At 63.7% G+C, this 82,574-nt stretch carries 70 protein-coding genes and 2 pseudogenes; 37 read left to right on the top strand and 35 right to left on the bottom strand.

Annotated elements, in window-relative coordinates; genetic code table 11:
- From AWB67_RS22120 to AWB67_RS22100, 5 genes and pseudogenes are all read right to left on the bottom strand, one after another.
- Nucleotides 1-485: pseudogene (locus AWB67_RS22120) on the bottom strand (bifunctional aspartate transaminase/aspartate 4-decarboxylase); the annotation flags it as partial.
- 65 nt (nt 486-550) lie between these two features.
- Nucleotides 551-2,242: an aspartate-alanine antiporter gene (gene aspT / locus AWB67_RS22115; protein WP_087658363.1), complete on the bottom strand. Its 1,692-nt coding sequence runs from the start codon at nt 2,240-2,242 to the stop codon at nt 551-553.
- A gap of 275 nt (nt 2,243-2,517) precedes the next feature.
- A complete protein-coding gene (locus AWB67_RS41460) occupies nt 2,518-2,967 on the bottom strand; it encodes a hypothetical protein (RefSeq protein ID WP_200822278.1) in 450 nt (149 codons plus the stop codon).
- A gap of 54 nt (nt 2,968-3,021) precedes the next feature.
- A complete protein-coding gene (gene bamE / locus AWB67_RS22105) occupies nt 3,022-3,561 on the bottom strand; it encodes an outer membrane protein assembly factor BamE domain-containing protein (RefSeq protein WP_087658362.1) in 540 nt (179 codons plus the stop codon).
- A 72-nt stretch (nt 3,562-3,633) separates the two neighbouring features.
- Complete coding sequence (locus AWB67_RS22100; protein WP_235025256.1) at nt 3,634-4,533, bottom strand: M23 family metallopeptidase; 900 nt, start codon at nt 4,531-4,533, stop codon at nt 3,634-3,636.
- A gap of 574 nt (nt 4,534-5,107) precedes the next feature.
- Here AWB67_RS22100 and AWB67_RS22090 point away from each other — a divergent pair.
- Nucleotides 5,108-5,359, top strand: a complete 252-nt coding sequence (locus tag AWB67_RS22090; protein WP_087658368.1) for a GlsB/YeaQ/YmgE family stress response membrane protein — start codon at nt 5,108-5,110, stop codon at nt 5,357-5,359.
- 88 nt (nt 5,360-5,447) lie between these two features.
- On the opposite strand, the gene AWB67_RS22085 is transcribed toward AWB67_RS22090, so the two are convergent.
- On the bottom strand, nt 5,448-6,110 hold the full coding sequence (locus tag AWB67_RS22085) for a VTT domain-containing protein (RefSeq protein ID WP_087658359.1): 663 nt from the start codon (nt 6,108-6,110) through the stop codon (nt 5,448-5,450).
- A 221-nt stretch (nt 6,111-6,331) separates the two neighbouring features.
- Between AWB67_RS22085 and mutL the strand changes: the two genes are divergently transcribed.
- From mutL to AWB67_RS22055, 6 genes are all read left to right on the top strand, one after another.
- Complete coding sequence (gene mutL, locus AWB67_RS22080) at nt 6,332-8,266, top strand: DNA mismatch repair endonuclease MutL (protein ID WP_087658367.1); 1,935 nt, start codon at nt 6,332-6,334, stop codon at nt 8,264-8,266.
- Entirely contained in the window at nt 8,263-9,225 is a 963-nt protein-coding gene (gene miaA, locus AWB67_RS22075; RefSeq protein WP_087658358.1) for a tRNA (adenosine(37)-N6)-dimethylallyltransferase MiaA, read from the top strand. The genes mutL and miaA overlap by 4 nt, the downstream gene beginning before the upstream one ends.
- A gap of 127 nt (nt 9,226-9,352) precedes the next feature.
- The gene (locus AWB67_RS22070) at nt 9,353-10,111 is read left to right on the top strand and encodes a hypothetical protein (protein ID WP_125477639.1); all 759 of its coding nucleotides are present in this window, start codon (nt 9,353-9,355) and stop codon (nt 10,109-10,111) included.
- Nucleotides 10,112-10,243: 132 nt separating this feature from the next.
- On the top strand, nt 10,244-10,762 hold the full coding sequence (locus AWB67_RS22065) for a CS1 type fimbrial major subunit (protein ID WP_125477638.1): 519 nt from the start codon (nt 10,244-10,246) through the stop codon (nt 10,760-10,762).
- A gap of 67 nt (nt 10,763-10,829) precedes the next feature.
- Nucleotides 10,830-13,364 carry a TcfC E-set like domain-containing protein gene (locus AWB67_RS22060; protein WP_087658355.1) on the top strand — a complete coding sequence of 845 codons (2,535 nt, stop codon included), beginning with the start codon at nt 10,830-10,832 and terminating at the stop codon, nt 13,362-13,364.
- Nucleotides 13,355-14,614, top strand: coding sequence for a hypothetical protein (locus tag AWB67_RS22055; protein ID WP_087658354.1), 1,260 nt, complete (start codon nt 13,355-13,357; stop codon nt 14,612-14,614). The genes AWB67_RS22060 and AWB67_RS22055 overlap by 10 nt, the downstream gene beginning before the upstream one ends.
- Before the next feature lie 85 nt (nt 14,615-14,699).
- On the opposite strand, the gene purM is transcribed toward AWB67_RS22055, so the two are convergent.
- Nucleotides 14,700-15,755 carry a phosphoribosylformylglycinamidine cyclo-ligase gene (gene purM, locus AWB67_RS22050; RefSeq protein WP_087658353.1) on the bottom strand — a complete coding sequence of 352 codons (1,056 nt, stop codon included), beginning with the start codon at nt 15,753-15,755 and terminating at the stop codon, nt 14,700-14,702.
- Nucleotides 15,756-15,954: 199 nt separating this feature from the next.
- Between purM and hda the strand changes: the two genes are divergently transcribed.
- The 6 genes from hda (at nt 15,955) to panB (ending at nt 21,253) form a co-directional block, all read left to right on the top strand.
- Nucleotides 15,955-16,779: a DnaA regulatory inactivator Hda gene (gene hda / locus AWB67_RS22045; protein WP_200822279.1), complete on the top strand. Its 825-nt coding sequence runs from the start codon at nt 15,955-15,957 to the stop codon at nt 16,777-16,779.
- An 11-nt stretch (nt 16,780-16,790) separates the two neighbouring features.
- Nucleotides 16,791-17,474, top strand: a complete 684-nt coding sequence (locus tag AWB67_RS22040; RefSeq protein WP_087658351.1) for a histidinol-phosphatase — start codon at nt 16,791-16,793, stop codon at nt 17,472-17,474.
- Entirely contained in the window at nt 17,471-19,075 is a 1,605-nt protein-coding gene (pcnB, locus tag AWB67_RS22035) for a polynucleotide adenylyltransferase PcnB (RefSeq protein ID WP_087658350.1), read from the top strand. Before AWB67_RS22040 ends, pcnB begins: the two co-directional genes overlap by 4 nt.
- A gap of 57 nt (nt 19,076-19,132) precedes the next feature.
- Nucleotides 19,133-19,693, top strand: a complete 561-nt coding sequence (folK, locus tag AWB67_RS22030; RefSeq protein WP_087658349.1) for a 2-amino-4-hydroxy-6-hydroxymethyldihydropteridine diphosphokinase — start codon at nt 19,133-19,135, stop codon at nt 19,691-19,693.
- Nucleotides 19,690-20,373, top strand: a complete 684-nt coding sequence (locus AWB67_RS22025) for a deoxynucleoside kinase (RefSeq protein ID WP_087658348.1) — start codon at nt 19,690-19,692, stop codon at nt 20,371-20,373. Before folK ends, AWB67_RS22025 begins: the two co-directional genes overlap by 4 nt.
- 64 nt (nt 20,374-20,437) lie before the next feature.
- Nucleotides 20,438-21,253: a 3-methyl-2-oxobutanoate hydroxymethyltransferase gene (panB, locus tag AWB67_RS22020; RefSeq protein WP_087658347.1), complete on the top strand. Its 816-nt coding sequence runs from the start codon at nt 20,438-20,440 to the stop codon at nt 21,251-21,253.
- A gap of 4 nt (nt 21,254-21,257) precedes the next feature.
- Here the strand turns inward: panB and pabB are convergent, their stop codons facing one another.
- From pabB to grpE, 5 genes are all read right to left on the bottom strand, one after another.
- Nucleotides 21,258-23,030, bottom strand: coding sequence for an aminodeoxychorismate synthase component I (gene pabB / locus AWB67_RS22015; RefSeq protein WP_087658346.1), 1,773 nt, complete (start codon nt 23,028-23,030; stop codon nt 21,258-21,260).
- 7 nt (nt 23,031-23,037) lie between these two features.
- Nucleotides 23,038-24,174 (bottom strand): molecular chaperone DnaJ, encoded by a 1,137-nt coding sequence (dnaJ, locus tag AWB67_RS22010; protein ID WP_087658345.1) that lies wholly within the window; start codon nt 24,172-24,174, stop codon nt 23,038-23,040.
- 295 nt (nt 24,175-24,469) lie between these two features.
- Nucleotides 24,470-26,428: a molecular chaperone DnaK gene (gene dnaK / locus AWB67_RS22005; RefSeq protein ID WP_087658344.1), complete on the bottom strand. Its 1,959-nt coding sequence runs from the start codon at nt 26,426-26,428 to the stop codon at nt 24,470-24,472.
- Nucleotides 26,429-26,595: 167 nt separating this feature from the next.
- Nucleotides 26,596-27,009, bottom strand: a complete 414-nt coding sequence (locus AWB67_RS22000) for a thioredoxin family protein (RefSeq protein WP_087658343.1) — start codon at nt 27,007-27,009, stop codon at nt 26,596-26,598.
- Nucleotides 27,010-27,025: 16 nt separating this feature from the next.
- Nucleotides 27,026-27,628: a nucleotide exchange factor GrpE gene (gene grpE / locus AWB67_RS21995; RefSeq protein ID WP_087658342.1), complete on the bottom strand. Its 603-nt coding sequence runs from the start codon at nt 27,626-27,628 to the stop codon at nt 27,026-27,028.
- Between the two features lie 369 nt (nt 27,629-27,997).
- On the opposite strand from grpE, the gene AWB67_RS41455 reads away from it, so the two are divergent.
- A complete protein-coding gene (locus tag AWB67_RS41455) occupies nt 27,998-28,159 on the top strand; it encodes a hypothetical protein (protein WP_181505500.1) in 162 nt (53 codons plus the stop codon).
- Here the strand turns inward: AWB67_RS41455 and AWB67_RS21990 are convergent.
- The 3 genes from AWB67_RS21990 to hrcA form a co-directional block, all read right to left on the bottom strand.
- Nucleotides 28,131-28,538 (bottom strand): Hsp15 family ribosome-associated heat shock protein, encoded by a 408-nt coding sequence (locus tag AWB67_RS21990; protein WP_087658341.1) that lies wholly within the window; start codon nt 28,536-28,538, stop codon nt 28,131-28,133. The two genes, AWB67_RS41455 and AWB67_RS21990, sit on opposite strands and share 29 nt — an antisense overlap.
- A gap of 17 nt (nt 28,539-28,555) precedes the next feature.
- Nucleotides 28,556-29,623: a ferrochelatase gene (gene hemH / locus AWB67_RS21985; protein WP_087658340.1), complete on the bottom strand. Its 1,068-nt coding sequence runs from the start codon at nt 29,621-29,623 to the stop codon at nt 28,556-28,558.
- Nucleotides 29,624-29,758: 135 nt separating this feature from the next.
- On the bottom strand, nt 29,759-30,775 hold the full coding sequence (gene hrcA, locus AWB67_RS21980; RefSeq protein WP_087658339.1) for a heat-inducible transcriptional repressor HrcA: 1,017 nt from the start codon (nt 30,773-30,775) through the stop codon (nt 29,759-29,761).
- Nucleotides 30,776-30,961: 186 nt separating this feature from the next.
- On the opposite strand from hrcA, the gene AWB67_RS21975 reads away from it, so the two are divergent.
- Both AWB67_RS21975 and recN read left to right on the top strand, forming a co-directional pair.
- Nucleotides 30,962-31,864: an NAD kinase gene (locus AWB67_RS21975; RefSeq protein ID WP_087658338.1), complete on the top strand. Its 903-nt coding sequence runs from the start codon at nt 30,962-30,964 to the stop codon at nt 31,862-31,864.
- Nucleotides 31,865-31,899: 35 nt separating this feature from the next.
- Entirely contained in the window at nt 31,900-33,555 is a 1,656-nt protein-coding gene (recN, locus tag AWB67_RS21970; RefSeq protein WP_087658337.1) for a DNA repair protein RecN, read from the top strand.
- A gap of 155 nt (nt 33,556-33,710) precedes the next feature.
- Here the strand turns inward: recN and AWB67_RS39625 are convergent, their stop codons facing one another.
- Nucleotides 33,711-34,118, bottom strand: coding sequence for a hypothetical protein (locus AWB67_RS39625; RefSeq protein WP_125477637.1), 408 nt, complete (start codon nt 34,116-34,118; stop codon nt 33,711-33,713).
- A 312-nt stretch (nt 34,119-34,430) separates the two neighbouring features.
- Entirely contained in the window at nt 34,431-37,256 is a 2,826-nt protein-coding gene (glnE, locus tag AWB67_RS21965; protein ID WP_087658336.1) for a bifunctional [glutamate--ammonia ligase]-adenylyl-L-tyrosine phosphorylase/[glutamate--ammonia-ligase] adenylyltransferase, read from the bottom strand.
- A 227-nt stretch (nt 37,257-37,483) separates the two neighbouring features.
- Between glnE and AWB67_RS21960 the strand changes: the two genes are divergently transcribed.
- The 3 genes from AWB67_RS21960 (at nt 37,484) to tldD (ending at nt 44,181) form a co-directional block, all read left to right on the top strand.
- Nucleotides 37,484-41,704 (top strand): YhdP family phospholipid transporter, encoded by a 4,221-nt coding sequence (locus AWB67_RS21960; protein WP_087658335.1) that lies wholly within the window; start codon nt 37,484-37,486, stop codon nt 41,702-41,704.
- 61 nt (nt 41,705-41,765) lie between these two features.
- A complete protein-coding gene (locus AWB67_RS21955) occupies nt 41,766-42,599 on the top strand; it encodes a carbon-nitrogen hydrolase family protein (RefSeq protein ID WP_087658334.1) in 834 nt (277 codons plus the stop codon).
- Nucleotides 42,600-42,714: 115 nt separating this feature from the next.
- Nucleotides 42,715-44,181 (top strand): metalloprotease TldD, encoded by a 1,467-nt coding sequence (gene tldD, locus AWB67_RS21950; RefSeq protein WP_087658333.1) that lies wholly within the window; start codon nt 42,715-42,717, stop codon nt 44,179-44,181.
- A gap of 101 nt (nt 44,182-44,282) precedes the next feature.
- Here the strand turns inward: tldD and AWB67_RS40850 are convergent, their stop codons facing one another.
- The gene (locus tag AWB67_RS40850; RefSeq protein WP_159964897.1) at nt 44,283-44,429 is read right to left on the bottom strand and encodes a hypothetical protein; all 147 of its coding nucleotides are present in this window, start codon (nt 44,427-44,429) and stop codon (nt 44,283-44,285) included.
- A 102-nt stretch (nt 44,430-44,531) separates the two neighbouring features.
- Between AWB67_RS40850 and aroG the strand changes: the two genes are divergently transcribed.
- A complete protein-coding gene (aroG, locus tag AWB67_RS21940; protein WP_087658331.1) occupies nt 44,532-45,605 on the top strand; it encodes a 3-deoxy-7-phosphoheptulonate synthase AroG in 1,074 nt (357 codons plus the stop codon).
- A gap of 61 nt (nt 45,606-45,666) precedes the next feature.
- Here aroG and hmpA read toward each other — a convergent pair whose 3' ends face one another.
- On the bottom strand, nt 45,667-46,869 hold the full coding sequence (gene hmpA, locus AWB67_RS21935) for an NO-inducible flavohemoprotein (RefSeq protein ID WP_087658330.1): 1,203 nt from the start codon (nt 46,867-46,869) through the stop codon (nt 45,667-45,669).
- A 359-nt stretch (nt 46,870-47,228) separates the two neighbouring features.
- Entirely contained in the window at nt 47,229-47,780 is a 552-nt protein-coding gene (locus AWB67_RS21930) for a cob(I)yrinic acid a,c-diamide adenosyltransferase (RefSeq protein WP_087658329.1), read from the bottom strand.
- Between the two features lie 201 nt (nt 47,781-47,981).
- Between AWB67_RS21930 and AWB67_RS21925 the strand changes: the two genes are divergently transcribed.
- From AWB67_RS21925 to proC, 6 genes are all read left to right on the top strand, one after another.
- Nucleotides 47,982-49,397 carry an FAD-binding oxidoreductase gene (locus tag AWB67_RS21925; RefSeq protein ID WP_087658328.1) on the top strand — a complete coding sequence of 472 codons (1,416 nt, stop codon included), beginning with the start codon at nt 47,982-47,984 and terminating at the stop codon, nt 49,395-49,397.
- 85 nt (nt 49,398-49,482) lie between these two features.
- Entirely contained in the window at nt 49,483-50,976 is a 1,494-nt protein-coding gene (locus AWB67_RS21920; RefSeq protein ID WP_087658327.1) for an FAD-linked oxidase C-terminal domain-containing protein, read from the top strand.
- Nucleotides 50,977-51,070: 94 nt separating this feature from the next.
- Entirely contained in the window at nt 51,071-52,159 is a 1,089-nt protein-coding gene (gene glcE / locus AWB67_RS21915; RefSeq protein WP_087658326.1) for a glycolate oxidase subunit GlcE, read from the top strand.
- Nucleotides 52,160-52,177: 18 nt separating this feature from the next.
- Nucleotides 52,178-53,404 (top strand): glycolate oxidase subunit GlcF, encoded by a 1,227-nt coding sequence (gene glcF, locus AWB67_RS21910; protein WP_087658325.1) that lies wholly within the window; start codon nt 52,178-52,180, stop codon nt 53,402-53,404.
- 59 nt (nt 53,405-53,463) lie between these two features.
- Complete coding sequence (locus AWB67_RS21905; protein WP_087658324.1) at nt 53,464-54,162, top strand: YggS family pyridoxal phosphate-dependent enzyme; 699 nt, start codon at nt 53,464-53,466, stop codon at nt 54,160-54,162.
- Between the two features lie 30 nt (nt 54,163-54,192).
- Nucleotides 54,193-55,005: a pyrroline-5-carboxylate reductase gene (gene proC, locus AWB67_RS21900; protein ID WP_087658323.1), complete on the top strand. Its 813-nt coding sequence runs from the start codon at nt 54,193-54,195 to the stop codon at nt 55,003-55,005.
- A gap of 88 nt (nt 55,006-55,093) precedes the next feature.
- Here the strand turns inward: proC and ubiA are convergent, their stop codons facing one another.
- The 8 genes and pseudogenes from ubiA to recG form a co-directional block, all read right to left on the bottom strand.
- Nucleotides 55,094-55,954 (bottom strand): 4-hydroxybenzoate octaprenyltransferase, encoded by an 861-nt coding sequence (gene ubiA, locus AWB67_RS21895; protein ID WP_125477636.1) that lies wholly within the window; start codon nt 55,952-55,954, stop codon nt 55,094-55,096.
- 78 nt (nt 55,955-56,032) lie between these two features.
- A pseudogene (locus AWB67_RS21890) lies at nt 56,033-56,433 on the bottom strand (type II toxin-antitoxin system VapC family toxin).
- The gene (locus tag AWB67_RS21885) at nt 56,430-56,675 is read right to left on the bottom strand and encodes an AbrB/MazE/SpoVT family DNA-binding domain-containing protein (protein WP_087658321.1); all 246 of its coding nucleotides are present in this window, start codon (nt 56,673-56,675) and stop codon (nt 56,430-56,432) included. The pseudogene AWB67_RS21890 and the gene AWB67_RS21885 overlap by 4 nt, the downstream one beginning before the upstream one ends.
- A 135-nt stretch (nt 56,676-56,810) precedes the next feature.
- Nucleotides 56,811-57,299 carry a Dps family protein gene (locus tag AWB67_RS21880; protein ID WP_087658320.1) on the bottom strand — a complete coding sequence of 163 codons (489 nt, stop codon included), beginning with the start codon at nt 57,297-57,299 and terminating at the stop codon, nt 56,811-56,813.
- Nucleotides 57,300-57,470: 171 nt separating this feature from the next.
- Complete coding sequence (locus tag AWB67_RS40845; protein ID WP_159964895.1) at nt 57,471-57,629, bottom strand: hypothetical protein; 159 nt, start codon at nt 57,627-57,629, stop codon at nt 57,471-57,473.
- Nucleotides 57,630-57,645: 16 nt separating this feature from the next.
- Nucleotides 57,646-59,109 carry a catalase gene (locus tag AWB67_RS21875; RefSeq protein WP_087658319.1) on the bottom strand — a complete coding sequence of 488 codons (1,464 nt, stop codon included), beginning with the start codon at nt 59,107-59,109 and terminating at the stop codon, nt 57,646-57,648.
- A gap of 304 nt (nt 59,110-59,413) precedes the next feature.
- Nucleotides 59,414-60,373, bottom strand: a complete 960-nt coding sequence (locus AWB67_RS21870) for a hydrogen peroxide-inducible genes activator (protein WP_087658318.1) — start codon at nt 60,371-60,373, stop codon at nt 59,414-59,416.
- 131 nt (nt 60,374-60,504) lie between these two features.
- Nucleotides 60,505-62,721 carry an ATP-dependent DNA helicase RecG gene (gene recG / locus AWB67_RS21865; RefSeq protein ID WP_087658317.1) on the bottom strand — a complete coding sequence of 739 codons (2,217 nt, stop codon included), beginning with the start codon at nt 62,719-62,721 and terminating at the stop codon, nt 60,505-60,507.
- Between the two features lie 113 nt (nt 62,722-62,834).
- On the opposite strand from recG, the gene queA reads away from it, so the two are divergent.
- The 5 genes from queA (at nt 62,835) to secF (ending at nt 68,770) form a co-directional block, all read left to right on the top strand.
- On the top strand, nt 62,835-63,884 hold the full coding sequence (gene queA, locus AWB67_RS21860; protein ID WP_087658316.1) for a tRNA preQ1(34) S-adenosylmethionine ribosyltransferase-isomerase QueA: 1,050 nt from the start codon (nt 62,835-62,837) through the stop codon (nt 63,882-63,884).
- Between the two features lie 55 nt (nt 63,885-63,939).
- A complete protein-coding gene (gene tgt / locus AWB67_RS21855; RefSeq protein ID WP_087658315.1) occupies nt 63,940-65,100 on the top strand; it encodes a tRNA guanosine(34) transglycosylase Tgt in 1,161 nt (386 codons plus the stop codon).
- A gap of 167 nt (nt 65,101-65,267) precedes the next feature.
- The gene (yajC, locus tag AWB67_RS21850) at nt 65,268-65,597 is read left to right on the top strand and encodes a preprotein translocase subunit YajC (protein ID WP_087658314.1); all 330 of its coding nucleotides are present in this window, start codon (nt 65,268-65,270) and stop codon (nt 65,595-65,597) included.
- A gap of 132 nt (nt 65,598-65,729) precedes the next feature.
- Complete coding sequence (secD, locus tag AWB67_RS21845) at nt 65,730-67,802, top strand: protein translocase subunit SecD (protein WP_087658313.1); 2,073 nt, start codon at nt 65,730-65,732, stop codon at nt 67,800-67,802.
- Nucleotides 67,803-67,819: 17 nt separating this feature from the next.
- Complete coding sequence (gene secF, locus AWB67_RS21840; protein ID WP_087658312.1) at nt 67,820-68,770, top strand: protein translocase subunit SecF; 951 nt, start codon at nt 67,820-67,822, stop codon at nt 68,768-68,770.
- A gap of 85 nt (nt 68,771-68,855) precedes the next feature.
- On the opposite strand, the gene AWB67_RS21835 is transcribed toward secF, so the two are convergent.
- The 4 genes from AWB67_RS21835 to AWB67_RS21820 all read right to left on the bottom strand — a co-directional run bounded on the left by AWB67_RS21835 (nt 68,856) and on the right by AWB67_RS21820 (nt 74,305).
- Nucleotides 68,856-72,245: an autotransporter outer membrane beta-barrel domain-containing protein gene (locus AWB67_RS21835; RefSeq protein ID WP_087658311.1), complete on the bottom strand. Its 3,390-nt coding sequence runs from the start codon at nt 72,243-72,245 to the stop codon at nt 68,856-68,858.
- A 208-nt stretch (nt 72,246-72,453) separates the two neighbouring features.
- Complete coding sequence (locus AWB67_RS21830; protein WP_087658366.1) at nt 72,454-73,032, bottom strand: YceI family protein; 579 nt, start codon at nt 73,030-73,032, stop codon at nt 72,454-72,456.
- 26 nt (nt 73,033-73,058) lie between these two features.
- Nucleotides 73,059-73,622 (bottom strand): YceI family protein, encoded by a 564-nt coding sequence (locus AWB67_RS21825; RefSeq protein ID WP_087658310.1) that lies wholly within the window; start codon nt 73,620-73,622, stop codon nt 73,059-73,061.
- 122 nt (nt 73,623-73,744) lie between these two features.
- Nucleotides 73,745-74,305 (bottom strand): cytochrome b, encoded by a 561-nt coding sequence (locus tag AWB67_RS21820; RefSeq protein ID WP_087658309.1) that lies wholly within the window; start codon nt 74,303-74,305, stop codon nt 73,745-73,747.
- A gap of 432 nt (nt 74,306-74,737) precedes the next feature.
- Here AWB67_RS21820 and AWB67_RS21815 point away from each other — a divergent pair, with 432 nt between their 5' ends.
- The 5 genes from AWB67_RS21815 to AWB67_RS21795 all read left to right on the top strand — a co-directional run bounded on the left by AWB67_RS21815 (nt 74,738) and on the right by AWB67_RS21795 (nt 79,199).
- Nucleotides 74,738-75,445 (top strand): paraquat-inducible protein A, encoded by a 708-nt coding sequence (locus AWB67_RS21815; RefSeq protein WP_087658308.1) that lies wholly within the window; start codon nt 74,738-74,740, stop codon nt 75,443-75,445.
- Nucleotides 75,442-76,119 carry a paraquat-inducible protein A gene (locus AWB67_RS21810; protein ID WP_374729840.1) on the top strand — a complete coding sequence of 226 codons (678 nt, stop codon included), beginning with the start codon at nt 75,442-75,444 and terminating at the stop codon, nt 76,117-76,119. The genes AWB67_RS21815 and AWB67_RS21810 overlap by 4 nt, the downstream gene beginning before the upstream one ends.
- Nucleotides 76,112-77,779 (top strand): PqiB family protein, encoded by a 1,668-nt coding sequence (locus AWB67_RS21805; RefSeq protein WP_087658307.1) that lies wholly within the window; start codon nt 76,112-76,114, stop codon nt 77,777-77,779. The genes AWB67_RS21810 and AWB67_RS21805 overlap by 8 nt, the downstream gene beginning before the upstream one ends.
- Complete coding sequence (locus tag AWB67_RS21800) at nt 77,776-78,450, top strand: PqiC family protein (RefSeq protein ID WP_087658306.1); 675 nt, start codon at nt 77,776-77,778, stop codon at nt 78,448-78,450. The genes AWB67_RS21805 and AWB67_RS21800 overlap by 4 nt, the downstream gene beginning before the upstream one ends.
- A gap of 137 nt (nt 78,451-78,587) precedes the next feature.
- The gene (locus AWB67_RS21795) at nt 78,588-79,199 is read left to right on the top strand and encodes a glutathione S-transferase C-terminal domain-containing protein (protein ID WP_087658305.1); all 612 of its coding nucleotides are present in this window, start codon (nt 78,588-78,590) and stop codon (nt 79,197-79,199) included.
- A gap of 259 nt (nt 79,200-79,458) precedes the next feature.
- Here AWB67_RS21795 and AWB67_RS21790 read toward each other — a convergent pair whose 3' ends face one another.
- From AWB67_RS21790 to AWB67_RS21780, 3 genes are all read right to left on the bottom strand, one after another.
- Complete coding sequence (locus tag AWB67_RS21790; protein ID WP_087658304.1) at nt 79,459-80,019, bottom strand: TetR/AcrR family transcriptional regulator; 561 nt, start codon at nt 80,017-80,019, stop codon at nt 79,459-79,461.
- 95 nt (nt 80,020-80,114) lie between these two features.
- A complete protein-coding gene (gene mnmA, locus AWB67_RS21785; protein ID WP_087658364.1) occupies nt 80,115-81,251 on the bottom strand; it encodes a tRNA 2-thiouridine(34) synthase MnmA in 1,137 nt (378 codons plus the stop codon).
- 47 nt (nt 81,252-81,298) lie between these two features.
- Complete coding sequence (locus AWB67_RS21780) at nt 81,299-81,781, bottom strand: NUDIX hydrolase (protein ID WP_087658303.1); 483 nt, start codon at nt 81,779-81,781, stop codon at nt 81,299-81,301.
- A 239-nt stretch (nt 81,782-82,020) separates the two neighbouring features.
- Between AWB67_RS21780 and AWB67_RS21775 the strand changes: the two genes are divergently transcribed.
- Nucleotides 82,021-82,574, top strand: a 554-nt coding sequence (locus tag AWB67_RS21775) for a Rossmann-fold NAD(P)-binding domain-containing protein (protein WP_510183503.1), incomplete at its 3' end; no start/stop codon positions are given.

Here is an 82,574-nt window from a genome sequence, read left to right as displayed (position 1 = left end):
GACAGCTTCAGCATCCGGTCCGGCACCGGATAATTCGACGCGAGAATGCCCTCGCACATCTCGTAGAGAAACTCGCCGGCGTTCAGCCCCAACTGATCGCGCACGTACGACACGGCGCCGCGCAAAAAATCGATGCCGGGCACGCCCTTGTAGTCGCGCGCAAAAATCTCGAAGCGCTCCTCCAGCCCTTCGCGCTTCGGAAACCCACCGAGCCCTTCCGGCATGTGCGCGAACGAGCGTTCCGATTCACGCATCGCGAAAAGGCCGAGTTGCCAGAAGCCGTGGCGCGGGATCGTCGCCAGAAAATTGGGGTTGCCGCGGCCCGCGTTGAGCATCGACAGGTTGGCCGGGCGCTCCACCGCGCCGCCGCCCGCCGCCTTGATCAGTTCGTCCTTCAGTTCGAACGGGCTCAGCGCCGCCATCCCGGCACGGTCGCCGGCGCCTGACTTCGAGCCCGCCTTTGCTGATTTTGCTGACTTTGCCATCCAACACCTCCAGATAGGGTGAACTGCAAAAAATCGGAACGTCGAGGAGAAGCGTGCGGCCCGCGTCAGGTGAGCAGCATCACGATCACCATCCCCCAGATCGTCAGCAGCGTGTTGCCGACTGCGTAGGTGACCGTGTAGCCGAGCCCCGGCACCTGGCTCTTCGCGGCATCGCAGATCATGCCGAGCGCGGCGGTCGTCGTGCGCGCGCCGGCGCAGATGCCGAGCAAAAGCGCCGGGTGAAACTTGAACACGTATTTCGCGACGAACATACCGATGATGAGAGGCACCGTCGTCGCGAAAATGCCCCACAGGAAGAGGCTTACGCCGAGTTGCTGCAGGCCCTTCACGAAGCCCGGCCCCGCCGTCACGCCGACCACCGCGATGAACACGTTCAGCCCGACCGAGTTCATGAACCAGATGGTCGGCTCGGGGATTCGGCCGAAGGTCGGATGAATCGCGCGCAGCCAGCCGAACACGATGCCCGCGATCAGCGCGCCGCCTGCCGTCGAGAGCGTGATCGGAATGTCGCCGATCTTGATCACGACCGCGCCGATCAGCGCGCCGAGCGTGATCGCGAAGCCGACAAACGCGATGTCCGCCGCGCTTGTCGGGCGGTCGAGCACGCCCAGCGTCTTCGCGGCGGCGGTGGTGTCCTGCGTGCGGCCGACGAGCGTCAGCGTGTCGCCGCGATGCAGCTTCGTGCTCGGCAGCACAGGAATCTGCGTCTCGGTCGGACCGCGCTTGATCTTGCGCAGGAAAACGCCGCGCGCGAGCGGCATCGTGGCGAGTTCGAGCAGCGTCTTGCCGTCGACATCCTTGCTCGTCACGTAGACGTCGACGCCTTCCACCGGCACCGCGAGCAGTTCCGGATCATCGACTTCGACGCCGCGTGGCCCGAGGATATCGACGAGCTGCTCGCGCCGCCCGCCGACAGCGACGACGTCGCCCGCCTGCAGCACGTCGTCGAGCTTGGCGTCGTGCACCGTGCCGCCGCGCCGGATGCGCTCGATGAAAAGCCGCGTGCCGGCCTGCTCGCGCGCTTCGATCTCGCCCACCGACATCCCGACGACCTGGCCGCCCTCCGGAACCCGGTAGGCGCGCAGTTCGTAGCGATGCCACGCCTGGCCGGCGCCGCCGAGTTCCTGCTTGCCGCCGAGCGTGGCTTCGTATTCCTTGCAGGCCGCGACGAGATCGATGCGCAGCAGGATCGGCCCGAGCGTCGCGAGGATGATCGCCGAGCCGATCGTCCCGAAGATGTACGTGACGGCGTAGGCGGTGGGCATCGCGTCGAGAAGCGCCTTGGTTTGATCGGCGGGGAGGCCGAGGCGGTTGACGGCGTCGGTGGCGAGGCCCATCGATGCCGAGATGGTCTGCGAGCCGGCGAAGAGGCCGGCCGCCGAGCCGATGTCATAGCCCGCGAACTTGGCGGCGACGAAGGGCGCGGCGAGACACAGCACACATTGCACGACGGAGAAGAGCGCTTGCGGCAAGCCGTCCTTCGCGATGCCGCGCACGAATTGCGGACCGACGCCGTAGCCGACCGCAAAAAGAAACATCAGGAAGAAGACGGATTTGACGTTCGGCGAGATCGTAATGCCGAGTTGTCCGATGGCGATTGCCGCGAGCAGCGTCGCGGTGACGGCGCCTAGACTGAATCCGCGATAACTCTTTCCTCCGACCCAATACCCAATTCCCAATGACAGAAAAATCGCGATTTCCGGATAACTGCGTAGTGTTGCCGTGAACCATGACATACGCACTCCTTTTAGGGCTGATTTTCGGGCGGTGTTTTCGTCGTAAGTGGTGGAAAGATTGTCGATAGTGGTGCACGCATGATAGCGCGCGTGAAACGATGATGCGTTACAGCGCTTCAAGCGCCGATGCCTGCATTCATATCCGTTGAAGCGTTACGCCCCACGTGGAAGCGTCAGTCCTTTCTCCGGCGAATCGCGTCATCGATTTAAATGACACGCGGAATTTATTCTGCAGCCGAAACCGCAGAAATCCCTAATGCACCCGGTTGAGCTTTTCAAACCCGCTTCGTACGCGCCTCGGCCTGCAACTCATCTGTCAGCTCTTCGATACGACAGGCCGAAACCGCGTCATACACACCCTCGCGCACACAGGCGCGGCACCACTGACGCTCGACGACATCCGCCCGCGCTTCCCACACATGTCCAAACGCGCATTGCCAGCGCAAGGGCGTCGCGGCATCGGTGTAGGCGGCGGAGAGCAGCGCCCCGCCCCGTGCCCCGGCGATCCGCCCGAGCCGCTGCCGATGCAATTCGCGACGCTGCCCCGCGCAGTTCATGCAGCGCACGTTTTGCGCGGCGCTGAGCGAATCGTCCCACGCGTGTCCACGCGCGCAGTTCCACGCGGCATCGTCCGGTGTCTGCGTGCAGGCCTCGCGATATTGCCCGGCCTGTTCCATCAGCGCGCGATGCGCGCGCTGCCTCTCGTTATATTTGTCTTGCTTCATGGCCCTGCCCTTTCTTGATGCCGTCGATGCCGTCACTGCGGCATCCGTGTGTCGTCAGTGACGGCCGCCGCCCTCCGCTTCGGAACGCGAGGTCGTCGTCAGGATGCCGTCGGGTCCGAAATGCGCGTTGAACATCGCGTCGCGCGTCACACCGCCCTCTTCCCAGTGCCAGCTCCAGACGCGCTCCTTTTTGAGCGGATATTCGGCCACCGTGGTCGGCTTGCCGAGCAGGCGGCGGACCTCGTCCTGCGACATGCCCGGCCGCACCTTCGCGATGTTCTCCGCCGTCAGCACCTGCGTCGCCGCGACGAAGCGGCCGTTCGCATCGAGATCGACCATGTAGGTGGTCGTCCCGGCCGGGCCGCGCGGATATTCGAGTCGCCTGGAGCCGTCAGTGAAGGTGCGCGCGGTTTCGGGCTCACCCATCTGGTTGCGAATCTCGGCCTCGGTCGTGACGCCGGGTTTAAGGTCCTTCAGCAGCAAGGCGTCCGGCTTGACCGAATTAAAAATCGACTTGAGCTTGTTCATCGCCTCTTCGCTCTGCTGCTGGTCGCAGCCGGTGACAAGCGACGCCGCGCACAACGCGGCGAGCATGATTCTTTTCACGCGTGGCCTCCCTGCCGTGTGGTTTTTTCCGAGCCGCCGAGGGCGTCGATTCGCCGAGCGTCAGCCGCCAGCCTTCATCAGCGGCAGCGGATCGACGGCCTGACCCGACTTGCGCACCTCGAAGTGCAGCACGGGCTTGCCGTCCGGGCCCGTGCCCATGTCGGCGATGGTCGCGCCCTGCTTCACGGTATCGCCTTCGTGCACGAGCAGCTTGCTGTTGTGCGCGTAGGCGGTCAGGTAATCGCCGCTGTGCTTCACGATGATCATCTGGCCATACGCGCGCAGCCCGCTGCCCGCGTAGACGACCTTGCCCGGCGCCGCCGCCTTGACGGGCGTCCCGGTCTTGCCCGCGATATCGATGCCCTTGCTGCTGCCCCCGAACTTCGTGACGACGTCGCCCTGCGTTGGCCACGCGAGCGAGAAGCCCTTGCCGCTGCCGGCCGGCTCCGGCTCTGGGCTTGCGGAGGACTTCGCCGTCGCAGCCGGCGCCGCCGCGGATGGCGCAGCGGGCGAACTCGCGCCCAGGAGCGGCGGCTGCGCCGTTTTCGCAGCGCCGGCCGTCGCCGATTTGCTCCAGTCATCCGCCGATGCGGTCGCGCCCGGCGGCACAACGCGCAGCAACTGGTCGATGTTGACCTGCTGGCTCTCCGGCAGGTTGTTCCACTTCGACAGATCGGCGGGCTTCTGTTTGTAAATACGCGCGATGCCGTAGAGCGTGTCGCCCGGCTTCACGCGATAGAAACCGGGAGCCGCCGGCGCTGGCGCGACCGGTCCCGCCGGAGGCAGCGCCGCCGTGGTCGCGGGCATCGCGCCATCGCCCGGCGATGTCACCGCGGGCGGGACATCGCCGCCTGTCGAGCGCTCGACGACGGGCGCCGGCGTCAGCGAAGACGCACACCCCGCGAGGCCAGCCCCGCACACGACGGCCCACGCCGTCAGCCTGAATAATCCTGAACGCATCACCGCCATACTTCCGATTCCCTGCTGTTTGTTATAACGATGTCCCGACGCGCGCCGCGACGCTCAGAATCGCGTTCCCACAGCGCATCCGCCGAGGAATGCCCCATTCGACCCGGCCGCGCCGCAACCGAACAACCCGCAACCCGACAACGACGCCGCCAGCCCGATCACGACGACTGCCGCCCGAACCCGGCGCCACTTGTTCTGCTCTTTTGACTCACTGCGAACTTCAACTGCTTCTTTCACGCCTGACAACCCCTGCGAGCATAAAACATTTAACGATGAAAGCCATTTCCAGGCGCCAATTTTCCCGACACTTTGGCGTTCTAACCTTTCACGTTATCACACGCGTTCGGCGCTTTGCATCTGCGCTTGTCCGAATAACGACGGTTTCGCCGCTCGCTCGCAGGGTGCGATTTTAGCGGCTTCATGGCCGATTGGCCGCGCGATCGATGTTCTAACAATGCTTGACATTTGAGGGAGTCCGCGAAGCCCATGCATCGGCTACATTTGCCGCGCTCGATGCAGGTGCATCCTGCATTCTCAATTCACGGAGGTTGATCGCATGGAATTCATGCAACACGGACTCGTCTGGGCGCTGATCATCGGCGCGGTGGCGGGCTGGCTCGCGGGCCTGCTAGTCAAGGGCGGCGGCTTCGGGCGGCTGGTGGACATTCTCGTCGGTATGGTCGGCGCGGTGGTTGGCGGCTGGCTCTTCAGCGTGCTCGGCGTCTCGCTCGGCGGCGGCATCCTCGGCACGCTGATCACGGCGGCGGTCGGCGCGGTCGTGCTGCTGTTCGTCATTCGACTATTCCGGCGCGCGTAACGCGTCGACCAAGCAACCGTAAAGCAGCATGAAAGACGAGGCCGCCAAGTGGCGGCCTCGTCTTTTTCGCCCCTCGCTCGACGAAGACTCAAACTTTCGACGAACCCCGTCGCGTCATCTTCCACAGCGCGCCGAGCGCGATCGGAATGACGGCCGCGCCGATGCCCACCAGCACGATCACGTTCAGATACTGGCGGATGAACGGAATATTGCCGAAGAAGTAGCCGAGCAGCACGAGCAGCAGCACCCAGATCAGCGCGCCGAGCACGTTGAAGAACTGAAAGCGCATCGCGTCCATCGCCGACGCGCCCGCGACGAACGGCGCGAACGTCCGCACGACCGGCACGAAACGCGCGATCACGATCGTCTTGCCGCCGTGCTTCTCGTAGAAGTCGTGAGTTTTCTGCAGCGCCGCGCGGTCGAGAAACCGCTCCAGCACGGGAATGTTCGAATGGAACACCTTCGGCCCGACCGCGCGGCCGATCCAGTAATTGACCGTGTTCCCGGCGATCGCCGCGACGAGCAGCAGCGCAATCAGCGCGCCGAGATGCATCGAGCCGGTCGCGGCGAACGCGCCGCCGATGAACAGCAGCGAATCGCCCGGCAGGAACGGGAACACCACGAGCCCGGTTTCACAGAACACGATCAAAAACAGCACTGCGTACACCCAGCCGCCATAGTGCTGGATGAAAAAACCGAGCGACTTGTCGATATGAAGGATGAGTCCAAGAAATTGCAGCAGTGTGTCCAAAAGTGATCCTCGAAAGAAGTAAGCGACAACGCGTGAAAGCGTCGAATGGCATGAAAAACCGGTCGCGTCATGATACAGAAAGTCGTCGGCGGGAAACTTAGACGCCCTGCTTTTGGCCGACAGATGCGAGCACCGTGGCGGGCGGATTTGGGGTACAAGCGGCGCAAGGCTCACAGCCAGGCGACCAAAGGTCCGCAGACACAAGTCGTTATAATTTGCCGATGCCCGATCTCACCGATACCCCCGCCGTCGATTCGACCCTCGGCGCCGCGCGCCGTTCGCGCGCGATCCAGCCGCTCCCCGACCAGTTGATCAGCCAGATCGCGGCGGGCGAAGTGGTGGAACGCCCGGCGTCCGTCGTGAAGGAACTGCTCGAGAACGCGCTCGATGCCGGCGCGACGACCCTGCGCATCACACTTGATGAAGGCGGCGTGAAACGCATCGTGATCGCTGACGACGGCTGCGGCATGCCGCCCGGCGAGCTGCCGCTCGCGCTCCTGCGCCACGCGACGAGCAAGATCCGATCGCTCGCCGAACTCGAAGCCGTCGCGACGCTCGGGTTTCGCGGCGAGGCGCTGGCGTCGATCGCGTCGGTGGCGGAGCTGTTCATCACGAGCCGTACGGACGAATGCGCGCACGCGACGCGCATCGACGCCCAGACGGGCGCGATTTCGCCGGCGGCGGGCACGGTCGGCACGACGATGGAAGTGCGCGAGCTGTACTTCAACACGCCCGCGCGCCGCAAATTCCTGAAAAGCGAGCAGACCGAGCTCGGACATTGCCTCGAAATGATCCGGCGCGTCGCGCTCGCGCGGCCCGACGTCGCGATCTCGGTGATGCATAACGGCAAGGCCGTCGAGCACTGGAACGCGAGCGCGCCGCAAGCGCGGGTCGCGAAGATTCTCGGCGAAGTTTTCGATACGGCGCACCTGCCGCTCGACGAACGCGCCGGGCCGCTCGCCGTGTACGGTTGCGCGGGCCTGCCGACGGCGAGCCGCGGCCGCGCCGACCAGCAGTATTTTTTCGTGAACGGCCGCTTCGTGCGCGACAAGCTGCTCACGCACGCCGTGCGCGCCGCGTATGAGGACGTGCTGCACGGGAACCGTTATCCGTCGTACGTGCTGTTTCTCGACTTGCCGCCCGAGGCTGTCGATGTGAACGTGCATCCGTCGAAGATCGAAGTGCGGTTCCGCGATTCGCGTTCGATCCACCAGTTCGTGTTTCACGCCGTCCAGCGTGCGCTGGCGCGGAACGCGGGCGCGTCGCCGGAAACGACGGCGGGCGGCCACGCGGCGCAGCTTCAGCCGACCGGGCCGGCTTCGTTCAGTGCGCGGCCGCTTGCGGGAGCGGGAGTGCTGAGTACGGTATCGACAGGTGCAAACACGAGCGAGAACGGCACGACCTGGCTGCGCCAGTCGCGCATGACGCAGGGCACGCTGCCCGTCGCGCAGCCGCTCGCGCTCTACGACGCGCTGTTTGGCCGCCGCGACGTGAACGCTGGCACACAGACAGTCGCCGAGACGCCTTACGTCGCGTACGGCGATCAAGCAAATCGCGCGAATCACGGCGACGACCAGCCCCTCGGCTTCGCCCTCGGCCAGATCCACGGCATCTACGTGCTCGCTCAGAATACGCAGGGGCTCGTGATCGTCGATATGCACGCCGCCCACGAGCGCATCCTCTACGAGCAGTTCAAGAACGCCCTCGCCGATCGCGCGATCGCCGTGCAGCCGCTGCTGATCCCGGTGTCGATGAACGCCGAGCCGGTGGAGATCGGCGTCGTCGAGGAAGAGCGCGCGACGCTCGATGCGCTCGGCTTCGATCTCGCCGTGCTCTCGCCGACGTCGATCGCTATCCGCGCCGTCCCCGCGCTGCTGAAGGACGCCGATCTGCAGTCGCTCGCGCGCGCGGTCATCGCGGACCTACAGGCGTACGGCGGCTCGCGCGTTTTGACCGAACGGCAGCACGAGTTGCTTGGCACGCTTGCGTGTCACCATGCGGTGCGCGCGAACCGCCGCCTCACGCTCGACGAAATGAACGCGCTTTTGCGCCAGATGGAAGCCACCGAACGCGCCGACCAGTGCAATCACGGCCGGCCGACGTGGTTCCAATTGACGCTCGGCGATCTCGACCGTCTTTTCATGCGCGGGCAATGAGCGCGAAGAGAGCGCTTCCGGTTGCCTGCCTGCTCGGCCCGACCGCGTCGGGCAAGACCGCCGCCGCGCTCGCGTTCGCGGCGCGGCGGCCGGTGGAGATCGTCAGCGTCGATTCGGCGCTCGTGTATCGCGAGATGGATATCGGCACGGCCAAGCCGTCCGCCGCGGAACTTGCGGCGGCACCGCATCATCTGATCGACATCATCGATCCGGCAGAGGCCTATTCCGCCGCCGAGTTTCGCGCGGATGCGCTGCGGCTCGTCGGCGAAATCACAGCGCGGGGGAACGTGCCGCTTCTGGTCGGCGGGACGATGCTGTATTACAAGGCGCTCACGCAGGGCCTGAACGATTTGCCCGCTGCCGATCCCGACACGCGCGCCACCCTCGCTGCCGACGCCGCCCGCGACGGCTGGCCCGCGCTGCACGCGCGACTCGCCGCCGTCGATCCGCAGACCGCCGCGCGCCTCGCTCCGAACGATTCGCAGCGCATCCAGCGCGCTCTCGAGGTTTTCATGCTGGCCGGGCAGCCGATGTCGGCGTTGCTCACGGCGCCGCGTGCTCAGGAAGAATCGGCGCGATATCGCTTCGTGCCGATCGCGCTGGAGCCTTCCGAGCGCAGCGTGCTGCACGCACGCATCGCCGCGCGTTTCGATGCGATGCTCGCGCATGGTTTCATCGACGAAGTGAAGCGGCTGCGCGCGCGAGGCGATTTGAGCCTGGAGATGCCGTCGATGCGCTGCGTCGGTTACCGGCAGGCCTGGGAATATCTCGACGGTGATACCGACTACGACACGATGCGCGACAAGGGCGTCTTCGCGACGCGCCAGTTGTGCAAGCGCCAGTTGACCTGGCTGCGCGCGATGCCGGAGCGGATCGTGATCGACTGCTGCGCGGGCGATGCGACGGAACAGGCGGTCCGGGCGATGGAGCATATGGGAGGCCATCGACCACGAACGTGATAGCGGCCGCAAAGCCACCGCGCGAATTCGGACACACGCATTAAAAATAAGAATTTACAGAACCATCCTATTCAGTGAAGCCGCGCCAGCCGACATAATCCGCCTTCTCTTCAACGGGAAGTCAATCGTGTCGCTAGCCACTCGCTTTTTCTCCGCCTCTGCCGTATTCGTTCTTGCGTGCGCCGCCTCCCTCGCACACGCGGATTCGAAAATCCGTGTTGGTAATCTTTACGAATATATCCCCGGCAAGACCGCATCGATTACCAAAACGATTCGAAACGATGGTGACGCAACGGGTTTTGTGCGCGTCGAAATCAAGCGCATAAGTTACGACGCAGCGGGCAAGGATATCGAAACCGATCAGCCCGCCGACGGTAGCCTCAATAATCGTCTGATCGTCAGCCCGAACCGGTTGATCGTGCCGGCCCAGGGCGCACGCAGCGTGCGACTGCTTTATACCGGCGCCCGTGATACGGAACAGTATTTCCGCGTGCGTTTCACTCCGGTCCTTCCCGATCGCAACGACGGCTTCGACGTGTCTGCCGAAACCGAGAAAGCGTTTGCCAGCGCGGGCGTCAAGGTGATGGTCGGATACGGCGCGGTCGTGGTGATGCGTCCGAGCAACGAGATCTACGACACGCAGGTCGAGACCTTTGCGGATCATGCCGTCATTACCAACCGCGGCAACAGCACCGTGATCATAGATAACTTCTTTGAATGTAGTGAAAGCGGAAACAAGTGCCAAAACCCGGTTAAAAAGCATGTGCTGCCAGGCCGGCACGTCGATTATTACGCTAAATCCAAATCGAGTATCAAGTTCGAAATTATCGAAGGCGATAGAAAGCAGGAAAAATCGATTCAGTTTAGTTCGGCATCGAATCAATAAAATTTGTGCGGGTTTAATCCGCGCACATTCGGCAGCAAAACCCTCTCAACAGAATTCGCAGCCGGGTCGCATATCGCGGCCCGGGCGGGTAGACGCGCGCAAGCGCATTTCAAATCCACTGGAATGGAAATCATGAAAAAGCTTCTGGCAGTTACTTCCCTTATCGCCATCGGCGCAGTCGCGGCCTCCGCAGTTCACGCGGAGACCATCAGCCAGGACCTCCAGGTGCGCGCAGTCGTGCCCGCAGGGGATTTCTACGTGAACCCGGCCAGCGGCTGGCCGACCACGCCGGTTCAAATGGGCTGGGACTCGGTGAACGAACGCTTCACGGACTACAACCTGCCACTGCGCATGAAGAACAGCCTGCAAACCAGCGGCGCGAACCCGGTCGCGCAAGGAAAGATCAAGGCGAGCCTCGGCTATCCGACCGTGCTCACCAATGGCACGGACAACATGCCCGTCGCCGTGAAGGTCTCGAGCGAGTCGAAGGCCACGCCGGTCGTGCTCACGACGACGCCGCAAGAAGTCTATGCGAACCCTGCCGGCGCCGAAGAAAACGGCAACTTGAACCTCTCCGTGAACAACGTGGGTACGCCGGTTCCGGGCACGTACAACGGCGTCGCCGCGTTGATTTTCGACTCGGCCCTCTGAGTTCTGCCCTCACGTCCCGACGAGAGCCCGGCACCCGGGCTCTCGCCCTCTCTTTTCGAGGATAGTCATGAAGAAGATCCTGGTCGCTGCGCTGATCGCCACTTATGGCATCGGTGCTGCGACCAACTCCGTCGAAGCAAGCACCTCCGCGCCGGTCGCCGACGCGCAGGTGCTCGATTTCGCGAAGGGTCTGCCGCTTGACTTTGCCGACGCGATCTTCGGTACGCCGCTTGCCGCGCGTATCGAAATCGACGGTCAATATTTCGCCGATGCGCTCATCATTCTCGATCGCAACGGTCATATTCAACTCAGCGAACTGCTCGAGCAGCAAGATTCGCCGCTTCAATCCATCGATGAACGTCGCCGCTATGAGAGCGCGCTTCGCGCTGGTTTCACCCTGGGCGCCTGCTCGGGCCAGAATTGCCCCAAGGACATCGTCAAGTCGGTGTATAGCGCGTCCGACTCCAAGCTCGCTCTTTTCACCGAGCGCGGTAGCCCAAGCGCCGCGCAAGCTCGCTACTACGCGCTGCCCGAAAAGGGCACCGGCGGCCTGCTCGTAACAAACCGCCTTTCCGCTGTTCAGGCGCTTGGCAACGCGGCGGCGAGCAGCGGCGCCTACACGATGGCGTTGTCGTCGAATATCGGCGACTGGACCGCTTATTCCGACCTGCAGGTCACGCAAAACGGCGGCCCCGGCAATCAGCGTCAACTCAACGAATACCTGAATAACGCCTATCTGCAGCGCGAATTCAAGAACCGCTACGTGCGCGCCGGCTACTTCGTGCCAGACAACTCGGCGGATCAGGGCAATCTCGCGCCCGTGCCGTTCGCGAGCTACGACACGATCGTGGGCGCAGCCGTCGGGTCGTCCGACACGCTGCTGCGGCGAACCAAACGGGCGAGCCTCGTGCCGCTCACTGTCAGTGCGAGCAAGCCGGGCTACGTCGAAATCTATCAAGACGAGCGGCTGCTCGCCACGCAATCGGTGCAACCGGGATTGTCGACGCTCGACACCGAAAATCTTCCAGACGGCATCTACGACGTCGATATCCGCCTCACCGAAGACGGGCGTGTCACCTCGCGCCAGCGCGAACGCGTGTACAAGCCCTCCAACTGGAACGGCGAGGACCGCTCTCGCTATAGCGTCTACGGTGGGCGCCGCGTTGCAATACTCGACAGCAACCCGAACCCGGCCGCCGGTGACGACTGGGTCATCGGCGCTCAGGCGGGCTATCTCTTCACGCCGAAGCTGCGTGGCGGCATGACGGTCGTTCGTGACGGCGTCGACATTCCGGTGGGCCTCTTCGCCGCCTACGACATAACGGACTGGATGGAACTCTATGCGAATCCGTACTACGCACAAGAACGCGGTTATGGCTTCGAAGTGCAAACCGTCTTGCGCGCGCCGATGGGCAGCGTAGTGCTGAACACGCGTCAGGCAGAACGCAAGGTCGCAGCGCCAATCCTGCGAAACGCTCGCCTGCCGCTCGACGCCAACGCCCTGCTCGCCTACCGCACGCGCTACAGCAGCGGCTATAGCTCGATCACAGGTGCGCTGCAGATCGACGAGCGCAATCGCGTCTCGATGCGCACGGGCTACGACCACGAGTTGCACCAGACCGCCGTCGATCTCTCGTATTACCGCGATTTCCGCCTGCTCGGGGGCACCGCGGCGCAGGGCTTCGTCAATCTGTATCAGCGTCCGGCGGGCGTCATCGACGGCGCGCCGCGCATGTCGCGCGGCTTCATGCTGGGCGCCACGATCGCGCTCGGCCGCAATCCGAGCCATAGCCTGAACGTGTCATTCGGTGCGCAGAAGGGCGGCGCGCGCGGCACCGATCAGTCCTTGAACGCGGACTATCGCACGATCTTCGAAGACAGCTTCGTCAACGCCGCAGGCATAACCGGCAGTTATGCGAAGAGCGGCAGTTCGGCCACGGCAAACGCGCAGTTTGGCAATCGCGTGCTGGCGGGCGATGTCTACGCCCAGCAGAATTTAAGCGGCTACGGCTCGGCGGTCGGTGTGAATCTCGACAGCACCGTCGCCGTCGCAAAGGGCGGCGTCGCACTGACCTCGAGTGAAGCGACACTTCAGCCGCGCGCCGGCATGATCATCGATGTCGCGAGCGACGATGACTCGAAGGACGACGCCATCGTCGCGCGCATCAACGACGGCAGCACCGTCAAGCTGCACCCGGGCTCGAACTTCGTTCAGGTCGACCCGTACGAGTCGCACAACATCACGTTCGACTACGACAAGCAAGCAACAGCCGGCGCGAAGTTCTCGCCGCCGACCGCATCCGCGCAACTGTTTCCCGGTGGCGTCGGTTACCAGAAGGTTCAGGTGATGCGCACCGTGGCCGTGATCGGCCGTCTGATCGGTGCAAACAAGCAGCCGATGCGCGGCGCGCGGGTCGCGAATCACGCGAGCTTCGCGTACCCGGAGGCAGACGGCGTGTTCACACTGGAACTGAGCAAGGCCACTCCGACCGTCGACGTGCTCGATGGCGACAAAAAACTATGTTCGATCAATCTGGGCAAGCAGATCGCGAAGGCATCCGCTGAAAGCGCGCTCGTTCTTGGAGATGTGTCATGCGAGTGAGATTCACGGGCTGTGCGCGGATGATGTGCCAAGCGGCGTTCCTGTTGCTGCTGGCACTCGGTTTCACGACGGCCACGCAGGCGGCGGTGATGAACATCACCGCTGAATACAAAGGCAGCATCACTAATCCGAAGACCGATTTCGTGAACACCACGCCACCAGCCGGGTACTGCGCCAACAGTACTCTGTGTGGGGCAGGCGTATTCGGCGTTGCATTTCCGGCGGGCGGAACGAAAATTCTCACCGCGACAGCCGCCAGAGAACCACGAAAGTCGTTCATGGTGTCGTTCGACTCCAGGCCGCGCGACGTCACCGTAACGAACGAACGGGGCCAGTCTTTCATTGTGAAGTTTCGCGCAGTGGGAATGTCCTTCCTTGTTTCACGCGTTTCAAACGAAGCGGTCGGCATTCGCGAACAATTCGTCCAGTCGCCTTTATATCCATTCGGCTCCTGCAATGGCAACGGCTACGGGGGCTACAACTCCAATGTGTACTCAACCCATTGGACTTCTCAGACGACCACCGGCATGGCCGTCTGTTACGAGCCCAACAAGCCGGAACTCGCCCCGCTGACGGTCAGCTACTCGCAACTCGCGCTGCAATATTCGCTGACACTCGACGCGCCTTATACTTGGCCTCCCGGCGTCTATACGGGCACGGGGCATTACTCGTTCGGCGCAAACAAGGACATCGACTTCGGCGATGACTATACGGACACGGCCGGCACAGGCACCGGGATCGATATTAATTTCACGCTCGATGTGACGCATGAACTGTTTGTTCGTTTCCCGGGGGCTACGCAAGGCCCGGTCGTCGCCGACCTGAACCCCGAAAACAGTTGGAGCAACTGGCCGGATCGGATGCCTCCGTACCTGAAGAAAGAACTGATATTCGACTTCGGAACGAGCGGTCCTCTGAAACTGTCTGTGCATTGCAGCGGTCATTACGACGCCACCACGCAATCCTGCGGAGTACGCGATCAAAACGATCCTGCCGGCCCCGTATTGCCATTCGACGTGTTCATGACCAACGCCCGCTTGCGCGACAGCGCGGGACAAGCGCTCATCATGAAGAAATTGCCGGTCACCGATAGCGGCGCGTTGCCCGAACTCGTCTCGGTGACGGCAGGCAACGTGGGCCTGACTCCGGCGCGACTAAACTTCCGCACCAAAGCGGGTGTGACGGACCGGATGCAGCGCGGACACACCTATACGGGAAATCTCACCGTCGTGTTCGACGCCAACTTATAGCCCCGCGCGAAACGCACAGCGCAAGGGTGATATGGGGGCGGCCGCTGGACGGCGCCCCTGCTGCATCAAAGGGATTCGGCCCGCCTCAGATCACCACCGTCTGCGCTTCACCTTCGCGGCTCTCGCGCACCGTCCCGATGGTCCAAACCTGCTCGCCCGCCGCCGACAGCAGGCCAGTTGCCGCTTCAGCATCGTCGGCCGCGACGATCACCGCCATCCCGATTCCGCAATTGAACACGCGATGCATCTCCGCATCCGCGACGCCGCCGTGCTTCTGCAGCCACGAGAAAAGCGGCGGCAGCGGCCATGCGCGATGATCGAGTTCGGCGGTCAGCCCTTCGCGCAACACACGCGGAATGTTTTCGACCAGCCCGCCGCCCGTGATGTGCGCCATGCCCTTCACGGTCACGCTCTGCATCAGCGAAAGCAGCGGCTTCACATAGATATGCGTGGGCGCCATCAGCGCGTCGGCGAGCGAGCGGCCGTCGAAATCGGCGTTCAGGTCCGGCTGCGCGCGCTCGATGATCTTGCGCACGAGCGAAAACCCATTCGAATGGATGCCGCTCGACGCCAGTCCAAGCACGACGTCGCCCGGCTGGATCGTGCTGCCGTCGATGATCTTGCTCTTTTCCACCGCGCCGACCGCGAAGCCCGCCAGGTCGTACTCGCCGTCCGGGTACATGCCCGGCATTTCCGCCGTTTCGCCCCCGATCAGCGCGCAACCCGACAATTCGCAGCCTTCCGCGATGCCTTTCACGACAGTAGCCGCCGTATCGACGTCGAGCTTGCCGCAGGCGAAGTAATCGAGGAAAAAGAGCGGCTCGGCGCCCTGCACGAGGATGTCGTTCACGCTCATCGCGACGAGATCCTGGCCGACCGTGTCATGCTTGTTCAGTTGAAACGCAAGACGCAGCTTGGTGCCGACGCCGTCCGTGCCCGACACCAGCACCGGCTCCTTGTAGCGCTTCGGCACTTCGAAGAGCGCACCGAACCCGCCGATACCGCCAAGCACGCCATCACGCATCGTTTTCTTGGCAAACGGCTTGATGCGGTCGACGAGTGCGTCGCCGGCGTCGATGTCCACGCCCGCGTCGCGATAAGACAAACCTTGGGCGTCAGGGGCGGATTTCGGCTGATTCATGGGGGGATGAGCGAGAAGGTCGGTAAAATAGGATTTTACCCGATGACAGCCCTCCGGCTCGAATTCACGCGTTCCGCGCCGCGTCGCCCGAATCTTTTCAGGATCCGGGCGAAACGAGCGGAATGCCTTGCGCCCGGCGCGAACCGTACCGCGGCACCACCCGCACCATGCTTTTCAAGATACGCCCCGACGGAACCGACTGCCCGTGCAACGCCAACTGACGCTCGATCTCGGCACGCCGCCGCCTGCCACCTTCGACAATTTCTTCGCTGCCAGCAACCACGAACTCGTGACGCGGCTGCGCGAGCTGGAAGGCGCGCTCGCGGCCGGGCCGGTCGCGGATCGCACGTTTTACATCTGGGGCGAGCCGGGCAGCGGGCGGAGCCATCTGCTGCAGGCGCTCGTCCACGAATCGACGGGGCGCGCGAAGTTTTTGAGCCCGCAAAGCGCGCTGACGTCGTTCGGCTTCGATCCGCGCGCGACGCTCTACGCGATCGACGACTGCGACGGCCTCTCCGGCGCGCAGCAAATCGCGCTCTTCAATCTCTTCAACGAGGTGCGCGCGTATCCGTCGAGCGCGCTCGTCGCGGCCGGCAGCGCGCCGCCGATGGGCCTCGAAGTGCGCGAGGATCTGCGCACGCGGCTCGGCTGGGGTCTCGTGTTCCACCTGAGCGCGCTCACCGACGAAGGCAAGGCGACGGTGCTGAAACACGCGGCGCGCGAGCGCGGCATCGCCCTCGCTGACGATCTCCCCGCCTACCTGCTCACGCATTTCCGCCGCGACATGCCGAGCCTGATGGCGCTTCTCGACGAACTCGACCGCTTTTCGCTCGAACAGAAGCGCGCGGTCACGCTGACGTTGCTCCGGACGATGACGAAATCGGCGGAAGGTCGCGTAATCGACGACAAAACGGACGACAAAGCGCCCGAACCCGCCGATCTTCTCGGCGACCCGCTGAGCATCGAGTCGGTGTCGATATCGCCGGAAAGCGGCTCGCCCCGCGCCTCAACCCGCTTCAAGTAAAATGCGCTCCCATGAACCTCGCCCTTTTTGATCTCGATCACACGCTCATCCCCACTGACAGCGACCACGAATGGGGTCGCTTCATGGTGAAGCTCGGCATAGTCGACGCGGAGAAGTTCGCGCGCCAGAACGACGCCTTCTACGCCGACTACAAGGCGGGCGTGCTCGACATCGATGCCTATCTGCACGCGATGCTCGCGCCGCTCTCGAAGTACTCGCGCGATCAGCTCGCCGACTGGCATGCGCAATTCATGCGCGAGGTCATCAATCCGCGGATCGTGCCGGCCGCCGTCACGCTCGTGCGCGAGCATCAGGACGAAGGCGACCTCTGCTGCCTCGTCACGGCCACCAACGCGTTCATCACCGCGCCGATCGCCGAAGCGTTCGGCATCGAAACGCTGATCGCGTGCGACGTCGAAACCGTCGGCAACCATCCGGAAGGCGCGTTCACCGGCCGTCCGACCGGCACGCCGAGCTATCGTGAAGGGAAGATCGTGCGCGTCGAGGCGTGGCTCGCGTCGATGGGCAAGCAACTCTCCGATTTCGGGCACAGCTATTTCTACAGCGACTCCCACAACGACATCCCGCTGCTGGAAAAAGTCACCGACCCGATCGCGACCAATCCCGACGACACCCTGCGCGCCCACGCGCAAGCCAAAGGCTGGCGCATCCTGGACCTCTTCAATACACAGTGATCAAAAAACTCATCCGCAAGCTGTTCGGGCAGGATAGCGCCGATTCCTCCGATGGCGCATCGGCCGACGCTGCATCGGCATCGACCGAAGCCGACGCCTTGGCCGACACCAAAGCCGCCGTGCGCAAAACCGCGCGCAAGAAACCCGCCGCCCCGGCGCACCCGGTCAAGCGCGACCCGAACGTGCCGGTCATTCTGTCATCGGATATTCACGGCATCGATCCCACGCTCATCTCGAGGAACGCGATCCGCGTGACCGACGGCTTGCAGGAAGCCGGGCATCGCGCGTTCATCGTTGGCGGCGCGGTGCGCGACTTGCTGCTCGGCGTCGCGCCGAAGGATTTCGACGTCGCCACCGACGCCACGCCCGATCAGGTGCAAAAGCTCTTCCGGCGCGCGCGCATCATCGGGCGGCGCTTTCAGATCGTCCACGTGCAGTTCGGGCAGGACATCATCGAGACGTCGACGTTCCGCGCGCTCGTCGACATTCCCGCCGACGCGCCGCCCGCCGAGCCGCCACGGCGCCTTAAGCGCGGCGAGCTGGATGCGCGCACGCACGCCGTCGATGCGAGCGGCCGCGTGCTGCGCGACAACGTGTGGGGCGAGCAGCACGAAGACGCCACGCGCCGCGATTTCACGATCAACGCGATGTACTACGATCCGGCGACGCAAACCGTGCTGGACTATCACGACGGCATGGCCGATATCCGCGCGCGCTTGCTGCGCATGATCGGCGACCCGGCGACGCGTTATCGCGAAGATCCGGTGCGGATGCTGCGCGTCGTGCGTTTCGCGGCGAAGCTCGGCTTCGAGATCGAAGAGGCAACGCGCGCGCCGATCAAGGAACTCGCCGACCTGATGAACAACGTGCCGGCCGCGCGTCTCTTCGACGAAATGCTGAAGCTGCTGCTTTCCGGCCATGCGCTCGCGTGTCTCACGCGGCTGCGCCAGGAAGGCCTGCATCACGGCGTGCTGCCTCTGCTCGACGTCGTGCTCGAACAGCCGCACGGCGAGAAATTCGTGACGCTCGCGCTCACCAACACGGACGAACGCGTGCGCGCTGGCAAGCCCGTGTCGCCCGGCTTCCTCTTCGCGACGCTCCTGTGGCATGACATGCAGACGCGCTGGCAGCAGTTCACGGCGGCGGGCGAGTATCCGGTGCCCGCGCTGCACCGCGCGATGGACGACGTGCTCGACATGCAGACCGAGAAGCTCGCGATCCACAAGCGCTTCTCGTCGGACATGCGCGAGATCTGGGGCTTGCAGCATCGGCTCGAAAAACGCTCGGGCAGAAGCGCGCTGAAGCTGCTGGAACACCAAAGGTTTAGAGCGGGTTATGATTTCCTCCTGCTGCGCTGCGAATCGGGCGAGCTCGATGCTTCGGTCGGTCAGTGGTGGACGGATTTCATCGACGGCGACGCCGCCGCGCGCGAAGCGCTGCTCTCGCAAGGCGGCAAGGAACGCGCGCCGAAGAAGCGGCGCCGGCGCAGCAGCAATGCCAAGCGCAGGACGGGTGAGGGAGCGGAAGGTGGCGAGATTCGTAGCGAAGGCACGGCGAGCGAAGCGCGTGAAGTGCGTGACGCCGGCCCCCGCGACGAGTAACTCGTTCGAATGCTTCAGTAATGCAAGCCGTTGAACGACTGTCGTAGGACTTATGCCATGACGGTAGCTTATCTGGGCCTCGGCGCGAATCTCGGCGATGCGCGTCAGACCCTGAAAGACGCAGTCGTGTGTCTTGCTCAGCAACGCACGATCACCGTGCTCGCGAAATCGAGCCTCTATCGCACCGCGCCGGTCGACGCCGGTGGCGACGACTATTTCAACTGCGTCGTGAAAATCGAGACCTCGCTGCCCGCGCGGCAACTGCTGCGGCTCTGTCATACGGTCGAGGAGCAGTTCGGGCGCGAGCGGCCGTATCGCAATGCGCCGCGCACGCTCGATCTCGACATCCTTCTCTACGGCGATTCCTCCATCGACGACGCCGATCTCATCGTGCCGCATCCGCGTCTCACCGAGCGCGCGTTCGTGCTCGTGCCGCTCATCGAACTCGACGTCGAGCTCGTCATTCCGCTGCGCGGCCGTGCCGATGCGTTCCTCGGCACCGTGCAGGACCAACGCATCGAGAAGGTCGCGACCTGCCAGTGTCCGATGCTCGCCGCGCAACGCGCGACCTCCGACGCTTCATCCACCGCATCCAACAAACCCGACACCTGCCGATGAGCGCCGCTCCGCCCCTTACCGTCACCGCGCCGCAGTTGCGGCCGCCACATCGCTATATCGCGATCGAAGGTCCGATCGGCGTCGGCAAGACGACGCTCGCCACGCTGCTCGCCGAACGCTGGTCGATGCGTACGCTGTTCGAACGCCCGCAGGACAATCCGTTTCTCGAGCGCTTTTATCGCGACACCACGCGCTATGCGCTGCAAACGCAGTTGAACTTCGCGCTGCAGCGTCTCACGCAGACGCGTGAAGTCGCCGAGGCGATGACGGGCCACGCGCCGCTCATCGCCGATTTCATCACGCAGAAGAGCGAGCTTTTCGCGCGCCTCACGCTGCCCGACGACGAGTTTCATCTCTATCGCGAGATCTCGACGCGCATCGATACGAGCGCTCCCGCGCCCGATCTCGTCGTTTATCTCCAGGCGAGCCCCGAGGTGCTGTTCGCGCGCATCCAGAAGCGCGCGCTGCCGATGGAGCTGCAGATTCCGGATGCGTACCTGCGCGCGCTGTGCGACGCGTACAACGATTTCTTCTATCACTACGACGCGACGCCGCTCCTTACCGTCAACGCCGAGCATCTGAATCCGCTCGATTCGCCGGCGGATTTCGCGCTGCTCGTCGACCGGATCGAGTCGATGCGCGGGCGCAAGGAATTCTTTGTCAAAGGCACGTCGCTCTGAGCGTTTTAGGCCCTTGTAAGCCCTTCTAGTCCAACGCTGACTCACCCCTTCTTTCGGAAAGATCATGGCGTATTTGCAGGAAACCGGCCGCAACGCGATCACCGTCCCCAAGCTCCAGACGATGCGCGAAGCAGGCGAGCGGATCGTGATGCTGACATGCTACGACGCGAGCTTTTCGGCGCTGCTCGACCGCGCGGGCGTCGACGTGATGCTGATCGGCGATTCGCTCGGCAACGTGTTGCAGGGACACAGCACGACGCTGCCCGTCACGCTCGCCGACATCGCGTATCACACGGCATCCGTGGCGCGCGGCAACAAGGGCGCACTGATCGTCGCGGACATGCCGTTCGGCACGATCGGCTCGCGCGATGAGGCGTACGCGAACGCGGTCACGCTGATGCGCGCGGGCGCGCAGATGGTGAAGATGGAAGGCGGCGAATGGCTGGCCGATACGGTGCGTTTTCTCGTCGAGCGCTCGATTCCGGTGTGCGGGCACGTCGGGCTGACGCCGCAGTCGGTGCACGCGTTCGGCGGCTTCAAGGTGCAAGGCAAGACCGACGCGGCCGCCGCGCAGATGCGGCGCGACGCCATCGCGCTACAGGAAGCCGGCGCGCAACTACTGGTAATCGAAGCCGTGCCGACGCTGCTCGCGCGCGAAGTGACCGAGCAGGTCGCGATTCCAACGATCGGCATCGGCGCGGGGATCGATTGTTCGGGGCAAGTGCTCGTGCTGCACGACATGCTCGGGATTTTCCCCGGCAAACGGCCGCGCTTCGTGAAGGATTTCATGACCGGACAGCCGTCGATTTTCGCTGCCGTCGAGGCGTATGTGCGGGCCGTCAAGGAAGGGACTTTTCCTGGGCCGGAGCATACGTTTTAAGTTTTTAGCGCCTTAATCGCGCTTTGATCGCGCCGCGCAAAGCGTTGCTCAGAATCAATGCCTCGGTGCTTTTCAGTTCTTCCTGCATGATCGTGCGTTCCGCCGCATTCAGTTCTTCGAGCAACACGGCGCGCATCACGCCCGGCAGAACGCCCGCGTCGATCGGCGGCGTCCACCAGCGGTTGTCGAGCTTCACGAAAACCGTCGATCGGCCACCTTCCGTCAATTCCCCACGTTCGTTGAAAAACAGCATGTCGAACGCGCCCTGCGATTCGGCTGCTTTCCACGCGCGATCGTAGTCTGCGCGGCGCGTCGTCTTGTGGCGCAACAGCGGATCGTTCGATGACTGCGGCGCGAATCCGTGCTCGGGCGCGAGAAGAACGTCGACGGTTGCGGTATTCAATGGAGCGAGCGGCGCGTACGTCAGCGTGATCTTGCCGCCCTTGTCGAGCGCGGCTCGCAGACGATACGGCGTTCCTTCATCGAACGTACGGCAACATTCGTCGATCCGCGTCGTCAGTTCTTCGCGATTGAACCTGAAACCGAGATATAGCGCGCTCTGTTCGAGCCGCGCGAGATGGCGATCGATGTGCCGCACGCCGTTTTCCCGCGTGGCATAGGCCGTTTCGAATAGCTCCAGGCCCGGATCGGCGCCCGTAAGAAACGACGCCTTCAACAGACACTCCGCATATTCATCGGCGGCGACGCTATCGAGCACGATCCCCGCGCCGACGCCCATCGTGCCCCGCCCTTCGCGGACGATGAGCGTGCGAATCGCCACCGACATACAGAAGTCCCCACCGCGATCCAGCCAGCCGATCGCGCCGGTGTACAGCCCGCGCGGCGTACTTTCGATGGCGTCGATCAACTGCATCGTCTTGTATTTCGGCGCGCCGGTGATCGAGCCGCAAGGAAACAGCGCACGCACGACGTCCGCGAACGTGGCGCCCCCGCGCACGCGCGCCTCGACCGTCGATGTCATCTGCCACACCGACGCATACGGCTCGATGGAAAAAAGCGCGGGAACGTGCACGGACCCGGTGGCCGCCACGCGCGACATGTCGTTGCGCAGCAAGTCGACGATCATCACGTTTTCGGCGCGATTCTTGGGATCGTCGTGGAGCGATTGCGGGTTGGTTTCGCGCGGCGCGGTACCTTTCATCGGCCGGGCGCGCAGCAAGTCGCCGCTTTTCTCGATGAACAACTCCGGCGAACACGACACGACGGCGCCGCCCTCCGGCAACGCGATTAGCGCGCCGTAGCGCACCGCCTGCCTTTCCCGCAAGCGCCGATACAGCGCGAGCGGCGTGCCGAACACATCGAACGTCAGCCGGTAAGTGTAGTTGACCTGATACGAATCGCCCGCGCGCAACGCTTCGTGCACGGCGGCGATCGCCGCGTCGAACTCATCGCGCGTGACGCTCGCCTCGATCCCCGCGACACCCGCCGCCGCGCCTTCATCACGCGATGCGAGCCACGCATCGGCTTCGTCGCGCGACAGATGCGTGCATTCGCGGAACAACAAAAAGCGCAGCGCGGCATCGCCGGGCTGCGCCAACTGAAGATTGCGTCCGAACTCGTAATCCGCGACCACGACCGCATACAGACCGTCGCGCAGATCGCCTTCGACCTGCGCACACACGCCATCGAGCGCCGCGCCGTCCGTGGTGGACCGCTCGTGCGCCAACCGGGTGTAGAGACGACTCGACCGCCTTTCGGCGGTCGAGTCGCAATCGTCGAGCAGCGCGAAAGCCGCGCTGCGCAGATCGGCCGTCATTGCATCTTCAATCAAAAAAACTCTTCACGCGATCGAACCAGCTTTTGCTCTGCGGACTATGCCGCGCGCCGCCCTCGGTCAACGACTTCTCGAACTGCTTGAGAAGATCGCGCTGCTGATCGGTGAGCTTGACCGGCGTCTCGACTTGCACGTGCACGTACAAATCGCCCGCGATGCTGGAGCGCAAACCCTTGATGCCTTTGCCGCGCAGACGGAACGTCTTGCCCGACTGAGTGCCTTCCGGCACCGTGAAGCTCGCGCGGCCCGCGAGCGTCGGCACTTCGATTTCGCCGCCGATCGCCGCCGTAGTGAACGGAATCGGCATCTGGCAATGAAGATCGTCGCCATCACGCTCGAACACCGCGTGCTGCTTGATGTGAATCTCGACGTACAGATCGCCGCTCGGCCCGCCGTTGATGCCCGGCTCGCCGTTGCCGGCGGAACGAATGCGCATGCCGTCGTCGATGCCGGCCGGAATCTTCACTTCCAGCGTCTTCGTTTCCTTCACCTTGCCCGCGCCGTGGCAATGCGCGCACGGCTCGGGGATGTGGCTGCCCGTGCCGTGGCACTTCGGACACGTCTGCTGGATGCTGAAAAAGCCCTGCGACATGCGCACCGTGCCCTGCCCGTGACACGTCGGACAGGTTTCCGGCTTCGTACCGGGCTTCGCGCCCGAGCCTTTGCATATGTCGCAATTGACCCAGCTCGGCACGCGAATCTGCGTGTCGTAGCCGTGCGCGGCCTGCTCCAGCGTAATTTCCATGCTGTAGCGCAGATCGGCGCCGCGATAAACCTGCGGACCCGCACGGCCGCGCGCGCCGGCGCCGCCGGCTTGCTGGCCGAAGATGTCGCCGAAGATGTCGCCGAAGGCATCGGCGAATCCGCCGAAACCCTGCGCGCCCGCGCCGGCCATGTTCGGATCGACGCCCGCATGACCGTATTGATCGTACGCCGCCCGCTTTTGCGAATCCGACAGCATTTCATAGGCTTCCTTGCCTTCCTTGAAATGGTCTTCCGCGTTCTTGCTGTCCGGATTGCGGTCGGGGTGGTACTTCATCGCAAGCTTGCGATAAGCCTTCTTGATCTCGTCGTCGCTCGCATTCTTCGCGACGCCCAGAACCTCGTAGTAATCCCGTTTCGCCATATCGGTTCGATGCCGCCGCGCGTGCCGCGCACCGGCTCCCTCTCGGATGCTTCGGGTCTCGCGACCCGTGTGTGCCCTTCGACGCCCCGCTTCTCAAACAGCTTCCCAGCCAGCTTTGCAGCCAACTTCTCAACCACGAAGCCAAGCGCCCTCTAAAAAAACAACGTGCCCGGGGAGCCATCAGGCTCGCCAGGCGCGTCTTCAATATCGCTTCGTCGCGATCGGCGGGTTTCGCGTGACATCACGCGAAACCCAATCCGGCCGTGGCGATGAATCGCTCGTGCGGATCAACGACTCAGTCCTTCTTCACTTCCTTGAAATCCGCGTCGACCACATCGTCGTGATGCTGGCTCGCGCCGGCCGACTCCGATGCACCCGCCTGGCCCGCCGCACCGGCAGCACCCGCCGCCGCGCCCTGCGCCGCCTGCATGTCGGCGTACATCTTTTCGCCGAGCTTCTGCGACGCGGTGGACAGCGCCTCGATCTTCGCGTCGAGCGCGGCCTTGTCGGTCGTACCGCTCTTCAGCGCGTCTTCGAGGTCCTTCAGCGCGGCTTCGATCTTTTCCTTCTCGCTTGCATCGACCTTGTCACCATACTCGGCTACGGCCTTCTTCGTGCTGTGCACCAGCGCGTCGCCCTGGTTGCGCGAGTCGGCCAGTTCGCGAAGCTTGTGATCTTCTTCAGCGTTGGCTTCGGCGTCCTTCACCATCTTGTCGATTTCGGCGTCCGACAAGCCCGAATTCGCCTTGATGGTGATCTTGTTTTCCTTGCCCGTCGCCTTGTCCTTCGCGCCGACGTGCAGAATGCCGTTCGCGTCGATGTCGAAGGTCACTTCGATCTGCGGCGTGCCGCGCGGTGCCGGCGGAATGCCTTCCAGGTTGAACTCGCCCAGCAGTTTGTTGCCCGCCGCCATTTCGCGCTCACCCTGGAACACCTTGATCGTCACGGCGCCCTGGTTGTCGTCGGCCGTCGAATACACTTGTGCGTGCTTCGTCGGGATCGTCGTGTTCTTGTTGATCATCTTCGTCATCACGCCGCCGAGCGTTTCGATGCCGAGCGACAGAGGCGTCACGTCGAGCAGCAGAACGTCCTTGCGGTCGCCCGACAGCACCTGGCCCTGAATCGCGGCGCCGACGGCCACGGCTTCGTCCGGGTTCACGTCACGACGCGGTTCCTTGCCGAAGAACTCCTTCACCTTTTCCTGCACCTTCGGCATACGCGTCATGCCGCCGACGAGAATCACGTCGTCGATGTCGCTGACCTTTACGCCCGCATCCTTGATCGCGATGCGGCACGGTTCGATCGTGCGCTCGATCAGCTCTTCGACGAGCGCTTCCAGCTTCGCACGCGTAAATTTCAGGTTCAAGTGCTTCGGACCGTTGGCGTCCGCCGTGATGTACGGCAGGTTGATGTCGGTCTGCGCGGTCGACGACAGTTCGATCTTCGCCTTTTCCGCCGCTTCCTTCAGGCGCTGCAGCGCGAGCACGTCTTTCGACAGATCGACGCCTTGCTCTTTCTTGAACTCGGCGATGATGTAATCGATGATGCGCTGGTCGAAGTCTTCGCCGCCGAGGAACGTGTCGCCGTTCGTCGAGAGCACTTCGAATTGCTTTTCGCCGTCCACATCCGCGATTTCGATGATCGAGACGTCGAACGTGCCGCCGCCCAGGTCATACACCGCGATCTTGCGGTCGCCCTTCTCGGCCTTGTCAAGGCCGAACGCGAGCGCGGCTGCCGTCGGTTCGTTGATGATGCGCTTGACTTCCAGGCCCGCGATGCGGCCCGCGTCCTTCGTTGCCTGACGCTGGCTGTCGTTGAAGTACGCGGGAACCGTGATCACGGCTTCCGTGACCGGTTCGCCGAGATAGTCTTCAGCGGTTTTCTTCATCTTGCGCAGCACCTCCGCCGAAATCTGCGGCGGCGCGAGTTTCTGGCCGTGCGCTTCCACCCAGGCGTCGCCGTTGTCGGCCTTGACGATCTGATAGGGCATCAGTGCGATGTCCTTCTGCACTTCCTTTTCTTCGAAACGGCGGCCGATCAGGCGCTTGACCGCGTACAGCGTGTTGCGCGGGTTCGTGACCGACTGACGCTTCGCCGGCGCGCCGACGAGAATCTCGTTCTCATCGACATAAGCGATGATCGACGGCGTGGTGCGCGCGCCTTCCGAGTTCTCGATGACGCGAACCTGATTGCCTTCCATGATCGCCACGCACGAGTTGGTCGTGCCGAGGTCGATACCGATGATTTTGCCCATTTTTGTACTCTCCAGAACTTTGATCGCAGCGGGGCCGGACTTGTGAAATCGTCGATTTTTGCCGCCGATTCACCGGGCCGGACGCCCAGAATTCATACCTGTACGCAACATAAGTGCGTTCGCATCGATTTCAAGACCCCGAATGCGATGCGGTCTTTATTTTTTTGCTATGCCGCCGGGCCGGTTGCGTGCGTTGCTTGCATCGCGTCAATCTTGCCGCGCGCCGCCGCCACAGCGGCTCCGAACTGGCCGATGCCGTGCCAGCCGGTCGCCCGGCCGAGGCGCTTGCCGCGGTAGAAGAAGAACCACGTCGGCACGCCGTGCAGCATGAAGCGGCGCCCTAGTTCGCGATGTTCGTAGACATTCCTGTGGAACCACTTCAATCCGAGCGCGCGGATTTCGTCGGGCTTCGCGACCATCGCTTTCTTGGCGATCTCGCAATTAAAACAATCGAAGCCCCAGAAAAACACGACCGCCAATTCCTCTCCCGCCGATGCCAGCCCGGTGTCGAACGTGTCGGCGCTCAGCGCCTGCATCTCGAAGACGGAGAACGCGGTGGCATCGACCGGGACGTTGGCCATGTCGGCGAGCGCTGCGTTATTTCGGCGCGGCGACGGTAACGAGCGCCGGGCGCAGCACGCGATCGGCAATCACATAGCCCTTCTGCAGCACGTTCACGACGGTATTCGCTTCCTGCTCGGCCGGGACCATCGAAATCGCCTGATGGCGATGCGGATCGAACTTCTCACCAACCGGATTCAGCGCGATCACGCGCCCTTTTTCCAGCGCGCCGGTCAACTGGCGCAACGTCAGTTCGACGCCTTCGCGCACCTTGGCGATGTCGGTCGAGTTGTCGGCGAGCGCTGCTTCAAGGCTGTCGAGTACCGGCAGCAGATTCTCGGCGAAGTTTTCGATCGCGAACTTGTGCGCCTTCTGCACATCTTCCTGAGCGCGGCGGCGGACGTTCTCCGTCTCGGCCTTCGCGCGCAGGAACTCTTCCTGGAGCATGGCGGCCTTGGCCTGCGCCTCGGCGAGCTGCGCCGCGGTTTCGTTGACGTCGACGGCTTCAGACGCTGCGGGCTCCGCGGCCTGCGCCGCTTGCGCGCTGTTGTTGGCGCCGGTGGCGTCCGCGGCCTGGCGCGCTGCGTCGTCGGCGGGCGTGGGGTTCTGGCTCGCTGAATTCTCTTGCGTGTTTTCCATGTCGCTGAATATTGGCTGAAGGTTGATTCGGTTGATTCCGATGCGAACGGGGCAAAAAACACCGGGCCCACGTTGCAAAAATACAACTACGGAAGCGCACGCGTGCGCACTGTTTCCGCGCTAACCGCCCATTTTGGGTGTGGGCAGGCGTTTTCAAGGCCCCGCGCGGGATTTTTCCGACCTATTCCACGGACGACTTAACGCACCGTAACAAACTTTGACGCCAAAAATCACTTTCAGATTGAGCCGATGGCATTGCTCGCCTACACTTCGTTGAGGCTTTCGTCCGCGCAGGTTAACCCTAACCCTACGAAAGCATTTCAACCCGCTCAAAGCCCTAGCCCGTTTCGCCCGTTACCTGGGGGTACCATGAAACTGACCTTTGCTATCGCGGTGGTCGCCTTGGTACTCGTTGCGGGAACCACGACCATCTGCATGTCCGGCACCATCACGGCGCGCAACACCGAATACGGCGGCATTCACGCCACTGTGGAGCAGCTTTTCAATCCGGACCCGAAATTTTGTCGATAGTGCGGCGGTCGCGCTTGGTCGGCCGGCCCTGTAATCCGGCCGCCGGCTCGCGATACGTCTTGCGCCGCTCCGTTTCCGCCTGCCGCTTTTCCCGGCCGTCCTGCGTTTCGGCGTAGAGCGTCTGCGCGACGGTCGCCGGTCCGCGCACGTCGCAGATACCGAGCACTTCCACTTGCCAGATCAGCCGGTCAATATCGATCTCGACGATATCGCCGATACGCACGTCCTTCGACGGCTTCACATTCGCCCCGCCGATCCGCACGCGGCCCTTTTCGACGGCATCGCTCGCGAGCGAACGTGTTTTGAAGAAGCGCGCCGCCCAAAGCCATTTGTCGATGCGAAGACGCGCGCCGGGTTCAGTCGAAATCTTGTGGATCATTTTCTCTGGCTAATGTGTCACGCGACCGCGCTCAGCGGCTGCACCGCCTGAACCGGCCAGCCCTGCAGATGTTGCGCGACGATCTCGCCGAGCGCCTTGATCCACGACGGCGAAGCGTTCAGGCACGGAATGCGGTGAAACGCCTTGCCGCCCGCGTGCAGGAATTCGTCGCGCACTTCGATGCCGATTTCCTCGATCGTCTCCAGACAATCCGCGGTGAAGCCCGGGCAGAACACGTCCACGCGCTTCACGCCGCCCGCGCCGAGTTCGGCAAGCGTAGGCGCGGTGTACGGCTGCAGCCACTCCGCGCGTCCAAAACGCGACTGGAACGTGATGCGGCATTCGACCGGCGTAAGCCCGAGCGCCGCCGTGAGCAGCGAACCGGTCTGCTGGCACTGGTCGTGGTACGGATCGCCGAGATCCATCGTGCGCTTGGGCACGCCATGAAAACTCAGCACGAGTTTGTCGCCCGCGGCGAAATCCGGCTGGCCGTGATGCCGCCAGTAATCGCGCACCTGTTCGGCGAGCGCGCCGATATAGGCCGGATGATCGGCGTAATGGCGGATTGTGCGGATTTCGGGCTGGTTGCGCACCCGCTTGAGCGCGGTAAACGCGTCGTCGAAGGCGGTGGCCGTGGTCGATGACGAATATTGCGGATACATCGGCACCAGCAGCACGCGCTCGGCGCCTTCGAGCTTCAACTGATTCAGCATCGCGGGGATGCCCGGCGTGCCGTAGCGCATCGCGTACTCGACGATCACCTGATAGTCGTTCGCGGCGAACAGACGCCGCAACTGCTCGGCCTGCCGTTCCGTATAGACGCGCAACGGCGAGCCTTCCGGCATCCAGACCTGCGCATACTTCTTCGCCGACGCACGGCTGCGAAACGGCAGGATCACGAGCCGCAGGATCAACTGCCAAACGAATGCCGGAATCTCGACCACACGCGGATCGGACAGGAACTGCGCGAGATATTTGCGCACGGCCCGAGGCGTCGGCGCGTCAGGCGTACCGAGGTTGATCAGCAGCACGGCAACGCGATGCGAGGCGGCATGCTGTGAGGGCAACTCGAGGTCGAAACGCATGTAGAAGGCGGCCGGATAAGGGGCGTCGTGGAGTGAAGGCCATTATAGCGGCGCGGGTCGAGGCGCATCATCGGCCGAACGGCCTAGTGGCGGCGCGGCGTGCGCCGGGTGAACATGGCGGGAAGGCTCGGCTGTCTATTGCTGGCTAAGCGACATGGAAAGCAGCCGCGCGGTGATGTCGACGATCGGGATCACGCGGTTGTAGGCCATGCGCGTCGGCCCGATCACGCCGAGCGTGCCGACGATCTTGCCGTTCACCTCGTACGGCGCCGTCACCACGCTCATTTCCTCGATCGGCACGAGATTTGACTCGCCGCCGATAAAAATCTGCACGCCTTGCGCGTGGCTCGATACGTCGAGCAATTGCAGGAGACTCGTCTTTTGGTCGAATACGTCGAAAAGCTTGCGCAGCCGCGCCATGTCGGACGAAAGGTCCGCCACTTCCAGCAGATTGCGCTCGCCGGAGATCAGCAAGGTGTCGCCGGGATCGGTTGTGTCGGTGCTCGCCGCGACCGCTGCGTGCATCAGCGTGGTCATGTCGCCGCGCAACTGGTCGATTTCCTCGCGAAGTCGGCGGCGCACCTCGTCGAAGGACAGGCCGGCGAAGTGCGCGTTGATGTAGTTCGACGCCTCGGTCAGTTGCGACGGCGAATAATCGCGCTGCGTCGCCATGATGCGGTTCTGGACATCGCCTTCCGGCGTCACGATGATGAGCAGGATGCGCTTGTCCGACAGGCGCATGAACTCGATCTGCTTGAACATGTGGCTGCGGCGCGGCGTCAGGATCACCCCCGCGAACGACGACAGGCTCGACAGCACGCTCGCCGCCGCCGCGACGATCTTCTGAGGTTCCTCGCCCTGCAGGCGCGTCTTGACGGCAGTGGTCATTGCTTCGTCTTCGGGCGCCTCTACAGTCAGCATGGTGTCGACGAAGACGCGATAGCCGCGCGGCGTGGGAATGCGCCCCGCCGACGTATGCGGACTCGCGACGAGCCCGAGCTCCTCCAGATCCGACATCACGTTGCGGATCGTGGCCGGGCTCAGTTCGAGACCGGAGTAACGTGACAGCGTGCGCGAACCCACCGGCTGACCTTCGGCGATGTAGCGCTCGATCAACGTCTTGAGGAGGGTTTGTGCACGTGGGTCTAGCATGGGGAAATTTTAGCTCAACGCGTCATTGAACGGCGTGCGCGCCCGGGGCCGCTTGGGCGCGCGCTGTGTGCCACCGAACTCAGGATGCGCTCCATTCTATCGACAAACAATATATAAGCGCCGCGCGTGCCGCGGGCGGGTTCGCCCACGGTTCTTTTCGCCCTTAACCTATGTTGTAATGCCGGCATGGAAATTGGCAGCCAATTCAAGACCGTCGCGCTCGTAGGGCGCACCAACACGCCCGGCATCGAGGCGCCGCTGACGTCAATCGCCGAATTGATCGCGGGCCAGGGCTTCGAAGTCGTGTTCGAGGCGCAGACCGCGAAAGAGGTCGGCGTGACGCGCTATCCGGCGCTGTCCACCGCCGAGATCGGCGCGCGTGCGGACGTGGCGGTCGTGCTCGGCGGCGACGGCACGATGCTCGGCTTCGGGAGGCAACTCGCGCCGTACAAGACGCCTTTGATCGGCGTGAATCACGGGCGGCTCGGCTTCATCACGGATATTTCGCTCGCGCAGATGCACGAACTCGTTCCGCAGATGCTCGCGGGCTGCTTCGAGCGTGAGGAGCGCAGCCTGCTCGAAGCGAGCATCGTGCGCGACGGCAAGCCGATTTATCACGCGCTGGCGTTCAACGACGTCGTCGTGAACCGCAGCGGTTTTTCGGGCATGACGGAACTGCGCGTGTCCGTGGACGGCCATTTCATGTATGACCAGCGCTCCGACGGCCTGATCGTCGCGACGCCCACCGGTTCGACGGCCTATGCGCTTTCCGCCGCCGGGCCGATCCTGCATCCCGAGTTGCAGGGCTTCGTGCTCGTGCCGATCGCGCCGCATTCGCTGTCGAACCGTCCGATCGTGCTGCCCGACGATTCCAAGGTCGATATCCAGATCATCGCCGGGCGCGACGTAAACGTGAACTTCGACATGCAGTCGTTCACCGCAGTCGAACTGAACGACACGATCGAGGTGCGCCGCTCGCGCCATACGGTGCCGGTGCTGCATCCGGTCGGCTACAGTCACTTCGCGACGCTCAGGAAGAAGCTTCACTGGCATGAGCATCCGTCGCAGGCCGATGCTTCGAATCCCTGAACGCGCACACGCGTCATTCCTCCACGCCTCCATTCATGCTCCGTCATCTTTCGATTCGCGACTTCGTCATCGTCGCCGCGCTCGACCTCGAATTCGACAGCGGCTTCACGGTTTTTTCGGGTGAAACCGGCGCCGGCAAATCCATCCTTATCGACGCCCTCGCCCTCACGCTCGGCGCGCGCGGCGACGCGAGCGTCGTGCGCACGGGCGAGGCGCGCGCCGACATCACCGCCGAATTCTCGACGCACGAGGCGGTTTTTCGCTGGCTCGAAGAGCACGCGCTGGCCGCGGGCGAAGCGGACACGGTGATGCTGCGCCGGGTGATCGATTCGAACGGCCGCTCGCGCGCGTTCATCAACGGCACGCCCGCGACGCTCACGCAATTGCGCGAAGTCGGCGAGATGCTGGTCGATATTCATGGGCAGCACGCGCATCAGTTGCTGATGCGTCCTGATGCGCAACGCGAACTCTTCGATACGCATGCCGGGCTTACGGACACGGCTGCTTCGGTGACGCGTGCGTATCGCGCTTGGCGCGACGCGGCGCAGGCGGTGGAGACGGCGCAGAGCCGCGATCGCGAGTTGCAGTTGGAGCGCGAGCGGCTCGCGTGGCAACTGAGCGAATTCGACAAGATTTCGCCGCAGCCGGGCGAGTGGGAGGAAGTGAGCGCGGAGCATCATCGGCTGTCGCATTCGGCGAGTCTCATCGACGGCGTGCAGGGCGCGCTCGACGCCCTATCCGAATCGGATGACGCGATGATTACTCAGCTTGCTGCGATCACTTCCAAACTGCGCGGGCTTGCGGATATCGATCCGGCGCTTTCCGATGTGCTGGCGTCGCTCGAGCCGGCGGAGATTCAGTTGCAGGAGGCGGCGTATTCGCTGTCGCATTATGCGCAGCGGCTGGAGCTCGATCCGGATCGGTTAGCGCAGGTTGAGAAGCGGATGGACCAGTTGCATTCGACGGCGCGGAAGTTTCGTATGCAGCCGGAAGCGCTGCCGGAAGAGCATGAGGCGCGTCGGCAGCAGCTTGCTCGGCTTGATGCTGCGGCGGATCTGGATGGATTGCGGGCGGCGGAGGCGAAGGCCAAGGACGCGTATCTCGCGGAGGCAAAGGTGCTGTCGAAAGCGCGTGCGAAGGCTGCGACGGCGCTTGGGGCCGCGGTTACGGTGGGAATGCAGGAGCTTTCGATGGCGGGTGGAAGTTTTGAGGTTGCGCTCGTGCCGTTGGCGGAAGGTGGGGCGAGCGGGCTTGAGCAGATCGAGTTTCGTGTCGCGGGGCATGCTGGAGTTGCGCTTCGGCCACTGGCTAAGGTTGCTTCAGGAGGTGAGTTGGCGCGGATTAGTTTGGCTCTTGCTGTGATTGCGAGTACCGCGAGTCCGACGCCTACGCTGATCTTTGATGAAGTTGACACGGGGATTGGGGGTGGCGTGGCTGAAGTCGTCGGGCGGCTATTACATCAGTTGGGGCGAGATCGGCAGGTTTTGTGCGTTACGCACCTTCCCCAGGTTGCGGCGCGCGGGGATCAGCATTTCCAAGTCGCAAAAGCCGGGGATGCGAATGGTGGGACTGTAAGCACCGTTACGCCGCTAGATAAGGCGAAACGAGTGGAAGAAGTCGCGCGGATGTTGGGGGGGATTGAAATTACGGCTACTACTAGGAAACATGCTAGGGAGATGTTGGCGGCTTAGTTTTTTCGCGGAATTTTGTTTGCGGGACGGAAGAAACCTCGCGAAGCAAAGACAACTCTTCTTAAATCGTAAGCAAAAGACCGCGCCCAATAATGTGCGCGGTCTTTTCGTTCAGTGGGTGATTCATCCGTTCGGTTTTAGTACCAATTAGCCCTTTAATCCAATCCTTGGTCATCGTATCGTGAATGAACGAACTGAATCAGGGACGTTCGCCCCTTTATATAAAGAATACGAATTTGCATAATTATCCCGTTACAATCTTCAAGTTGAATCGGATGATTCACTATAAACGTAGCAGACTGGTTTTTACCCCCGTCGACGGCAATATTATCGGCGTACAAACATGTACGATTTTCAGTGTCAAGGATCGGATTTAATCTTCCATGAAGTCCAGGAATATATCCAGCACTAAAGAGAATCACCGAACCCATATTCTCAGTAGGTGCCAGAGACACTTGAACATCGTCGGCTGGATCCCATGAAGGGATCATGGCGCCCGCGAAACTGGGATGCGCGATAAGCACTTCATAGCGACGGCGTGTGGAAATCGTGAGCGTGGTCATACCGCTCGAATCCGTCTGTTCGGACTTGTTGTACCGTTATCTGCGATAGCGACAATGGTTGCCCAAGGCACGGGTGCCCCGGAGGCCGAGACGACCGTTACGCCCGGTGTTTTCGGCTCAACACGAGGTATTGTCGCTGTCGAAAAAAGCGCTTTACGAATAGCCTCGAAGGGTACCGTTTAACCACTATTGATCAGCTTCTTGTGAATGACCTCAACGAGTTTTTCTGGCGTCCGTCCATTTAGGAAGCTATAGCAATAAACCCAACAAAAAATCGTTTTCCGCATATACGAGCTTTTTGTCAGGCCATGCTTATCCGAGGCCCGACGCCTCCACACCTCCTTTAAAGACCCTGTCCCAAACGCTTATAACAGCCGCCTGCTCTCCGGCGACGAGTTCGGGCTCGACGCGAGCCTTCTCCATCCCATCCAACCTCAACTTATGCTGCATCTTCCGATAAACCCGATAAGCGGCCCCAACCGTCTCCGCCTCGTCAGTGGACATAAGCCCACACTGCGCCGCAATCCTCAGCAGCGAAATATTCCCCGCATTACGCACAAACTCCCGATGTTCGCGTGAATGCAGGAGCACCCAAAACTGCACGATGAATTCGATATCGACCATTCCGCCGCGATCGTGCTTGAGGTCAAAAAGCGCCGTCCGATTCGGGTGCCCGGCCTCCACGCGCTCGCGCATCGCGACGATTTCGCGCGATAACGGACCAGCCTCCCGAGGCGCGACCAAAACCTCCGCCCGAATCGCCTCAAACGCCTCGCCTATCGCGGAATCGCCCGCGCTATAACGCGCTCGGGAAAGCGCCTGATGCTCCCAAACCCAGGCCGTATTAGCCGCATCGCCTTCGCGGATTTGGTACGCACGAAACGACTCCAAACTCGTGACCAGCAGCCCCGACTCCCCATTTGGCCGCAGCCTCAAATCGACATCAAACAGCGTCCCCGCTCCCGTCGCCGTGGTTAGCCAAGTAACAAGCCGCCGAGCAAACATCGCATAAACATCCGAAGCGGCGTCATCCGGATCATCGTAGAGAAAGATCAGATCGAGGTCCGACGCATACCCGAGTTCCTTCCCACCCAACTTCCCATAAGCGATCACGGCGAACCGAGGCACATCCCGATGCCGCTTGGGAAACTGCTTCCAGACCGTCTCGACCGTCACGTCCAAAACCGCATCCGCGAGTTCAGACAGCCGGTCACTCACATGCTCAACCGTAAGACTCCCCGCCAGATCAATCAGAAGGATCCGGAACACTTCAGCCTGATGCGCATGCCGCAGCAAATCCATCTGCTGCTCGGCGCCATCGGCCACCGCCAGCCGGGCGCGCAGCGAGCGCTTGAACTCGGGCCAATCGAACGGACTGGCAATCGCTTCATCGTCGAGCAATTCATCGAGCAATTGCGGATGGCGGATCAAATACCCCGCCGCCCAGCGCGACCCGCCCAAAACGGAAAGCACACGATCCAGCGCCGCCGGATACTCAGTCAGCAACGCGAGATACGCCCCCCGCTTACTCACAGCCTCAAGCAAATCGAAAAGCCGCGTAATCGTGTCACCACGCCGCGCGGCCGGCTCGATCGACTGCGCCGCTTCCAGCGCGCGCTGCGCGACGATGTCGAAGCGCTCCCGGCTCTTCGCCGGCAATCCAAGATAGCGCGTCGAATTCCAGACGCTCGTCAGCCGCGCCAGCAACGCCGCCGGATCGGTGAAGCCGAGCCCGGCGAGCCGCGCGACGAGTTCTTCGCCGGCGCTGTCGTCGGCGAGCGCGCTGCTCCAGATCCACGACGCCGCCGAATCCTCCGCCACACCGCAGCCGCCCTGCCCGCTGACCTTGTCGGCGAAAATCTCGTCGAACTGTTCTTCGACGAGTTCGCGATGCGCATCGAGCTTCGTCATCAGCGCGGCGTAATCGGCGAAACCGAGCGATTCCGCGAGCAACTCGCGCTCGTCGAGCGCGACGGGCATCGCGTGCGTCTGCGCGTCGTTGCGATACTGCAGCCGATGCTCGACCGTCCTCAAAAACAGATACGCCTCGCTCAGCGCAGCGCGCACCGCCGTCGAAATCAGCCCGTGCGCCGCCGCCCGCTCGAGCACGGCAAGCGTCGGACGAATGCGGAATGCGGCGGCCTGTCCGCCGCGGATCAATTGAAACACCTGCGCGCTGAACTCGATTTCGCGGATGCCGCCGCGTCCGAGCTTGATGTCGTCGGCCTTGTCGGGGCGCATCGACGCGCGCCGCTGCGCTTCCTGGCGAATCTGCAGATGCAGCGAACGGATCGCCGAGATCACGCCGTAATCGAGATAACGTCGGTACACGAACGGCGTGACGATCGCGTCGAGCTGCTTCGCGAGCCGTCGCGCCGAGTCGCTTTCGCCCTCCGACACGAGCCGCCCCTTGATCCACGCATAGCGCTCCCACTCGCGTCCCTGCACGTAGAAATACTCCTCCAGCATGCCGAGGCTGCACACGAGCGGACCGGAATCGCCGTTCGGCCTAAGCCGCATATCGACGCGAAACACGTAGCCATCCTGCGTGAGTTCCGCGAGCGCGCCGATCAGCCGGCGACCGAGCCGTGTGAAGAATTCCTGCGTGGTGAGCGGCGCGCGCTGACCGCCGGCTGTCTCGCCGTCTTCCTCGTAGACGAAGATCAAATCGATATCCGACGACGCGTTCAACTCGCGCCCACCGAGCTTCCCCATCCCGACGACGCCGAGCGTCAGCCGTTCGCCTTCGGGTCCGCGCGGCTCGCCGAAGAGCACCTCCAGATCCGCCGACAACACCGCGAGCGCCCGCTGGACCGTGACTTCGGCGAGATCGGTCATCGCGCCCGTCACCTCGGCGACGTCGGCCTCGCCCGCGAGATCGCGCTCCATGACCGTGCAAAACACTTCGGTGCGCAGACGCCGCAGCGCGGTTTTCAGCGCGGCTTCGTTGAGAACGCCATCGCCCGAGCAGGTGCCGCAGAGCGCATCCAGACGCGATTCGACCCAGCCGCGCGTGATCGGCACCGACGCCCATTGCGCGACCTGCGCGGGCAAATCCGGACGCGCAGCGTACGCGCGCGCGGCATAGTTGGAATAGGCTGTACTGCGCAATGTTGCCGGGGTCGCTGCTTGAGTCATGGGAAGTCGGGCTCGCTCGTTGCTTCACTCATTGCTTCAAAAATGCGGCACCCGGCGAAATGCTACCGGGCGCGTATCGGAAGACCTGCCGCGAAACGCGTCGAACGCCGTCTGGCTTGGCTTTGCGGTAGGTCAGGAGAGCCCGCGCCCAGCCTTGAGCGCGATACCCTGTGTTACGATTTGAACGTCAAACACGCAAAACTACCATATCGCCGAAACGCCGCAGCATGTCCGACAGCAAGGAATCCGTCGACCCTCTCGAAGTTGGACAAGCGAAGCCCCGCGGCAATGCCGAGCGCGTGATTTCACGCGTCTCCCGCATCATTCTCGTGCTGGTCATCGCGCTGTACTTCGCGGTGGCGGCCGTCTATCTCGGACTGCGCTACGCCGTCCTTCCGCAAATCGATGCCTTCAGGCCGCGCATCGAACAGCTCGTCTCGTCGAAGATCCATGCGCAGTTGCACATCGGCCGGCTCACTGCGCGCTGGTCCGGGATGGAGCCCGTGCTCGATATCGACAACCTGCGCATCGACGCCCCCGACGGCTCGCCCGGCCTGGCCGTCCCGCACGCGAGCGCGAGCCTCTCGTGGCGCTCGCTGTTCCGCTTCGCGCCGACGCTCGCGAACCTCACCGTCGATGGCCCCGACGTCATCATCGCGCGCGCGGCGAACGGGTCGCTGAGCGTGGCGGGCGTGCCGATCCCGACGCGGCGCACCGGCGAAAGCGCGTTCATGACATGGCTCCTCAAGCAGCAGACCATCGTGCTGCACGACGGCACGCTGCGCTGGCGTGACGCCGAGCGCGCGGCGCCCGAGATCGCGCTGAAGCGCATCCGGCTTGCCGTGTTCAACGACGGCATCCGTCACCGGCTCGCTCTGCAGGCCCCCGCCGACGGCGACGTGCTCCACGGCCCGCTCGACTTTCGCGCGGATTTCCGCCATCAGCCGTTCTCGGCGATCGGCGTTCCCGCGCACTGGACCGGCCGCGCCTACGTGACGACCGGCCCGGTCGATCTGCCGATGCTCGCGCGGTACGTGAAGATCCCGTTCGAGACGTACAGCGGCCGCATCGACAACAAGATCTGGCTGAACTTCGCGGGCGGCATGCTGCAGAGCGCGAGCGGTGACCTGACGGGCGGCAACATCGCGCTGCGCGTGCGGCCGACGCAGCCGCGCCTCGATCTGCCGGTCGCGCAGTTCGGCTGGACGCTCGCGAAGGACGACACCGAGTACACGCTGCATCTCTCCGACCTGCACGCGGAACTCGGTCAGGCGCCGCTCGCCGATGGCACAGCGGTCGCGCGCCTCCTCGAATCGAAAACACTGACGGCGAAGTACCGGGCGGCGTCAGCGCAGCGCGGACAGTTGTTCGGTGTGTCGGGCGATGTCATCGATTTGGGGATACTCGCGGAATTCGCCCGCGCGCTGCCGCTGCCGCGCAAGGTGCTCACGCAACTCGTGCTGTTCAATCCGCAAGGGCAGATCGCCGATTTCACGCTGCAAACGGAACGCGTCGCGCCGAAAACCGACGAGGAAGCCAAGGAACTGCAGGCAAAAGGCGAAGCGCTGCCGGTTTTGAGATACACGGTCAAGGGCGACTTGCAGGGCATCAGCGTGCAGGCGCAGGAGCCGCCGCCGGGGCTCACGGCGAACAACCATCCGCGCGCGGGGATTCCAGGCGTCGAAAACCTGTGGGGCAAGATCGACGCCGACCAGACGCAAGGCTCGATCACGATCGATACGAAGAATGCCGCCGTGACGATCCCCGGCGCCTTCGACGATCCGCGCCTCACCTTCGATACGCTCGAAGGGCGCGCCGCCTGGACCATCGCCGATGCGCCCGCGCCCGGCGAGCCGCGCCGTGCGTTCACGGTGCGCGTCGAAACGCTGCGCGTGAAGAACGCCGACGCCGAGGGCGAAGCCACCGCCTATTACTGGAACCAGGGCCACGGACGAGGCACGCTCGATCTGAAGGCGAAGGTTGCGCGCCTGAAGGTGACGAGCCTCGTGCGCTATCTGCCGACGTCGCTCAACGAACGCGTGCGCGTCTATCTGGGACACGCGCTGCAGGCAGGCGTGTCGCGCAACGGCACGATCGAAGTGCACGGCGACCTGACCCGCTTCCCGTACACGAAGTTTCCCGATGCCGGCATCTTCCGCATCGAGGCGCCATTTACCGGCGGCAAGTTCGATCCGACGCCCTACCCGCCGCGCAAAATGTTGAACGGCACGCCGAACTTCTGGCCCGGCTTCGACGGCATCAGCGGCAAGTTCCAGATGGCACAGAACAAGCTGCGCTTCGACATCGACCGCGCGCACTATCGCAACGTCGCGATCACGAAGACGACCGGGCGCATCGAGGATACGGGCAATCGCGAGTCGCTGTTGCTGATCGACGGGCAGGCGCGCGGGCCGCTCGCGGACATGCTCCAGTACGTCGACGACAGCTCGCTCGGCATCATGGCGAAGCACGCGACGCGCAAGATCCGCGCGACCGGCGACGCCACGCTCGCGCTCAAGCTCGGCCTGCCGCGCATCCGGCTGCCGAAGCCGCACGTCGATTACGAAGGCTCGCTCACCTTCGCCGACAACGAAGTCGCCTACGCGAACCTGCCGCCGCTTTCGCACGTGCGCGGACGCGCGAGCTTTGCCCAGAAAAGCGTCACGCTCGACAATCTCACCGGGCGTTTTCTCGGCGGCGACGTGCGCGGAACCGGCGGCGTGAAGCCGGACGGCAGCTACGCGCTGAATGTGAACGGGCGCATCGGCGCGGATGCGGCGAAGGGGCTCAACGTGCGCATCAGTCCGCAGATCACGCAGGTTCTGAAGCACGTCAGCGGCACGGCGCCTTACGAAATGCACGTGCGCGGCATGAAGAACGCGCTGCCGCGCATCGAGGCAACGTCCGATCTGACCGGCCTCGGTCTCGACTTTCCGGCGCCGTTCGCGAAACCGCGAGGCACGCCGATGCCGTTCGCCGTCCGCTTCGAGCCGGCCACCGACGGCCCGGCCGGGCGTCACGACGCGAATGTCACGCTCGGCCCCGTGAAGGCGCACTACCTGTTGCAGCAGACGGGCAAGACGCAGTTGAACGTGGTGCGCGGCGCGATCGGCGTGAACAAGCCGGCCGATCTGCCGCCGCAAGGCGTAACGGCCGCGATCGATCTCGACGAACTCGATGCCGACGCCTGGCGCAAGTTCATCACGGAATTCACGCCGCCGCCCGCAACGCAGTCCGCCGTCGCCGCGCCAAAACCGCCGGTGAACGAAAACATCAGACAGTTCATCCCGACTCGCGTCGCGCTGCATCTCACGACGCTCAAGCTACTTAGCCGACGCTGGCAAAACATCGTCGTCGATGCGAGCGAGGACAACCGCAAGTGGCAGGCGAACATCGCGTCGGATCAGCTGACGGGACAGGTCGCGTGGACGCCCGGCGCGATCCGCGACAGCCCGGGCGCGTTGCAGGCGCGCTTCACGCAGGTCGTGATTCCGGACAAATCGGAGGGCGACCTCGCCGGGCCGACGATCCGCCGGCCGCCGCGCAACATGCCGTCGATCGATCTGATCGTGAATGAAATCGTCGTGCGAGGACGGCCGATCGGACGGCTCGAAGTCGATGCGCACAACAGCGTCGATCACGGCATGCCGGTGTGGTCGCTCGACAAGTTCGAGTTGGCCAACCCAGACGCGACGCTCGCCGCAACAGCGAACTGGCGCGCGTTCACGTCCGCCGAAACCGACGACGATGACGACGACAACCCCAACGACACCACCCCGCGCCGCACCGCGCTCGATTTCAAGCTCGACGTGAAGGACGCGGGCGGCCTGCTCGACCGATTCGGCCTGCCGCGCACGGTGAACGCGGGCAGCGGCTCGATCTCCGGCAACGCCGCTTGGAGCGGCGGCCCGACCGCCGTCGACCTGCCGACACTCGACGGCGCGCTCGCCGTCGACCTGCGCCACGGCCAGATCCTGAAGGTGAACGCGGGCGCGGCGAAGCTGCTCGGCATCCTGAGCCTGCAAAGTCTCGCGCACCTGCTTACGCTGAATTTCCAGGACGTCGTCGGCAAGGGGCTGCCGTTCGACCGCATCACCGGCACGGCGAAAATCGACGACGGTATCGTCCGCACCGACAATTTCACGATGGTCACCTCGCCCGCGCGCGTCGAGCTGAAGGGCATGGTCAACCTGCCGACGCAGACCCAGGACCTCCACGCCCTCGTGATCCCGACGATCAGCGCCGGCGCGGTTGCGATCGGCGCGGCGGTCATCAATCCGCTGCTCGGCCTAGCGACGCTGGCGGGGGACCTGGTGCTGTCGAAATCGATCGGCAAGGCGTTCGCGCGCGACTACGCGATCACCGGTACGTGGTCGAAACCGGTCATTCAGCGGGTGAAGGGCGATCAGGGTAAGATCGAAACTCCTGCCGCCGCTGTCACCGACTGAGGCTGACAGCGTCGCGTTTCACCGGCTTCCGACGCATCAGACGCATTCACCGCAGGCAGACATGAGCGAAAGATCAAGCGAACACCACGCCGGGCCGTTCAGGGTCGCGGCGCTGCAAATGGTCAGCACGCCGGATCGCGAGCGCAATCTCGCCGAGGCGGGCCGGCTGATCGCCGAGGCCGCGCGCGACGGCGCGCAGCTCGTGCTGCTGCCCGAATACTTCTGCTTCATGGGCTTCAAGGACACCGACAAGCTCGCTATCCGCGAAACGCCCGGCCACGGCCCGATCCAGCAATTCTTGGCCGATGCCGCGCGCGAGCATCGCGTGTGGGTCATCGGCGGGACGATGCCGCTGGAGTCGCCCGAACCGTCGCGCGTGCTGAACACGACGCTCGTCTTCGATCCCGCCGGCAAACAAGCCGCGCGCTATGACAAGATTCATCTGTTCAATTTCGAAAAGGGCGAAGAGTCCTTCGACGAAGCCCGCACCATCTGCCCCGGCGGCGAAGTGCGCACATTCGAGGCGCCGTTCGGGCGCGTCGGGCTGTCGGTCTGCTACGACCTGCGGTTTCCCGAGCTGTATCGAAAGATGGGCGACTGCGCGTTGATCGTCGTTCCTTCTGCGTTTACTTACACCACTGGTAAGGCGCACTGGGAAACGCTGCTAAAAGCACGCGCCATCGAAAACCAGTGCTACGTGCTCGCCGCCGCGCAGGGCGGGAAGCACGAGAATGGCCGCCGCACCTGGGGCCACACCATTCTGATCGATCCGTGGGGCGAAATCATCGACGTGCGCGAAGAGGGCGCGGGCGTCGTGTCCGGCGAGATCGAGCCGGCGCGCATCGCGTCCGTGCGGCAGAGCCTGCCGGCGTACCGCCATCGCGTGCTAGGCTGAACACGTAACGAGCTTGAAAGCGCGCTTTCTATCCCGCAGATAGCTCCCCAGACACCGACGTTAGAATATTCATCACATTTCCAACACACGTCACCGATATAGCCACAGGCACCGCATGAACATCATCGAACCCGGCATCCGCAATCTCGTCACCGCGAAAGACGTTCTGCTCACGCCCTATGGGCTCGACGAGGCGCTCATCACGCGCACGCTCGCCGAAATCTTCACGCACAAGGTCGATTACGCGGACCTCTACTTCCAGATGACCCGCAGCGAGGCGTGGAGCCTCGAAGAGGGCATCGTCAAATCGGGCAGCTTCAGCATCGACCAGGGCGTCGGCGTGCGCGCCGTGTCCGGCGATCGCACGGCCTTCGCCTATTCCGACGACCTCTCGCCCGAGTCGATCCGTCAGGCGGCCATCGCCACGCGCGCGATCGCGAAGGCGGGCGGCGGCAAGCACAAGATCAAGTCGGCGAGTTCGCTCACCGGCGTCTCCGGCCGCGACCTCTACCTCCCCGCCGATCCGCTCCACTCGCTCGATGCCACCGCCAAGGTGAAATTGCTCGAACGCGTCGAGAAGATGGCGCGCGGCCGCGATCCGCGCATCGTCCAGGTCATGGCGGGCCTCGCGGGCGAATACGACGTCGTGCTGGTTGCACGCAGCGACGGCGCGCTCGCCGCCGACGTCCGCCCGCTCGTGCGCGTCTCCGTCACGGTGATCGCCGAGCACGACGGACGCCGCGAAATCGGCAGCGGTGGTGGTGGTGGCCGCTTCGACTACGGCTATTTCACGGACGAAGTATTGTCGAAATACGTCGATGACGCCGTGCACGCCGCGCTCGTGAACCTCGAAGCGCGGCCGGCTCCGGCGGGCGGGATGACCGTCGTGCTCGGGCCGGGCTGGCCGGGTGTGCTGCTGCACGAAGCAATCGGCCACGGGTTGGAAGGCGATTTCAACCGCAAGGGATCGTCGGCGTTCGCGGGGCGGATCGGCGAACAGGTGGCGGCGAAAGGCGTAACGGTCGTCGATGACGGCACGCTGCCGAATCGCCGCGGCTCGCTCAATATCGACGACGAAGGCAACCCGACGCAGTGCACGACACTGATCGAAGACGGCATTCTGAAGGGCTACATCCAGGATTCGCTGAACGCGCGCCTGATGAAGATGCCGGTGACGGGAAACGCGCGCCGCGAGTCGTACGCCGCCCTGCCGATGCCGCGCATGACGAACACCTACATGCTCAACGGTGACAAGGACCCGGGCGAAATCCTGGCGTCGGTGAAAAACGGGCTGTACGCGGTGAATTTCGGCGGCGGTCAGGTCGATATCACCAACGGCAAGTTCGTGTTCTCGGCGTCCGAAGCGTACATGATCGAGAACGGCAAGATCAGCTATCCGGTCAAGGGCGCGACGCTGATCGGCAGCGGGCCGGAAGCGCTGAAATTCGTGACGATGATCGGCAACGACATGGCGCTGGATAGCGGCGTCGGCGTGTGCGGCAAGGAAGGCCAGAGCGTGCCGGTGGGCGTCGGCCAGCCGACACTGCGCATCGAAAAGATGACGGTCGGCGGCACGGTTTGATCACGGTGGATCATGCGGGAACGCCGCATGATCCACTCTCGTTTTCTGCGATTTTTGCCCGTGTTGTGCGGATAATCCGCGTTTTACCGTGCTCCGGCTTGTCAGTCGAGCATGTTTGAGGTTATAAAGGCAGTCACCTGTTTTTCACGAACCATCGAGAACCCGCCATGTCCGCCAAGTTTTACTTTTATTTCTTTTGGCATCTCAAGCCGCTGGCGGATCGAGAGGGGTGAGTCGTAGGTAAGCAAGAACCCGAAATTCCCGAAAAACCGCCAGCCGAGTCTGGCGGTTTTTTTTCGCCTCCCCGCCTGGCAAAACAACACGCAGCAACGCGCTCCTGGAGAAACGAAATGCCCCCACATAACACTGATGACGTCCGTATCCGCGAATTAAAAGAACTGACCCCGCCCGCCCACCTGATCCGCGAATTCTCGCTCGGCGAATCCGTGTCGGAACTGATCTACACCGCCCGGAAGTCGATGCACCGCATCCTGCACGGTATGGACGACCGCCTGATCGTCATCGTTGGGCCGTGCTCGATCCACGATCCCAAGGCCGCGATGGAATACGCCGGACGGCTGATCGAACAACGTAAGCGCTTCGCGGGCGAGCTCGAGATCGTGATGCGCGTGTACTTCGAAAAGCCGCGCACGACGGTCGGCTGGAAGGGACTCATCAACGATCCGCACATGGACAACAGCTTCAAGATCAACGAGGGCCTGCGCACCGCGCGTGAGCTGCTGCTGAACATCAACGAACTCGGACTGCCCGCGGGCACCGAATACCTCGACATGATCAGCCCGCAGTACATCGCCGATCTGATCTCGTGGGGCGCGATCGGCGCGCGCACGACGGAATCGCAGGTGCATCGCGAGCTGGCGTCGGGGCTTTCGTGCCCGGTCGGCTTCAAGAACGGGACGGACGGCAACGTGAAGATCGCCGTCGATGCGATCAAGGCGTCGTCGCAGCCGCACCATTTCCTCTCGGTGACGAAGGGCGGCCACTCGGCGATCGTCTCGACGGCCGGCAACGAAGACTGCCACATCATCCTGCGCGGCGGCAAGGCGCCGAACTACGATGCGGAGAGCGTGAACGCCGCGTGCAGCGACATCGGCAAGGCGGGTTTGGCCGCGCGCCTGATGATCGACGCGAGCCACGCGAACAGTTCGAAGAAGCATGAGAACCAGATTCCGGTCTGCGAGGACATCGGCCGGCAGATCGCGGGCGGTGATGAGCGGATCGTCGGCGTGATGGTGGAATCGCATCTCGTCGCGGGGCGGCAGGATCTCAAGGAAGGTTGCGAACTGACCTATGGCCAGAGCGTGACCGATGCGTGCATCGGCTGGGAAGAGAGCGTGAAGGTGTTGGAAGGGCTCGCCGAGAGCGTCAAGCAGCGGCGCGTGGCGCGCGGTGGCGGGAACTGATTGACAGTCTGCTTGTGACAAGGGCTGCGAGTTTCGCAGCCCTTTTTTCATTCGATGCGGATTATTCCAGCATGCCCGCGCCGAAGATCTCAGTGTGAATCCGCTCGGCGTGGATGCCCGCGGCGTGCAGCGCGGCCATCTGCCCGCGCATGAAGGCGACCGGGCCGCAGATGTAGTAATCGGCATCGGGCAGAAGCGCCTGGCTCACGAACTGCGGCCAGTCCATGCGTCCGGGGAAGTCGAAGTCCGCGCCCTGGCGATCTTCCGGACGCACCGCTTCGTAGAACACCGCGCGCGTGACGTTCGGATGCTTCGACGCAATGTCGTTCACCCAATGCTTGAACGCGTGCACGCCGCCGTGCCGGCACGCATGCACGAACGCGACTTGCCGCGCGCTGCCACTGGCGACGATCGACGCCAGCATCGACACCATCGGCGTAATGCCGACACCGCCGCTCATCAGAACGACGGGCGTCGTTTTCGTGCGATCGAGCGAAAATTCGCCCATCGGCGCGCTCACCTCGACGATCGATCCAACCTCGACGCCGTCATGCAACCCGTTCGACACATGCCCGGCAGGCAGGCCAATGGGGCGCTCGCGCTTCACAGAAATCCGCAGATACTGGCCGTTCGGGGCATCGGAGAGTGAATACTGGCGCGGCTGAACGACGCCGATCTCGGTCACGAACCGCTTCACGCTGACGTACTGGCCGGGCGCGAAATCGCGCAGCTTCCCGCCATCCGAAGGCTTCAGATAGAACGACGTGATTTCGTCGCTCTCCATTTCCTTGCGCACCACGGCGAACGGACGGAAGCCGCTCCACGCCGCGCCGTCGTAGAGCTTCTGCTCCGCGCCGATCAGGATGCCGGCGAGTTGGCCGTAGGCGGCAGCCCAGGCGTCGAGCGTGGGTTGATCGACGGCGTCGCCGAGGACTTCGGAGATGGCCGCCAGCAGGTTCTCGCCGACGATCGGGTAATGCTCGGCGCGGATGTTCAGGCTCGCGTGCTTCTGCGTGATGTGCGCGACGGCGCCGGTCAGCGCGCCGAGATTGTCGATGTTCGCCGCGTACGCGTAGACCGCGCGCGCCAGTGCCTGCGGCTGCCCGCCGCTTTGTTGATGCGCCTGGTTGAAGAGGTGCTTCAACTCGGGGTGGTTGGCGAACAGGCGCTTGTAGAAATGCGTCGTGATGGTCGCGCCATGCTCGGCGAGGACGGGCGCGGTGGCCTTCACGCGGGCGATCTGGTCGGCGGTCAATGCGGTCATTGGGGGTTCTCCCTTTCTAAGATGCATCGATGCTACATCTTTTAAGGGAGCGCTGAATGAGTGCTTTTGTCGCAGTTTGTGGATCTATTTTCTCATCGACCACGGCTCGAAGCTCGCATGCAGAATGTCCTCTCAGCGCGCGCGGGGAGCCATCATGAATGAACAACGCTACGGGTCGGGCCGGTCACAGGACGTGTGTCCGTCCAAAGAAACTCACGCTCAGGCGGACGAATGGGCATGGCCGAGTGAAATAACCGGTGAAGTCTACGAAGACTTCGCTGAGGCAGCGCCAGAAAGGGCGCGCCTGAACAGGACCGCCCGCAACTGGATTCTCCCAACGCCCGAGGAAGCCTGAGCCCCTACTTCCTCCGCTCGTGATCCCACAGAACATCGCTGCCACCGTCCACGCGATTTAGCACCCGAGCAAACACGAACAGCAAATCCGACAGCCGATTCACATACTGCCTCGGCGCCGCGTTGACCTTATCCACCCGCCCGAGCGCCACGATCGACCGCTCTGCCCGCCGGCATACCGTCCGCGCCACATGCGCCAGCGACGCTCCCCGCGATCCCGCCGGCAAAATGAACTCCTTCAGCGGCGGCAACGTTGCGTTGTAATCGGCAAGCCACGCATCGAGCCGCGCCAGATGCTGCGTTTCGATCATCGAATGCCCCGGAAAGCACAACTCGCCGCCGAGATCGAACAGATCGTGCTGGATATCCACGAGCGCCGCCCGCACGTTCCCCGGCAGCGGCTCGCACAGCAGCACGCCAATCTGCGAATTGAGTTCGTCGACGTCGCCGATCGCCGCGATCCGCGCGTCGTCCTTCTGCACGCGACTGCCGTCGCCGAGGCCGGTCGTGCCGTCGTCGCCGGTGCGCGTCGCTATCTTGCTCAGGCGATTGCCCATCGTTTCTCTCCGTTTTGCGCGTCATCGAGCCGTTCATTATGAAGCCTGCCGATGCCCGGCGGACGAGGGTCTATCGGCGTAAAATAACTTCAAAATACCGATTAACCGCGCCGGTTTCGTCACGTGCCGCGCGCGATTCGAATCAAATCAACCAATAATCGGGCGACTGAACAAAGCGCCCCGAGGTCCGGAGACAACACCGTGAATCATCCCGTCCCGCCGCTGGCCGTTCGCCGCCCCTTCCCCGCCGCGCTTTTCGATGCGCTCAAAGCGCAATTCGGGGATCGCGCGACGAGCGCGCGCGCCGTGCTCGAGCACCACGGCCGCGACGAATCCCCGTTCGATCCGCAATTGCCCGACGCCGTCGTCTTCGCGCGCAGCACGGAGGACGTGCAGGCGATCGTGAAACTCTGCGGCCAATACGACGTGCCGATCATTCCCTACGGCAACGGTTCGTCGCTCGAAGGGCATCTGCTCGCGGTGCAGGGCGGCGTGTCGATCGATTTGTCGGAGATGAACCGCGTGCTCGCGATCAACGCCGAGGACCTGACCGTCACCGTCGAGCCTGGCATTTCGCGCAAGCAGCTGAACGAGGCGCTGCGCGACACCGGCCTCTTCTTCCCGATCGATCCGGGCGCGGACGCGAGCATCGGCGGGATGTCGGCGACGCGCGCCTCGGGCACCAACGCCGTGCGCTACGGCACGATGCGCGAGAACGTGCTGGCGCTGACCGTCGTACTCGCCGACGGCCGCGTCATCAAGACCGGCACGCGCGCGCGCAAGTCGTCGGCCGGATATGACCTGACGCGCCTTTTCGTCGGCTCCGAAGGCACGCTCGGCGTCATCACGGAAATCACGGTCCGGCTCTATCCGCAGCCGGAAGCCGTGTCAGCGGCGGTGTGCGCGTTCCCGTCGATGGGCGATGCGGTGCGCGCTGTCATCGAAACGATTCAGATGGGCGTGCCGGTGGCGCGCGTCGAGTTCCTCGATTCGCTCGCCGTGCGCGCGATCAACCGTCACTCGAACCTCACCTTCCGCGAATCGCCGATGCTGTTCTTCGAGTTCCACGGCTCCGAATCGGGTGTCGCGGAACAGGCGGGCATCGTGCAGGAGATCGTCGCGCAGAATTCGGGCGCCGATTTCGAATGGGCGACGCGCCCGGAAGATCGCAGCCGTCTCTGGAACGCGCGCCATTCGGCCTATTTCGCGATGCTGCAACTGAAGCCCGGCTGCCGCGCGGTGACGACAGACGTTTGCGTGCCGATTTCGCGGCTCGCGGAATGCGTCGTCGAGACGGAGCAGGATTTGAAGGCATCGACGCTGCCGTGCCCGATCGTCGGCCATGTCGGTGACGGCAATTTTCACGTCGCGATGCTGCTCGATCCCGCGAAGCCCGAAGAGCTGGAAGAAGCGGAGCGCATCAATCACCGGATCGTGCAGCGCGCGCTGCGCATGGGTGGCACGTGCACGGGCGAGCATGGCGTGGGGCTGCACAAGATGGGCTTCCTGATCGAGGAGCACGGCGAGGATGCGGTCGGCGTGATGCGCGCAATCAAGCATTCGCTCGATCCGAACAACCTGATGAACCCCGGCAAGATCTTTTCCTTCGCGGCGTGATGCGCGCGGACCAGCGGCTGAGAGCGCCGGATCGACGCCCGAGCGACAAACCGCACATTTCAAGAACCAGGCGCCAGGAGGAGATATGAACGCACCCACGGAATTCACGCCGGAAGTGCTGGAACAGCGCCAGCGCGAAGTCGTGCAGGCGCTGATGGCCGTGTTGCCGACGCATTGCCTGCTCTTTCGCGACGAAGACACCGCCGCCTACGAATGCGACGGCCTCGCCGCCTATCGCCGTCTGCCGCTCGCGGTCGCGTTGCCGGAAACCGAGGCGCAAGTGCAGCGCGTCGTGCAGATTTGCCTCCGGCTCGACGTGCCGATCGTCCCGCGCGGCGCGGGCACCGGTCTATCGGGCGGCGCGATGCCGATCCGCCACGGCATCGTGCTGTCGCTCGCGCGCTTCCGGAAGATCGTCGAAGTCGATCCGTACGCGCGCACCGCCACCGTCCAGCCAGGCGTGCGCAATCTGTCGATCTCCGAAGCCGCCGCGCCCTACGGTCTCTATTACGCGCCCGATCCGTCGTCGCAGATAGCGTGCACGATCGGCGGCAACGTCTCCGAGAATTCGGGCGGCGTGCACTGCCTGAAGTACGGCCTGACCGTCCATAACGTGCTGCGCGTGCGCGCGGTGACGATGGAAGGCGATATCGTCGAATTCGGCTCGCTCGCGCCCGACGCGCCCGGGCTCGACCTGCTCGCCGTTTTGATCGGCAGCGAAGGCATGTTCGCGATCGTCACCGAGATCACCGTCAAGCTGATTCCGAAGCCGCAGACGGCGCAAGTCATCATGGCGAGCTTCGACGACGTCGTGAAAGGCGGCAACGCGGTCGCGGCGATCATCGCGGCGGGCATCATCCCGGCCGGTCTCGAAATGATGGACAAACCCGCGACGCGCGCCGTCGAGGAATTCGTGAACGCCGGCTACGACCTCGAAGCCGCCGCGATCCTGCTCTGCGAATCGGATGGCACCTACGACGAGGTCGCCGAGGAAATCGTCCGCATGACGGCCGTGCTGCGCGAGAACGGCGCGAGCCGCATCCAGATTTCGCGCTCGGAAGCCGAGCGTCTCAAATTCTGGTCGGGTCGCAAGAACGCGTTTCCGGCGGCCGGGCGCATGTCGCCGGATTACTACTGCATGGACGGCACCGTGCCGCGCCGCCAGATCGGGCCGCTGCTCGCGCGCATCGAGCAGATGGAGAAGAAGTACGCGCTGCGCTGTATCAACGTGTTCCACGCCGGCGACGGCAATATGCATCCGCTGATTCTCTTCAACGGCAACGATCTCGACGAATGGCACCGCGCGGAGGCGTTCGGCTCCGACATCCTGGAGACGTGTGTCGAGCTGGGCGGCACGGTGACGGGCGAGCACGGCGTCGGCATCGAGAAGATCAATTCGATGTGCGTGCAGTTTTCGCCGGAAGAGCGCGACGCGTTTCACGCGGTGAAACGCGCATTCGACCCGCCCGGCCTGCTGAACCCCGATAAAGGCATCCCGACGCGCGCGCGCTGCGCCGAGTACGGCAAGATGCACATTCGCGGCGGACTGCTGCCGCATCCCGAGATCCCGCGCTTCTGAAGCGAGCACACCGCAGGCTATCCACGTTTAACCCGAGACGTGCGGCCTGAACCGGCCGGTACAATCGATCGACGAGCCACGAGAAGCGGACACCATGGAACACGACGACATCGTCGCCGGCTGGTCGGAACGGATTCGCCGCGCCACTGAAACCAGCACGCCGGTCCGCATCCGGGGCGGCGGCACGAAGGACTGGTACGGGCAGACGCTGCGCGGCGAGATCCTCGATACGCGCGCACATAGCGGGATCATCGAATACGACCCGGCCGAGCTCGTGATCACCGTAAAGGCGGGCACGCCGCTTCGGGCCGTCGAGGCGGCGCTGCGCGAATGCGACCAGATGCTGCCGTTCGAGCCGCCGCATTTCGGGCGCGATGCGACCATCGGCGGCTGCATCGCGGCGGGCATCGCGGGGCCGCGCCGTGCGTGGACCGGCGCGCCACGCGACTTCGTGCTCGGCGCGGTCGTGATGAACGGCCACGGCCAGGTGCTTCACTTCGGCGGGCAAGTGGTGAAGAACGTCGCGGGCTACGACGTCTCGCGGCTTTTGGCCGGCTCGCTCGGCACGCTCGGGCTGATCCTCGAACTGTCGATCAAGGTGCTGCCGAAATCCGTCGCCGAGGCGACGCTCAAGTTCGACATGCACGCGACCGACGGCGTGCGCAAGCTCAACGAATGGGGCGGCCATCCGCTGCCGATCACCGGCAGCGCGTGGCGCGACGGCACGCTCGCGCTGCGGCTCGCGGGCGCGGAAGCGGCCGTGAAGGCGGCGCGCACGACGCTCGGCGGCGAAGTCGTCGATGCAGTGGAGGCCGATCGCTTCTGGGTCGGCCTGCGCGAACAGACCGATCCGTTCTTCGCGGTGATCGAGCCGAAGGCGGCGCTCTGGCGTCTCGCGCTGCCGTCGATTGCCGAGCCGCTGCATCTGCCCGGCGCGCAGTTGATGGAATGGGGCGGTGCGCAGCGCTGGTGGATCACCGATACCGATCCGCAGACCGTGCGCATCAGCGCGAAACAGGCTGGCGGCCACGCGACAATCTTCCGCGCGGGCGCTTCGTACGATCGCAATGCGGGCGTCTTCACGCCGCTGCCCGCGCCGCTGATGAAAATTCATCGCGGACTGAAAGCCGCTTTCGATCCCGCGCGCATCTTCAATCGCGGCCGTCTCTACCCCGACTTCTGAGCGCGGAAAAACCACGCGATGCAAACCAATCTCGCCGATTTCATCCGCGGTACGCCCGAAGGCGACGAAGCCGATGCCATCCTGCGAAAGTGCGTGCACTGCGGTTTCTGCACGGCGACCTGCCCGACCTATCAGCTCCTCGGCGACGAACTCGACGGCCCGCGCGGGCGCATCTATTTGATGAAGCAGATGCTCGAAGGCGCGCCCGTCACGCGCAGCACGCAACTGCATCTGGACCGCTGTCTTACGTGCCGCAGTTGTGAAACAACGTGTCCGTCGGGCGTGCAGTACGGAAGGCTCGTCGAGATCGGGCGCAAGGTGGTCGAGGAGAAAGTCGAGCGGCCGCTGCGGCAGCGTCTCCAGCGCAAACTGCTCGCGAACTTCCTGCCGAACAGCACGCTTTTCACGCCCGCGATGAAGATCGGCCAGCAGTTCCGGCCGCTGCTCTCGAAGAAACTGCGCGCGAAGATTCCGCTCGCCGAAAGGCCGCTCGCCGCGCCTACGCGCAAGCACGAACGCAAGATGCTGATGCTCTCGGGTTGCGTGCAGCCCGCGATGATGCCGAACGTCAACACGGCGACGGCGCGCGTCTTCGATGCGCTCGGCATCGAGATCGTGACGGCCCCCGATGCAGGCTGCTGCGGCGCGATCCGCCTGCATCTCGGCTACAACGACGACGCCCTCGAAGACGTGCGCAACAACATCGACGCGTGGTGGCCGTACGTCGACGACGGCGTCGAGGCGATCGTGATGAACGCGTCCGGCTGCGGCGCGACGGTGAAGGAATACGCGCACCTCTTGCGCGACGATCCGGCTTACGCGGAGCGGGCGCGGCGCATCGTCGATCTCACGCGCGACCTCGCCGAAATCCTGCCGCAATACGAGGAAGAACTCGTGACGCTCGCGCGCCGCCGCGGTGTGCATACGGTGGCGTTTCATCCGCCGTGCACGCTGCAGCATGGACAGCAGATTCGCGGACAAGTCGAGCAGTTGCTGACCGCGCTCGGGATCGAAGTGCGCCTGCCCGCCGACAGCCATCTCTGCTGCGGCTCCGCCGGCACGTATTCGGTGCTTCAGCCGAAGCTCTCTTACAAGCTGCGCGACCAGAAGCTCGACAAGCTCGAAAAGCTGGAGGCACAGTTGATCGTGTCGGCGAATGTCGGATGCATCGCGCACTTGCAGAGCGGCACGTCCACGCCCGTTACGCACTGGATTCAACTGCTCGAACACTTGCTTTACGGGTAGCGCGTGCGTCGCGGGGGCGTCCGTATAATCGACGGTTTGCATACCGCGCCGCATTCGCCATGTCCGATATCGCCATTCATCTCGACGCAGTAAGGCAACGCATCGCGCAGGCGGCCGCCGCCGCTTCACGCGGTCCCTCGTCGGTCAAGCTGCTCGCCGTCTCGAAGACCTTCCCCGCCAGCGATGTCCGCGCCGCCTTCGACGCTGGCCAGCGCGCGTTCGGCGAAAACTACGTGCAGGAAGCGGTCGCCAAGATCACGGAACTCGGCGCGCTGCGCGACGAGATCGAGTGGCATTTCATCGGGCCGCTGCAATCGAACAAGACGAAAGTCGTCGCCGAACACTTCGACTGGGTGCATTCCGTCGACCGGCTGAAGATCGCCGAGCGGCTGTCCGATCAGCGTCCCGAGGGCGCGGCGGCGCTCAACGTGTGTCTGCAGGTGAACGTGAGCGGCGAGGCATCGAAAAGCGGCGTCGAGCCGGACGAAGCCGCCGGGCTCGCGCACAAGATCGCCGCCCTGCCCGGCTTGCGGCTGCGCGGACTGATGGCGATCCCCGAAGCCGCCGCCACGCGCGACGAGCAGCGCGTGCCGCACGCCCGCCTGCGCGCGCTGCTGGACACGCTGCGCGCCGATGGCCTCGACCTCGATACGCTGTCGATCGGCATGTCGGCGGATCTGGAGGCGGCCGTGCTCGAAGGCGCGACGATGGTGCGCATCGGCACGGCAATCTTCGGCGCGCGCGATTATTCGAAGTGACACTTCTCTTCTGACCTCTGCAAACTCACCATGAAAATTGCATTCATCGGCGGCGGCAACATGGCCGCAGCGCTCATCGGCGGCCTGATCAAGCGCGGCGTGGCGCCGGCGGACCTGTACGCAATCGATATCAACGACGAAGCCCGCGCGCGCACCGCAGAGCAGTTCGGCATCGCGACGGGCGCGGCGATCGACGCAACGCTCGGCGGCTTCGATGCGATCCTGCTCGCGGTCAAGCCTCAGGTGCTGAAGGACGTCGCGAAGGCGCTGGCGCCGCATCTGTCGGCGCAGCTCGTCATCAGCATCGCCGCGGGCATCCGCGCGAGCGACCTGTCGCGCTGGCTCGGCGGCTATGCGCGCATCGTACGGACGATGCCGAACACGCCCGCGCTGATCGGCATGGGCGTGACGGGGCTCGCGGCGCTGCCGGGCGTCGACGATGCGGCGAAGGCGCTGGCGTCGAAGGTGCTGGAGGCGGTCGGCGCGGCCGTCTGGTTCGACGACGAAGCGAAGATCGACGCCGTCACCGCGATTTCGGGCAGCGGCCCGGCGTACGTGTTCTATTTCATCGAGGCGATGCAGGAAGCCGCGCGCCAGCTCGGCATGGACGAGGAGCAAGCCCGCGCGCTCGCCGTCGCAACATTTACGGGGGCGGCGCAGCTCGCGGCGCAGTCGGGCGAGCCGGCGCGCGTGCTGCGCGAACGGGTGACGTCGAAGGGCGGGACGACGGCGGCAGCGCTGGCATCGTTCGATGCGTCCGGTGTGAAAGATGCAATCGTGCGCGGTGCGCTTGCGGCGGATGCGCGGGCGAAGGAGATGGGCGATGAGTTGGGGGCGGGGTGAGTTATTGATGATTCGACGCGCATGAAAAAGCCGTTCCGGTCGTGAGACTGGAACGGCTTTTTAGCAAGCGAAGGTGGCTGCGAGAGGCTTAAGTCGCCATCGCATAATGCAGCGCGATCCCCGCGAACAGCGCGCCGCCGAGCCAGTTGTTGTGCTTGAACGCCGCGAAGCACGGCATGCGCTCGCGGTTACGAATCAGCGCGTAATGATAAACCGCGCACCCCGCCGCCGCCGCCCAGCCGAGCCAGTACAACCAGCCGAAGCCCAAAGCAATCCCGATCCCCACGTAGATCGCGAGCGTCACCGCGTAGCAGAGCATCACGGCGAACACGTCGTAGCGGCCGAAAGTCAGCGCCGACGTGCGAATGCCGATCTTGATGTCGTCGTCGCGATCGACCATCGCGTACTCGGTGTCGTAGGCGACCGACCAGAACACGTTCGCAGCCAGCATGATCCACGCGAGTATCGGCACGTGGTCCTGCACGGCGGCGAACGCCATCGGGATGCCGAAACCGAACGCGATCCCGAGATATGCCTGCGGAATCGCGAAAAAGCGCTTCGTGAACGGATACGTCCCCGCGACGAAGAGCGCGAACACCGAAAGTTCCTTCGTTAGCGTATTGAGCGGCAGGATCAGCAGGAACGCGATGAGCGAGAGCGCCGCCGCCAGCGCGACCGCCTCCCACGCCTGGATCTTGCCCGAGGTCAGCGGGCGGTTTTCGGTGCGCTTCACGTGACGGTCGAAATCGCGGTCGGCGTAATCGTTGATCGCGCAGCCGGCGGAGCGCATCAGGATCGTGCCGATCACGAAGATGGCGAGCAGCATCGGCGACGGACGGCCGTTCGATGCGATCCACAGCGCGTTGAGCGTCGGCCAGAGCAGCAGCAGGTTGCCGATGGGCTTGTCGAGGCGCACGAGGCGCAGGTAGAGCGGGAGACGAGCGAGCATGGACGGGGATCGGTGGGGACGATGGGGTATTTTAGTGCAGCGGCGCATCAAGCCCGTCGCACGACCGTCCGGCTTTCTTCAGGCGTATTTGATCAGCGGCAGGCCGGCGAGCTTCGCTGCCTTCGTGTCCAACGTCGCGGTGTACTTGCATATCGCGTCGTGACACGTGCGCTCGATCAGGCAATCAGCGAAGCCGCCTTGGTCGATGCGAACACCTTGAGCGCCTTCCACACGACCTCCGAGTTTTCGACGCTGAAGTCTTTTGCACGGAGGAGCGCTTCGATGATCGTCGCGACGTCTTCGCGCGCGGCGGAATACGCGCGCGTCATGACCCAGACTAGTTCCACCAATGCGACCTGGGTCACATACCCCGGCGTTTCGACTGAAAGTGATTCGATGAGCGCCGTCGCCCTCGCCGATTGCACCTTATCGTCCTGCGCGAAATATCGGACCAGGACGTTCGTATCGAGGCCGATCATCGTGCAGACGCACCGCTCCCGGCGATTGCCGCGTTCATGTCGTCAATAGACACTGGCTTCGCAGGTTTTTTGAGGATTCCCTTCAACGACTGTACCGAACAGGTTGCGGGGATCACCTCGTAATGACTGGTTACATCGTTCATGACGAACTCGATTCGGTCGCCTGCGCTCAATCCGAGGTCGCTCCGAATGCTTACCCGAATGGTCACCTGTCCCTTGGACGTAATAGTGGCTGAGGGCATGATTCCTCCTGCTTCTCCCATTCCTTGCTTTAGCGAAAGGCGCAACCTGGCAACTCAGTCGGGCTTCACCCCGAGCGCAAAAAAACCCCCGCACTCCTTCGAGCACGGGGGCTTCCCAATCATCGCAACAACCGCTTAAGCCAGCATCGCCCGCAGCATCCATGCGGTCTTCTCATGCGTCTGCATGCGCTGCGTGAGCAGATCGGCGGTCGGTTCGTCGTTCGCGGCTTCGGTCGCCGGGAAGATTTCGCGCGCCGTGCGCACCACTGCTTCCTGGCCTTCCACCAACTGGCGAATCATCTCTTCCGCAGCCGGCACGCCATCGGCTTCAGGAATCGACGACAGCTTCGAGAACTCGCGATAGCTGCCCGGCGCATGCACGCCGAGCGCACGAATGCGTTCCGCGATCGAATCGACGGCCAGCGCCAGTTCGTTGTATTGCGTCTCGAACATCAGGTGCAGGGTGTTGAACAGCGGCCCCGTGACGTTCCAGTGAAAATTGTGCGTCTTCAGATACAGCGTGTAGGTGTCCGCGAGCAGTCGCGAAAGACCGTCGGCGATCTTCTTGCGGTCCTTGTCGCTGATACCGATGTTGACAGCCGGTGCAGTGCCTTTCTTCGCCATGATGCCCCCTTGAGAGAGTGATACGAACGGAGCGAACGCGCCGCGCTTTCGGGCTACATGCCCCGACGCGGCCGTTCGAGCGTTCGACAGTTTATCGTATAAACGTTGCGCGCTTCGTTGCCTGGCAAGGCCGCGCGGCCATTCGCGGTGCGCCTTTCGGACGCACCCGCGTCAAGCAAAAACGCCCACGCCGCCCGCACGCAACGCCTCGGCGACGATCGCCCCATAACCCGCCGCGACCATCCCGAACGCGATCGCGATGCGCACGCCGCGCGACGCCGTGCGGCTCTTCGTTTCGATGCTGTTCATGGCCCGTCCGATCGTCGTCATCGTGTTTCTCCTTGGCTTACGCCATTGCCGTTTCGACCTGCTGGCCCAATGCAGCCAAGGCCTTCACGACCCCTTCCGCATAAGCCGGATCGGCGCGACGGAAATGCTCGATCTGACGCGCGACGATGTCGTCCGGCACGCCATAAATGTGCCGCGCGATGTTGCCGAAGAACCGCTGGCGCTGCGCATCGTCGAACAGGCGGAAGAGCGCGCCCGGCTGGCTGTAGTAATCACCGTCTTCACGATGGTCGTAGCGCGCGACCGCACCCGCCGCGAGCGGCGGCTCGTTGACGCTCGCATCCTGCGCGTAGTCGCCGAAACGGTTCGGCTCGTAGTTCGCGCGGCCACCGTGGTTACCGTCGGTGCGCATCGCGCCGTCGCGATGGAACGCGTGGCTCACCGGCACGCGCGGCGCGTTCACCGGAATCTGATGGTGATTGATGCCAAGACGATAGCGCTGCGTGTCGCCGTAGGAAAACAGCCGCCCCTGCAACAGCCGGTCCGGCGAGAAGCCGATCCCCGGCACCACGTTGGCCGGCGAAAACGCCGACTGCTCGACATCCGCGAAATAGTTCGCCGCGTTGCGATTCAGTTCGATCGTGCCGACATCGATCAGCGGGTAATCCTTGTGCGGCCACACTTTCGTGATGTCGAACGGATTGAGGTGATAAGTCGCGGCATCGGCTTCGGACATCACCTGGATGCGGAAATCCCACTTCGGAAAATTCCCACGATCGATGTTGCCGACCAGATCGCGTTGCGCGCTCTCGCGATCCCGCGCGACGACGGCGACGGCTTCCTCGTCGGTGTAGTTCTCGAGCGGCTGCTGCGACTTGAAATGGAACTTTACGTAGAAGCGCTCGTTGTCCGCGTTGATGAACGAGAACGTGTGCGATCCGAAGCCGTGCATCTGCCGATAATTCTTCGGAATGCCGCGATCGCTCATCAGAATCGTCACCTGATGCAACGACTCCGGATGACGCGACCAGAAATCCCATGCCGCGACGTTGCTGCGCAGGTTCGTGTACGGATCGCGCTTTTGCGTGTGGATGAAGTCGGGGAACTTGAGCGGATCGCGGATGAAGAAGATCGGCGTGTTGTTGCCGACCACGTCCCAGTTGCCTTCCTCGGTGTAAAACTTGATCGAGAAGCCGCGCACGTCGCGCTCGGCGTCGGCGGCGCCGCGCTCGCCCGCGACCGTCGAGAAGCGCATGAAGAGCGGCGTTTCCTTGCCGACCTGCGCGAAGACCTTCGCTTTCGTATAGCGCGAGATGTCGTGCGTGACCTTCAGCGTGCCGAACGCGCCCGAGCCCTTCGCGTGAACGCGGCGCTCGGGAATCACTTCGCGATCGAAGTGCGCGAGCTTTTCGATCAGCCAGAAGTCCTGCAGCGTGACGGGGCCGCGCGAGCCGGCGGTTTGTGAGTTCTGATTGTCGCCGACGGGTGCGCCGGCGGCCGTGGTGAGAGTACGTGTGGTCATCGTGGGCTCCAGGTTTTTATCGAAGGAATCGGAACGGAGAGGCGCTTCAGCAAACGCCGGCGAAATCCGCCAGCACGCTGGCGAAGACGCAGCGCGTCTCGCACAGAGATCGAGCAGCGATACGGGCGATGTGCGTCATAAGGTCTCTCCGGTTTTGTCCCGGAACCAAGCTTAACAAAACCTATTCGCAATTCTAATTCGATAATTCTTATCTATTCGATAGCGGGAGAATCGGCGTAGATGGACCGAAAAGAAAAAGGAAGGGACGAAGAACCGCGCCCGGAGCCGGACGCGGCGTACTGCTTTAGTTAACAGCGACGGGCATGTCGAGCTTGTTTACGCCCGGCAGATCGCACGCGGCGATGGCGTCGGAGATGGCGTCGATCGCGGGCATCCGCGTGAAGCTCTTGCGCCACGCCAGCACGACACGGCGATCGGGCACCGGTTCGTCGAATGGCACGTAGCTGAGCAGGCCCGCATCGATGCCGCCAGCGTGCGGCTTCACTTCATGCACCGACATGCGCGGCAGCACCGTAATCCCGACGCCGCTCGCGACCATATGCCGGATCGTTTCCAGCGACGATCCCTCGAACGTCTTCTGGATGCCGTCCGCGTTCTGCGAAAAGCGCATCAACTCGGGACACACGCCGAGCACGTGATCGCGGAAACAATGCCCGCTGCCGAGCAACAGCATCGTTTCCAGCTTGAGATCCTCGGGATCGATCTTGCTGCGGTTTTCCCACGCATGCCCCGACGGCATCGCGACGACGAACGGCTCGTCGTACAGCGCGCGCACCATCAGTCCCGTTTCGGGAAATGGCAGCGCCATGATCGCGACGTCGATTTCGCCCTGCTTCAGCAGTTCGATCAGTTTGAGCGTGTAATTTTCCTGCAGCATCAACGGCATCTGCGGGACGGCCTTGATCATCTGCTTGACGAGCGTCGGCAGCAGATAGGGCCCGATCGTGTAGATCACACCGAGGCGCAGCGGCCCGATCAGTGGGTCCTTGCCCTGCTTGGCGATTTCCTTGATGGCGAGCGTCTGTTCGAGCACGCGCTGCGCCTGCGTGACGATCTGCTCGCCGATCGGCGTGACGCTGACTTCGCTCGTGCCGCGCTCGAAAATCTGGACATTGAGCTCATCTTCGAGCTTCTTGATTGCAACCGACAGCGTCGGCTGGCTCACGAAACAGGCCTCGGCAGCGCGGCCAAAGTGCCGTTCGCGCGCCACCGCGACGATGTACTTCAGTTCAGTAAGCGTCATTGGGGCCAATGAAAGACGTGAATTCGATAGGTTCGACTTATACACCCGCGACGGAGATTCGCCAACTGAATGCCCGCGCGCGCCGCGTCGCTGAATTAGGGACCGAGGCGCGCGTCCCAAGTTCAAAACCCTTAGGCCTTCAGGTATTGCTCGCGCGCGCCGAGCCAGCGCAACAGATGACGCGTCACGGCGTCCGGAAATTCCCTGAGCATGTGATCGGCGGCCGCGCGCGCGGGCTCGATCAGCCAAGCATCGTTTTCGAGACTCGCGAAGCGCAGCATCGCCTCGCCCGACTGGCGCGCGCCCAGAAACTCGCCCGGGCCACGGATTTCGAGATCGCGCCGCGCGATTTCGAAGCCGTCGGTGGTTTCGCGCATCGTTTGCAGGCGCGCGCGCGCTGTTTGCGAGAGCGGCCCCGCGTACATCAGCACGCACACCGACGCCGCGCTCCCCCGCCCGACGCGCCCGCGCAACTGGTGCAACTGCGCGAGCCCAAAGCGCTCAGCGTGCTCGATCACCATCAGCGACGCATTCGGCACGTCCACGCCGACTTCGATCACCGTCGTCGCGACGAGCAGTTGCACTTCGTTGCGCGTGAAAGCGTCCATGACGGCGGCTTTTTCCGCCGGCGCAAGCCGCCCGTGAACCAAGCCGACGCGCAGTTCCGGCAGCGTGGTGGCAAGCGTTTCGTAGGTTTCGACCGCCGTCTGAAGTTGCAGCGTCTCGCTCTCCTCGATTAGCGGACAGACCCAGTACACCTGCCGCCCGGTCAGCGCCGCTTCGCGCACGCGGCCGATCACCTCCTCGCGGCGGGCGTCGGAGACGAGCTTCGTCAGGATCGGCGTGCGGCCGGGCGGCAGTTCATCGATGGTGGAGACGTCGAGGTCGGCGTAGTAGGTCATCGCGAGCGTGCGCGGGATCGGCGTCGCGGACATCATTAACTGGTGCGGCTGGAAATCGCGCGCGCCGTCGGCGGCGTTGTGCGCCTTCGCCCGCAGCGCGAGCCGTTGCGCGACACCGAAGCGATGCTGTTCGTCGACGATCACGAGCCCGAGCCGCGCGAATTCCACCGCGTCCTGGATGATCGCGTGCGTGCCGATCACGAGCTGCGCGCCGCCCGATGCCGCCGCTTCCAGCGCGGCGCGCTTCTCCTTCGTTTTGAGGCTGCCCGCGAGCCACGCGACCGTCACGCCGAGCGGTTCCAGCCAGCCGCGCAGCTTGCGGGCGTGCTGCTCGGCGAGGATTTCGGTCGGCGCCATGAGCGCGGCCTGATAGCCGGCGTCGATGGCCTGCGCCGCCGCGAGCGCCGCGACGATCGTCTTGCCGCTGCCGACATCGCCCTGCAAGAGGCGCTGCATCGGATGCGGCAGCGTCAGTTCGGCTGCGATTTCCGCGCAGACGCGCTCCTGCGCGCCCGTCAACCGAAACGGCAGCGCTCCCAAAAACCGCGCGACGAGCGATTCCGGTTCATGCAGAGAGCGGCGCGGCATGACCGGCGCGGCGCGCGTGCGGCGCTCCTCGTGCGCGCGCTTGAGCGACAACTGCTGCGCGAGCAGTTCCTCGAACTTGATGCGCGTCCACGCCGGATGCGTGCCGTCGACGAGCGCGGTTTCGTCGGGATTGGCGCGTGGGTGGTGGAGCGTCTTCACGGCATCGAGCAGGCCCGGCAGGTTCAGCGGCTGCAAATACGTCCGCGCGATCTTCTCCGGCAACAGTTCCGGCAGCGAAACGCGCCCGACTGCGTTATCGATCGCCTTGCGCAAATACGCCTGCGACACGCCCGCCGTGCTCGGATAAACCGGCGTCAACGCTTGCGGCAACGGCGTGTCGTCATCGACGGGACGCAGCGCCGGATGCACCATCTCCAGCCCAAAAAAGCCGCCGCGCACGTCGCCGCGCACGCGCAGCCGGACGCCAACGGCCATCTGCTTGACCTGCGAGCCGTAGAAATTGAGGAATCGCAGCGTGAGTTCGTCGCCGGCGTCGTCACGGATTTTCACGAGCAACTGGCGGCGCGGCCGGTACGCGATCTCGTTCTCGAACACGATGCCTTCGGTCTGCGCGTTGTCGCCGGGAATCAGCTCGCTGATGGGCGTGAGCGTGGTTTCGTCCTCGTAGCGCATCGGCAGGTGCAGCACGAGATCGATGTCGGATTTCAGGCCGAGTTTCGCGAGTTTGTCGGCGGCTTTCGGCAGCGCGGCGGGCTTTTTCGAGGGTTGTGCCGGTTCGACGCCGCCGGTTTTCGTCCGCCTGCGGGGCTTCGATGCGGGCGTGACAGCGTCGTCCGCCGCGCCGGAAGCGTCGGGAGCATCGGGACTCAAGGCCAGGCGGCGGTCGGACAAGGGCATCTAATCTCTTCGCAAGTACAATATCGGGCTAATTTGTCGGCTATTCGGCGCACCGGGCGCCGGCTGCGACGCCCGACCCACCGGGCATCGATCCCCGCTTCCAATGTTCACCCATGTTCACGCTTTCCGATTTCGATTTTAATCTGCCGCCCGAGCTGATCGCGCAAACGGCGCTCACCGAGCGCAGCGCGAGCCGCCTGCTCGAGGTCGACACCCGCACGACGCCCGACACGCTCACCGATCGCCAGTTCGCCGAATTGCCGAACCTGATCGACGCGGGCGACCTGCTCGTCTTCAACGATACCAAAGTCCTGAAGGCGCGCTTTCTCGGCCAGAAGGCCAGCGGCGGGCGCATCGAGGTGCTCGTCGAGCGCCTCACCGGCCCGACGACCGCGCTCGCGCAAATCCGCGCGAGCAAAAGCCCGGGGCCTGGCACCGTCCTGAAACTCGCGGACGCGTTCGACGTGACGGTCGGCGAGCGCGTCGAGCCGTTCTACACGCTGCACTTTCCCGCCGATTGCCTCACGCTGATCGAGCAGTACGGCCGCCTGCCGCTGCCGCCGTACATCGAGCACGATCCCGACGCCTACGACGAAACGCGCTACCAGACGGTGTACGCGGCCAATCCGGGCGCGGTCGCGGCGCCGACGGCGGGCCTGCATTTCGACGACGCGCTCTTCGCGAAGCTCGACGCGCGCGGTGTCGAACGCGCGACGCTCACGCTGCACGTCGGCGCGGGCACGTTCCAGCCGGTGCGCGTCGAGAAGATCGACGAGCACAAGATGCACAGCGAGTGGTACGCGCTGCCGCAAGCGCTCGTCGACAGGATTGCCGCGACGAAAGCGCGGGGAAAACGGGTGATCGCGGTCGGCACCACGTCGATGCGCGCGCTCGAAGCCGCCGCCCGCGACGCCGCCAACGCCGGCCGGCCGCTCGCCGCAGCCAGCGCCGAAACCGACATCTTCATCACGCCGGGTTATGAATTCCGCGTCGTGGACCGGCTGGTGACGAACTTCCACCTGCCCAAATCGACGCTTCTGATGCTCGTGTCCGCCTTCGCGGGCATGGAGACGATCCGCGAGGCGTATCGCCACGCGATTGAACAGCGCTACCGCTTCTTCAGCTACGGCGACGCGATGCTGCTCACGCGGCAGGCGCGCTGACCTTTTCTCACCCATTTGCGCCGGACTGTTTTCCGGTGGCACAGGAGCACACTCAATGACCGATGGTCATAATCCGCCCGCGAACGGCCTCAAGTTCGACCTTCTCACGACCGACGGCCAGGCGCGACGCGGACGGCTCACGCTGAATCACGGCGTGGTCGAAACGCCGATCTTCATGCCGGTCGGCACGTACGGCACCGTCAAGGCGATCCAGCCCCGCGAACTCGAGGAAATCAAGGCGCAGATCATCCTCGGCAATACGTTTCACCTGTGGCTGCGTCCCGGTCTGGAGACGATCGGCGCGCACGGCGGCCTGCATCAATTCATGAACTGGAAGCGCCCGATCCTCACCGATTCCGGCGGCTTTCAGGTCTTTTCGCTGGGCGATCTTCGCAAGATCACCGAAGATGGCGTCACGTTCGCGTCACCGATCAACGGCGACAAGCTGTTCCTGTCGCCCGAAATCTCAATGCAGATCCAGAAAGTGCTGAACTCCGACATCGTCATGCAGTTCGACGAATGCACGCCTTACGCGACCAACGGTGTGCCGACGTCGCACAAGGACGCCGCCGATTCAATGCGCATGTCGATGCGCTGGGCGAAACGCTCCGTCGACGAATTCTCGCGCCTTGGTAATCCGAACGCGCTTTTCGGCATTGTGCAGGGCGGCATGTTCGAGGATTTGCGCGACGAATCGCTCGCGGGCCTGGCGGACATCGGCTTCCACGGCCTTGCGATCGGCGGTTTGTCGGTCGGTGAGCCAAAGGACGACATGATGCGCGTGCTGAACCACATCGGCCCGAAGCTCCCCGCCGACAAGCCGCACTACCTGATGGGCGTCGGCACGCCGGAAGACCTCGTGGCTGGCGTGGCGGCGGGCGTCGACATGTTCGACTGCGTGATGCCGACCCGCAACGCCCGCAACGGCTGGCTGTTCACCCGCTTCGGCGACGTGAAAATCCGCAACGCCACGCACAAGAGTGCGCTCAAGCCGCTCGACGAAACCTGCGGCTGCTACACCTGCGCCAATTTCACGCGCGGCTACCTGCATCATTTGCACCGCGTCGGCGAGATTCTCGGCGCGCAGCTGAACACGATTCACAACCTGCACTACTACCTGCAATTGATGAGCGAAGTGCGCGAATCGATCGAAAATCACACGTTCGACACGTTTCGGAAGCAGTTTCACGAGAACCGGGCGCGCGGCATCGACTAGCGAAACCTACAAACGCATTACAATCAGCCGGCACCGCAACGCTGGAACCATTCGCGAAAAGGCGTTAACAGCTTGATCGCAAAGCGCTTCCGGCGCTGTCGGGGCCTGGCCCGGTGTAGAATATTGGGCTAATTTTCTGAATCAGTCGTCAATACGGAGAGACCAACGTGTCGTTTATTTCCAATGCCTTTGCACAGGGCACAACAACGGGTGGCATCGAATCCAGCGTCATGCAGTTTCTGCCGCTGATCCTCATGTTCGCGGTGCTGTACTTCATCATGATTCGCCCGCAAATGAAGCGTCAGAAAGAACATCGCAACATGCTCGCCGCCATGGCCAAGGGCGACGAAGTGGTGACGAACGGCGGCATCGTCGGCAAGGTGACGAAGGTGACGGATGCGTATGTCGGCGTCGAAATCGCCGAAGGCACCGAGATCACCGTGCAAAAGGCATCCGTCACGACGATTCTCCCGAAGGGCACGATCAAGTCGCTGTAAGGCCAGTTTCTTTCGCGTCCGGCGCGGCCTCGCCCCTCCCGAGCCGCCGTCAGCACAGTCAGACGGCTCGTCGCGCTCAACCGCCGGACGCCCCCCGCTCCTCCAAGCCAACTTTCCCGTTCGGCCATCCCCATGAATCGTTACCCCCTTTGGAAATATGTCGTGATGCTGGTGGCGCTCGTCATCGGCCTCGTGTACACGCTGCCCAATTTTTTCGGCGAAGCGCCGGCGGTGCAGGTGTCGAGCGGCAAGGCAACGGTCAAGCTCGATTCGTCCACACTCGATAAGGTCGAGAGCACGCTCGCCGCCAATCAGGTGAAGCCGGACGAAGTGACGTTCGACAACACGTCGACCAACGCGAATATCCGCGTGCGCCTGAAGGACACCGACACGCAATTACGCGTGAAAGACCTCTTGCAGAAATCGCTCAACGGCGATCCGACCGACCCCGTCTACATCGTCGCCCTGAACCTGCAGGCCGCGTCGCCGCGCTGGCTCACCGCGCTGCACGCGCTGCCGATGTACCTCGGCCTCGACTTGCGCGGCGGCGTCCACTTCCTCCTGCAAGTGGACATGGCCGGCGCGCTAAACAAGAAGCTCGACTCCGACGCCGCCGACGCCCGCGCCCTCCTGCGCGACAAGAACATCCGCGATGGCGGCGTGAATCGCACGGGGCAATCGGTCGTCGTCAATTTCTCCGATCAGGCTGTTGCGGACAACGCGCGCGGCGTGCTCACGATCGGCGTGAGCGAACTGCAATGGGCGACGCGTCAGGGCGGCGACGGCTATCAGGTGGTCGGCACGTTCACGCCGGCGGCGCAGAAGCTCGTCGAAGACGGCGCGCTCAAGCAGAACATCACCACGCTGCATAACCGCGTGAACGAACTGGGCGTCGCGGAACCGGTGATCCAGCAGCAGGGCAACGACCGCATCGTCGTCGAATTGCCGGGTGTGCAGGACACGGCGAAGGCAAAGGACATCATCGGCCGCACAGCCACACTCGAAGCGCGCCTCGCCGATCCGACCAACACGCATCCGAATCCGAACGACCCGGTGCCGCCGGGCGACGAACTCTTCACGCAAGGCAATTCGACGCCGGTTCTGTTGCGCAAGCAGGTGATCTTCACCGGCGACCGCATCATCGACGCCTCGGCGAGTTTCGACGAACATCAGCGTCCGTCGGTAAGCATTCGTCTCGATGCGGCGGGCGGGCGCGCGGTCAGCAGCGTCTCGCGCGACAACATCGGCAAGCCGATGGCGATGGTGCTGTTCGAAAAGGGCAAGGGCGAAGTGCTGACGGTCGCGACCATCCAGTCGGAACTCGGCGACCGCTTTCAGATCACCGGCCAGCCGACGCCGCAAGCCGCCACCGATCTCGCGCTGCTCCTGCGTGCGGGCTCGCTCGCGGCGCCGATGGACATCATCGAGGAACGCACGATCGGTCCGAGCCTCGGCGCGGACAATATCCGCAAGGGCTTCGATTCGGTCGTGTACGGTTTCGCCGCGATCGCCGTCTTCATGATCGCGTACTACATGCTGTTCGGCCTGATCTCGATGCTCTCGCTGTCGGTGAACCTGCTGTTGCTCGTCGCGATCCTGTCGATGCTGCAGGCCACGCTCACGCTGCCGGGCATTGCGGCTATCGCGCTCGCGCTCGGTATGGCGATCGACGCGAACGTGCTGATCAACGAGCGGATCCGCGAGGAACTGCGCAACGGCGCGCCGCCGCAACTCGCGATCCAGAACGGCTTCTCGCACGCCTGGGCGACGATTCTCGACTCGAACGTGACCACGCTGATCGCCGGTCTCGCGCTGCTCGCATTCGGCTCCGGGCCGGTGCGCGGCTTCGCGGTCGTGCACTGTATCGGCATCATGACGTCGATGTTCTCGGCCGTGTTCTTCTCGCGCGGTCTCGTGAACCTCTGGTACGGCGGCAAGAAGAAGCTGCAGTCGCTCGCGATCGGCCAGGTGTGGCGTCCGGACGGCGGCGACACGGCAGCCGCAACCGCGAACTACCTCGCGATGCAGCGCGGCGACGATTCCCCCGTCGACGAAATCGTCCAGCCGGCCAGGGCGAAAGCCAAGACGCCGGTTCCCGCACGTGCGGCGAACCAGGCCACCGCGCCCGCGCGCACCGGCAAGCCGGTGGCGCGCCGCCGCTCGGGTCCGGGCGTCGACCAAAAGAAACCGGGCTCGTCCCACTGAGCCCCGGAGAATAGATCATGGAATTTTTTCGCATTCGTCGTGACCTGCCGCTGATGCAGCGCGCGTTGATATTCAACGCGATTTCGCTCATCACCTTCCTCGCGGCCGTGTTCTTCCTCGTGCATCGCGGGCTGCATCTGTCCGTGGAATTCACTGGCGGGACGGTCGTCGAGGTGCAGTATCCGCAGGCCGTGCCGCTCGAACCCGTACGCGGCACGATGGCGAAGCTAGGCTATCCCGACGCGCAGGTGCAGAACTTCGGCACATCGCGCGACGTGCTGATCCGCTTGCCGCTGAAGCAAGGGCTCACGTCCGCGCAGCAGAGCGAGCAGGTGATCACCGCGCTCAAGGGCGAGGACGCGCAGGCGAAGCTGCAGCGCGTCGAGTTCGTCGGGCCGCAGGTCGGCAAGGAGCTCGTGACGAACGGATTGCTCGCGCTGGCGTGCGTGGTGATCGGCATCGTGATCTACCTGTCGTTCCGCTTCGAGTGGAAGTACGCGGTGGCCGGCGTGATCGCCAACCTGCACGACGTGGTGATCATCCTCGGCTTCTTCGCGTTCTTTCAGTGGGAGTTCTCGCTCTCCGTGCTCGCGGCGATTCTCGCGGTGCTGGGCTACTCGGTGAACGAATCGGTCGTTATCTTCGACCGGATTCGCGAGACGTTCCGCAAGCAGCGCAAGATGACGGTGATCGAAGTCATCAACCACGCGATCACGAGCACGATGTCGCGAACCATCATCACCCACGGCTGTACGGAAATGATGGTGCTGTCGATGTTCTTCTTCGGCGGCCCCACGCTGCACTACTTCGCGCTGGCGCTGACGGTCGGTATTCTGTTCGGTATCTATTCGTCGGTGTTCGTGGCCGCCGCGCTCGCGATGTGGCTCGGCGTGAAGCGCGAAGACCTCGTGAAGGAAAAGAAGGCGAAGTACGATCCGAATGATCCGAACGCAGGCGCGGAAGTCTGATCCTCGCTCGGTAGAAACTAAAAGGCCGGTTCGTTCTGAACCGGCCTTTTGCGTAGGTGCGACGACGTGCTTGTGAGAACGAGCCTCAGAACGCCTTCTTGAAAGTCAGATTGCCCTCCAGCCCTTCTGCGCCCGCGGCGCCGAGATTGCCGCGGTAACCGCCGTCGACGGAAAGCGTCGTCGACTTGCCGAAACGCGCGTCGATACCCGTGCCCGCGATCCAGCTATTACCCACACCCGATCCGTTGAAACGGTAGCCCGACAGCGTCACCGCCGTGTTGCCGCCCGACACGCCTTCAAGGCCGGCGCGCACATACGGGCGCACGCGCTTTTCGCCGGCACCGAATTCGCGGCCGACGCGCGCGTCCGCTCGTCCGATCGCGCTCGCTTGCGAGCCGAACTGGACGTCGATGCCATCGGCGTCGGTGGTGTCGGCGAGGCTCACGTTGACCATGCCAAGCGCCAGCCTGCCGTCGACGAACCAGTTGTTCGCAAGGTTGCGCACGTAGCCGGTTTCCGCTGCAAACGTGTAGCCCATGCCCCGGGTCGATGCGACATCGCGGCCGTTCGTGCTGAACGAATCGCTGAGGCGGTCGATTTTCGCGACGCCGTCCAGGTAGGCGCCGTTGCTCAACCGATACGTCGCCGTTACGCCGCCGCCGATGCTATCGAAGCTGCTGCGGCTCGCGCCGTCCACGGCATTGCTCGACGTGCGGCCCGAGCCGTACGATCCGAACACGCCGAACTGAACCGAGTCGCCATTCCCGAGCTTGCGTTTGTACACATCGGCACCCACCTGCGCGCCGCCGGATTGCATGTCGAAATCGCTGCCGTATTGCATGAACGAACGGTCCGTGTGCTGCGTATAGTTGCTTCCAAAAGTGCGGGCGTACACACCGCGCGAAGCTGCCGCATCAGCATCCGAGTCTATTGACGACACGCCGTTGCGCGCATGAAGCATCGGCAACGCGTCGATCAGGTGATGCGTGAGCGACGTCTTGGCGGCGAGATACGACGGCGCCTGCGGCACGAGCAGTGCACGCGTGTCGGGCTTGGCGGCGCTATCGATCGGCGCGGGCGTTGCTTCGGCGCCAGCGGCATTGCCGTTGTTCGCAACTGCTTCGCCATTGTCCGCCGTGGCGCCTGTGGCGCCAATCCCAGCCGTGTCCGTGCCATTGCCGCCCGTACCGGCCGAGGCGACCGTGTTCGTACCGTTGCCGCTCGCGCCGCCGCCGTTTGCATTCAAGTCGCCGTCTGGAGGCACAACGTTGCCCGGCGTTTCCGAGCCGTTACCTTCGGAAGAAGGGCCGCCTTCGCTCACCTGCACCGAATTCAGACGATAGTCCCAAAATGCGTCGCCGGAACCCGCGACCAGCCGCTGCTCCGCGCTGGAAGCGCCGGGCGCAAACGCGCTCAGATGATACTGATAGGGCCCCACCGCCACATACCCGTTCTGCAACTCGAAACTCTGCGCCGACGCGTTGCCGCCGACCTGCACGAGCGAAATCCCTTCGTTCGCGCCGGGCGTGACGGACGTGCTCGTGAAAGCGCCCGCGCCCTGCGCGCGCACATTGAGCGTGGTCGAGCCGTTTGCATCGCCCGCGATCAGCAGGCGGTCGGTTCTCTGGTTCGACAGCGCGCCGCCTTCGTTCAGCGTCGTGTTCAGCGTGACCGTCGGGTTGCGTCCATTGGATGCGCTCGCGTTCCAGCCGCCAGCGACATTGAGCGTCCTGAACGAGCCGTCGCTCGATGATGTGAAGTTCACCGAGCCGCCCGCCAGCGACGCGCTCGCCACGTTCGAATCGCCGTTCAGGTTCCAGACGGCATCGTCGGAAACCAACAGCGCGCCGACATTGCGCGCCGCGCCCGTCCATGCCGCCGCGCGATCGAGCCCTACGTCCACCGAGCTTTGCGCGTCGGAGACGATGTCGCCGGACAGCGTAACGGTGTCAGTCGCGCTAAACGACACGGCAACCGCGTCGCCCGCCGCGCCCGTCCTGACGTCGAGCACGTTCGCGCCACTCAGTTGCGCGTCGCCCTTCGCGTGAACCGCGAGCGATGCGCCTTCGACGCGGATCGCGCTGCCCTGCGCGCTGCGAACAGCGCCGCCCGTCAGCGAGACGGACTCGGGCGTGCCCAGCCCTTGCTGGTCTTCGACGGAAATGCCATGAGCGTTGTCGCCCGTCGCCGTGAGGGCCGTGCTGGTCATGGTGAGACCGCCCGAGCGCGACAGCACGGCACCGTGGCTCGCCGCACCGGAAGTCGTCACGGTTGTGTCGCTGAGTGCGAGCGTCCCAGCCGATCTCGCTACGACACCCGCGCTTTGCGCGCCGCTCGTTGCGATGCTGCCGCCGTTCACGCTTGCCGTGGCATTCTGATCCACCGATACGCCATGCGACTGAGCGCCCGACGCGGCAAGCGTCGTGCCTTGCGTGGCGACCGTCGTACCTGCGTCGATCGCAGTCATCGCGCTGGCGTTGTCGCCAGTCGTCACGATGCTGCCGCCGGCTGCCTCGATGCGGCTGGTGGACGCGGCAGACGCTCCGGTGGCCGACACACCGCTCGTTTGAACCCGCGTATTGTCGAGCACGATGCGCCCCGAGCCCATCGCTGTCGCGCCGATGGCGTTGTCGCCGCTCGTCGTCACCGTGCCGTCGGTCATGGAAATCAGCGAACCGGGCACGAAGAAGCCGATGTTTCGCCCGTCCGACATCAACCCGTGGCTACCCTTGCCGGATGTCGTGACCGAGCTATCGCCGGTGAGGGCGATTACGCCGCCAGCCTTTGGCGTGGTTGCCGTTCGCGCGCCAATTGCGTTGGCCCCGCTCGTTTCCACCCGGACCGCCGTACCATTGATCACTCCGCCCGCGGCCAGCAATGCACCCGCGTCCGACCCGCTCGTCGTGACCGAGGTGCGTTCGACGTCCATGGACGTGGCTGTCAAGTCCGTCGAGCTCGCATAGCCCAGCGCCGAGAGGGCGGCGCCGCCGGGGCGTAAGCCGGGCGTGAATGCTTGCCCCGTTCCCGTGGTCACCACGACACTGTCGCTTACTGTCAGGCTCGCGCGGACATTTTTTGATGCACCCACGCTCGCACCGGTGCCATTCGTACCGTTGGCCTCGATGCGGCTATTCGAGATCGAAAGCGAGGTGCTGTTAGTTGCCGCCACCGTCGCGGCATCCTGCACGCTGGACGTCGCGGTAACGTTGTCCACCGCAAGCGACGTATTCGTGCCCGATGTGCTGATGGCATTGGCGCCTTGATACGTCGCGGGACCGGATACCATGTGCTTCTTGCCGTCGCTGAATTTCAGCGTGTCGGCCGCGGCAGCCGCCGAATATAACGACGCGAGAAACAATAGGCTCGCGGCTACCGCGAGCGGCCGGAGAACGCCCGGATCGATGCCGCCGCGAGTTGCCGCCTGTTCCCGCGCACTGGCCGATACCGGCGATGACGCTTGCGATGCAATGTTCATGATGCTCCTTGAGTCGAGTCGAACCGGTTCGGCAGTTGCCTTTTCCGTGCTATTTCGAGATGACTCAAGGATAAAAATCGGGGGTTTTTTGAGATATAGGAATACTCTCAATTAATCTCGTGAATTATTGGAATGTCTTGATCATAAAAAAAACCCGCTTCGGCAAACGAAGCGGGTTTTTCGCCCTGCGACAGCAAAAAAAGCAGCGTTACTGCTTGATCCCTTCCGCCTGGATATGCAGCGTCGTCTTCAGGCTGAAGCCATACGCCTTGCCGTAGTCCATGCCGTAATCGCCGCGATCGAACGTCGCCGACGCTTCCGTGCCGCATACTTCCTTTTTCAGCATCGGGTTCTGGAAGCACTTGAACGATTCGACCTTCAGGTTCAACGGCTTCGTCACGCCGTGCAGCGTCAGCGTACCGACGACTTCCGTCGGCGTATCGCCGTCGAACTTGATCGACGTGCCCTTGTAGACGGCCGTCGGGAACTTGGCGACGTCGAAGAATTCTGCCTTCTGCAGATGCTCGTTGAGCTTGTCGTTACCCGTATCGATCGATGTTGCGTCGATCGTCACGTTCACCGTGCCCGTCTTCGCCGCGCGATCGAGCGTCACTGTGCCGCTCGACTTGTTGAACTTGCCGCGCCACGTCGACACGCCGCCGAAGTGGTCAGCCTCGAAGCTCGGATAGGTGTGGTTCGGGTCGAGCTGATAAGTATCGGCGGCCATCGCGCCGAACGACATGCTGGCGGCCAAGGCGCCCGCTGCGATCAAAAGTTGCTTCTTCAAGTTCTTCTCCAGGATGAGTGTGCCGCTCACTTCTTCGCGGCGACGATGTGAAATTTGATGACGACGTCGTCCGCCACCACCGAGGTGTCCTTCCATTCGCCCGTACCGACGTCGAATTGCGTGCGCTTGATCGGCAACGCGCCGTCGAAGGTTTCGGTCGCGCCCTGCTGCGTGACGGTGACGGGCACCGTGACCGTCTGCGACTTGCCCTTGATGGTCAGCTTGCCCGTGACCTTGTACTGGTTCGTGCCGGCCGGCGCGATCGCCGAGGAGGCGAAGGTCGCGCTCGGGAAGGTCGCACTGTCGAACCACTCCTTGCCGCGCACCTGCTTGTTGTATTCGTCGTCGCCGAGGTCGTAGCTGCCGGTATCGATCGAGATGTTGGCTGTCCCCGCCGCCGGTTTCGCCGGGTCGAAGCTGATCTGCGCGGTGAACTTCTTGAACTTGCCGTCGACGGGCACGTTCATCTGCTTCGACGTCGCAATCACCGTGCTCTTGGCGGCATCGACCTGCGCGTAGGCGGCGACGGCCGCCGTGAGCGACGTGGCGGCCACGCCCGCCAGGACCCAACGATAGAAATTCGCTTTCATGTCAGCCTTGTCAAAGTTGAGGCAAAAAAAGTGCAACCTGTATTGGATAGCAAAAAGCGCCCGGAACAATCCGCCGCCGGGAAATGAGCCGCCAACGCACAGGAAACAGTCGGCGCAGACGGCTACTTGACGAACGGAATCATGCGTCCGAGCAAGCCGTCGCGATCGACGAAATGGTGCTTCAGCGCCGCCAGCACGTGCATGACGACGAGCGCGAGCAGCGTGTAATTGAGCCAGATATGCACGAGCTTCAATGTGTCTTTGAGCGCCTGATCCGGTCCGATGATGGTCGGCAGCGGCAGAATGCCGAGGTACACCACCTGGATGCCCGCCGCCGAACTGTAGAAGTAGCCCGAGATCGGAATCACCAGCATCAGCAGATAAAGCACGAAATGCGTGACGTGCGCTGCGGCCTTCTGCCAGGGCGCGACGCCTTCGGGCATCTCCGGCGCGCGATGCGTGGTGCGCCAGAGCACGCGGATCGCCGCGAGCATGAACACCGTGACGCCGATCCACTTGTGCCACGAGAAGTACTTGAGCTTCGTCGGCGTGAAACCGGGGATGTCGGTCATGATCCAGCCGAGCCAGAAGCCGCCGACGATCAGCAACGCGATCAGCCAGTGAAGGCCGATTGCGGTGGCGCTGTAGCGTGTCGTCGGCGCAAGATGTGCGCTGCTTGCCATAAGTGACCTACCGAAAGGATTGCGAAAGAGCCGGTTCGTCGCAACGACCGGCATTCAAGGCCGCCATCGTACCCCAACGGCCGCGTTCAGGCTTGGCGCCGGAAAACCATCGGCCGCGAGCCGCGAAGGCCCGTCGCCATTGAGTTTCAGCGATTCTAGCCGTTCAATTCGCCCGCCGCGTTCTGCTGCCGCAACGAACTATCCTAGCGATGCAACAGTCCGATGACATCGTGCGCGCGCGACGGTCCAATCCAATTAAACGTTCGAACGCGCCAATTCATTCCAGCGGCGAAAGAGACGCACGGGCGTCCGCTGCGTCGCGGCCACGTCATTTGATACCATGCGCACTGGCCCGCCACTTGCTAGAACCGCCCGCTGCCGTTCATTCGGCGCCCCCGCCACGCACGCTCGAGGACCTCGGCATTCCGACCCATGAAAGAAGTTGACGAGAAACATTCAGTCGATCTGATCGCATGCCACGAATGCGACGCGCTTCTCGCCAAGCGATATCTGCCCAAACGCACGAGCGCGTCCTGTCCGCGCTGCGGCGCGCTCCTGTATCGGGCAGTGTCGTCGAATGTCGACAGGGTTTGCGCGATGACGCTTGCCGCGCTGATCACGTTTCTCATCGCGCAGGCGTTTCCGATCGTCGAACTGGATGCGAACGGCATCGTCTCGGAGACGACGCTGATCGGCGCGATCGTGGCGCTCTGGAGCGAGAACATGCAGGTCGTCGCGGTCCTCGTCTTCTGCTCGACGATTCTGTTCCCGCTCACCGAACTACTCGCGCTCCTCTACGTGCTCGTTCCGCTGCGTGCAGGGTACGTGCCGGTCGGCTTCAATCTCGTGCTGCGCGCGATCCAGCTCGTGCGGCCGTGGGGAATGATCGAGGTGTTCATGCTCGGTATCCTCGTCACGCTCGTGAAGATGGTGAGTCTCGCGCGCGTGATTCCCGAAGCCGCGCTTTTCGCGTTCGGCGCGCTCACGCTGATGATCGCGGTGGTCGTGAGTTTCGATCCCGGCGCGCTGTGGGACATCTCCGAACGCCTCCCGAGGCAGCGCGCCCTGCGCATCCGGGCCATCCGCCAGCGTCGCGGCGAGAGTCGCAGCGCCGCTTCCGTCAAGAGACACGAGCCATGAACGAACCCGCAGACAGCAGCCAGCCGGCCGCGCCCGAGCTGTATTTCACGACCGCGTCGCGCGAAGGACTCGTCTCGTGTCATTCGTGCGGCCGCGTGCAGCCGCGTGCGTACACGGTCGAGCGGCAGCGCTGCGCGCGCTGCGACGCCACGCTGCACCGGCGCCATCCCGACAGCATCGCGCGCACGTGGGCGCTACTGATCACCGCCGCGATCCTCTACATTCCGGCGAACCTGTATCCGGTGATGCATACGTCGTCGATCGTCGGCTCCGAGGACGACACCATCATGAGCGGCGTCGCGCTCTTCTGGAACGACGGCGACTATCCGCTCGCGATGGTGATCTTCATCGCGAGCATCCTCGTGCCGATGCTCAAGCTCGGCACGCTCGCGTTTCTCACGTGGTCGGTGCAGACGCGCTCGGTTTGGCGGCCGCGCCAGCGCACGACGCTCTTTCGCGCGGTCGAGCGCATCGGCCGGTGGTCGATGCTCGATATCTTCGTCATCACGCTCACGGTGGCGCTCGTGCGCTTTCGGTCGCTCGCGGTCATCACGGCCGGACCCGGCGCGCTCGCGTTCGCGTCGGTCGTCGTGCTGACGATGATCGCCTCCATGCAATTCGATCCGCGACTCATGTGGGACAACATCGAACCCTCAGGAAAGAAATATGACTAGTCCACAAGGGCCGAACGAGCCTCGCAACGATTCCCCGAACGGCGGCGCGAAAGGCGCCGGCGGCGGCTTGCCGCCCAACCTTCCTGAACCCGTCATCGAGCCGCGGAGCCGCTGGCTGCCGTCGCTCGTCTGGGTGATTCCGCTCGTGGCGGCGCTGGTGGGCGTGCTGCTCGTCGTGAAGACGGTCGCCGGGCGCGGCCCGACCATCACGATCAGTTTCGTCAGCGCCGAAGGGCTGGAACCGGGCAAGACGCGCCTCAAGTTCAAGGACGTCGACGTCGGCACGGTCAAGACCATCACGCTCTCGAAGGACCATTCGCGCGTGCTCGTCGACGTGCAGCTCACGAAGGAAGCCTCCGATTTCGCCGTGAAAGACACGCGCTTCTGGGTCGTGCGCCCGCGCGTCGCGGCAAGCGGCGTGAGCGGATTGTCGACGCTGCTGTCGGGAGCGTATATCGGCGTCGACGCGGGCAAGTCGGAGGAGGAGCAGACGCACTTCGTCGGGCTGGAGACGCCGCCTGCCGTGACCGGCGACCAGAAAGGCCACAAGTTCACGCTGCGCGGCGACTCGCTCGGCTCGATCGACATCGGCTCGCCAATCTACTACCGCCGCGTGCAGGTGGGGCAAGTGGTCGGCTTCAAGCTCGACAAGGACGGCACCGGTGTCACGATGGACGTGTTCGTCAACGCGCCGTACGACCAGTACGTCGGCACGAATTCGCGCTGGTGGCACGCGAGCGGCGTCGATTTGCGGCTCGATTCGAGCGGCCTCAAGCTCAACACGCAGTCGCTCGCGACGATCGTGCTCGGCGGCATTGCGTTCCAGACGCCGCCGAACCAGCAGCCCGGCACGCAGGCGCAGAACAACATGACATTCCGCCTGGGCTCCGACGAAACCGATGCCATGCGCGATCCGGACGGCACGCCGCTGCGCGTGGTGATGAACTTCAACCAGTCGCTGCGGGGGTTGTCGGTGGGCGCGCCGGTCGATTTCCGGGGCATCGTGCTCGGGAACGTGACGAATATCGGCATCGAATACGATCCGAAGTCGCGCAGTTTCCGGATGCCCGTCACGCTCAACATCTACCCGGACCGCCTCGGCACACGCGCACGCGAGACGCTGCCCGAGCCGCGCAGCCGCGAGAGCGAGGACTTGCTGCACCGCCTCGTCGATCACGGGCTGCGCGCGCAGTTGCGCACCGGCAACCTGCTGACGAGCCAGTTGTACATCGCGCTCGATTTCTTCCCGAAAGCGGCGCCGGCGAAGGTAAATCCATCCGCCGATCCGATCGAGCTGCCGACCGTGCCGAACACCCTCGACGAACTGCAGCTACAGGTGGCGAGCATCGCGAGAAAGCTCGACAAGATCCCGTTCGACGAGATCGGCGCGAACCTGAACAGTTCGCTGAAGAACGCGAACAGCCTCTTCAAGCAGCTCGACACGCAGGTCGCGCCCGAGGCCCGCGACACGCTGACGGCCGCGCGCAAGACGTTCGCCGATGCGCAGTCGACGCTGCAGCAGGACTCGCCGCTGCAGTCGGACGTTCATCAGGCGCTGCAGGAACTCACGCGGACGCTGCAATCGCTCAATGCGCTCTCCGATTACCTGGAACGCCATCCGGAATCGTTGCTGCGCGGCAAATCTGGAGATAAACCATGAGGTCAGGCGCGTTTCTGATGACGGCGGCCGCGCTGTCGATCCTGGCGGGCTGCGCTTCCTCGCCGTCGAGCCGCTTCTATACGCTTGGCGGCGACGCACCCTCGTCCTCGACGATGCCGGCGTCGTTCTATATCGAAGTGCCGCCCGTCGACATGCCGCAGCAGGTCGCGAAGAACCAGCTCGTCGTGCAGACGAGCGCCGCGCAGGTGCAGGTGCTCGAGGAGGAGCGCTGGGCATCGCTTCCCGCCGACGAAGTGCGGCGCGCGTTGTCGTCGGATTTGACGCGGCAGCTCGGCGCCATCGACGTGTACGGCACGCCGCGCCCCGATTCGGTCGCGGTGTATCGCGTGAAGGTGAACGTGCAGCGCTTCGAGTCGTGGCCGGGCGCGCAGGCCGTGATCGACGCCGTGTGGAGCGTGCGCGCAGCAGGATCGCAGACCGTGCTTACGTGTCGCACGGTCGCGCAGCAACCGGTCGGCGCGGGGTACGACGCGCTCGTCGCGGGGCATCGCAAGGCGGTCGATCAGCTGGCGGCGGAGATTTCGGCGGGCGTGCGCGCCGTCAGTTCGGTGCCGGTGGCGGCCGTTTCGACGTCGAAAACGGCGGATGGCGCGAAGACGAGGCCGACCGCCGTGCTGCCATGTCCCGTCGGGAAGGCTGCGGCGAGTTGAGATACTGCGCGGTGCGCGGGCGCGCTGAAACTGTTGTCGTCCAACCACAACGGCGCCATCTCGAAATCACCTTGGCGCCTTGGCAGCCGGTTAAGATCGATCTCCATGACCAATCTTGCTGAAAACCCGCAAAGAAGATGATGAAACTGATCGGTTCGCTAAGCAGCCCGTTCGTCCGCAAGGCGCGGATCGTGATGGCGGAGAAGAAAATCGACTGCGAACTGGTGCTCGAAAACGTCTGGGCGCCCGATTCGAAAATTCACAACTACAACCCGATCGGCAAAGTGCCGTGCCTGGTTCTCGACGACGGCGAAGCCGTGTTCGATTCGCGCGTGATCTGCGAATACGTCGATACGCTGACGCCCGTCGGCAAGCTGTTGCCGCAGGAGCGGCGCGAGCGCACGGAAGTGCGCTGCTGGGAGGCGCTCGCGGACGGCATGCTCGACGCTGCGGTGCTGATCCGGCTCGAAACCGTGCTGCGCGAGGAAGACCATCGCAATGCGGCGTGGGTCGCGCGCCAGCAGCGCAAGGTCGACGACGGTTTGAAGGCGATGGCGAAAGGGCTCGGCTCGAAGCCGTGGTGCTCGGCGAATCACTTCACCCTCGCCGATATTGCTTGCGGATGCGCGCTCGGATACCTCGACTTCCGCATGCCGGAGAGAAACTGGCGCGAGGACTATCCGAATCTGGACAAGCATTTTCAACGGCTGTCGCAGCGGCAATCGTTCATCGATACGATGCCGAGCTGATTTAGCACCGTGGATAAAACCGAAAAGCCATCCGACCGGTGGCTTTTTTTGTTGTCGCCAGAATCGAATTCATCTACTGATAGATAGATTGGCGGACAAAATTGGCGGAATGGCCCGTGCGGTGGCGTACCGAATACGAAATTCCACCGGCGATCTTGCGAAAGCCGACCCACATTCGTCCACTCAACAAAATCCGCCAAAATCTATCTATCTAAAGATAGACAAATGAGCCTGAATGGAACCGAGTTATCCACATTTTTCAACGCTTTACGACCTGCATGATTTCGTCCAGCCGCGCGGGCGTCTGGAAAAGCCGCGACGCGAGCAGGCTTCCCTGAAACGCCGCAAATAACGCGCGAGCAGCGGCCTCGGGCTGGTTGTTTGCGTGCAGCGTCCCCTGGATTTCGCCTTCGGCCAGCACCTTCGCGAGCCAGTTCTCATTCGCCCTGAAAAACGCCTGTACCGCCTGCCGCACGTTGTCAGGCAAGGAAGCGATGTCCGCAGCGAGCATGCCGCACAGACAAACGCGATCGCCCTCCTCGCCAATTACCCTCACCAGCACTTTCACATACCGGTCGAGCTTTTTATCGGCGGGGGCGGAGCTGTCGATCGCGTAAATCGACGACATCACGTCCGCGCTATAAGCATTGACCGCTTCGAAGGCCAGATCCTCCTTCGACGGAAAGTAGTAATGGATACTCGACGTCTTTACCCCGACCAGTTCAGACAGATCGCGATAACTGAACGCGTTGTAGCCGCGTGTCATCAGAAGGGTGCGGGCGTGGTCGAGCACCTGGTCGCGTACGGTATTTTTGTCCATTCGGCGATGATTATCTACTACTAGGTAGACAGTCAAGCACTTGTATCAAAAAAGGTTTCCGCGCGCAGATGGACAAAAAACTGCGCGAAAAACGGTCAACGCGCGCTCAGTAGCGCCGCCTCGTTCGCCAGCACTGGCGACGACTCCGTCACCGCCTGCTCGATGATGCCGCCGCCCAGACACACATCGCCTTGGTAAAGCACGGCCGATTGCCCCGGCGTCACGGCCCATTGCGCGTCGTCGAAACGCAGCTCGAAACGCCCATCCGACGCCGCACCGAAGCTGCACGCAGCGTCCGCCTGCCGATAGCGCGTCTTCGCGCCACACGACGCGCCTTCCTCGGGCGCCGATCCCGCGACCCAGCTCGTATTCCCCGCGACGAGCGTGCGCGCGAGCAGCCACGGATGATCGTGCCCCTGCACGACGTAGAGCGTATTGCTCGCCATGTCTTTGCCCGCGACAAACCACGGCTCGCCGCTGCCGTTCTTCGCCCCGCCGATGCCGATTCCCTTGCGCTGCCCGAACGTATAGAACGCGAGCCCGATATGCTCGCCGATGGTCTTGCCGTCGGGCGTCTTCATCGGGCCGGGCTTGGTCGGCAGGTAGCGATTCAGGAATTCGCGGAACGGCCGTTCGCCGATGAAGCAGATGCCGGTCGAATCCTTCTTCTTCGCGTTCGGCAAGCCGATCTGCGTGGCGATCTCGCGCACGCGCGTCTTCGGCATCTCGCCGAGCGGAAACAGCGTCTTCGACAACTGCTGCTGATTCAGCCGATGCAAAAAGTACGACTGGTCCTTGGTCGAATCGGTGGCCTTGAGAAGCTGGAAGAGACCATCGTGCTCGCGCACGCGGGCGTAGTGGCCTGTGGCGATGGTTTCCGCGCCCAGCGACATCGCGTGGTCGAGGAACGCCTTGAACTTGATCTCGGCATTACAGAGCACGTCCGGATTCGGCGTGCGGCCGGCCGAATATTCGCGCAGAAACTCGGCGAACACGCGGTCCTTGTACTCGGCGGCGAAGTTGACGGCTTCCACGTCGATGCCGATCAGATCCGCGACCGACACCACGTCGATCCAGTCCTGACGCGTCGAGCAGTATTCGCCGTCGTCATCGTCCTCCCAGTTCTTCATGAAGAGACCGACGACGTCGTAGCCCTGCTCTTTGAGCAGCCACGCCGTCACCGACGAATCGACGCCGCCCGACATCCCCACCACCACCTTTTGCTTGCTCATGTTGCTACCGATTTGCTGAAGCGGCGCCGTGGCGGGCATCGAAGGGCTCAGGCCCGCACCACTGGCGCTACCGAATGCGTATGAATGAAGTCGAGCGGCACGCGCCGCCCGGAAAGATAATCGTCGACGCATCGCATGACGAGCGGCGTCCGGTGCCGCGCCGTGCAGGCGCGCAGTTCGTCGGCGGTGAGCCACATCGCGCGGACGATGCCGTCGTCGAGTCTGCGCCCTGCTTCCTCGCCCGCCGACGTGCCACAAAACGTGAAGCGCAAGTAAGTGACGTCACGCCCTGGCCGAGCGAAGTGCGTCATGTAGGCGCCTACTAACGCCTCCGGCACGAATCGATGCGCGGTTTCCTCCAGCGTCTCGCGGACCACCGCTTCAGCGAGCGTCTCGCCCGCCTCCAGATGACCGGCCGGTTGGTTTATCCGAAGTCCCGCCGACGTATGCTCCTCGATCACGAGAAAACGTCCGTCCCGCTCGACGATGGCCGCCACCGTCACATGCGGTGCCCAATGGTCTGGTTTCATGGGTCGGTATTTTACCGTTTCGCACACTTTCACGCCTGTAGGTCCAAAACGGCCGCGCGCGCAAGCCTGAAAAACCCGTTGCACAAATGCGCCATTCAAGTGCCGGATCACATTTTTACAATGGCGTTCTTCGGTTACAGTTGCGGTAGCCGTTTGCCCCAGCATTTGAATTTCAAAACTCAGCCTAAGTCCCGCGCTTCCTGACGGAACGCGCGCGTAGAACCATGGAGGATTCAAAGATGCACATCGGAGTGCCTGCTGAAACGCGGGCGAACGAGGCGCGCGTCGCCGCGACGCCCGAGACGGTCAAGAAACTCGTATCGCAAGGTCACCGGGTCACGGTGCAGAGCGGTGCGGGCTTGCCGGCGAGCTATATCGACGATGCTTACGCCGTTGCGGGCGCCGAGCTGGTCGATGTGAACACTGCTTTTGCCGCTGAGATCGTTCTCAAAGTCCAGTCCCCGAGCGAAGCCGAATTGCCGTTGCTGAAGTCAGGCAGCGTGCTGGCCGGCATGCTCGATCCCTTCAATACCGACAACACCGCGCGATTGGCTGCGGCGGGCGTCACCGCGTTCGCGCTCGAAGCCGCGCCACGCACGACGCGCGCGCAAAGCCTCGATGTGCTGTCCTCTCAAGCGAACATCGCGGGCTACAAGGCGGTGCTGGTCGCGTGCAATCTGTATCAGCGCTTCATGCCGATGCTGATGACCGCAGCCGGCACGGTGAAAGCCGCGCGCGTGCTGATTCTCGGCGCGGGCGTCGCGGGCTTGCAGGCGATCGCGACGGCCAAGCG

This window comes from Caballeronia terrestris, assembly GCF_001544515.1.
In the GTDB taxonomy this organism is placed as follows: Bacteria; Pseudomonadota; Gammaproteobacteria; order Burkholderiales; family Burkholderiaceae; genus Caballeronia; species Caballeronia terrestris.
Note: the sequence above shows the minus strand (reverse complement) of the source record. Positions and strands in the feature narration are given on the sequence as shown.

What these genes read in the sequence shown, in the direction of transcription:
- aspT (WP_087658363.1), bottom strand. Translation starts at nt 2,242, where the DNA reads ATGTCATGGTTCACGGCAACACTACGCAGTTATCCGGAAATCGCGATT.
- AWB67_RS41460 (WP_200822278.1), bottom strand. Translation starts at nt 2,967, where the DNA reads ATGAAGCAAGACAAATATAACGAGAGGCAGCGCGCGCATCGCGCGCTG.
- bamE (WP_087658362.1), bottom strand. Translation starts at nt 3,561, where the DNA reads ATGCTCGCCGCGTTGTGCGCGGCGTCGCTTGTCACCGGCTGCGACCAG.
- AWB67_RS22100 (WP_235025256.1), bottom strand. Translation starts at nt 4,533, where the DNA reads ATGCGTTCAGGATTATTCAGGCTGACGGCGTGGGCCGTCGTGTGCGGG.
- AWB67_RS22090 (WP_087658368.1), top strand. Translation starts at nt 5,108, where the DNA reads ATGCAACACGGACTCGTCTGGGCGCTGATCATCGGCGCGGTGGCGGGC.
- mutL (WP_087658367.1), top strand. Translation starts at nt 6,332, where the DNA reads ATGCCCGATCTCACCGATACCCCCGCCGTCGATTCGACCCTCGGCGCC.
- miaA (WP_087658358.1), top strand. Translation starts at nt 8,263, where the DNA reads ATGAGCGCGAAGAGAGCGCTTCCGGTTGCCTGCCTGCTCGGCCCGACC.
- AWB67_RS22065 (WP_125477638.1), top strand. Translation starts at nt 10,244, where the DNA reads ATGAAAAAGCTTCTGGCAGTTACTTCCCTTATCGCCATCGGCGCAGTC.
- AWB67_RS22060 (WP_087658355.1), top strand. Translation starts at nt 10,830, where the DNA reads ATGAAGAAGATCCTGGTCGCTGCGCTGATCGCCACTTATGGCATCGGT.
- AWB67_RS22055 (WP_087658354.1), top strand. Translation starts at nt 13,355, where the DNA reads ATGCGAGTGAGATTCACGGGCTGTGCGCGGATGATGTGCCAAGCGGCG.
- purM (WP_087658353.1), bottom strand. Translation starts at nt 15,755, where the DNA reads ATGAATCAGCCGAAATCCGCCCCTGACGCCCAAGGTTTGTCTTATCGC.
- AWB67_RS22040 (WP_087658351.1), top strand. Translation starts at nt 16,791, where the DNA reads ATGAACCTCGCCCTTTTTGATCTCGATCACACGCTCATCCCCACTGAC.
- folK (WP_087658349.1), top strand. Translation starts at nt 19,133, where the DNA reads ATGACGGTAGCTTATCTGGGCCTCGGCGCGAATCTCGGCGATGCGCGT.
- AWB67_RS22025 (WP_087658348.1), top strand. Translation starts at nt 19,690, where the DNA reads ATGAGCGCCGCTCCGCCCCTTACCGTCACCGCGCCGCAGTTGCGGCCG.
- panB (WP_087658347.1), top strand. Translation starts at nt 20,438, where the DNA reads ATGGCGTATTTGCAGGAAACCGGCCGCAACGCGATCACCGTCCCCAAG.
- pabB (WP_087658346.1), bottom strand. Translation starts at nt 23,030, where the DNA reads ATGACGGCCGATCTGCGCAGCGCGGCTTTCGCGCTGCTCGACGATTGC.
- dnaJ (WP_087658345.1), bottom strand. Translation starts at nt 24,174, where the DNA reads ATGGCGAAACGGGATTACTACGAGGTTCTGGGCGTCGCGAAGAATGCG.
- dnaK (WP_087658344.1), bottom strand. Translation starts at nt 26,428, where the DNA reads ATGGGCAAAATCATCGGTATCGACCTCGGCACGACCAACTCGTGCGTG.
- AWB67_RS22000 (WP_087658343.1), bottom strand. Translation starts at nt 27,009, where the DNA reads ATGGCCAACGTCCCGGTCGATGCCACCGCGTTCTCCGTCTTCGAGATG.
- grpE (WP_087658342.1), bottom strand. Translation starts at nt 27,628, where the DNA reads ATGGAAAACACGCAAGAGAATTCAGCGAGCCAGAACCCCACGCCCGCC.
- AWB67_RS41455 (WP_181505500.1), top strand. Translation starts at nt 27,998, where the DNA reads ATGAAACTGACCTTTGCTATCGCGGTGGTCGCCTTGGTACTCGTTGCG.
- AWB67_RS21990 (WP_087658341.1), bottom strand. Translation starts at nt 28,538, where the DNA reads ATGATCCACAAGATTTCGACTGAACCCGGCGCGCGTCTTCGCATCGAC.
- hemH (WP_087658340.1), bottom strand. Translation starts at nt 29,623, where the DNA reads ATGCGTTTCGACCTCGAGTTGCCCTCACAGCATGCCGCCTCGCATCGC.
- hrcA (WP_087658339.1), bottom strand. Translation starts at nt 30,775, where the DNA reads ATGCTAGACCCACGTGCACAAACCCTCCTCAAGACGTTGATCGAGCGC.
- AWB67_RS21975 (WP_087658338.1), top strand. Translation starts at nt 30,962, where the DNA reads ATGGAAATTGGCAGCCAATTCAAGACCGTCGCGCTCGTAGGGCGCACC.
- recN (WP_087658337.1), top strand. Translation starts at nt 31,900, where the DNA reads ATGCTCCGTCATCTTTCGATTCGCGACTTCGTCATCGTCGCCGCGCTC.
- AWB67_RS39625 (WP_125477637.1), bottom strand. Translation starts at nt 34,118, where the DNA reads ATGACCACGCTCACGATTTCCACACGCCGTCGCTATGAAGTGCTTATC.
- glnE (WP_087658336.1), bottom strand. Translation starts at nt 37,256, where the DNA reads ATGACTCAAGCAGCGACCCCGGCAACATTGCGCAGTACAGCCTATTCC.
- AWB67_RS21960 (WP_087658335.1), top strand. Translation starts at nt 37,484, where the DNA reads ATGTCCGACAGCAAGGAATCCGTCGACCCTCTCGAAGTTGGACAAGCG.
- AWB67_RS21955 (WP_087658334.1), top strand. Translation starts at nt 41,766, where the DNA reads ATGAGCGAAAGATCAAGCGAACACCACGCCGGGCCGTTCAGGGTCGCG.
- tldD (WP_087658333.1), top strand. Translation starts at nt 42,715, where the DNA reads ATGAACATCATCGAACCCGGCATCCGCAATCTCGTCACCGCGAAAGAC.
- aroG (WP_087658331.1), top strand. Translation starts at nt 44,532, where the DNA reads ATGCCCCCACATAACACTGATGACGTCCGTATCCGCGAATTAAAAGAA.
- hmpA (WP_087658330.1), bottom strand. Translation starts at nt 46,869, where the DNA reads ATGACCGCATTGACCGCCGACCAGATCGCCCGCGTGAAGGCCACCGCG.
- AWB67_RS21930 (WP_087658329.1), bottom strand. Translation starts at nt 47,780, where the DNA reads ATGGGCAATCGCCTGAGCAAGATAGCGACGCGCACCGGCGACGACGGC.
- AWB67_RS21920 (WP_087658327.1), top strand. Translation starts at nt 49,483, where the DNA reads ATGAACGCACCCACGGAATTCACGCCGGAAGTGCTGGAACAGCGCCAG.
- glcE (WP_087658326.1), top strand. Translation starts at nt 51,071, where the DNA reads ATGGAACACGACGACATCGTCGCCGGCTGGTCGGAACGGATTCGCCGC.
- glcF (WP_087658325.1), top strand. Translation starts at nt 52,178, where the DNA reads ATGCAAACCAATCTCGCCGATTTCATCCGCGGTACGCCCGAAGGCGAC.
- AWB67_RS21905 (WP_087658324.1), top strand. Translation starts at nt 53,464, where the DNA reads ATGTCCGATATCGCCATTCATCTCGACGCAGTAAGGCAACGCATCGCG.
- proC (WP_087658323.1), top strand. Translation starts at nt 54,193, where the DNA reads ATGAAAATTGCATTCATCGGCGGCGGCAACATGGCCGCAGCGCTCATC.
- ubiA (WP_125477636.1), bottom strand. Translation starts at nt 55,954, where the DNA reads ATGCTCGCTCGTCTCCCGCTCTACCTGCGCCTCGTGCGCCTCGACAAG.
- AWB67_RS21885 (WP_087658321.1), bottom strand. Translation starts at nt 56,675, where the DNA reads ATGCCCTCAGCCACTATTACGTCCAAGGGACAGGTGACCATTCGGGTA.
- AWB67_RS21880 (WP_087658320.1), bottom strand. Translation starts at nt 57,299, where the DNA reads ATGGCGAAGAAAGGCACTGCACCGGCTGTCAACATCGGTATCAGCGAC.
- AWB67_RS40845 (WP_159964895.1), bottom strand. Translation starts at nt 57,629, where the DNA reads ATGACGACGATCGGACGGGCCATGAACAGCATCGAAACGAAGAGCCGC.
- AWB67_RS21875 (WP_087658319.1), bottom strand. Translation starts at nt 59,109, where the DNA reads ATGACCACACGTACTCTCACCACGGCCGCCGGCGCACCCGTCGGCGAC.
- AWB67_RS21870 (WP_087658318.1), bottom strand. Translation starts at nt 60,373, where the DNA reads ATGACGCTTACTGAACTGAAGTACATCGTCGCGGTGGCGCGCGAACGG.
- recG (WP_087658317.1), bottom strand. Translation starts at nt 62,721, where the DNA reads ATGCCCTTGTCCGACCGCCGCCTGGCCTTGAGTCCCGATGCTCCCGAC.
- queA (WP_087658316.1), top strand. Translation starts at nt 62,835, where the DNA reads ATGTTCACGCTTTCCGATTTCGATTTTAATCTGCCGCCCGAGCTGATC.
- tgt (WP_087658315.1), top strand. Translation starts at nt 63,940, where the DNA reads ATGACCGATGGTCATAATCCGCCCGCGAACGGCCTCAAGTTCGACCTT.
- secD (WP_087658313.1), top strand. Translation starts at nt 65,730, where the DNA reads ATGAATCGTTACCCCCTTTGGAAATATGTCGTGATGCTGGTGGCGCTC.
- secF (WP_087658312.1), top strand. Translation starts at nt 67,820, where the DNA reads ATGGAATTTTTTCGCATTCGTCGTGACCTGCCGCTGATGCAGCGCGCG.
- AWB67_RS21835 (WP_087658311.1), bottom strand. Translation starts at nt 72,245, where the DNA reads ATGAACATTGCATCGCAAGCGTCATCGCCGGTATCGGCCAGTGCGCGG.
- AWB67_RS21825 (WP_087658310.1), bottom strand. Translation starts at nt 73,622, where the DNA reads ATGAAAGCGAATTTCTATCGTTGGGTCCTGGCGGGCGTGGCCGCCACG.
- AWB67_RS21820 (WP_087658309.1), bottom strand. Translation starts at nt 74,305, where the DNA reads ATGGCAAGCAGCGCACATCTTGCGCCGACGACACGCTACAGCGCCACC.
- AWB67_RS21815 (WP_087658308.1), top strand. Translation starts at nt 74,738, where the DNA reads ATGAAAGAAGTTGACGAGAAACATTCAGTCGATCTGATCGCATGCCAC.
- AWB67_RS21810 (WP_374729840.1), top strand. Translation starts at nt 75,442, where the DNA reads ATGAACGAACCCGCAGACAGCAGCCAGCCGGCCGCGCCCGAGCTGTAT.
- AWB67_RS21805 (WP_087658307.1), top strand. Translation starts at nt 76,112, where the DNA reads ATGACTAGTCCACAAGGGCCGAACGAGCCTCGCAACGATTCCCCGAAC.
- AWB67_RS21800 (WP_087658306.1), top strand. Translation starts at nt 77,776, where the DNA reads ATGAGGTCAGGCGCGTTTCTGATGACGGCGGCCGCGCTGTCGATCCTG.
- AWB67_RS21795 (WP_087658305.1), top strand. Translation starts at nt 78,588, where the DNA reads ATGATGAAACTGATCGGTTCGCTAAGCAGCCCGTTCGTCCGCAAGGCG.
- AWB67_RS21790 (WP_087658304.1), bottom strand. Translation starts at nt 80,019, where the DNA reads ATGGACAAAAATACCGTACGCGACCAGGTGCTCGACCACGCCCGCACC.
- mnmA (WP_087658364.1), bottom strand. Translation starts at nt 81,251, where the DNA reads ATGAGCAAGCAAAAGGTGGTGGTGGGGATGTCGGGCGGCGTCGATTCG.
- AWB67_RS21780 (WP_087658303.1), bottom strand. Translation starts at nt 81,781, where the DNA reads ATGAAACCAGACCATTGGGCACCGCATGTGACGGTGGCGGCCATCGTC.